This window comes from Pseudoroseomonas cervicalis, from assembly GCF_030818485.1.
GTDB classification, from domain to species: domain Bacteria; phylum Pseudomonadota; class Alphaproteobacteria; order Acetobacterales; family Acetobacteraceae; genus Pseudoroseomonas; species Pseudoroseomonas cervicalis_A.
The window spans coordinates 223,273-334,112 of the sequence record NZ_JAUTAJ010000002.1 but is presented as its reverse complement, the minus strand read 5'-3'; the positions used below and the strand labels follow the sequence as shown (position 1 = coordinate 334,112).

Below are 110,840 nucleotides of genomic sequence, written 5' to 3'. Positions count from 1 at the left end.
GCGGTGTGCGGGCAGATCAACCCCTCCGGCGCGGTGAACGACCCCTTCATCCCCTGGGTCGTCGCGGTGACGCTGCCGGAGGGCGGCGGCGAGACGCCGCGCCAGGCCAGCCTGGCGATCGGCCTGTCCAATGTCGAGGCCAGCCGCGTCTATCTCGAGATGGTGGAGCGCTGCTTCGAGGGCGGCGGGCCGCGCACGCCGCAGGGCGTGGGTTCGTCCGGCCTGCCGCCGCTGCCCTCCGACACCGCGCTGGGGGCGACGCCCGGCGGCCCGATGCCGGGGGCGGTGCCGAACCCGCCGCCGCCGCGCGGCCCGGCCGGCGCCACCGCCCCCGCCGCGCCGCAGGCCAGCGGCGCGACCCCGCCGGACATGGCGGCCCCGGCCCCCGGTGCCACGGGTGGCAGCGTGGCCGGCGGCAGCATCACCACCACCGCGGCGCATCCGGTGAATATCCGCGCCAATCCGGGCGGCGGCGGCGCCGTGCTGCGGGTGGTGCCGCGCGCCTCGCAGCTGCGGGTCTTCGGCGAGGCGCCGGGCGGCTGGCTGCAGGTCGGGGAGGACCAGCCCTTCGGCTGGGTGCATGAATCGATGGTGGAGCGCTGAGGCCGGTTCAGCCCCCGGCGCGCGGCTGCAGCAGGCGGCGCGCCGCCTCCTCCACCGCCGCGCGGAAATTCTGCCGCGGCAGCCCGGCGGCGCCGGCCAGGGCATGCACCTCGCAGGGGGCGCGGCTCCAGCTTCCGGCCAGGGCGATCATCAGGCTGAGCAGCGGCAGCGGCTCCCAGCTGGCATCGACCAGCCCGGCGCGCTGCGCCTGGCGCAGCTTGTCGAGCTTGGCCTCATAGGCGCAGCGGCGCGGATCGCCGGGCGGCAGCTGGGTGCACTCGCCGCCTTCCAGCGCGGCCCAGCTGGCGATGCGCAGCATCTCCGGCCGCTCCCCCAGATAGTCGAACAGGCGGCCGACATAGCCGGGCAGGTCGGCCGGATCCATCGGCACCGCCACGGCGATCTCGGCCATCTGCTGCGCCTTGATGGTGTCGAGCAGCTGCTGCTTGTCGCGGAAATAGGCGTAGAGGCGCTCCTTGCTGGTGCGCGCCGCGGCGGCGATGCGGTTGATCCGCGCGCCGGCGATCCCATGTTCGGCGAATTCACGGCGCGCCGCCTCCAGGATGCGTTCGCGGGTGGATTCATCCGAGGGTGACATGGCTCCGCCTTGTTTCGTGATGGCCCGTCCGAACCATCCGGTTTGACATTCTGGCGCAGGCTCGGCTAAAACCAAACTGTTTGGTTCCGCCGCTGCCGCGCCGTCCGCCTCTCTTCTAGGCCCGCCCGCCCGGCAGCGACAGACCCCGGCCGCCGCGCCCCTCCCGCGGCGGTCCCCCGTTTTCCTTCCTGCCCTGCCCCAAGGACGGATCCCATGGACCTGACCATCAATGGCGTGACCCGCAGCGTCGAGGCCGAGGCCGACACGCCGCTGCTCTGGGTGATCCGCGACGAGCTCGGCCTGACCGGCACCAAATATGGCTGCGGCGCGGCGCAATGCGGCGCCTGCACCGTGCTGGTGGATGGCCAGCCGACGCGCTCCTGCGTCACCCCGGTGGAGAGTGTCGCAGGCCTGCCCGTCACCACCATCGAGGCGATCGGCCAGGACCCGGTCGGCCGCCGCGTGGTGGAGGCCTGGGTGGCCGCCCAGGTGCCGCAATGCGGCTATTGCCAGTCCGGCCAGGTGATGGCCGCGACGGCGCTGCTGCAGCAGACCCCGCAGCCCAGCGAGGAGGACATCGCCGCGGCGATGACCAATCTCTGCCGCTGCGGCACCTACAACGCCATCGCCGCCGCTGTGCGGCAGGCCGCGGCCCAGGGCTGAGGAGGCGAGCATGGACGGTCTTTCCGCGAGCCTCTTCTCCGCCCGGCAGCTGGCCGACACCCTGCCCGAGGGCCAGCCGGTCAACCTCTCCCGCCGCGGCGTGCTCGGCGCGGCGCTGGGCGCGCTGGTGATCGGTGTCGCCCTGCCGCGCGGCGCCGCCCGCGCCCAGGCCGCCGCGCCCGCCGCGCCGCGCCCGGGCAGCCGCGTCGCCGCCTTCCTGGAGATCCGCCCCGACAACACCGTGCTGCTGAAGAGCCCCTTCATCGAGGGCGGCCAGGGCATCGACACGGCGATGGCGCAGATCGTCGGCGAGGAGCTGGATGTGGAGCCGGCGCGCTTCACCGTCGAATGCGCGCCGCCCGGTGCCGATTACGCGCTGGTCAATGGCATGCGCATCACCGGCGGCAGCTTCTCGGTGCGCAGCGCCTATCCGGCGATGCGCCAGCTCGGCGCCCGGGCGCGGCGGATGCTGATCCAGGCCGCCGCCACGCGGCTGGGTGTCGCCGCCGACAGCCTGACGACCGAACCCGGCCGGGTGATCCACGCCGCCTCCGGCCGCAGCCTGGAGTATGGCGCGCTGGCCGCCGAGGCCGCCTCGCTGCCGGTGCCGGAGAGCGCGCCGCTGCGCGCCGAGCGGGATTTCCGCTGGATCGGCAAGCCGGTCGCGCGGCTCGATGTGCGGGCCAAATCCACCGGCCAGGCGGTCTATGCCATCGATCTGAAGGTCGAGGGCATGCTGCAGGGCGCGGTGCAGCACGCGCCGCGCCTCGGGCAGGAGCCCGGCGAACTGGCCAATGAGGCCGAGGTGCGGGCGATGCCTGGCGTGCACTCCATCCATCGCCTGCCCGGCGCCGTCGCCGTGCTGGCCGATCGCTGGTGGCGCGCCCGCCGCGCGGCGGAGACGCTGCAGGTGACATGGGCCGAGCCCGCCGCCGGCGCTCGCCGCGCCATGCCGGCCGATTTTTCCTCCAATGCGATGCGCGAGGCGTTGGCCAAGGCCCAGGGCAATGCCCTGCCGGCGGAGGCGCATGGCGATGCCGAGGCGGCGCTGAAGACCGCCACGCGCGTGGTGGAGGCGCGCTACGACGCGCCCTATCTGGCGCATGGCCAGCTGGAGCCGCCCTCGGCCATCGCGCATTGGAAGGGCGATGGCACGCTGGAGCTGTGGCTGCCCAACCAGGCGCCGGAGATGTTCCAGCGCGTCGCCGCCCAGGTCGCCGGCATCGCGCCGGAGCAGGTGGTGATCCATTCGCCGCTGCTGGGCGGCTTCTTCGGCCGGCACTTCCTCTACGACAACGCCAACCCCTTCCCGCAGGCCATCCTGCTCTCCAAGGCGGTGGGGCGGCCGGTGAAGCTGATCTGGACGCGCGAGGAGGAATTCCTGCGCGACGCGCTGCGGCCGATGGGGCTGGCGCGCTTCCGCGCCGGCATCGGGCCTGACGGGCTGCCGGTGGCCTTCGCCGCCGAGGCGGTGGGCGAGGGGCCGGTCGGCCGCTATTTCGGCGGTCCGCCGGGCAAGGCCGATCCCTCCGTCGTCGAGGGCATCTCGGAAAAACCCTATGCCATCCCCAACCGCCTCGTGGTGCAGGTGCCGCACGCCCAGCCGCCGGTCATCGGCTTCTGGCGCTCGGTCGGGCATTCGATGAACGACTTCTTCTACGAGGCCTTCTTCGACGAGATGGCCGAGGCCGGCGGGCAGGACCCCTATGCGCTGCGGCTGCGCCTGCTGGCCGACAAGCCGCGCCACAAGACGCTGCTGGAGGCGGTGGGCGAATTGTCCGGCGGCTGGAAGCGCGGCCCCTATGAGGCGGCGGATGGCACGCGCCGCGCCCGCGGCGTCGCCATGGCCTCGCCCTTCGGCAGCGAGGTGGCGACCATCGCCGAGGTGTCCCTGCGCGAGGGCGAGGTCGTCGTGCATGAGGTCTGGGTCGCGGTGGATCCCGGCCGCATGGTCAACCCGGCGATCATCGAGGCGCAGGTGAATTCCGCCGTGGCGCTCGGCCTGTCCTCGGCCCTGCTGGAGGAGGTGGTCTACGAGAATGGCGTGCCGCAGGCGCGCAATTTCGACGGCTACCCGATCCTGCCGCCGGGCCGCATGCCGCGCGTGCATGTGCGCATCGTCGAGAGCGGCGCGCCGATGGGCGGCATTGGCGAGCCCGGCCTGCCCGGCGTGCCGCCGGCCGTGGTGAATGCCGTGGCGGCGCTGACCGGCCAGCGCATCCGCAGCCTGCCGCTGTCCAAAGCCCGCCTCGGAGCCGCCTGATGCGTCTTTTCCCTGTTGCCGTGCTGACCGGCGCGCTCGCCGCCGGGCTGTTCTCCACCACCCCGGCAAGGGCGGAGGAGGGCGATGCGGCGCGCGGCCGCACCCTGTTCCAGCGGCAATGCCAGGCCTGCCACCAGCTGGCGCAGCCGCGCAACGGCGTCGGCCCGCATCTGCAGGGGGTGATCGGCCGCAGCGCCGGCGGGCTCGAGGGCTACAACTACTCCCCGGCGCTGAAGGCGCTGGGGCAGGCCTGGACGCCGGAAACCCTGGACGCCTATCTGGCCAACCCGACCGGTGTCGCGCGCGGCACCCGCATGGTGCTGCGCGTCACCGCCGAGCAGGACCGGCGCGACATCATCGCCTTTCTGGGCAATCCCTGAGGGGTTCGCCCTGAAGCTCCGATCCGGCCGGCGCCCCTTGGCGCCGGCCTTTTTCATGCGCCGGGCCGCGTCGGGCCGGTGCCGGCCGGCGCCTCCAACGGGGCGGGCAGCCCCAGCCGCGCCGCCATCACCGCCCGGTGCGGCTGCAGCAGATCGGCGAGCGTCTGCCCGTCCAGCACCGCCATGAAGGCGGCCAGCGCCTCGCCCAGCAGGCTCTGCAGCCGGCAGGCATGGATCAGCACGCAGCCGCCCCCCTCCAGCGCCGGCTGGAAGCAGGCGACCAGCGCCATGTCCTCCTCGGTGAAGCGCACCACCTCGCCGATCCGGATCAGCTCCGGCGCGCGGGCCAGGCGCAGCCCGCCGCCGCGGCCGCGTGTCGTCTCGATGAAGCCGCCGCGGCCGAGATTGTGCACCACCTTGACCAGATGGTTCTCCGAGATGCGGTGCGCCTCGGCGATCTCGCGGATCGAGACGCGCCGGTCCTGCCGCAGCCCGAGATAGATCAGGGCGCGCAGCGCGTAGTCGGTGTGGAAGGTGAGGCGCATGCGAAAGATGTAGGGGGTTTACACCTTCGCGCCAAGCGCCATAAGGTGTGCGTGAGATATACCTTATGGAGGGCCGCCATGCCCCGACCGCTCAGCGCGTCGACCGTCGCGATCGTCAAGGCCACCGTTCCGGCGCTGGAGGCGCATGGCCTGGCCATCACCCGCCGCATGTATGAGCGGCTGTTCCGCGACCCCGCCATGCGCGACCTGTTCAACCAGTCGCATCATGGCGAGACCGGCGCGCAGCCCAAGGCGCTGGCCGGCGCCATCCTGGCCTATGCGCGCAACATCGAGGCGCCGGGCGTGCTGGCCGCCGCGGTGGAGCGCATCGCGCAGAAGCATGTCGGGCTGAACATCCTGCCGGAGCACTACCCGGCCGTGGCGGAGGCGCTGCTCGGCGCCATCCAGGACGTGCTGGGCGAGGCGGCGACGCCCGGGATCCTCACCGCCTGGGGCGAGGCCTACTGGTTCCTGGCCGATCTGCTGATCGGGCGGGAGAAGCAGATCTACCACGACCAGGCCGCCGCCCCCGGCGGCTGGAATGGCTGGCGCGATTTCCGCGTGGTGGAGAAGCGGGCGGAGAGCGAGGTCATCACCTCCTTCCTGCTGGCGCCGGCGGATGGCGGCGCGGTGCTGCGGCACCGGCCGGGCCAGTACCTGACCTTCTGGCTGGAGATCCCGGGCCAGGCGCCGCTGAAGCGCAATTACAGCATCTCCTCGGCCCCCGGCGACGCCACCTACCGCATCAGCGTCAAGCGGGAGCCGCAGGGCCTCGCCTCGAACTGGCTGCATGATGCCGTGCAGCCCGGCGCGATCCTGCGGACCGCCGCGCCGGCCGGGGATTTCGTGCTGCCCGAACAATGCGAGCGGCCCGTCGTGCTGCTCAGCGGCGGGGTCGGCCAGACGCCCTTCCTCAGCATGCTGCACGCGCTGGCGGCGCGGGCGGAGGGGCCGGCGGCGCAGTTCGTGCATGGCACCCTCTCCGGCGCCACCCATGCGCTGGGGCAGGAGGTGCGCGGGCTGGCCGCGGCCTCCGGCGGCCGCATCCGCGCGAGCGTCTTTTACGAAGGCCCGCGGCCGCAGGACCGCCCGGGCGAGGATTTCGACATCGCCGGCCGCATCTCTGCGGAGTGGCTGGCCGCGAACACGCCGCTCGCCGGTGCCGATTATTATCTGTGCGGCCCGCGCCCCTTCTTGCGCGATCTCACCGCGGCGCTGACGCGGCTCGGTGTGCCCGCCGGGCAGATCCATTACGAGTTCTTCGGCCCCGCCGACGAATTGCTGGCCGCCTGACCCGCCTGCCTGACCGCCTGCCTGACCGCCCCTTCGGAAGGATTTCCGCATGAGCTGGACCGATCGCCGCATCCTGGACCTGTTCGGCATCGAGCTGCCGATCATCCAGGCCCCCATGGCCGGCAGCACCACGCCCGAGATGGTGCTGGCGGTCAGCGCGGCGGGCGGGCTGGGCTCGCTGCCCTGCGCGCTGTCGACGCCGCAGCAGGCGAGGGAGGCGGTGCAGCGGATCCGCGCCGGCACCGACCGGCCCTTCAACCTGAATTTCTTCTGCCACACCCCGCCGGTGCCCGACGCCGCGCGTGCCGCCGCCTGGCACCAGGCGCTGCGCCCCTATTACCAGGAATTCGGCCTGGAGCATGGCGCGCCGCCGCCTTCCGGCAACCGCGCGCCCTTCGACGCCGAATTCTGCGCCCTGGTCGAGGAGGTCCGGCCCGCCATCTGCAGCTTCCATTTCGGCCTGCCCGAGCCCGCGCTGCTGGAGCGGGTGCGGCGCAGCGGCGCGCGCATCCTCTCCTCCGCCACCACGGTGGCCGAGGCGCGCTGGCTGGCCGAGCGCGGCTGCGACGCCATCATCGCCATGGGGCTGGAGGCGGGCGGCCATCGCGGCCATTTTCTCTCCGACGATCTGAGCCTGCAGCTCGGCACCATGGCGCTGGTGCCGCAGATCGTCGATGCGGTGTCCCTGCCGGTGATCGCGGCGGGCGGCATCGGCGATGCGCGCGGCATCCGCGCGGCGCTGGCCCTCGGCGCCTCCGCCGTGCAGCTCGGCACCGCCTATCTGTTCACGCCGGAGGCGCGCATCCCGGCGCCGCACCGCGCCGCCCTGCATGATGCGGAGGGCCGCGCGACGGCGCTGACCAACATCTTCACCGGCCGCCCGGCGCGCGGCCTGGTCAACCGCATCATGCGCGAGATGGGGCCGATCTCGCCCCTGGCGCCGGCCTTCCCGACCGCCGGCGGCGCGCTGGCGCCGCTGCGCGGCCACACCGAGCCGCAGGGCTCGGGCGATTTCATGAGCCTCTGGGCCGGGCAGGCGGCGCCGCTGGGGCGGGAGATGCCGGCGGGCGAGCTGACGCGCCGCCTGGCGGCGGAGGCGCTGGGCGGCGCGCCGCCGGGCTGAGGCGCGCTGCCCCATCACAGCGTGGCGAGCGTCATCTTGTCGCTTGCCGCGCCGCCCGGCGCCTGTCTATCTTCCCGGCCTCGTCCACGGCCAGCAAAGGGAGGCCGCATGTCACACGTCGCGCCTGCCCCCGTTCCGGCCATGATGCCGCCCGCCTGGCACACGCCTTTCGCGTCGCCACGACCGCGCCGCTAGCGCGATCCGCCTGGCGCCCTGTCCCGGGCCGCATCGCCGAGACTTCCTCCCTTTCGTTTCCCCTCTGAGCGTCGACGCGCGTCCTGACGCGCCTCCGCTCCCCGGAAGGCCGCCCGCGAACCGGGCGGAGCATGACGTGACCTCGCTTCCTGACACGCGGCGTGGGGCCTCGCCCTTCCGCGCCGTGCTCGGTTTCCTGCTGCGCCACTGGGCGCGGCATCCCGCGCTGGTCGGGCTGACCGCGCTCGGCATCGTCGCCGCCACCCTGGCCGATGTGCTGGTGCCGGTCTTCGCCGGCCAGCTGGTCGACGCCATCGTCGGCGCCACCACCGGCCCGCGCGAGGCGGCGCTGCATGAGGCCCTGGCCGCGCTGGCGGCGCTGGCCGGGCTCGGCCTCGCCGCCATGGCGCTGCGCATCCTCGGTATCGCCGGCATCATCCGCCTGACGCTGGCGCTGATGCAGGATGTGACGCAGCAGGCCTTCCACCGCGTGCAGCGCTTCTCCGCCGACTGGCACGCCAACAGCTTCGCCGGCTCCACCGTGCGGCGCATCGGCCGCGGCGCCTGGGCGATCGACCTGCTGAACGACACGCTGCTGCTGGCGCTGCTGCCCTCGCTCACCGTGCTGCTGGGCGCGACGCTGCTGCTGGGCTGGCGCTGGCCGCTGCTCGGCCTGCTGGTGGCGCTGGGCGGCGTGCTCTACATCGCGCTCACCGCCACCCTGTCGCTGCGCTGGGTGGCGCCGGCGGCGCGGCTGTCCAATGCCTGGGACACGCGGCTGGGCGGCGCCATGGCGGATGCCGTCGGCGCCAATGGGGTGGTCAAGGCCTTCGGCGCCGAGGCGCGCGAGGATGCGCGCCTGCACTGGATCCTGGCGAAATGGCGCCGCCGCACCGCGCGCAGCTGGGGCCGGGGCCTGCGCTCCGAGGCGCTGCAGATCCTGATCCTGCTGCTGCTGCGCATCGCCGTCATCGGCTGCGCCCTGTGGCTGTGGTGGGTGGAGGCGGCGAGCGCCGGCGACCTCGCCACCGTGCTGACCATGTTCTTCATGGTGCAGGGCTATCTGCGCGATGTCGGCTACCACATCAGCAATCTGCAGCGCGCGGTGAACGAGATGGAGGAGCTGGTGGCGCTGCACGACGTGCCGCTCGGCATCGAGGATGCGGCCGATGCGCGCCCGCTCGCCGTGCCGCGCGGCGAGATCGCCTTCCGCCACGTCACCTTCCGCTATGGCGGCCATCCGACGCCGCTCTATCGCGACCTGTCCCTGACCATCCGCGCCGGTGAGAGCGTCGGGCTGGTCGGCCCCTCGGGCTCGGGCAAGACGACGCTGGTGAAGCTGATCCAGCGGCTGCACGACGTGACCGAGGGCGCGGTGGAGATCGACGGGCAGGATGTGCGCCAGGCCAGCCAGGCCTCGCTGCGCGCGCGCATCGCCATCGTGCCGCAGGAGCCGGTGCTGTTCCATCGCAGCCTGGCCGAGAACATCGCCTATGCCCGCCCCGGCGCCTCGCTGGCGCAGATCCGCGAGGCCGCGCGGCTGGCCCATGCGGATGATTTCATCCAGCGCCTGCCGCGGGGTTATGCCACGCTGGTGGGGGAGCGCGGCGTCAAGCTCTCGGGCGGCGAGCGGCAGCGCGTGGCGCTGGCCCGCGCCTTCCTGGCCGATGCGCCGATCCTGATCCTGGACGAGGCGACCTCGGCACTGGATTCGGAGAGCGAGGCGCTGATCCAGCAGGCCATGGCGCGGCTGCTGCAGGGGCGCACCGCCATCGTCATCGCCCACCGCCTGTCGACGGTGCGCAGCATGGACCGCATCCTGGTCTTCGAGCGCGGCGCCATCGTCGAGGAAGGCCGGCACGAGGCGCTGGTGCAGCGCCCGGACGGGCTCTATCGCCGGCTGTTCGAGCGGCAGGCGATGGAGCTGATCGGCGGCGGCTGAGATGCGCTAGCGGGGCGGCGGGGCGCCGCCGCCCCGCAGCGCCGCGCGATAGGCCGCCGGCGTGGTGCCGCTGGCGGCGCGGAAGGCGCGCGTCAGGTGGCTCTGGCTGGAAAAGCCGCAGGAAGCGGCGATGCGGGCCACGGGCGTGTCGCCGCCCAGCAGCCGCCGCGCCCGCTCCAGCCGCCGGCGCAGCACCCAGCCCTGCGGCGAGACGCCCTGGCTGGCCTGGAAGACGCGCTGGAAATGGAAGGGGCTGAGCCCGGCCATCGCCGCCAGCGCCTCCAGCCGCAGCGGCGTGTCCAGCTCCGCCTCGATCCGCTCGAGGATGCGCCGCCGCAGATGCGGCGCCAGCCCGCCCTTCAGCGCGGAAGGGCGCAGGCCAGGGAGCAGGGCAGGGGCCAGGGCGGGGGAGAGCGCGGCGGCGATCGCCTCATGCATCGCTGCCTCCGCCGCCAGCGCATCCTGGCCGCACAGCGCCGCGGCCAGGCGGCGCAGCGGCGCGGCCAGGCCCGGCAGGTCGCCGAAGGCGAGCTCCGGCAGCGCCATCAGCCGCGCATCGCGGTCGAAGATCTCGGCGAAGCTGCGGCGCAGCTCGGCATCGGGCAGGTAGAGATGCACGAAGGCGAAGCGCGCGGTGATCTCCCATTCCGAGGATTGCGCCTGCGGCAGGATGCAGATGGCGCCCGGATGGCCCTGCGCCGCCTGCCGCCCCAGCCGCCGCGTGCCCTCGCCGCCCTGCAGGTAGAGGCTGAGCGTATGGCCCTGCGGCCGCTCATAGGCGACGCGGTCCTCGCTGTTGCTCCAGATCGCGGCGGCGCGGCCGAAGCCCAGCTCCATGCCGTGCAGCCTGCGGGCGCGGGAGGCGGAGAGCGCCGCGGCGATGGTGGTGGGCGTGGCGGTCATCGGGGGCCGGAGGGGTGGGGCGGGCGGCCAGGATGCGGCCGCGCCCCGCCCGCCGGCAAGCGACATCCGCCGCAAGATCCTGCAAGCCGGGCATGCGCCGGGCGCGCTAGGCCGGCCCGATGCAGAACGCGCTTCTTTTCCTCGTCACCGTGCTGATCTGGGGCAGCACCTGGATCGCCATCGCCTGGCAGGTGGGCAGCGTGCCGGTGCTGGTCTCGGTCTTCTACCGCTTCGGCAGCGCGGCGCTGATCCTGCTGCTGGTGCTGGCGGCGCTGCGCCGGCTGCCGGTGCCGGGCTGGCGCGACCAGCCCTACATCCTGGCCCAGGCGCTCTGCCTGTTCAGCTGCAACTTCCTCTGCTTCTACAGCGCCGCCGCCTATCTGCCCTCGGGGCTGATCTCGGTGATCTTCTCGCTGGCGACGCTGTACAACGCGGTCAATGCGCGGATCTTCTTCGGCGACCGCATCGCCGGGCGCACCCTGTTGGCGGCGGCGCTGGGTGTCTCCGGCCTGCTGCTGCTGTTCGGGCGCGACGCGCTGATCCATCTCGATGGCGGCACGCTGTCCGGGGCCGGGCTGGCGGCGCTGGGCACGCTGTTCTTCTCGCTGGGCAACATGGCCTCCCGCCGCAACAGCGCCGCCGGCATCTCGCCGCTCACCGCCAATGCCTGGGGCATGGCCTATGGCGCGCTGCTGCTGCTGGCGCTGATCGGGCTGAGCGGCACGCCGCACGCCGCCCCGCCGGATGGGCGCTACCTGGCGGCGCTGCTCTACCTGTCGCTGGTCGGCTCGGTGGTCGGCTTCACCACCTATCTGATGCTGGTCTCGCGCATCGGCTCCTCCCGCGCCGCCTACACCACCGTGCTGTTCCCGGTGGTCGCCCTGTCGCTCTCCACCCTGTTCGAGGGCTATCGCTGGGATGCGGCGGGGCTGCTCGGCCTGGCGCTGACGCTGCTCGGCAATGTGGTGATCTTCTGGCGCGCGCCGGCGCCGCGCCCGGCCGCGCAGCCGCTGCGCTAGGCGGCTTGCCCGGGACGGGCCGAGGCGGCAAAGGGAGGCGGATGCCGCGCCGCTCCTGGCCGCCGGCCGGGAGAAGGACACCGCCATGAGCCGCGAGGCCGCCATCGCCGCCGCCGAGGCGCTGCTGCAGGACGGGACGCTGTGGCGCGTGCTCGCCCGCCGCGTCGCCTGGCCGACCGAGAGCCAGGAGCCCGCCCGCGCCCCCCTGCTGCGCGACTATCTCGAGGAGGAGATGCGCCCCGACCTGGAGGCCATGGGCTTCGCGGTGGAGGTGCTGGACAATCCGCTGGGCGCCGCGCCCTTCCTGGTGGCGCGGCGGCAGGAGGGGGCGGACCTGCCCACCGCCCTGCTCTATGGCCATGGCGATGTGGTGCGCGGCATGCAGGGGCGCTGGCAGGAAGGCCGCGACCCCTGGCGGCTGGAGGAGGCCGGTCCGCGCTGGTATGGCCGCGGCAGCGCCGACAACAAGGGCCAGTACACGCTGAACCTGGAGGCGCTGCGCCAGGTGATCGCGGCGCGCGGCGGCCGGCTCGGCTTCAACGCCGTGCTGCTGCTGGAGATGGGGGAGGAGATCGGCTCCCCCGGCCTGCTGGAATTCTGCGCGGCCCATCGCGAGCGGCTCGCCGCCGATGTGCTGCTGGCCTCCGACGGGCCGCGCCTGGCGGCGGACCGGCCGACGCTGTTCCTGGGCTCGCGCGGCGCCTTCACCATCCGGCTCAGCGTCGAGGCGCGGGCGCGCGGCTATCATTCCGGCAATTGGGGCGGCGTCATCCGCAACCCGGCGACCATCATCGCCAATGCGGTGGCCGCGCTGGTCGATGGGCGCGGCCGGCTGCGCGTGCCCGGCCTGCTGCCGCCGCCCATCCCGCCCGCGGTGCGCGCGGCGCTCCAGGGCCTGCCGGTCGGCGGCGGGGCGGACGACCCGGCGGTCGACCCGGATTGGGGCGCCGAGGGGCTGAGCATGGCCGAGCGCCTCTATGGCTGGAACACGCTGGAGGTGCTGGCGATGGGCGCGGCCGACCCGGCGGCGCCGGTCAATGCCGTGCCGCCCTCGGCCAGCGCGGTGCTGCAGCTGCGCTATGTGAAGGGCACCGACACGGAAGGATTGCTGCCGGCGGTGCGCGCCAGGCTGGACGAGGCCGGCTTCGCCGATGTGGCGCTGGACGCCAACCGGGAGGAGGTGGCACCGGCGACCCGGCTGGACCCGGATTCGCCCTGGGTGCGCTGGGCGCTGGGCTCGATGCAGGAAAGCCTCGGCCGGGCGCCGACGCTGCTGCCGAATATCGGCGGCTCGCTGCCCAACCATGTCTTCGCCGACACGCTGGGCCTGCCGACGCTGTGGCTGCCGCATTCCTACGCCGCCTGCGGCCAGCACGCGCCGGATGAGCATCTGCTGGTGCCGGTCGCGCGCGAGGCGCTGGCGATGATGGCCGGCCTGTTCTGGGATCTGGGCGAGCCCGGCGCGGCGGGCCTGCCCCGGCGCGGCCACTGAAACGCGCGGCGACTGAAAGAAGAGCGGCGCGGCGATCGAGGGGATCGCCGCGCCGAAACTGAAAAACGCCCCGCGCGACAACGGAGCGCGGAACTGAAAAAATCAGGCGCGGCGGAGCAGCTCGGCCAGCGCATCGGCCAGCAGGGCGAGCGCCTGGCTCATCGCCATCGCCAGCGCATCCGTGTCGCTGCCGGCCAGCGGCACCGTCTCGCGCAGGCTGCGCAGCACCGGCCTGGCATTGCCGCCGAGCCGGCGCGCCGCCAGCTGCGCCTCGATCACCACGCGGCCTTCGGCATCCTCCTCGAACCGGGCGATCTCGGCCTCGGCCTGGGCCTCGGGCACGGCGGTCAGCGCGCTGCCCTCGGCCAGGATGCCGCTGCCCGGCAGGCGCTGGCGCAGATTCTCGGCGGTGATGCGGGTCACCATCTCGCCCAGCGGCTCGGCCCAGCGCGCGCCGGAGACCAGCGCCACCCGCGCGCCGCCGCCGCCGCGGGTGATCTCCGAGCGGTCGAGATAGCGGGCCAGGCCGATGCGGCGCAGCTCGATCAGCGGCGCCGCGCCGCCCTGTGCCGGGCCGGGCCGGGCGGTCAGCCGGTAATAGCGCGGCTCGGGCGAGGCGCAGGCGGCCAGCGGCAGCAGTGCCAGCAGGCCGAGGCGGCGGCGGGAGAAAGCGGGGTGCGGGGCGGTCATGCGGTCTCCCATGCTCATTCGCGGCGGCCGCGGATCAGCGCCTCGGGGTGGCGCTCCAGGAAATCGGCCAGCAGCCGCACCGAACGCGCGGTGTCGGAAAGCTGCTGCAGCGTGCGGTCGATCTGCCGGTTCACCTGCGAATCCCCGCCATAGCCGCGCTCGATCGAGGCGATGGCGCTGCGCGCGCTGCGCACCGTCTGGTCGAGATTGTTGGCGATCTCGGGCAGGCGGCGCAGCAGCGGCGTCAGGCCGCCATCGGCCTTGCGCACCAGCTCCTCCACCCCGGCCAGCGCGCCGGCCAGGTTCTCCAGCGATTGCCGCAGCGCCGGGCTGGAGGCGACACCGTTCACCGCCGCCAGGGCGCCATTGAGGTTGCGGCCGATCTCGTCGAGCGGGAAGCGCTCCAGCTTGCCGGCGACGGCGCTGACCGCGGCCATGATGTCGTCGCCATCGCCGCCCGAGCTCGGCAGCACGATCATCTCGCCCTCGACATGCAGCCGCACCGGCGGCGCCTCGGGCACCATCTCGGCCGAGAGCACCTTCTGCCCGGTCAGCAGATTGCCGCTGCGCAGCACGAAGCGCATGCCCTGGTCGACCAGGTGCTGCGCCATCGCCATCACCTCCAGCTGCGGCCGCCCGGCGGGGAAGGCGATGCGGCTGGGCTCGATGGCGATGCGTACCGGCACGCGGAAACGCTCGGTGTCGCGGTCATAGGCCAGCTCGACGCGGGTGACGCTGCCGATGCGGATGCCGCGCAGCTCCACCGGCGCGCCCGGCGACAGGCCGCGCACCGAGCCCTCCAGATAGACCAGGAATTCCAGCCGGTCGGGCGAGGTGGCGGTGCGCGCCGCCTCGGCGCTCTCGAACAGGAAATAGGTGGTCTCGGGCGGGGCGACGGGCTTGTCATGCTCCTCGCGCGGGGTGTCGAAGGCGATGCCGCCGGCCAGCACCGCCTGCAGGCTCTCGATCTCCAGCTTCACCCCGTCGCCGCCGAAGCTCAGATTGGCGCCGGAGGTGTTCCAGAAGCGCGAGCCGCCGCGCAGATAGCCGTCATAGGGGGCGCGGATGAAGATGCGCAGATTGGTCGGCCCATCCAGCGCCGGCGGGTCATAGGCCAGCACCTCGCCCACCGGCACGTCGCGGAAGAACACCGGCGAGCCCTGGCTGAGCGCGCCGAGCCTTGGCGCGCGCAGCGTCACCACGCGCCCCGGCTCGCCGGCGCGCACGCCGGGCGGGTCGTCCAGGCCGCGGAACTCGTCGCGCCGCTCGGCCTCGCGCGGGCCGGGGTCGAACTCGATATAGGCGCCGGAGACGATGGTCTCGATGCCGGAGAGATTGCCGGCCGAGAGCCGCGGCCGCACCACCCAGAAGCGCGCCGGCTCGGTCAGCCGGTCGGCGATGTCGCGGGTCATGCGCACCGAGACATCGACCCCGTCCAGCTCCCCGGTCAGGCGGATCGCCTCCACCGTGCCGACGGTGACGGATTTGTAGCGCACCTGGGTCTGCCCGGCGGAGAGCCCGTCGGCGCTGGCGAAGCGGATGGTCACCAGCGGCCCGCGCGTGTTGTAGGTGCTGTAGCCGAGATAGATCGCGATGGCGGCGGCGGCCAGCGGGATCAGCCAGATCCAGGAGAAATGGCGGCGCCGCGGCTGCGCCTCGACGATCTCGGGTTCGATCTCAGGCATCGGTCGCGCTGTGTCCGGTGGCAAGGCTAGGGGCGGGGGCGGCGTCGGGGAGGCGGCGCTGCGGGCTCGGGGCGGCGGCGGCGTTCTGCCCGGCGGCGTCCCACATCAGCCGGGGGTCGAAGGCCTCGGCCGCCAGCATGGTCAGGATGACGACGGCGCCGAAGCAGGCGGCGCCGATCTCGGCATTGATCGAGGCCAGCACGCCGAAGCGCACCAGCGCGATCAGCACGGCGACGACAAAGACATCGATCATCGACCAGCGGCCCAGCACCTCGATGATGCGGTAGAGCCGGGTGCGGCCGGCCAGCCGCCAGGCGGAGCGGCGCCGCACGCAGACCAGCATGACGGCGAGGCCGACCAGCTTCAGCATCGGCACCGCCACGCTGGCCAGGAAGACGATCAGGCCGAGCGGCCAGAAGCCGGTTTCGACGAATTCCACCACGCCGCCCAGGATGGTGTGCGGCCCGCCCTGGCCCAGGGTGACGATGGTCATCACCGGATAGTAGTTGGCCGGGACGTAGAGGATGGCGGCGGCGATGATCAGCGCCCAGGCGCGCTGCAGGCTGCGCGGCTTGCGCGGATGCAGGGGCGTGCCGCAGCGCTCGCAGGGATCGCCCGGCCGCGCCGGCGCCACGCGGTGGCAGCAATGGCAGGCGATCGGCGCCTCGCCCGCCGCGCCGCGCGCCGGCCGGCCGGCCGGCAGGCGCTGCGCCGCGTGGCGGCGATGCGGCGCGCGCAGCAGCCCGCGCGCTTCCATGGCGTCCCAGGCCGCCTGCGGCTCGAAGGCCGCATCCGCCGCCACCATGGCCAGCACCACCGCGCCCAGGCTGTACACCGCCGGGCCGAACTCGACCTCGGCCAGATCGGCCAGCCTTGTGTAGGAGACCAGCGCGCCGAACAGGAACACCTCCAGCATGCTCCAGGCCGCCAGCCGCTCATGCGCGCGCAGCAGCAGGGGCAGCCAGGGCGGCGGGTGGCGCAGCGACAGCCCGCCGAGCACCGCCAGCCGCAGGCTCAGCCGCAGCAGCGGCACCAGCACGATGGTGGCGACCAGCAGCGCCGCCAGCAGCCACAGCCCGTCATGCGCGAAGGCATAGGCGCCGCTCTCGACATGGCTGACCCGCATCTGGCCCAGCAGGCGCAGCGTCAGGAAGGGGGTGGTCAGGGTGACGATGCAGAAGATCAGCGCCGTCATGGCCAGCGCCAGCGGCGTCACCAGCGGGCTTTCGCGGTGCCGGCGCAGCACCGCGTCGCAGCGCGGGCAGCGCCAGTCGACGCCGGGCTCGGCATGGCTCAGCCGCACCGTCAGCCCGCAATCATCGCATTGCCGCAGCCGCAGCGCCGTGCCGGCGGGCAGCGGCGGGGCGCCGCCGCTCATGCGCGGCCGCGCCGGCGGGGGCCGGTCGGTCGGGCGGGGCGGCTGGGGCGGGGGCGAGGGGTCATGGTGGGGGAGCAACGTCGCGAAGGGGCAAAGGGCGGCACGGCCGTGGCGCAAGGTTCCCGGCGGCCGGGATGACATTCCCGTCAACGCCTTGCCGCGTTGCGGAAGGCTGGCAAAGCGCATTGCGGCGGCCGCGTCAATTCACAAACCGACTGTTCGGTTTAATGTTGCGCCGCCCGCCGCCGGGGGGTGCCCGGCGGGGCGGGGAGCCCCTATCCTGCCCCGGCACGCTGCATGGAGGCTCCGCATGACGGCCGAGCTCGTCGCCAACCGCCCCTTCGCCGAGATCGCCCCGGGCGACAGCGCCAGCCTGACGCGGCGCATCACCCAGCAGGATATCGAGCTCTATGCGGCGCTGACCGGCGATTCCAACCCGACGCATCTGGCGACGCCGGAGGGCGAGCAGAACGGCCCGCGCCCGACCGCGCACAGCATGCTGGGCGCGGCCCTGGTCTCCGCCCTGCTCGGCACGCAGCTTCCCGGCGCCGGCACGGTCTATGCGGGGCAGACGCTGCGCTTCCTCTCCCCCGTCCAGGCGGGGGATGAGCTGACGGTGCGCATCGCCGTGCGCGACAAGCAGGAGACGGGGCGGCTGGTGCGGCTGGAGTGCCAGGGCACCAACCAGCGCGGCGAGACGGTGTTCGAGGGGCTGGCCGAGGTCCGCGCCCCCGCCGAGAAGCTTTTCTTCCCGTTGCGCGAAGCGCCGGAGCTGATGCTGCACCGGCATTCGCATTACGGACGGCTGATCGCCCGCTGCGAGGGCCAGGCGCCGGTGGCCCTGCGCCGTCGCGCATCCCTGCGACGAGGCCTCGCTGGCCGGTGCGCTGGAGGCGGCGGGGCAGGGGCTGATCCGCCCGCTGCTGGTCGGGCCCGAGGCGCGCATCCGCGAGATTGCTTCACGCGCCGGGCTCGACCTCGGCGACCTGCCGGTGATCGACACGCCGCACAGCCATGCCTCCGCCGCCCGCGCCGTCGCCCTGGTGCGGGAGGGCCGGGCGGAGCTGCTGATGAAGGGCAGCCTGCACACCGACGAGCTGATGTCCGCCGTGGTGGCGCGCGAGGCCGGGCTGCGCACCGAGCGCCGCATCTCGCATGTCTTCATCATGGATGTGCCGAGCTATCCGGAGCCGCTCTTCATCACCGACGCCGCCATCAACATCCAGCCGGACCTGGCGACCAAGGCGGACATCATCCGCAACGCCATCGATCTGCATCACGGGCTCGGCCTCGGCACGCCCAGGGTCGCCATCCTCTCGGCGGTGGAGACGGTCAATCCGCGCCTGCCCGGCACGCTGGATGCGGCGGCGCTGTGCAAGATGGCCGATCGCGGCCAGATCCAGGGCGGCGTGCTGGACGGGCCGCTGGCGCTGGACAATGCCATCAGCCCGGCGGCGGCGCGCATCAAGGGCATCGCCTCCGAGGTCGCCGGCCGCGCCCAGATGCTGGTGGTGCCAGATCTCGAGGCCGGCAACATGCTGGCCAAGAATCTGAGCTTTCTGTCCGGGGCCGATGCCGCCGGCATCGTGCTGGGGGCGCGGGTGCCGATCGTGCTGACCAGCCGCGCCGACAACCAGCGCACGCGCCTCGCCTCCTGCGCCGTCGCCGCCCTCTATGCGCGGCACCTCGCGGCGCGGCTTGGGGGCGTGGCATGAGCGGCCGCGCCATCCTGGTGCTGAATGCCGGCAGCTCCAGCATCAAGTTCCAGCTCTATGACGAGGCCGGCGGCGCGCTCCACCGCCGCTTCAAGGGGCGGCTGGAGGGCATCGGCACCGCGCATCCGCGGCTGCTGGCCTGGGGCGCGGCCGATGCGGCGCTGGAGGACCTCGCCCTCGACCCGGCCCGCACCGCCGATGGCGAGGCGGCGCAGGCGGTGCTGGGGGGCTGGATCGCCGAGCATATGGGCGGGCCGCCGGATGCGGTCGGCCACCGCGTGGTGCATGGCGGCGGGCGCTTCACCGGCCCCGTGCTGGTCGATGATGCGGTGCTGGCCGAGCTGACCGCGCTGGTGCCGCTGGCACCGCTGCACCAGCCGCACAATCTGGCGCCGATCCGCTCGGTACGCGCCCGGCGACCGGAACTGCCGCAGGTGGCCTGTTTCGACACCGCCTTCCACGCCACCATGCCGGAGCTGGCGCGCCGCTTCGCCATCCCGGCGGCGCTGCATGCCGAGGGGGTGCGGCGCTACGGCTTCCACGGCCTGTCCTACGAATACATTGCTTCCCGCCTGCCGGAGCTGGCGCCGGAGATCGCCGGCGGCCGTGTCGTGGTGCTGCATCTGGGCTCGGGCGCCTCGGCCTGCGCCATGCGGGCCGGGCGCTCGGTGGAGAGCACCATGGGCTTCACCGCGCTGGACGGGCTGCCCATGGGCACCCGCCCCGGTCTGCTGGATGCCGGGGTGGTGCTCTACCTGGCGCAGCAGGGCCGCAGCGCCGCCGAGATCGAGCAAATCCTCTATCATGAGAGCGGGCTGCGCGGATTGTCCGGCCTGTCCGGCGATGTGCGCGACCTGCTGGCCAGCGAGGCGCCCTCGGCGCGGCTGGCGCTGGAGTATTTCGCCTATCGCACGGCGCAATCCATCGCCGGCCTGGCCTCCGCGCTGGGCGGGCTGGACGGGCTGGTCTTCACCGCCGGGGTGGGGGAGAACGCGGCGCCGGTGCGCGCCATGATCGCCGCGCGCTGCGCCTGGCTCGGCATCGCACTCGACCCGGCGGCCAATGACGCGCATGCGCCGCGCATCCACGCCGCGGGCAGCCTGCCGGTGCACATCATCCCCACCAATGAGGAGCGCATGGTGGCCCGCCATGTGCTGGATGTGCTGGGGCCCGGCTGAGAGACCGGGAAAAATGTTCCCGTTCTGATCCCGTAGCCCCGGGCTTCGCGCTGCGGCATGCCTCGGCCATGCCGCTCGACGCCCAGCAGACCCCGGACCCCGAAGCGCTGGAGGCGATGGCCGCGGCGCTGGAGGCCAGCGGCGAATACCGCGTGCTGCGCCGCATCGCCCCGCGCCCCGCCCTGCCGGTGCCGCCCGACACGCCGACCCGGCTCGGCCTGGTGCTGGATGTCGAGACCACCGGCCTCGACCATGGCCAGGACGAGATCATCGAGCTGGCCATGCTGCCCTTCACCTATGGGCTGGACGGCACGCTCTATGCGGTGGGCGAGGCGTTCAGCCGGCTGCGCCAGCCCTCCCGGCCGATCCCGCCCGAGGTGACGGCGCTGACCGGCCTGTCGGACGCCATGGTGGCCGGTCACAGCTTCACCGCCGCGGAGGTCGCCGCCTTCATCGAACCGGCGGCGCTGGTCATCGCCCACAATGCCGGCTTCGACCGCCGCTTCGCCGAGGCCTTCTGCCCCGGCTTCGCCGCCAAGCCCTGGGCCTGCTCGCTGCATGGCATCGACTGGGCGGCGGAGGGGTTCGAGGGGCGGCGCCTCGGCGACCTCGCCGCCCGGCACGGGCTGTTCTTCGATGGCCACCGCGCCGTGCATGACTGCCAGGCGACGCTGGAGATCCTGGCCCGGAAGCTGCCGCGCAGCGGCGTGCCGGCCCTGGCCCGGCTGCTGGAGGCGGCGCGCCGGCCGAGCTGGCGCATCTGGGCCGAGGGCGCGCCCTTCGCCGCCAAGGACCGGCTGAAGGCGCGCGGCTATCGCTGGAACGGCGAGTCGAATGGCCGCCCCCGCGCCTGGTATATCGAGGTGGCGGAAGACCAGCTGGAGGCCGAGACCGCCTTCCTGCGCGAGGAGGTCTATGCCGGCGAGGTGGAGCTGCCGATGCGCCGCCTGACCGCGCTGGAGCGGTTTTCCGAGCGCGGCTGAAGGCGGTAACAAAGCATTAGGCTTTGGGGATCACGCCTCCGTGATAACCAACAGCAGAAATGCCACCATGCGTACCATGCTTGGACGCCTTCGCCTGCGCAGCAAGCTGCTCGGCGCCTTCGGCCTTCTCATCCTTCTCACCGCCGGGCTCGGCGGCGCCGGGCTGCTGCAGCTGCGGGCCGTGAACGAGAATCTGCGGGAGGTGCACAGCAACTGGCTGCCCTCGATCCGCGCCATCGGCCAGCTGCAATACACGGTCAGCCGCGAGCGCACCCGCGCCGCCCGCTATATCGGCACCGGCGACCCCGCCACCCGCGCCCAGGTGCTGCGCGAGGTGCAGCAGATCAGCGAGGAGGTGGAGCGCCGCTTCGCCGAGAACGAGACGCTGCTGAGCACCCCGGCGGAGCGCGAGATCTTCGACCGCACCCGCATCGCCTATCGCCGCTACCGCGAGGGGCTGCAGCCGATCATGGCGGCGCCGGCGGATGACGAGGCGGCGATGCGCGCCTTCAACGGCCCCTCCGCCCTGGCGATCCGCGACGTCTTCAACCTGCTCGACGAGCTGAGCGCGGTGAACAGCCGCGGCGCCGATGAGGAGGCCACCGAGGCCGCCGCCGCCTATCGGCGGAGCCTGTGGATCACCGGGCTCAGCCTGCTGCTGGCGGTCGGCACCGGCCTCGCCGCCGCGCTGTGGCTGGACCGGCACATCGCCGCCAGCACCGCCGCGCTGGCCGCCGCCATGCGCCGCCTGGCGCAGCGCGACTACGGCTTCGCGCTGGCGGGGCGCGAGCGCGGCGACGAGATCGGCGACATCGCCCGCGCCGTGGAGGAATGCCGCGACGGGCTGCGCCGCGCCGACGCCCTGGCCGAGGAGCAGGCGCGCGAGCGCGCCGCGCGTGAGCGCCGCGCCGAGACCCTGGCGACGCTGGTGCGCGAATTCGAGGCCAGGGTGGGCGACGCCGTCGGCATCGTCTCCGCCGCCGCCACCGAGCTGGAGGCCACCGCGCGCTCCATGTCCGGCACGGCGGAGGACACGATGCGCCAGGCCAATGCGGTTTCCGACGCCGCGCAGCAGGCCAGCGGCGGGGTGCAGACGGTCGCCTCGGCGGCCGAGGAGCTGGCCGCCTCGATCGGCGAGATCAGCCGCCAGGTCAGCCAGGCCACCAGCGTCTCCGGCCAGGCGGTGGAGCGGGCGCGCGAGACCGACGCGACGGTGCGCATCCTCTCCGAAGGCGCCGGCAAGATCGGCGAGGTGGTGGAGCTGATCACCTCCATCGCCGCGCAGACCAACCTGCTGGCGCTGAACGCGACGATCGAGGCGGCCCGCGCCGGCGAGGCCGGCAAGGGCTTCGCCGTGGTGGCCTCCGAGGTGAAGAACCTGGCCAGCCAGACCAGCCGCGCCACCGACGAGATCGGCGCCCAGATCGGCCAGATCCAGGCGGCGACGCAGCAGGCGGTCCAGGCCATCAGCGGCATCGCCGCCACCATCGAGGAGGTCAGCCGCATCACCATGGCGATCGCCGCTGCGGTGGAGGAGCAGAGCGCCGCCACCAGCGAGATCGCCCGCACCGTGCAGCAGACCGCGCGCGCGACCGAGGTGGTGACGCTGAACATCGCCACCGTCAGCAGCGGCGCCAGCCATACCGGCGCCGCCTCGACCCAGGTGCTGGCCTCGGCCACCGATCTGTCGCGCCAGGCGGAGCAGCTGACGCGGACGGTGGACGGCTTCGTCACCGGCGTCCGCGCCGCCTGATTCTCTCGGTTGGGTGGCGACGCTGTCGCCGCTTGATGCTGTCGGTTGGGCGGCGACGCTGTCGCCGCCCGGGGCGGGTGGGCAGGGCAGGCCCGGCCGATGCCCGGCCTGACGGGGGCAGGGCGGCGTCGCCGCCGCCCCTGACCGGGCGCCGCGCCCGGCCGCTCGGCCTCAGTGGCGGCGCTGCTGCTCGAGGCGGCGCCGCTCCTCCTCGATGCGCCGGCGCTCGCGCTCCACCTGGCGGCGCTGCGCCTCCACCTCCTGGCGCTGCCGCTGCCGCTCGATCTCCTGCCGCGCCCGCTCGCTGTCCTGGCGGTGCCGCTCCAGCATGCGGCGCCGTTCCTCCTCCTGCCGGCGCTCGGCCGCCTCGCGGTGCCGGTGCCATTGCTCGCGCTCGCGGCGCTCGGCCTCCGCCGCGTGGCGCCGGCGCTCCTCGTCCTGGCGGCGGCCTTCCTCCCAGCGGCGGCGCTCCGCCTCCTGCCGCTGGCGCTCGGCCTCCTCCTGCTGGCGCTGGCCCTCGCGCCATTGCCGGCGCTGTTCCTCCTCCTGGCGGCGGCCTTCCTCGGCGGCGCGGCGCTGCATCTCCTCCCAGCGCCGCTGCTCCTCTTCCTGCTGGCGCTGCGCCTCGCCCGGCCAGGGCTGCGCGGCAGCCGGGGCGGCGGCGCCGCAGGCCAGGCCGAGGGCCAGCAGCGGCAGCAGGCGGCGGGGCAGGGCGGATCGGTCGGTCATGGCGGCTCCTCGGCTTCCTCCGGCGGCGGCGCCCGCATCCGCCGGGCGGCCGCACCGGCCTGAACGCGGCCGGGCGGGATGCGTTCCCGGCCCGGCCGCCCGACGATCAATGCCGCAGAAACAGCCTTTTCTGTGGCCCCGCTATGGCGCCGGCTCAGCCGGGCGACGCCGCCTCGTCATCCTCGGCGGGTGCGATCAGCGCCATCAGCTGCGCCACCCGGCCCGAGGGCAAGGGGCGGCCGGCATTGACCAGCGCCTCGTCATTCTGCGCCCAGGCCCAGGCCTCGGCCAGCTCCTCGCGGCTGGCGCCGCTGCGCAGGAGCTCGGCCATCATGGTCTCGTCGACCGGGCCCAGAATGGCGGTGATGTCCTTCGAAGTCAGGGTCATGGCGTCCTTCCTTCCGATGGCGTCTCGAGGGGCGAAGCCTCCCCGCCCCGCATCTGGGAAGCCCCAGCGCCGCGCTCCAGCGGCCGGCCGGCGCTGCCCAGGCGATTGGCATGCTGATTGCTGTGACGCAACGGTTCCCGCGCCCGTGGCCCGCCACATGCGCAGGACGCCGAAAAATCAGGCAACAGCACCGCCTTCGACCGCTGGGAGCATTAACATGAGGCAATTTCGCCCCGTTCCGCGCCGCCACCTGCTCGGCCTCGCCGCCGCCGCCCTGGCGCCCCTCGCCGCGCCCAGCCTGGCGCGCGCCCAGGCCGGCGCCCAGCCCGGCGCCTGGCCGAGCCGCGGCTCCATCCGCCTGATCGCCCAGTTCCCGCCCGGCGGGCTGGTCGACACGGTCGGCCGGCTGATGGCGCCCGCGCTCTCCCAGGCGCTGGGCCAGACGGTGGTGGTGGAGAACCGCGCCGGCGCCGGCGGCGTCATCGGCACCGACTATGTCTCCAAGCAGCCGGCCGATGGCTACACGCTGCTGGTCAGCCACGCCTCGGTGCATGTCTTCTCGGCCGCCACCATGCCGAGCCTGCCCTTCGACCCGGTCACCGACTTCACCCATATCGGCATGCTGGTCGAGGCGCCCAACGTCCTGATGGTGCGCGCCGACAGTCCGTTCCGCACGCTGGAGGACTACCTGGCCGCGGCGCGCAGCCGGCCGGTGCATTACGGCTCCTCCGGCATCGGCTCCGCCCCGCATCTGCTGGGCGCCATGATGTCGCATGAGGCGCGGCTGCCCAATCTGGAGCATGTGCCCTATCGCGGCAGCGCCCCGGCGCTGCAGGACCTGATGGCCGGGCAGATCGAGAGCATGTTCGACCCCATCACCACCAATGTGCAGATGATGAAGGACGGCACGCTGCGCTGCCTCGGCGTCTCCTCCCCCGCGCGGCTGCCCGCCTTCCCGAATGTGCCGACCTTCGCCGAGCAGGGCTTCGCGCAGCTGACCTCGGCGCAATGGCTCGGCCTCTCGGCGCCGCGCAACCTGCCGGCGCCGATCGCCGAGCGGCTGACCGGCCTGGTCCCCGCCCTGATGGCGCGGCCCGAGCTGCGCCAGCGGCTGGAGGAGCTGCAGACCCTGCCGCGCAGCACGCCGGTGCTGGGCAGCGACTTCACCGCGCTGATGCGCGAGCAGATCGCAAGCTGGACGGCGGTGGCTCGGCAGTTCAACATTGTCGTGACCTGAGGCCCCGGCGCGGCCGCGGGCGGGGAAGGGAGCATCGCGGCGGCCCTGGTCATGGATGGCAATGACGCGTCTCGCCCGCAGGCCGCCACCGGCGCTGCGCCTGCGGGGCCAGGGCCGGCCGTGACGGAGGCCGCCCCGGCCCTGCCGAACGTCGCCCCCCGCCCGCCCGGCGCCCCTCCCTGGCGGCCCGGCCTGCGCAGCGTGCTGGCCGCCGCCTTTGGCGGGCTCGGCCTGCTGGCCGCGCTGGCCTCCTCCTGGGCGGCGGGGGAGATGGCGAATCGCCGGCTGCGCGCCGATATCGGCGCCGAGCTGGCCGCCATCGCCGAGCGCACCGCCGACCTGCTGGATCGCGGCCTGCATGACCGGCTGCGCGAGATCCGCATGGCGGCGACGCTGGAGCCGCTGCGCGACCCGGAATCCCGCCCGGCGCAGCGGCGCGAGCTGCTGGCCTGGCTGCAGCACACCTATCCCGAATACGCCATCCTGCTGTTCATCAGCGCCGAGGGGCGGGTGCTGGAGACCAGCCGCGGCGTGCTGGAGGGCAGCGACGTCGCGCATCGCGACTATTTCCGCGCCGCCCGCGACGGGCCGCTGCTGGTCGATGTGCACGACGCCATCCTGATGAGCCCGCTGCTCGGCCGCTCGGCCGAGAATCCGGCGCGCTTCGTCGATGTCGCCGCCCCGGTGGTGGACGAGGCCGGCAAGCTGCGCGGCGTGCTGGCGGCGCATCTCTACTGGGAATGGGCCGAGGATATCGAACGGCATGTGATGGCCACCGTGCTGCAGCGCCATCCGGGGGCGGAGGCGCTGCTGCTCTCGGCCGAGGGGCAGGTGCTGATCGGCCCGCCCGCGCTGCGCCAGGCGCGGCTGCCGGCGCTGGCCCCGGGCGCCGCCGCCGAGCTGGCCGCCGGGCGCGGCGGCAGCCGGGTGGAGCAGAGCCTGTCGCCGCGCGGCGAGCCGGAGCGCTATCTGGTGGGCTATGCCCCCACCCGCGGCTGGCGCGGCACCTCCGGCCTGGGCTGGCAGGTGCTGGTGCGCCGCCCGGCCGGCGCCGCCTTCGCCCCGGCCGGCGCCCTGGCGCGGGAGGTGATGCTGTGGGGGCTCGGGGCCGCGGCGCTGGCGGCGCTGCTGGGCTGGCAACTGGCCGGCATCATCAGCGCGCCACTGGCGCGGCTGGGCCGCGCCGCCGCGGCGCTGGAGCGCGACCCGGCCGCGGCGCCCCTGCCGCCGGTCGGCGGCCCGCGCGAGGTGGCGGCGCTCTCCGCCGCCCTGTCCGGCCTGGTGCAGGCGGTGCGCAGCCGCGAGGCGGCGCTGCACCGCGGCGCCGCCCGGCTGCGCCTGGCGACCGAGGGCGCCGGCATCGGCGCCTGGGAATACGACCCCGAGGCCGGCATCAGCCTGCGCTCGCCCCGGCATGACGCGATCTTCGGCCTGGCCCCCGGCGCGCCCTGGAGCCCGGCCCGCCTCCTGCGCCAGGTGGCGCCGGAGGAGCGCGGCGCGGTGCTGGCGGTGCTGCGCGAGGCCGGGCGGCAGGCCGCCGAATGGCAGCTGCAATGCCGCATCCGCCGCGTCGATGACGGGGCGGAGCGCTGGGTGGCGCTGCGCGGCGCGCCGCTGCGTGACGCCTGCGGCATGCCGCGGGGCGCCCACCGCCAGGCCGGCATCGTCGAGGACGTCACCGAGCGCCGCCGCACCGAGCGGGCGCTCGAGCTGCTGGTGCGCGAGCTGGACCACCGGGTGAAGAACCAGTTCGCCGTCTTCGACAGCCTGGTGCAGTTCACCGCCCGCACCGCCGCCGACACCGCCTCGATGGCGGCGACGCTGCGCGGCCGGGTGCGGGCGCTGGGCGCCGCGCATGACCTGGTGCGCGAGGCCGCCGGCAGCGGCGTGGCGCGCGGCCTGCGCCCGACCCGGCTGGATTTGCTGGTGCAGGCGGTGCTCGGCCCCTTCGGCACCGCCCCGCCGGTGCCGGCCGGCCCGGCCGGGCCGGCGGCGGAGGCCGCGGCGGTGACGGGGCCGGAGACGGCGCCAGGGACGGGGCCAGGGATGGGGGCGGAGGCCGGCGAGGGCCGGGTGCGGCTGTCCGGGCCGGCGGTGGAGATCGGCCCGGCCGCCGCCGCCGCCCTGGCCCTGGCGCTGCACGAGCTGGCCACCAACGCGGCGCGCCACGGCGCGTTGTCGCGCCCGCAGGGACGGGTGGCGATCGCCTGGGAGGTGCCGCCCGGCCTGCTGCGGCTGCGCTGGGTGGAAAGCGGCGGGCCGCCGGTCTCCGGGCCGCCGGCGCGACAGGGCTTCGGCACCACCCTGGTGCGGCAGACGCTGTGCGGCCAGCTGGGCGGCCAGCTCAGCCTCGACTGGAGCCGGCCCGAGGGGCTGTTGGTGCGCATCGAGCTGCCGGCCGACCGCCTGCCCGGCTGAGCCGGTCTTCCGCCCCGCTCGCGCCGCCGCGATTTGCGGCACCGCATTGCTTCCCCTGGCGCCGCCGCGCCGCCTAGCCTGAGCCGTGTCCGTTCCGTGAATCGGGACCCGTCCAGCGGGCGGCGCCGGCAGAAGGCCGGCCGGCCCGTGGGGAATGACCATGGCTGGTGAGATTTCGGCGGCGAGCGGCCCGGCCGGGCCGGGCCTGGCACCCCAGGTGGCACGGCGCCGCCGGCGGGGCGCGCTGCGCGGCGCCTCCTGGCGCCGGCCGCACGCCATCGACCTGTTGCTGGCCGCCTCCCTGGTGCTGCCGCTGCTGCTGTTCGGCGCGGTGGCCGGCTATGACCGCCAGCAGACCGTGGCGGCGGCGCGGCATGACCTGCTCAGCACCTCGGAGACGCTGCGCGGCCATGCCGAGAACCTGCTGCAATTCGAGCGCCTGGCGCTCGGCGCCGCCGAGCAATGGCTGGGCACGCTGACCCCGGCGGAGATCCTGGCCGACCAGGAGCGGCACCACAGCTTCCTGTCGGCGCTGCGGCGCCAGGCGCGCGGCGCGCTCGGCATCGTCGTCTTCGACGCCGCCGGCCGGCCATTGGTGGAGAGCGACCGCCCCGTGCCGCCCCCCGGCATCGACGCCTCCGACCGCGAATACTTCGCCTGGCATGCCGGCCGGGCGCAGTCGGAACCGCATCTCGGCGCCCCGGTGCGCAGCCGCGCCGATGGCTCGCCGGTGCTGTTCTACAGCCAGCGCCGCAGCACGGCGCAGGGCGGCTTCCTCGGCATCGTCGCCGCCGGCATCCGGCAGAGCACCTTCACCAGCTTCTGGGACCGCGCGGTGCCGGGGCGCGACGTGGTGGTCTCGCTGCAGCGGGAGGATGGGGTGATCCTGGTGCGCCGCCCGGCGCTGCCCGAGAATGTGCCGCAGCAGCCGCCGCCGCCGGTGGTGGCGCAGCTCACCGCCGCTGTGCCGGAGGGGGTCGCGGTGCGCATCGCCTCGCGCATCGACGGGATCGAGCGGCTGCTGGTGGTGCGCAAGCTGCAAGGCTTCCCGGTGCGGATGGTCTATGGCGTGCCCTGGGATGCGGTGCTGGCGCCCTGGCGCGGCCGGCTTTTCGTCTATGGCGCCTTCGCCGTGGCGGCAGCGGCGGCGCTGCTCGGCCTCGGCCTGCTGGTGCGGCGGCGCAGCCAGGCGCTGCATGAGCTGAACGCCGGGCTGGAGCGGCGTGTGGCGCAGCGCACCGCCGCGCTGCAGGCCAGCGAGGCCCGCCAGCGCCTGCTGGCGCGGGAGGTGGACCATCGCTGCAAGAACGCCCTGGCGGTGGTGCAGGCGGCGCTGCGGCTGACGCCGAAGGACGATCCGGTGGCCTATGCCGCCTCGGTGGAGGGGCGGGTGGCCGCCCTGGCCCGGGTGCAGACCCTTCTGGCCGAGGATCGCTGGCGCGGCGCCAGCCTGACCGCGCTGCTGCGCGCCGAGCTGGCGCCCTTCGTGGCGCTGGATGGCGACATCCATGGCCCACGTGCCGAGCTGGAGGGGCCGCCGGTGCTGCTGCCGCCCACCGCGGCGCAGCCGCTGGCCATGGCGATGCATGAGCTGGCGACGAATGCGCTGAAGCATGGCGCGCTGTCGCAGCCGGGCGGCCGGGTGGAGGTGTGCTGGCGCTGCACGGCGCGCGACGGCGTCGCCGGCGACACGCTGGCGCTGCGCTGGCGCGAGCTGGGCGGGCCGCGCGCCAAGGGCCCGCCGCAGCGGCGCGGCTTCGGCTCGCGCGTGCTGGTCTCGGTGGTGCGCGGCCAGCTCGGCGGCAGCCTGCTGCTCTCCTGGCCGGAGAGCGGGCTGGTCTGCGACATCGAGATCCCGCTCAGCGCCGAGCGCCGGCCGCTGCCGGCCGAGGATAGCAGCCAGGCGGCCTGAGGCGGCGCCCGCTCAGGGGCCGGGCGGGCGCGCCGGCGGCGGTGCCGGGGCCTGGGATGCGGCGCCCGACGCCGCGGCCGCCGCGCCCGGGCGCGCCGTTACGGCGGCGACCCCCCAGGGGCGAGCGCCAGGGCCAGTGTCAGGGCCAGCGGCGGTCCCCCAGGGGCCGGCGGGCGGCGCCGTCTGGCGCAGCGTGGCGTCCGGATCCTCCTCCGCCAGCGCCGGCTCGGGCGCGACGGCGGCGGCGGCCGCTTCGCGCTCGGCCAGTTCCTCGCGCGCCAGGGCGGCGTGCCAATAGGTCATCAGCAGGTCCAGATAGGCCTGCGGCTTCAGCCCCTCCGCCGCGGGGGAGAGCAGGGTGATGCGCTTGGCCGGCAGGTCGATGCGCAGCACCCGGCGCTTCTCCCGCAGCTGCGGCATCGGCCGGCCGCGATGCAGGCGGAACTCGGTGATCAGGTTCATCTGCGCCTGGGTGACGGCGATGTCCGCCAGATCGCGCCAGGGCACCGGCGCGGCCAGGGCGGGATGCGAGAAACCCTCCGGCGACAGCACCAGGAAGGCATGCCGGGCGCGGCGCAGCTGCAGCCAGCCGGTCAGGCCGAGGATCGCCGCCAGGATCGGCAGCACCCCGAGCGTGGCGATCCAGGCGGCACGCTCCACCCCGGGGAATTGCAGCGCCAGATAGGCGGCGGTGCCGAGCCCGCCCAGCAGCGCCAGCGCGGCGAGGCCGAGGAAGAACAGACCCAGCCGGCGGGTGCCGGGGTAGAGCGGCCGCTCCCCCGCCTGCACCGCCTCGGCCGCGGCGCGCAGCACGCCGGCCATCGCCTCCTCCTCGCGCGCGATGTCCTGGCGCAGATCGGCGCTGAGCGCGCGCGCCAGCCCCGCCGGATCGGCGAACCAGGCGGCCAGCGGCGAGGCCGCCGGCTGCACCGGCCGCGTGGCGCGCGCCAGCAGGGCGGGTGTCACCGCCTCGCCCAGCGCGGCGAGGCGCTGGCTGGTCGGCGGGTGGGTGTCCGTCGGGTGCGGCTGGCGCTCCTCCAGATGCTCCAGCGGATCGCCGGGCCCGGCAGCCTCGGCATGCTGCAGCGTGGCCGCCAGCAGGTCGGGCGCGGCGGCGGGGCCGGCCTCCACCGCCCGGGCCAGGCCCTGGTTGAGCGGCGCCGCCAGGGCGCCGCTGCGCAGCAGGGCGCTGGCCGCGGCCTGCGGGGTCGACAGCCAGGCGCCGACGCCGTCGGCGGCGAATTCGCGCTGCCGGCTCCAGTGATGCACCGCGTGGTCGAATTGCCGCATGACGAATTCGCCGAGCATCAGCGCCGGCCGCGTCAGCAGGCCGAAACTGCCCGATTGGTGCTGCGCCACCGCCTCCAGGCTGCGCGCCACGCCGGCATAGATCGGCACGAAGCGGCGGCTGTATTCGGTGTCCTCGCCGCAGAAATGGCCGAGCTCATGGCCGATGATGGCCAGCGCCTCCTCGCGGTCCAGGCTGGCCAGCAGCGGCAGCGGCACATGCAGGGTGCGGCCCCGCAACCGGCGCTGCTCCGGCAGCAGCAGGATCTCGCCCGAGGTGACGAAGAAGCCGTCGGTCAGGCCCAGCACCAGCTGGTCCGGCACCGCCGCGCCGGCGCGGCCGGCCAGGCCGCGCAAATCGCGCCACAGGCCGGGCGCCGCCCCCTCATCGACGCAGCGGCCGAGCAGCGGCAGCGGCTCCGGCGTGAACAGGGTCAGCGCGGTGCGCAGCTGGCGCAGCGCCTGCACCAGCATCACCAGCGCGCCGAGGCCGAGCAGCCCGGCCCAGACCGCCAGCTTGACCTCGCCCTGGCCGAGCCGGCCCTGGTGCCAGATTCCGGCCACCTCGAAGCCCATCGCCGCCAGCACTGCGCCGGTCAGCAGCAGCAGCTGCAGCGCCATGTGGAAGGGCAGAGCGCGGCGGACGATGCCGAAGGCGGTGAGCAGCCAGGCGCGCGAGGCGCGGCCGAGCCGGCCCAGCAGCAGCGCCGCCAGCAGGCCGAGGGCGCTGAGCGCCGCCGCCGCCAGCGCCATGGCCTGGGTCGCCGGCGGCAGCAGGCTGCGGTATTCGGCCACGGTGACGACGCCGGCGAGCGAATCCTGCCGCCCCTGCAGCATGCCGATGGCCAGCGGCGCGGCATAGGACCGCCCATCCATGCGGACGGTGCCGCGCGGGTTGCGCGCCGCGTAATCCTGCAGCCGCGCCAGCTCCTGCTGCATCGCCGCCTGCTCGGAGCGCAGCGCGTCGCGCGCCTCGATGGCGCGCTGGCCCTGCCAATGGCCGATGCCGGCCAGCAGCAGCGGCAGCAGCACCGTGATGGCGAGCAGCTTCGCGCCGCGCAGAATTCCCGATCCTGGCTTGTCCGTTCGCATGATCGCGCCCCTTGCGCCGAGAGCGCGAACAGGCGCCGTCCGGGCGGCCGCTGTCCAGGCCACGCCGCTTCAACGCCGCGTGACAGCGCCGGCGAGATTGCAGTGCGCTGCTGAAACGAATGTGATGACAGCCGGCTTGAAACTGATGCGTGACAGCCACATCCCATGCCAAAGCGCGGTGTGCGCCGCAAAACTTCGTCACATGATCGAGAGAGCGACGGCGAAGTTGCGCTCCATGCCCGTGCGTGGCTTGGCAATGAACAAGCGCGGCCGTTAGGGTCCGCCCGCCTACTGCAAAGGAAAGCCAGCCATGCCAGTCCAAGCGCGGCGTGCCGTCGCCCTCGTCACCTCCCTCAGCCTGCTCGCCGGCTGCGCCACGCCGCTGACGCGCGAGGGGCGGATCGGCGCGGATGACGGCACCGATTCCTGCCGCGCGCAGCTGGTCGCTCTCGACAGCACCGGCAATTTCTTCGCCGAGGACATCCTAAAGGGCGCGGCGCTCGGCGCCGTGGGCGGCGCGCTGCTGGGCGGCGCCATCGGCCAGAACTGGCGCGGTGCCGCGATCGGTGCGGCCACCGGCGCCGTGGCCGGCGCGGCGGGCGGCTATCTCTACGCGCTGCAGCAGCGCAACCAGGACCAGGCCGGGCTGCGCGCCTCGCTCGCCTCCGATCTGGAGCGCGAGAATGCCGAGCTCGACCGCACCCAGCTCGCCTTCGACCAGCTGATGGATTGCCGCTTCCGCCAGGCGCAGGAGATCCGTGCCGCGGTCGCCAATGGCAGCCTGGACCGCCCGACGGCCGAGGCGCGCATGACGCAGCTGCGCGAGCGCACCCAGCGCGAGATCGCGCTGGCGCAGACCATCAGCCAGAACATCAGCAAGCGCGGCGCCGAGTTCGACACGGCGGTGGAGAGCGTCGCCCCCGGCACCACCAAGACCACCCTGGCGGCGCGCCAGGCGCCGATGCGCCAGGTGCAGGTGAGCCGCGAGGCGGTGCTGCGGCTGCGCCCGGATCCGGCCTCGCCCGAGATCGGCAAGGTGGCGGCGCGCAGCGCGGTGCAGGCGCGCCCGGCCAGCGGCAGCTATGCGCTGGTGGAGACGGCGAGCGGCCAGCGCGGCTATGTCACCACCGATTCCTTCGCCAATCGCCGCAATCTCGGCACGCCGCGCGTGACGCCGACCGGCGTGTCGGGCGATGCGCGTTCGCTGGCCGCCAGCAACATCGCCCGCCGCGACAATTTCGCGGAGAGCGTGACGCAGGCGCAGAGCGCGGCCGCCACCGGCTTCGAGCTGGCGGCGAGCTGATCCGCGCATGATGCGCAGGATGCTGCGGGGCCTGGCCACGGGCTTGTCCACGGGCCTGCCCATTGGCCTGGCCCTGCTGCTGGCCTCCCCCGTGCTGGGGCAGGCGCTGCAGGACCCGCCGCAGCAGCCCATCCTGCGCATCGAGACGGGGGCGCACACCGCCCCCGTCGCGCGTCTGGCGACCGATGCCGCCGGACGGCTGCTGGCCAGCGCCAGCGACGACAAGACGCTGCGCCTGTGGTCGCTGCCGGATGGCACGCCGCGCGGCGTGCTGCGCCCGCCGATCGGCGAGGCGGAGGAAGGCGAGCTCTACGCCGTCGCCCTCTCCCCCGATGGCAGCCGCGCCTTCGCCGCCGGCAACACCTGCCGCGCCTGGGATGGCAGTTTCTGCATCTATGTCTTCGACACCGGCACCGGGCGGCTGGCGGCGCGGCTGCCGGGCCTGCCGGCGCCGGTGCAGCATCTGGCGGTCTCGCCCGATGGCACGCGGCTGGCGGCGGCCCTTGGCGGCCGCGCCGGCATCCGGGTCTGGGATGCGCGCACCGGCCGCGCCGTGTTCGACGACACGGCCTATGCCGGCCCGGCCCGCATGGTCGCCTTCGACCGCGAGGGCAGGCTGGCCAGCAGCAGCGCCGATGGGAAGCTGCGCCTCTACGACCCGCGCGGCCGCAAGCTGGCCGAGCGCGCGCCGCTGGCCAATGCGCGGCCCTTCGGCATCGCCCTCTCGCCCGATGGCACGCTGCTGGCGGTGGGCTATGAGGACCGGCTGCGGGTCGAGATCCTGGCGCTGCCCGATCTGCGCAGCGTCGCGCTGCCCGATGCCTCCGGCCTGCAGGGGGAGGGGCTGCCGGCGGTCGCCTGGGCCAGCGATGGCCGCGGCGGCGTGCAGCTCTACGCCGCAGGTTATGCGCGGGGCGAGCCCAGCGCGCCCGGCCGCGCCGCCGGCGGTGCCAGCGTGGCGCCGCAGCCGGGCGGTGGCACCCCCGCCAATGCTGCCACACAAGGCGGCCGTGGCATCCGCCCGCCCTCGCCGGAGCCCTCTGTCCCCGCCGCCGCCGCGCCGCCGCAGGCGCGCCCGGCCGACAGCGCCGTGCCGCGCCGCTTCGTCATCCGCCGCTGGGCGGATTTCGGCCTGGGCCCGGCCACCGATATCGGCGCCGCGCGGGATTCCATCGCCCAGCTGCTGCCGCTGCCGCAGGGCGGCCTGGCCTTCGCCGCCGCCGATCCCGGCTGGGGCAGGCTGGCGCCCGATGGCAGGCTGGCCCTCGCCCCGCGCTCCGGCACCGCCGAGTTCCGCGCCACGGGCGACAGCCTGGCGCTGAGCGCCGACGGCATGCGGCTGCGCGTGGTGCCGCGCCCCGGCCTGCCGGCGCTGGGTTTCGACGTGGCGCGCGGCGAGCTGCGCCCGACCAAGCCGATGGAGAATGACGGGCTGCGCCCGGCCAGCGACAGCGAGGGCGGCATCAGCCTGACGCAATGGCGCAACTCCACCCAGCCGCGGCTGAATGGCCGGCCGCTGGCGCTGGGCCAGGGCGAATTCGCCCGCAGCGCCGCGGTGCTGCCGGGCGGGCTTGGCTTCGTGCTCGGCACCGACACGCATCTGCGGCTCTACGACGCGCGCGGCAACCAGCTGGATGCGGTGACCGGCCCCGGTGCCAGCTGGGGTCTGGCGCTGACCCAGGATGGCTCGCTGCTGGTCGCCGCCCATGCCGATGGCACGCTGCGCTGGTACGGTCTGGCGGAGAACCGCATCACCGAGCGCGCCGCCCTGTTCATCCAGCCCGACACGCAGCGCTGGGCGCTGTGGACACCGGAAGGGCTGTTCGACCACGCGCCCTCCGGCGGGCAGGAGCTGGTCGGCGTGCACCTGAATGAGGGCCGCGCGGCGACGCCGGAATGGGCCAGCTTCCAGCAGGCCTATCGCGCGCTCTACGCGCCGCAGGCGGTGCGCGCGCGCATCGGCGGCGTGCTGCCGCAGGCGGGCCGGCTGGCCGATCTGCGCGCCCGCATCGGCCACACGCCGCTGGCGCGGCCCGGCGAGATCTGCGCCGTGATGCCCGACGGCACCTGCCCGGTGCTGAGCTGGACCGAGGCCTCGCTGCCGGCCGAGGCGACGGCGCTGCGCTTCACCGTGCTGCCGCAGGATCGCGGCCTCGGCCTCGGCCCGCTCGACGTGCTGCTGAATGGCCGCATCGCCGCGCGCATCGATGCGCCGCGCGGCAGCGGCGAGGCACGCGGCGACGCGCCCTTCCAGGCGGAGATCCCGCTCGACCCCGGGCCCAACACCATCGCGACGCGGCTCTACGCCGCCGATCGGGGGCTGTTCTCGGAAGGGCCGGGGCTGGAGCTGCGGCGCGAGGGCCAGGCGGCGCCGCCGCCCGGGGCGGGGCGGCTGGTGATCCTGGCCGTCGGCGTCAACAATTACGGCGTGCCGGACATGGATCTGCGCTTCGCCGTGCCGGATGCGCGCACCGTGGTCGACACGCTGCGCGCCGGCAGCGTCGGGCTGTTCGAGGGCGTCGACACCACCCTGCTGCTGGATGCCGATGCGACGCGCGAGGGCATCCTGCGCGCGCTGGACGATGCGGCACGCCGGGTGCGGCCGGAGGACACTTTCGTTTTCTACATCGCCGGCCATGGCGTGCGGGTGGAGGAGAATGGGCGCTTCCTGTTCCTGCCCGCCGATATCGGCCGCCCGCGCTCGATGACCGAGGCGGCGCGGCGGGCGCTGGATGATGACGCGCTGATCTCGGCGCTGGCCCGCATCCGCGCCCGTGACGGTTTTCTGCTGATCGACACCTGCTATGCGGGGCAGGTGGCGCTGGACAGCCTTTCGGCGCTGGGCAATGAGACGGGGCGCTATCTGCTCGCCGCCTCCTCCTCGGTGCAGGAGGCGCTGGACAGCTATGACGACCGCAATGGCGTCTTCGCCTATGCGCTGCGCGAGGGGCTGGCGGGGCGCGCGGCCAAGGACAGCGATGGGCGGATCAGCGCGCTGGCGCTCGGCGAATATGTCTCGCGCCGCGTGCCGGAACTGGCCAGCGAGAAGCAGCACCGGCAGAACGCGGTGTTCCGCACCGCGACGCGCGACCTGCGCAGCTTCCCGCTGGGCATCGCGCCGCGCTGAGAAGCGCGGCGCGGAGCGCCCTGGGACATCCGGCGCGGCGCGCCCTCAGACGCGGATCAGGTCGCGGTGGCCGCGCGCGAAATCGCGGATGTCCTGCACCCGCACCTGGCCCAGCGCCTGGCGCCAATGCTGGCGCATCGCCGGGATGAAAAGCTGGATCACATTGCGGTCGCCGCCATAGCCCTGGCCGTCATCGACGCTGTTGCGCCCGCCATAGCGCCCGGTCAGCTCAACCGGCCGGCCGCGCCCCTCATAGGCGTCCATCGGCTGCTCGAACACCGCCGAGATGACGCGGTCGATATGGCTCCACTCCCAGGGCACGGCCAGGAAATGCCGCGCCATCTGGCCGAGATTGAGGCCGCGCGCCGCGCAGCCGCGCATCACCTTCTCCAGCTGCTCATATTCCAGCCACCAGCCGCCGCCCTGCTGGCCATCCTCGCCATAGCGGGAATCGGCGAAGCGGTAATACAGCGTGCGCCGCGCATGCAGCCGCGTGCGGTTCGGGTTCTCGATCCCGCCATTGCGCTCCACCGCCGTGCCGTGCTGCGGCCTGCCATACCAATCCTGCAGGTTGAAGCCCTTGGCGAGCAGCAGCCAATGCGACTGCGAGAACGCCTCCTCGTTCAATGCCTGGGTCATGGGCGGTTCCGCTCCCTTGTCGATCCGCCCTGGCTGGCTGCCGGTCGCGGCGATCCGGCGCAAGCAGCGCGCCGATCAAGAAAGCGTTTGGCCCGGGGCGGGGCTGCGCCCCTACCGCGCGGGGCGTGATCGTGAGAAAATGCAGCGTTGAACTGGCGCCCTGCAGGATCGAGCTGCGTCCGGCGCGCCGATGGCGAAGGGAAACGCATGTCGTCCGGCTTGGTGCAGGCGGATCGCCTGTTGCAGATGACGACGCCGCTCGGCCCCGATGTGCTGGTGCTGCGCGCGCTGCATGTCAGCGAGCAGATCGGCGCCCTCTACAGCATCGAGGCGGAGGCGGTGTCGCTGCGCCCGGACATCACGCCGGATGAGATGATCGGCCGCGGCATCACCTGCACCGTGGCGCCGCCCGGCCGGCCGCCGCGGCATTTCCACGGCATGGTGCAGGCCTTCAGCCGCACCGGCGATTACGAGCGCGGCTTCAGCCGCTATCGCATGGTGGCGCTGCCGCGGCTCTGGCAGCTCACCCGCACTTCGGATTGCCGCATCTTCCAGAGCCAGAGCGCCAAGCAGATCGTGCAGACGGTGCTGGAGGAAGGGCAGGTCAGCCCGGTGCGCTTCGGCAGCCTGCCCGGCGCACCGCGCAATTACTGCGTGCAGTGGAACGAGACGGATCTCGATTTCGTGCAGCGGCTGATCGACGAGGTCGGCGGCGGCTATTTCTTCCGCCACGAGATGGGCGAGCACACGCTGCACATCACCGGCGCCAATGCCGATTTCCCTTCCATTCCCTGCCCGCCGCTGACCAGCCGCCCGGGCGCCGAGAATGGCGGGCCGGACACGCTGTGGGACTGGGCCGCCTCCACCCAGCAGCGGCCCGGCAAGGCGGCGGCGCTGGATTACGATCTGCTGCGCCCCGGCGCGCTGCTGAACGCCAATTCCAGCACCATGCTGGCCAGTTCCAGGGCCGAGGCCGAGCTGTTCTCCTGGCCCGGCCAGCAGGCGCCGCGCCCGGATGCCGATCCGGCGCGGCTGGCCATGGAGCGCGAGGAGGCGGCGGCGGAGACGGTGCGCGCCCAGGGTGCCGAACCGGCCCTGTTCGCCGGCGGCCGCGTCATGGTGGCGCCCGCCCTGGGTGCCGCGCCGGTGCCCTGGCTGGTCACCGGCATCACCCACAACGCCGTCGATGACAGCCACATGGTGGGCGGCGGCGGCACGCATTACGGCAACAGCCTGACGCTGATCCCGGCCGCGCGCAGCTGGCGCCGCCCCACCGCCTGGCCGCGCCCGACCATCCCCGGCCTGCAATCGGCCATCGTCACCGGCCCCGAGGGCGGCGAGATCCATTGCGACGAGCATGGCCGGGTGAAGGTGCATTTCCACTGGGACCGCGCCGGGCCGCGGCATGACGGCTCCTCCTGCTGGGTGCGCGTGGCGCAGCCCTGGGCCGGCAGCTGGGGCGGCACCTGGTTCCTGCCGCGCGTCGGCGACGAGGTGCTGGTGGGCTTCATGGATGGCGACCCGGACAAGCCCGTGGTCATCGGCAGCCTGTACAACGACCCGGCGCGCCACGCCCAGGCGCTGCCCGGCAACATGACGCAGAGCTGGATCTCCACCCGCTCCTCCAAGGGCGGCGGGCCGGAGAACGCCAACATCCTGCGCATGGAGGACAAGGCCGGGTCGGAGGAGGTCTATCTCCAGGCCGAGAAGGACATGAACCTCCTGGTGCGCGACAATCGCAGCGCCCGGCTGCAGAAGGGCCATGACAGCCTGGTGGTCGAGAAGGGCAACATTTCTGTCAGCGCCGAGCAGGGCAAGATCGAGATCGAGGCGATGCAGTCGATCACCCTGACGGTGGGTGGCTCGAAGATCACCATCGACCCCTCCGGCGTCACCATCGAGGGCACGCTGATCCACGCCAAGGCCGGCGGGTCGGTGAAGGTCGAGGCGCCGCTGATCCAGGAGGAGGCCGCCGGCACCATGATCCTGCAGGGCGGCATCGTCCGCATCAATTGAGCATGTCCGACCCCCGCATCGCCGCGCCCGCCGCCTCCGCGCCTGTCCCTGGCGGCCCGCCGCCGGCGCTGGCCGTCCCGCCCGCCGGCAAGCTGGCGGTCGCCCTGCCGCCGCTGCTGCCGCTGCTGGAGCTGGACCCGCCGGGCCTGGCCTGCCTGCAGGGCGCGCCCGACGCGGGTGAGGGCGTGCGGCGGCTGGAGCGCGAGGGGCGACCGCTGCAGGCCGTGCGGCTGGCCGCCCATGCGCTGCCGAAGCGCGAGGCGGTGTGGTGGGCCTGCATGGCCGCCCGCGCCACGCCACCGCGCCACGCCACGCCGCTGGAGCGCCAGGCGCTGGAGGCGGCCGAGGAATGGGTGCGCCGGCCGGAGGAGGCGCTGCGCCATCGCTGCATGGCGCTGGCGCTGGAGGCCGGCTGCCGCGGGCCGGAGGCCTGGGCGGCGGTGGCTGCCTTCTGGTCCGGCCCGTCGCTCGCGCCGCCCGGCGCCGCGCCGGTGCCGCCCGCCGCGCAGCTGACCGGCGTGGCGGTGACCGGGGCGATCAGCCTGGCCGCGCTGCGCGATGATCCCGCCCGCGCGCCGCAGCGTTATGCCCGCTATCTGGCCGCGCTGCGCGACATCGCGCGCGGCGGCGCCGGCCGCATGGCCGTGGAGGAGCTCGCATGGAACTGACCCTGGCGGTGCTGCGCTGCCCCGACAGTGCCGTGCCGGAGACGCGGCAGGCGCGGGGGGATTTCTCGATCGGCCGCGGCCCGGGCAATGACTGGGTGCTGCCGGACCCGGACCGGGTGCTGTCCAAGCGTCATTGCGTGCTGGAGTTCCGCGCCGGCGGCTGGCAGCTGCGCGACCTCTCGACCAATGGCACCTATCTGAACCAGGCCGGGGCGCCGGTCGGGCGCGACCGAGCCGTGCCGGTCTCGGATGGCGACCGGCTGCGCTTCGGCGCCTGGGAGATCGAGCTGCGCCTGGCCCAGGCGGCGCGCCCGGCGGCGGAGAGCAGCCTGCTGCAGGGCAGCCTGCCGATGGCGCCCGAAAGCGCGCCGCCGGCCGGCGCCAGCGCCGAGCCCTGGCGCGGCGCCGATCCCTTCGCCGCCCCGCCCGGCGCGGCGCTGGACCCGCTCTTCGACCCGATGGCGCCGCCGCCGCCGCCGCACCGCCCCTTCGGCGAGACCGGCCCCGCGCCGCTCGACCCCTTCGGCGAGGGCGAGGCGCCGATGCCCGACCATCGCCCCTCGACGAACGACGCCTTCCGCCCGCCCTCCGCCCATGCGGCCGCCACCATCCCGGAGGATTGGGATCTGGACCTGCCGGGCGCCGCGCCGCCGCCGCCCGCGCCCCCACTTCCGGCGCAGGCGCCCTTCGCGCCGCCGCCCGCCCCGCCGGTCGCGCCGCCGCCGCCAGCGGCCGATGCGGGCCTGCCCTTCGACCCGCCACCGGCTTCCGTGCCGCCCGCGCCCGCGCCCGTGCCGCCGCCCGCCGCTGCCGCGCTGCCCTTCGCGCCCGCCCCGGCCCCGGCCCCGGCCCCGGCCCCGGCTCCATCTCCGGCCCCCATGCCGCCGCCCGTGGCGCCCTTCGCCGCCGCCCCGGCGCCCATGGCCTATCCGGCCGCGCCGCCCCAGCCCGGCGCGCCGGACGCGCTGCTCGCCGCCTTCCTGCAAGGCGCGGCCCTGCCGCCGCATGCTTTGGCGGGCGTCGCGCCGGAGGCCGCGCTGCACGCCGCCGGCCAGCTCAGCCGCCTCGCCCTGGCCGGGCTGCGCGCCCTGCTGATCGCCCGCGCCGACGCCAAGCGGGAATTCCGCATCGAGCAGACCATGCTGCGCGCCAGCGGCAACAACCCGGTGAAATTCGCCGCCTCCGACGCCGCCGCGCTGCAGGGGCTGCTGAGCGCGCCCGACGCCGCCGCCGCGGTGCAGGAGATCGTGACCGACCTCGCCGCGCATCAGGCGGCGGGCCTGGCGGCGACGCAGGCGGCGGCGCGCGCGCTGCTCGACCGCCTCGCACCCGCGCGGCTGGAGGCGGAGGACCAGGGCGGCGGGCTGATGCCCGGCGCGCGCGAGAAGCGGCTGTGGGATCGCTACAAGGCGCTGCACCGCGCCACCTCCGATCAGTTCGACGATGATTTCGACAGCGCCTTCGGCAAGGCCTTCGCCCGGGCCTATGAAGACGCGCTGCGCGGCGGGCGGGGTTGATCATGGTCTGGACCGACAAGGTCGTCTGGCAGGAAGGCATGTTCCTGCGCGCGCAGCATTTCCAGCAGCAGGACCGCTATCACGAGCACCAGTTGCAGGCGCGCACCGCGCCGCTGCGCCCGCATCCCTGGGGGCTGACCGAGCTGTCGCTGGACCGCGACCTGCTGGCGGCGGGGAAGTTCGCGCTGGCCAGCGCCGCCGGCGTGCTGGAGGATGGCACGCCCTTCGCCATCCCCGGCAGCGCCGACCAGCCGCTGCCGCTCGACCTGCCGGAGGGCACGCGCAACCAGATCGTCTATCTGGCGGCGCCGCTGCGCCAGCCCGGCAGCCCGGAGGTCGCCTTCGGCGAGATGCCGGAGCTCTCCGGCGCGCGTTACGGGCTGCGGCCCTTCGAGGCCTTCGACACCCATTCCGACAGCACCCAGCCGGCCGAATTGCAGGTCGGCCGCCCGCGGCTGCGCTTCCTGCTGGAGAGCGAGGAGCGCGCCGGCTTCACCTGCCTCGGCCTCGCCCGCATCGTCGAGGTGCAGGCCGACCGCCGCGTGGTGGTGGATGAGCGTTTCATCCCGCCCTGCCTGCGCGTCTCCGCCTGGCCGGCCATCGGCAATCTGGCGCCGGAGCTCACCGGCATGCTCGGCCAGCGGGCCGAGGCGCTGGCGGCGCGGCTCTCCGCCCCCGGCGCGCGCGGCGTCGCCGAGGTCTCCGACTTCCTGCTGCTGCAGACGCTGAACCGCTGGCTGCCGCTGCTGTCGCACTGGTCGGATGCCGGCAATATCCACCCCGAGGCGCTGTTCTCGGTGCTGGTGCAGATGGCCGGCGAGCTTGCCACCTTCACCGATCCCGGCCGCCGCGCGCGGCCCTATCCCGCCTACCGGCATGATGATCTGCAGCGCGCCTTCGCCCCCGTCGTCGCCGATCTGCGCCGCGCGCTGTCGATGGTGCTGGAGACCAATGCGGTGGCCATCCCGCTGCAGGAGCGTCGCCACGGCGTGCGCGTCGGCCCGCTGATGGACCGCTCCCTGCTGCGCGCCGCGCAATTCGTGCTGACGGTGCAGGCGGAGATGCCGGGCGAGCAGCTGCGCCGCCTCTTCCCCAACCAGGTGAAGATCGGCGCGGTCGAGCATATCCGCGAGCTGGTCAATGTCGCGCTGCCCGGCATCGCGGTGCGGCCGCTGCCCGTGGCGCCGCGGCAGATTCCCTTCCATGCCGGCGCGGTCTATTTCGAGCTGGATCGCGGCAGCCCGCATTGGCAGCAGATGCAATCCTCGGGCGGCTTCGCCCTGCATGTCTCGGGTGACTTCCCGGCGCTGCAGATGGAGCTCTGGGCGATCCGCGGATGAGCGACAATCCTTTCTCCGAGCCGGAGGATTCGGACCGCACCATCATCCAGGGGCCGCAGCCGCGCGCCGGCGCGCAGCCGCCGCGCGCGCCGCAGGGGGCGATGCCGCCCGCCGCCGCGCCCACCTTCTATGCCGTGCCGGCCGGCGCCGCGGCGGCGGAGATCGAGGCGCTGCCGCGCATCGGCCTCTCGCCGCTCGCCGCCGCCGCCGCGCCGCTGCTGGAGCTGCTGGCGCAGCTTTCGGGCGGCGCGCGCATCGACCGCCCGGACGAGCTGCGCGAGCGCGCCATCCGCGCGCTGCGCCAGTTCGAGGCCGAGGCGCGCGCGGCCGATGTCTCCCCCGACCAGCTGCGCGCCGCGCATTACGCGCTCTGCGCCGCGCTGGATGATGTGGCGCTGGCCACCCCCTGGGGCCCGCCCAGCGCCTGGGGCGCGCAATCCCTGGTCTCCAGCTTCCATCAGGAGGTCCGCTCGGGCGAGCGCTTCTTCGACCTGCTGGCCGGCATGCAGCGCGACCCGGGGCGCTATCGCGAGGCGCTGGAGATCGCCTATCTGGCGCTGGCGCTGGGCATGCAGGGCCGCTACCGGCTGGCGCGCGGCGGCGGCAGCGAGCTGGACCGCATCCGCGAGGGGCTCTACCAGCTGCTGGCCCAGCTGCGCGGCCCGTGGGAGCGCGGCTTGTCGCCGCATTGGCAGGGGGTGGATGCGCCGCACCGCCCGGCGCGGCGCCGCATCCCCGGCTGGATCGCCCTGCCGTTGGCGGCCGCCCTGCTCGGCCTGTTCTATGCCTGGCTGTCCTGGGACCTCAATCGCGGCTCGGACGATCTCTATGCGCGGCTGGCGGCGCTGCCGCCGGCGACGCAGCCGGCCATCGCCCGCAGCGCCGCGCCCGTGCCGCCGGCCCCGCCGCCACCGCCCCCCGCCGCCGCCGTGCCGCCGCGCCCGACGCTGGCCGCCAGGCTGCGCGAATTCCTGGCGCCCGAGATCGCGCAGGGCCTGGTCACCGTCACCGGCGATGTCCAGCGCACCATGGTGCGCATCCAGGGCAGCGGCATGTACGCCTCCGGCTCGGCCACGCTGAATGAGCGCTTCGTGCCGCTGCTGACCCGCATCGGCGAGGCGGTGCGCGAGGAGGATGCGGCGCGCACCGACATTCTCGGCCATTCCGACAACCAGCCGATCCGCACCCTGCGCTTCCCGTCGAATTTCCACCTGTCCCAGGCGCGGGCCGAGGCGGCGCTGGAGGTGATCCGCCGCGCCTCCGGCCTGGACGCCACGCGCTTCCATGCCGAGGGCCGCGGCGATGCCGAGCCCGTGGCCGACAACCGCACGGCCGAGGGGCGCGAGACCAATCGCCGCATCGAGGTGGTGGTGCTGAACCGGAGACCCGAGTGATGGGGAGCCTGATCTCCGCCTTCGCCACCATCCCGGCGCTGGCCGGCCTGGCCGTCATCCTGCTGCTGCTGCCGGTGATCTGGCTGTTCCTGCCGCTGCTCGGCTTCGGCAGCACGCGGCCCTTCGAGGATCCCTGGTCGCGCGCCATCATCGCCGCCCTCGTGCTGGCTATCTATCTCGGCCTGATGTTCTGGCGCGCCCGCGCCCGCCGCGCCCGCGACCGCGCGCTGACGGAGGCGGTGACCAGCACCGAGGCGCAGGACGGCCGCGCCGCCGAGGAACAGGCGGCGCTGAAAGAGAATCTGGGCCGGGCGCTGGAGGTGCTGCGCCGCTCCGCCGCGCGCCAGGGCAATTACCTGTACGAGCTGCCCTGGTATGTGCTGATCGGCCCGCCCGGCAGCGGCAAGACCACGGCCATCGCCCGCTCCGGCCTGGAATTCCCGGTGGCCGAGGGCAAGCTGCCCGGCATCGGCGGCACGCGGCATTGCGATTGGTGGCTCTCCGACCGCGCCGTGCTGCTCGACACCGCCGGCCGCTACACCACCCAGGATTCCGACGCCGCCGCCGACCGCGCGGGCTGGGAGAGTTTTCTCGGCCTGCTGCGCCGCACCCGGCCCCGCCAGCCGCTGAATGGCGTGCTGGTGGCTTTCGGCACCGACCTCCTGGCCAGCCTGGACGCCGCCGGGCGTGAGGCGCATGCCCGCACCGTCCGCCGCCGCATCCGCGAACTCGAAGAGAAGCTTGGCCAGCGCCTGCCGGTCTATCTGCTGGTCACCAAGGCCGACCTGCTGCCCGGCTTCACCGAGAGCTTCGACGATCTGGACCGTGACAGCCGCGCCCAGGTCTGGGGCTTCACCTTTCCCGCCCAGACCGGGCCGGAGGGCCCGCTGGCCCGCTTCGGCGCCGAATTCCAGGCGCTGCTGGGGCGGCTCGAGGACCGGCTGCTGGAACGCCTGCAGGCCGAGCGCGGCCCGGCCCAGCGCGCCGCCATCGCCGGCTTCCCGGCGCAATTCGCCTCGCTGGAACAGCCGGTGCGCGACTTCGCCGAGGCCGCCTTCGGCGGCACACGGATGGATCCGGCGCTGTTTCTGCGCGGCGTCTATTTCACCTCCGGCACCCAGGAAGGTTCGCCGATCGACCGGCTGGCCGGCGCGCTGTCGCGCAGCTTCGGCCTGGACGGGCAGCGCGTGGCGCGCGCCGGCGGCCAGCAGGGGCGCAGCTTCTTCCTCGGCCGGCTGCTGCGGGATGTGGTGTTCCGCGAGGCACGGCTGGCCGCGCGCGACCGCCGCGCCGAGCGGCGCAGCCGCATCCTGGCCGCCACCGCCTGGGGGCTGGCGCTGCTGCTGCTGCTGGGGGGTGGCATCTGGGGCTGGTCCAGCCGCGCCGCGGAGCAGCGCCGCGCCGAGGCGGTGCAGCAGGCCGTCGCCAAGGCCGAGGAGGCCGCGCAGGGCATCCCCTTCGACCCGGTGACCGAGGCCGATTTCCTGCGCGTGCTGCCCTCTCTCGACGCCGCGCGCGACCTGCCGGATGCGGCGGGGCGGGAGGAGGGGCTGCTCGGCCTCGACCAGGCGGAGAAGCTGGCGGCCGGCGGCCGCATCGCCTATCGCCACGCGCTGGACCGCACCCTGCTGCCGCGCCTGCTGGCCCGCATGGAGAGCCGCATGCGCGCCGAGCTGACCCAGCAGGAGGCGCTGTACGAGACCACCCGCGCCTATCTGATGCTGGGCCGCGAAGGGCCGCTGGATGCCGCGCTGCTGCGCCGCTGGGTGCTGGCCGACTGGGCGGTGCTCTACCCCGGCGCCATCCACCTTCCGGCGCGCGAGGCACTGGCGCGCCATCTGGACGCGCTGCTGGCGCAGGATTTCGCCCGCTACCCGATCGATGGCGCGCTGGTGGACACGGCGCGGCGCGTCTTCTCCCGCCTGCCCATGGCCGGCCGCGTCTATTCGCGGCTGCGCCCGGCGGGCGAGGCGCTGGCGCCCTGGCGCCCGGCTGATGCGCTGGGCGCCGCCGGGCAGCGCTACTTCGTGCGGGCCTCCAGCCGGCCGCTGACCGAGGGCGTGCCCGGCCTCTACACGCTGGACGGGCTGCGCCAGGCGCTGCTGCCCAATTTGGCCGGGGCGGTGCGCGCCGCCGCCGCCGAGGGCTGGGTGCTGGGCCCCGAGGCCGCCCAGACCGGCGCCGAGGACCCGGCGCGGCTGGAGGCCGAGGTGCTGGCCCTCTACGCCCGCGACTATGGCGATGCCTGGCAGGCGCTGCTGGACGATCTGGTGCTGCCGCCCTTCGCCGGCCTGCCGGCGGCGGCGGAGGGGCTGAACATCCTGGGCGCGCCCAACTCGCCGCTGCGCGGGCTGCTGCAGGGCATCACCGCGCAGCTCACCCCCTCGGCCGTGGCCGAGAAGGTGGCGCCGGCCGGCGGCGGCGCGCCGCAGCCGGTCGGGCCGGCGGCGATGGTGGGCGGCATCGTCGAGCCGCGTTTCGCCGCCCTGCGCGAAGCCGCCGGCGCGCCGCTGGAAGACATCCTGCGCAGCGTCAGCGAGCTGTATGTGCAGGTGGCGCGGCTGGCCTCGCTGCCGCCGGGCACGGCGCTGCCGCCGCCGGCGGGCGGCACGCTGGACCCCGGCCAGCGCCTGCTGGCCGAGGCGGCGCGCCAGCCCGAGCCCCTGGCGAAATGGCTGCGCGCTCTGGCGCAATCGACGCAGCAGGCGCGGGCCGGCGGCGCCAAGGCGGCGATCGCCGCCGCGGCGCAGCAGCAGATCGCGCCGCTCTGCCGCGCGGTGGAGGGCCGTTTCCCGCTGCGCCGCGACGGTGCCGATGTGCCGGTGGATGATTTCGCCCGGCTCTTCGCCCCCGGCGGCGTGCTGGAGCAGTTCTTCGCCCAGAATATCCGCCCCTATGCCGACACCACGCAGAATCCCTGGCGGCCGATGGCGACCGACGGGCTGGCGCCGCCGGTGACGGCGGCCGATCTGGCGCAGTTCCAGCGCGCCCAGGCGATCCGCGACGCGTTTTTTCCGGGTGTCGCCGGCACCGGGCTGCGCTTCGAGCTGATCCCGCAGGGGCTCGACCTCAACTCCAACAGCGCGGTGCTGGAGGCGGATGGGGTGCGCAACGAGCTGCCGCCGACCGGCACCGGCCGTCCCGTGCTGCTCTCCTGGCCGGCGCGGGGCAATGTCAGCCTGGTCTTCACCCCGCCCGGCTATGCCGGCAGCCTGACGCTGGATGGCGGCTGGTCCTCGCTGCGGCTGGTGATGGGCCCGCATGCCACACTGCAGCGCCTGGCCGGGGAGCGCTACCGCCTGACCATCGCCCATGGCGACCGCGGCGCGATCTTCGAGCTGCGGCCGGGCAGCAGCACCAACCCCTTCAACCTGGCGGAGCTGTCGCGCTTCCGCTGCCCCGTGCTGGCGCCGTGAGCGCGACCGGCCTCTACGGCAAGCTGCCGGCGCATGGCGATTTCATCCGCCGCAACCTGCCGGGCGATGCCGTCGCCGCCTGGGATGGCTGGGCGGCGTCGCTGCTGCAGGCGGGGCCGGCGCGGCTGGGCGCGCAGCCCTTCGCCGCGGCCTGGGATGCGATGCCCTGCTGGTGCCTGTCGCTACCCGGGGGCGCCTGCGGCGCGGCGCCGCTCTGCGGCGTGATGGCGGCCTCGCGCGATGCGGTGGGGCGGCGCTTCCCGCTGCTGCTGGCCGCCCCCGTGGCCGATGCGGCGGAGGGCTGGTTCGCCGCCCTGGCCGAGGCGGCCCATATGGCCATCGCCGCCGCCAGCCCCGCCGATGCGCTGCTGGCCAGCCTGCCGCCGCCCGAGGGCAGCGGCGCGCCGCGCGGCTGGTGGAATGCGGCGCTGGAATGGGCGGTGCCGGCCCTGCCGCCGCTGCCGCATGCGCTGCGCCTGCTGGGCCAGGCGCCGGCATGATCCCCGGTCTGCGCTCCGATGCGCGCACCCATGTCGGCACGGTGCGGTCCAGGAACGAGGATGCGGTGGTGCACCGCCCCGATCTCGGCCTCTGGGCGGTGGCCGATGGGGCAGGGGGGCATGGCGGCGGCGATGTGGCGGCCGCCGCCGTCGCCAGCGCGCTGGAGGGCATCCCGCCCGGCCTCTCGGCGGCCGAGATGCTGGCGCAGCTGCGGCTGCGGCTGAGCGCCACGCATGAGGCGCTGCGCCGCCGCGCGGCGGAGCAGGGGCAGGGCCGGGTGATGGCCAGCACCGTCGTCGCCCTGCTGCTGCGCAGCCGGCATTTCGCCTGCCTCTGGGCCGGCGACAGCCGCGCCTACCGGCTGCGCGAGGGCGTGCTGCAGATGCTGACCCGCGACCATTCCCTGGTGCAGGAGATGGTCGACCGGGGCGAGCTGGCGGCCGAGGCGGCGGAGCGCCACCCGCAGGCAAACATCATCCTGCGCGCGGTGGGCGGCGGCGACGCGCCGCTGCTGCTCGACAAGGTGTCGGATGCGGTGCAACCGGGCGATGTCTTCCTGCTGTGCAGCGACGGGCTGTTCAAGGCGCTGCCGGAGGAGGCGATCGCGCGGCTGCTGCGCCAGGGCGCCGATGCGGCGGCGCTGGTGCAGGGCGCCGTCGCCGCCGGGGCGCGCGACAATGTCAGCGCCGTGGTGCTGCGCCAGGACGGCGCCGAGGACACGTTGCCCGGCCTGCCGCGCCCGCCCGCCCGCTGACATGCGAAACGGCGCGGCGGGTCTCCCCGCCGCGCCGCCTTGCGTGGGCCGCTTGGCGCGATCAGGCGCGCTTGGCGGTCGCCAGATCGTAGCTGGTCGAGGAGTTGCTGCCCGACTGGTCGTCGCCGATGACCCCATAGGTCATCTCGATCTTGTCGAAGTTCAGGCTGATGCTCTCCACCGGGCGCTCGCCGCCCGAGCTCAGCGAGAAGCCGCTGACGCCGGCGCCGGTCAGGGTGTAGCGCAGATAGGGCTGCACGCCGCCGCCGGTCTGGGTGCGGACGAAGGTGATCACCACCTCATGGTCCAGCTTGCCGTAGAGCGACTCCTCGAACAGCTTCAGCGAGGAGCCGTCGGTCAGCTTGGTCAGCGTGACTTCGCTGACGCTGGCCTCGGAGGATTCACGGGTCGAGGTCCCGCGCGCGGTCGAGATGCCGCGGCCGACGCCGACCTGGAAGGATTGCAGCTCGATCTGCTTCTCGAAGCCCGTGGTGGTGCTCTCGCCGTCCACGCCCTGGTACTTCATGTAGATCGCCATGATGGGTCTCCTTGCCCTCTGCCGAAGCGGCGGCCTCAGGCCGCGACGCTGGTGATGTGGTAATCGAAGTTTCCGTCCGCGCCCACGCCCAGCCTGACGCCGGAGAGGCGTCCGCCCTGCATCATCACTGCAAGAATGCGTGACGACAGCTCGGGCAGCACGGTGCGGGTGAGGATGGTCTCGACATTGCGCGCGCCGCTGTCGGTTTCGGTGCAACGGGCGGCAATGCTGTCCAGGACGCCCTCGCCGATCTCCAGCGCGACGCCATAGGTCTCGCGCAGCCGCCGCTCGATGCGGCGCAAATTCAGCGCGACGATGCGGCGCAGGATCTCCGGCGCCAGCGGGTAATAGGTGACGAGGGTGCAGCGGCCGAGGAAGGCCGGCTTGAACCACTTCAGAAGATCGGGCCGCAGCGCCTCGTTCAGCGCGGCCGGCTCCGGCGCCATCTCCGGATCGGCGCAGAGCCGGGCGATGGTGTCGCTGCCGGCATTGGAGGTCATGATGATCAGCGTGTTGCGGAAATCGATGTCCCGCCCTTCGCCATCCTTCATCTGCCCCTTGTCGAACACCTGGTAGAAGACATCCTGCACGCCGGGATGCGCCTTCTCCATCTCATCCAGCAGGATGACGGAGTAGGGGCGGCGGCGCACCGCCTCGGTCAGCACGCCGCCCTCGCCATAGCCGACATAGCCGGGCGGCGAGCCCATCAGGAGGGAGACCTTATGCTCCTCCTTGAACTCGCTCATGTTGATGACGGTCAGGTTCTGCTCGCCGCCATAGAGCAGATCGGCCAGCGCCAGCGCCGTCTCCGTCTTGCCGACGCCCGAGGTGCCCGCCATCAGGAAGACGCCCACCGGCTTGCGCGGGTCGGTCAGCCCGGCGCGCTGGGTGCGGATCGCCTCGGCGATCGCCTCCAGCGCATGCGGCTGGCCGATCACCCGCTCCTCCAGCTTCGGCTTCAGCTCGAGCACCGTGCGGATCTCGTCGCCCAGCATGCGGCCGACCGGGATGCCGGTCCAGCTCGCCACCACCTCGGCCACCGCCTGGCCATCCACCACCGGATGCACCAGCGGCTGCTCGCCCTGCAGCGCGCGCAGCCTTTTCGACGCCGCCGAGAGCGATGTCGCCGCCTCGGCCTCGCCCGCTTCGGCGCGATCGCGCAAAGCGGAGAGCTCGGCGATCAGCGCCTTCTCCTCCTCCCAGCGCGCCTCGAGCGCCGCCAGCTCCTGCTGCAGCGTGTCACGCTCCGCCTCCAGGGCGGCGTGCCGCGCCGTATGATCGGTGCCGGAGGCGGCCTCGCGCTGCAGCACGCCACTCTCGGTCCCGATCAGCTCCAGCCGGCGGCGGCGATCTTCGATGGCGGCGGGAAGGGCGCCCTGGCTCATGGCGACGCGGGCGCAGGCGGTGTCCAGCAGCGACACGCCCTTGTCCGGCAATTGCCGCGCCGGGATGTAGCGGGCGGAGAGCCGCACCGCCTCGGTCACCGCCTCGTCCAGGATGCGCACGCCATGATGCTTCTCCAGCACCGCGACCAGGCCGCGCAGCATGGCGGAAGCCAGCGCCTCCGACGGCTCGCCCACCTGCACCAGCTGGAAGCGCCGGGTCAGCGCCGCATCCTTCTCGAAATACTTCTTGTATTCGGCCCAGGTGGTGGCGGCGAGGCAGCGCAGCTCGCCGCGGGCCAGGGCCGGCTTCAGCAGATTGGCGGCGTCGTTCTGCCCCTGCTGGCCGCCGGCGCCGATCAGCGTGTGCGCCTCGTCGATGAACAGCACGATCGGGCGGGGGCTCGCCTTCACCGCATCGATGACGCCGCGCAGCCGGTTCTCGAACTCGCCCTTCATGCCGGCGCCCGCCTGCAGCAGGCCGAGATCAAGGGCCAGCAGCCGCACTTCGCGCAGCGCCTCGGGCACCTCGCCGGCGGCGATGCGCAGCGCGAGGCCCTCGGCCACCGCCGTCTTGCCGACGCCCGGCTCGCCGGTGAGGATCGGGTTGTTCTGGCGCCGCCGCGTCAGGATGTCGATCACCTGGCGGATCTCGCCATCGCGGCCGAGGATCGGGTCGATCTTACCGGCCTGCGCGGCGGCGGTGAGGTCGCTGCAGAATTGTTCCAATGGGCCGCTGCCGGCGGGCGCACCGGGGGCGTCGGCGGCCGGCGCCGCAGCCAGGGCGGCGCTGCTGCCCTCCTCCTCGCTACCGGCGGCGAGGGCGGGCCAGTCGCGCCGCAGCGCCTCGGCCGAGAGCGCCATCAGCGATGGCGCGCTGTCCTGCACGCTGCGCCGCAGCGAATCCTCCGACAGCAGCGCCACCAGCAGATGGCCGGAGCGCAGCCTTGCCTCGTTGCGTTCGATCGAAGCGATCAGCCAGGCTTCGCGCAGCCAGCTCACGATGTCGGGAGACAGCGCCGGCGCCCGGGTATTGCCGCCGCGCAGGCGGTCCAGCGCGCGGGTCAGCTCGGCCGCCACGCGCCCGGCATCGACATCGCTGCCGCGCAGGATCGCGGAAATGTCAGAGCCCGGCGCCTCGGCCAGTTTCAGCAGGACATGCTCGATCTCGACATTGTAGTGGCCGCGCGACAGGGTCAGCCCTGCTGCCGCTTCCAGCTGGCGACGGCAAAGATCGTTGAGCCGCCCGACAAGCGACTTCAAATCCAGTGCGACCATGCCCGTGCCTGCGCTCCCCGCTACCGCGTCTTCCATATTCAGAAGGCTGCAGCGCGGCAACCGGCCCGGCCGGTCGCGAACCATCACGTGAGTGCGGATCACGCGCTCTTGCATGATGCGCGAAAGCGGTGAAAACCACGGGCATGAGCGCTGCCGTCGAGCTGGAGAAGCTGCTGACCCCCCTGGCCGAGGGCGAGGGGGGCGCGGGTGTCGATCTGCGCGAGGATTACTCGCCCGCCTCGCCCTATCAGAAGCTGCGCGACGCGCGGGCCGAGGCGCGCGCCGAGGAGCGCGCGCAGGATGCGGCGGGCGGCGAGGAGGCCGTGCCGCTGCCCTGGCGCGAGGTGAAGCGGTTGGGCCAGCTCTGCCTCGCCGAGCGCAGCCGCGACATCGAGATCGCCGCCTGGCTGGCCGAGGCGCTGGTGCGGCTCGACGGGCTGGCGGGGCTGCGCGACGCGGCGCAGTTGCTGGCGGGGCTGATGGAGCAGTACTGGGACGCGCTGCACCCGCGCCCCGACGAGGATGGGCTGGAAGGGCGGGCCGCCCCGCTGGCGGGGCTCGCCGGCAGCAGCGCCGATGGCACGCTGATGCAGCCGCTGCGCCGCCTGGCGCTGTTCCGCCGCGCCGATGGCAGCGGCGTCTCGCTCTACCAGTGGACCCTGGCCGAGGAGACGGCGGCGCTGGCGGATGCGAAGCGGCGCGAGGCGCGGCTGGCATCCGGCATCGCCGATCTGTCGGTGCTGGAGCGCGAGGCCGCCGCCGCCGCGCCGCAATGGCAGGCGCTTGGCGAGGCGGCCGGTGCGGCGCTCTCCGCCTGGGACGCCTTCGACGCGCAATGCACCGCCCGCTTCGGCGATGCCGCGCCGCCGACACGGCGTGTGGCCGAGCTGCTGACCCGCATGCAGGAGCTGGCGACGCGCTTCGGCGGGGCCACCACCCCGGCCCCGGCCGCGACGCCGGCGGACGTCCCGCCGCCCGCCGCGCCCCTGGCCGCGGCGGCCGTGCCGGTCGCGGCGCCCGCCCCAACCATGGCTGCGGCCACGGCCGCGCTGCCACCGGCCTCGGGCGGCGCCCCCGCCTCGCGCGAGGACGCCATCCGCCGGCTGGAGGACATCGCCGCCTATTTCCGCGCCACCGAGCCGCATTCGCCGATCGCCTATTCGATCGAGACGCTGGCGCGCCGCGCCCGCATGCCGCTGCCGGCGCTGCTGGAGGAGGTGCTGCCTGACAAGGCCGCGCGTCACGCGATGTTGAGCATGCTTGGCATCCAGTCTCTGGCATCACCGCCGCCGGCGGCGCAGCCTTCGCCGCAGGCGCCGGTGCCGGCCGCGGAGCCGGCGGCAGCGCCGGCGGGCGAGGCGAAGGGCATCGTCTGGTAGTTGCGGGGGCGGGATGGCCGCCCCATCCTGTCCGTCAGAAGCGTTGTCGAGCCGAAGAGGAAGATCGCCTGCATGAGCGGTAGCGTTCACGACAAGCTGGCGCGTGTGCGCAAGCCGCGCGTCCACATCACCTATCAGGTGGAGACCGAGGGCGCCGAGATCGAGCGCGAGCTGCCCTTCGTGCTCGGCATCATGGGCGATTTCGCCGGCGACCCGGCGGAGCCGCTGAAGCCGCTGGCCGAGCGCAAATTCGTCCAGATCGACCGCGACAATTTCGACGAGGTGATGGCCCGCGTGCAACCGGGCCTGAAGCTGCGCGTCGCCAACACGCTGGCCGGCGATGGCAGCGAGATGGCGGTCGACCTGAAATTCCGCTCGATGGAGGATTTCGAGCCGGCGAAGGTGGCCGAGCAGGTGCCGGCGCTGAAGGCGCTGCTCGAGACGCGCGCCAAGCTGCGCGACCTGATGAGCAAGGTCGACCGCTCCGAGGAGCTGGAGACGCTGCTCGAGGAGGTGCTGCAAGACAAGGCCAAGCTCGACAGGCTCTCGGGTGAGCTCGGGCTTGGCGGCAAGGGGAGCGCGGCATGAGCGGCACCCAGAACGCGCCGGCGAGCGCCGGTGCGACGACGACCGAGGCGGAAGCCGGCGGCGGGCTGCTCGACCAGGTGCTGGGCGCGACGCGCCAGACCGAGCGCGACCGCGCCCAGGAGCTGATCAAGGCGCTGACCGAGGAGGCGCTGAAGGGCACCGTCACCTTCAACCGCAACCTGCAGCAGACCTTCGACCGCGCCATCGCCGAGATCGACCGCAAGGTCAGCGAGCAGCTGAACGCGGTGATGCATCATGAGCGTTTCCTGAAGCTGGAAGGCTCCTGGCGCGGGCTGCACTATCTGGTGAAGAACAGCGAGACCGGCACCTCGCTGCGGCTGCGCCTGCTGCAGGCCTCGAAGCGCGAGCTGTCGCGCGACCTGCAGCGCGCCACCGAATTCGACCAGTCGCAGCTGTTCAAGAAGCTCTATGAGAACGAGTTCGGCATGCCGGGCGGCGAGCCCTATGGCGCGCTGATCGGCGATTACGAATGGACCAACCATCCGGATGATGTCGAGACGCTGCGGCTGGTCTCGAATGTCGCGGCGGCGTCCTTCGCGCCCTTCATCTCGGCGGCCGGCGCCGGCATGTTCGGCTTCGACGATTGGCGCGAGCTGTCCAAGCCGCGCGACCTCGCCAAGATCTTCGACACCGCCGAATACGCCAAATGGCGCGCCTTCCGCGAGACGGAGGATAGCCGCTTCGTCAACCTGGTGATGCCGCGTGTCATTGCCCGCCTGCCCTATGGCGCCGGCACCGTGCCCGTCGACGAGTTCGGCTATGAGGAGGCGCCGACCGACGCCGCCGGCCGGCCGCAGCAGATGGCGCATGGCGATTATTGCTGGATGAACGCCGCCTATGTGATGGGCGCGCGGCTGACCGATGCCTTCGCCCAGCACGGTTTCTGCGTCGCCATTCGCGGCGCCGAGGGCGGCGGCAAGGTCTCCAACTTGCCGAACCACACCTTCGTCTCCGACGATGGCGATATCGACGCGCAATGCCCGACCGAGATCGGCATCACCGACCGGCGCGAGGCGGAGCTCTCGGCACTCGGATTCCTGCCGCTCTGCCACTACAAGAACAGCGACCATGCGGTGTTCTTCGGCGCGCAATCGGTGCAGAAGCCGAAGAAGTATGACCGCCCCGAAGCCACGGCCAATGCGGCGATCTCGGCGCGGCTGCCCTATCTGATGGCCACCGGCCGCTTCGCGCATTTCCTCAAGGTGATGGCGCGCGACAAGATCGGCTCCTTCATGGAGGCGAGCGATTGCGAGGTCTGGCTGAACCGCTGGATCAAGAACTACGTCAACGCCAATGAGAATGCCGGGCCGGAGAGCAAGGCGAAATACCCGCTGCGCGAGGCGAAGGTCGAGGTGAAGGAGGTGCCGGGCAAGCCCGGCGTCTACAACGCCGTGGCCTATATGCGCCCCTGGCTGCAGATGGAGGAGCTGACCACCTCCATGCGCATGGTGGCGCGCATCCCGCACAAGGTGTGATGCAAGACGGCTTGCGGGGTGCGGTGCTGGGGGGCGCCTTCTTCGGCGCCCGCCATGGCGGGGAGGCTTCGGCGCTGGCCGGCTTCCTCGCCGCGCCGCAACTGCGCGACTGGTTCGGGGCTGCCCGCTTCCGCGATGCCGAGGCGCTGCGCGAGGCCCTCGACCGCGACATCGCCGCCATCGATGCGCTGATCGATGCGCAGCTGGCGGCGCTGCTCGAACATCCGCGGCTGCAGCGCCTGGAAGGCTCCTGGCGCGGGCTGCACTGGCTGGCGGGGCGCGTGCCCTATGCCGCGCGCATCAAGCTGCGGCTGTTCACCGCGCGCTGGGCCGAGCTGTCCCGCGACGTGCAGCGCGCGGTGGAGTTCGACCAGTCGGCGCTGTTCCACGCCATCTATGAGGAGGAGTTCGGCCGGCCCGGCGGCGAGCCCTTCGGCCTGCTGCTGGCCGATTACCAGCTGCGCCACGCCCCGGCGCCCGGCCACCCGACCGATGATGTCGAGGTGCTGGAGGCGCTGGCCGGCATCGCCGCCGCGGCCTTCGCGCCGCTGGCCATCGCCGCCGATCCGGCTTTGTTCGGCCTCGATGAGTTTGCCGAGGCCGGCGCCTCGCTCGACCTGACCGAGGCGCTGCGCGCCGAGGATCATCGCCGCTGGCGCCGCCTGCAATCGCGCGAGGATGCGCGCTTCGTCTCCGTCCTGCTGCCGCGCCTGCTGGCCCGCCCGCCCTGGGCGGATGAGGCGGTGCGCGCCGATGGCTTCCGGCCGCGCGGCGCGCTGGGCCCGCGCCTCTGGTGCAGCCCGGTCTATGCCATGGGCGCCGTGGTGCTGCGCGCCTTTGCCCTCTATGGCTGGCCGGCCGATCTGCGCGGCGCCACCGTGGCGGAGGAGGCGCGTGGCGGTGTCGTCGATGCGCTGCCCTGTGAGCGGCTCTCGGGCGACCCGCCCGGTGTGCCGCCGCGCCCGCCGGTCGAGCTGGCGCTGACCGATCTGCAGGAGCGCCAGCTGGTGGAGGCCGGTATTCTTCCCTTGCTGGGCCTCGAATCCCTGCCCGAGGCGAGCTTCGCCGCCGCGCCCAGCCTGCACCGCCCGCCGCGCATGACGGGTGAGGGGGCGGAGGCCAATCAGCGGCTCTCGGCGCAGTTCAACGCCATCCTCTGCGTCAGCCGCTTCGCGCATTGCATCAAGGTGATGGGGCGCGATTTGGTCGGTGCCTTCCGCACGCCGGAGGAGGTGGAGCGGCAATTGCAGCGCTGGCTGACCGGCTTCACCAACGCCTCGGGCAGCGCGCTGGGCGAGACGGCGGCCCGCTACCCGCTGCGCAGCGCGCGGGTCGAGGTGCGCGAGCAGCCGGGGCGTCCCGGCACCTATGGCTGCGTGCTGCATCTGCAGCCGCATTACCAGCTGGACGAGGTGGGCGCTGCCTTCCGGCTGGTCACCGATCTTCAGGCGCCGGGAGCGGCCGCGGCATGAGCACCACCCAGGATCCGGTCGGCGAGGCCTTCCGCGCCGGCGACCTCCAGGCCGCGCGCGCCGCCGCCATGGCCGCCGCCCGCGCCGCGCCGCGCGATGCCGGGCTGCGCTGGCGGCTGGCCGAGATTCTCGTGCTGTGCGGCGAGATCGCGCGGGCCGACACCGCGCTGGACGCCGTGCTGGAGGAAAAGCCGGGCCCGGCGGTGCTGGAATTCCGCCGCCTGCTGCGCGCCGAGCAGCAGCGCCGCGATGTCTATGCCGCCGGCCGTCTGCCCGCCTTCCAGGGCGATGATCCGACGCCCGCCCAGCGTGCCGCGCTGCGGGCGCTGACCCTGCGGCGCGCCGGCGACCTGGCCGGCGCGGCGGAGGCAGCCGCCGAGGCCGAGGCGCTGCGCCCGCGCATCGCGGGCCAGGCCGATGGAGCGCCCTTCAGCGACTTCCGAGATGCCGACGATCTGCTGGCGCCGCAGCTTGAAGTGCTGACCAGCGGCGGCGATGCGCTGTGGGTGCCGCTGGAGCGGCTCTCCAGCCTGGCGCTGGAGCCGATCCGCCGGCCGCGCGACCTGGCCTTTCGCCGCGCCACGCTGGTGCTGAAGGATGGCACGGAGGGGCTGGTCTTCCTGCCCCTGCTCTATGCGCGCGACGCGGAGAAAGACGCGCAGCGCCTGGGCCGCGAGACCGCCTGGTCGGAAGGGGAGGGGCCGGTCACCGGCACCGGGCTGCGCCTGTTCCTGGCCGATGGCCTGCCGCAGGACACGCTGTCGCTGGCCGAGGTCGCGCAGCTCGATTTCGTATGAGCGAGGCCAGGCGCATCCATCTGCCGCTGCTGGACCGGCTGCTGGATGGCGACCCGGACGGGCCGCCCGACCCGCCGCTGACCCAGCCCATGGCCATCGCCGTGATGCGCGACGCGGTGCGGCGCGATGTGGAGGCGCTGCTGAACGCCCGCCGCCGCCGCCGCCCGCTGCCGCCCGGCCTGACGGAACTCGCCGTCTCGCCGCTCGGCTATGGCGTGCCCGACCCGACCGCCGGCAGCTTCACCACCGAGGAGGCGCGCGAGGCGCTGGCGCGCGAGGTGGAGGCGGTGCTGCGCCGCTTCGAGCCGCGCCTCGCGGCGCTGAATGTCAGCCTGGCCGAACCGCAGCGCGAGGCGCTGGACCGCAGCCTGAAGCTGCGCGTCGAGGCCATCCTGCGCACCGACCCGGCGCCGGAGCAGGTGGCCTTCGAGACGGTGCTGCGCCCGGCGACGCTGGATGTGACGGTGCGCGAGACATGAGCGATTCGCTGCTGCCCTACTACAATCGCGAGCTTGCCGCTTTGCGCCGCGACGCCGGCGCCTTCGCCGAGGCCTATCCGAAGGTGGCGGGCCGGCTGCGCCTCTCCGGCGACGCGGCGGACGATCCCTATGTCGAGCGGCTGCTGGAGGGCGTCGCCTTCCTCGCCGCGCGGGCGCAGCAGCGGCTGGATGACGAACTGCCGGAACTGTCCGACGCGTTGCTGGAGATGCTCTCGCCGCAGATGCTGGCGCCGGTGCCGTCGATGACGACGCTGCGGCTGCGCGCCTCGCCCGAGCTGCGCGCGAAGCTGCACATCCCGCGCGGCTTGTCGGTGGAGAGCGAGCCGGTGCGCGGCGAGGTGGTGCGCTATCGCAGCTGCCACGACGTCACGCTGTGGCCGCTGCTGGTGGAGCGCGCCACGCTCTCCGGCCTGCCCTTTGCCGCGCCGCCCAACCGCGCCGCCAGCGGCGCCGCCTCCTGCCTGCGGCTGGTGCTGCGCAGTGTGGCGCCGGACCTGCCCTTCGCCGAGATCGGCCTCGACCGGCTGCGGCTGCATCTGCGCGGCCAGGGCAGCCAGGCGGCGCTGCTGCATGAGCTGCTGTCGCAATCCGTGCTCGCCATCGCGCTGGCGGATGGGCCGAATGATGCGCGGCCGACGCTGCTCGGCCCGTCCTGCCTGCAGCCCGCCGGCTTCGCGCCGGAGGAGGCGGCGCTGCCCTGGCCGCAGCGTGCCTTCGACGGCCACCGGCTGCTCTCCGAGTATTTCGCCTTCCCCGAGAAATTCCTCTATCTCGACCTGGACGGGCTGGAGGCGCGCAGCCTGCTGCAGCAGGGCGAGCGGATGGAGATCTTCATCTGGCTCAGCCGCGCCGTGCCGGAGCTGGAGCGCAGCGTCTCCGCCGACAGCTTTGCCCTTGGCTGCACGCCGGCCATCAATCTCTTTCCGGTGCGCTGCGAGCCCGTGGCGCTGGACGGCACGCGCAGCGAATGGCCGGTGGTGCCGGATGCGCGCCGACCGGCGGCGCTGGAGGTGCATTCGGTCAGCCGCGTGCGCGAAAGCCGGCCCCGATGGCAGCCGGCGCGAGGTGCTGCCCTTCCACCGCCTCGGCCGCGAGGGGGCGGAGGAGACGGCGGAGACCGCGGCCATCCACTATCTGCCGCTGCGCCGCCCGGCGCCGCCGCCGCTCGGCGGCACGCAGACGGCGCTGGCGCTGCGCGATGCGGGTTTCGACCCGGCGCGCCCGGCCGATGCCGTGCTGTCCATCGATGCGCTGTGCTGCAACCGCGACCTGCCCTCGCTGCTGCCCTTCGGCGGCGGCCAGCCGCGGCTGCGCGTCGCCGATGGCGGCGTGTCGCTGGCCGGCGCCGAATGCCTCTCGGCACCGACGCCGACGCTGCGCCCGGCCTTGGGCGAGCGCAGCGCGTGGAAGCTGATCTCGCATCTGGCGCTGAACCATCTCGGCATCACCGGGGGTGAGCAGGGGGCGCTGGCGCTGCGCGAGATGCTGCGCCTGCATGACCGGCGCGACACGGCGGAGAACCGCGCCGCCATCGCCGCCCTGCTGGCGGTGGAGGCGAAGCCGGGCGTGGCGCGGCTGCCGGGCGGGCGGCCCGGCGCCTTCCTGCGCGGGCTCGACGTGACGCTGGCCTTCGATCCCGCCGCCTGGCAGGCGGGCGGGCTGCATCTGCTGGCGGCGGTGCTGGAGCGCTTCCTGGCGCTGCAGGTCTCGGTCAACGCCTTCACCCGCACCGCCGTGGTGCTGCGCGGCCGCGCCGGGGTGGCGGCACGCTGGGCGCCGCGCAGCGGCACCAGGCTGCTGCTGTGACCACGCCGCCCCGCCAGCGCCTGGCCGAGGCGCCGGAGCGCTTCGAGCTCGACCAGGCCATCGATCTGGTGGCGCCGGGCGGCGATCCGCGCGCCGTCACCTACCGCTCCACCGCGCGGCTGTCGCATGCCGAGGCGGCGGTGGTGGCGGCCGAGCCGGAGGCCGGCGCGCTGACGCTGGGCGCCTTCGGCCTGGTCGGGCCGGGCGGTGTGCTGCCGCGCCACCACACGGCGCAGGTGGCCGCCGAGAAGCGCAAGCGTTCCGAGGCGCTGCATGCCTTCCTGGACCTGCTGGGCGGGCGTTTCGCGGGTCTCTGGGCGGCGGCGGGGCGCAAATACCGGCCGCTGCGCGATGCCGAGCCGGCCGAACGGGTGCTCGGCGCCGCCATCGGCCTTGGCACGCCGCATCTGGTGGAGCGCGCCGGGCTGGAACCCGCGGCGCTGCTCTACCATGCCGGGCATCTTTCTTCCCGCAGCCGTTCGGCCGAGCGGCTGCGGGCGCTGCTGGAGGAGGAGGCGGGGCATCCCGTCGCGCTGGAGGAATTCGCCGGCGGCTGGCTGCGCCTGCCGGAGGGCGAGCGCTCGCGCATGGGCGCGGCCGGCGTGCACAATGCGCTGGGCGTCAGCACGGCGCTGGGGGCGCAGGTCTGGGATGCGCAGTCGCGCTTCATCATCCGTGTCGGCCCGCTGCCGCGCGAGGCCTTCGAGGCGCTGCTGCCCGGGCGCCCGCTGCATGCGCGGCTGGTGGCGCTGACGCGGCTGCATGTCGGGCTGGATATCGGCTTCGCCATCAACCCGGTGCTGGCGGCGGAGGCGGTGCCGCAGGCGGCGCTGGGCGGCGGTGCGCGGCTGGGCTGGTCCTCCTGGATGGGCGGCGGCCCGGCGCGGCGCGAGGATGCGGCGGAGGCGGTGTTCGAGGCGCGGGAAGGGTAACGGTTCGGCCTGCCACATACGCCACATAAGAAGCATTATGTAAAATATTTGGCTTGGGCCGCGCACTTATTCCGCGACGACGCTTCGCTGCATCTCCGAGCCGACGAACTGCCCGGTGCGCTCGTAATGCTCGGCCAGCAGCGCGCAGGCGCGGTCGGCCTCGCGCGCCAGGGCGGCGCGGGCCAGCGCGGCATGCTCGCGCGCCACGTCGCGGTCCGGATAGGCGCGGGTGTTGGCCAGCGCGCGGTAGCGCCCGGCCTCCTCGCGCAGCCGGTCACAGAAGCCCAGCAGCGCCGGCGCGCCGCAGGCCGCCAGCAGCGCCTGGTGGAAGCGGCGGTGGCAGGCTTCCCATTCCGGATTGGCCAGGAAGCGGCCGGTGTCCAGCGATCGCGCCACGCGGCCCAGCCGGTGCTCGGCCAGCACCAGGGCTTCCTCCCAGGCGGCATCGCCGCGGGCGATGGATTCGCGCAGCGCCGCCGTCTCGGCCAGCACGCGGCTGCGGATCAGGCCCGCCAACTGCTCCGGCTGCGCGCCGGCGACGCGGAAGCCGCGATGCTCCAGCCGCTCGGCCAGCCCCTCGGCGGCCAGCTTGGACAGCGCCTCCCGCACCGGCGAGGCGCCGGCGCCATACTGCGCCGCCAGGTCGCGCAGCTTCAGCTTCAGCCCCGGCGCCAGCCGGCCGGCCAGGATGTCGTCGCGCAGCCGGCGATGCACGCTGGTGGCGAGCGTCGGCTCCCCCCCCTCCGCAGCGGCGCCCGGCGTCACGGGCGGGGTGTTGGGCGGCATCGGCAGATCCATGCCCGGTGTTTTATCGACGAATCCATTTGACCTCCAGAAAATTTCGACAAAACTATCGCTCCAACCACGGGGGAAACGCGCATGCGGCTGCTGGCATTCGAGCAGGAGGGTCGCGCCCGGCTGGGCGCCCGGATCGGCGACCAGGTCGTCGCGCTGGAGGATGTGCTGCCCGGCCTGCCGCAGGATCTGAATGCGGCGATCGGCGCGCTGGACCTGCCCAATTCGGCCCCTGCCCTGGCGGCGAAGCTGGAGGGCGCGCCGAAGCGGCCGCTGGCCGGGCTGACCCTGCTGCCGGTGGTGCCGCGCCCGGGCAAGATCCTCTGCATCGGCCTGAACTATGTCGAGCACGCCAAGGAAGGGAACAACCCGATCCCCGACTATCCGGCGGTGTTCCTGCGCGGCGCGAGTTCGCTGGCGGCGCCGGGGGCGGCGCTGCTGCGGCCGCGCGTCAGCCAGAAATTCGACTATGAGGCGGAGCTGGCCATCGTCATCGGCCGCCGCGCCCGGCACCTGACCGAGGCCGACGCCCTGTCCTGCGTCGCCGGCTATACCTGCATGAACGAAGGTTCGGTGCGCGACTACCAGCGCAAATCGACCCAGTGGAGCATGGGCAAGAATTTCGACCGCACCGGCGGCCTCGGCCCCGAGATCGTCACGCCGGACGAGCTGCCGCAGGGGCCGAACGCGCTACGCATCACCTCGCGCATCAATGGCCGCACGCTGCAGGACAGCAACACCTCCGACATGATCTTCTCCGTGCCGCGCATCCTGGCGATCCTGACCGAGGTGATGACGCTGGAGCCGGGCGATGTGATCGCGACCGGCACGCCGAGCGGCGTCGGCTATCCGCGCCAGCCGCCGGTCTTCATGACGCCGGGCGACAATGTCGAGATCGAGATCGAAGGCATCGGCATCCTGGCCAATTCGGTCGAGGACGAGGGCTGACCACCCTGCCCTGACGCGCGGCCCCGAGCGGGCCGCGAGACTGCCGGTGCCTGCGAGGGCACCGGCCCGGCAAGCCAGAACAAAGCGGCCAGCAAACAAGCGCCGCAGGGGGAGGTCGCACGGGCATGCGCAGCGTCACGCTAACCTTCGACAACGGGCCCGGGCCCGAGGTGACGCCGCTTGTGCTGGACGTGCTGCGCGCGCATGGGCTCAAGGCGACCTTCTTCGTGCTGGGCCACAAGCTCGCCGCGCATCGCGCGCCGGTCGAGCGGGCGCGGGACGAGGGCCATTGGATCGGCAACCACACCTGGTCGCACACCCGCCCGCTGGGGCAGGTGGCGCCGGAGCAGGCGGAGGCCGAGGCCGAGGCCGAGATCGGCCGCACCCAGGAATTGCTCGGCCCGCTGGCGCATGCCGACAGGCTGTTCCGCCCGCAGGGCGGCGGCGGCGCGCTGGGGCCGCATCTGCTGAGCGGCGCGGCGCTGCGGCATCTGCGGCAGGGCGGCTACAGCGTGGTGCTGTGGAACGCCGTGCCCGGCGATTTCCGCGATGCCGATGGCTGGGTGGACCGCGCGCTCGCGCTCTGCGACGCGCAGGACGAGACGCTTCTGGTGCTGCACGATCTGCCGAATGGCGCGATGCGGCATCTGGACCGTTTCCTCGGCCTGCTGCGCGACCGCGGCACGGCATTCCGCCAGGACTTCCCCGAAGCCTGCCTGCTGCTGCGGCGCGGCGTCCCGCTGCGCCCGCTGGAGGGCTACGTCACCCCCGGATTGGAGAGCACCCTGTCATGAGCCTCCGCCGCCGACCCCTGCTCGCCGGCTTGGCCGGCGCCGCGCTGGGCGGCCTCGCCGCGCCCGCCCTGGCGCAGGCGCCCGCCGCCGGCCGCGGCGCCTGGCCCAACCGGCCGATCCGCCTGGTGGTGCCCTTCGCCGCCGGCACCACCACCGACATCCTTGGCCGCATCCTGGGCGACGCGCTGGCGCGCGAGGCCGGCCAGCCCGTGGTGGTCGAGAACAAGCCGGGCGCCGGCGGCAATCTCGGCGCGCAAGCGGTCGCCCAGGCGGCGGGCGATGGCTACACGCTGCTGCTGGCCACCAATGGCACGCATGGCATCAATGCCAGCCTCTATGCCGATCAGGGTTTCGACCCGGTGCGCGACTTCACGCCGATCGCGCCCTTCGTCACCACGCCCTCGGTGCTGGGCGTGCCGCCCTCGCTCGGCGTGAGCAGCGTGGCGGAGCTGCTGGCCCTCGCGAAGACGCGGCCGGTCACCTTCGCCTCCGCCGGCAATGGCACCACCGGGCATCTGTCCCAGGCGCTGCTGAATCTGCGCACCGGGCTGCGCACCGAACATGTGCCCTACCGCAATGCCGGCCAGGGTGTCACCGACCTGATCGCCGGGCGGGTGGACGCCATGTTCTACCACCCGCTGGGGCTGAAGCCGCATCTGGAGGCCGGCACGCTGCGGGCGCTGGCGGTGACCTCGGCGCAGCGTGTCGACATCCTGCCCGCGGCGCCGACCATGCAGGAATCCGGCGTGCCGGATTTCGTGGTGGAAGGGCTGTGGAGCCTGTACGGTCCGGCCAACCTGCCGGCGCCGATCGTGGCGCGGCTGAACGCGGCCACCAACGCGCTGCTGCGCGACCCGGCGGCGCTGGCCAATCTGCGCGTGCAGGGTGTGCAGCCCACCGGCGGCACGCCGGAGCAGCTGGCCGAGACCACCCGGGCGCAGATCGCCAAATGGCGCGCGGTGGTGGAAGCCGCCGGCATCCGCCCCGATTGAGACACTGACCCGATACGGCGCGTGCCAAAGGCGGGCCAGCAGGATCCGCCCCGGATGGAGGAGGACAAGAATGGCGGATTTGGACCAGAACAGCGTCACCGAGGCGGTGATCGCCCAGATGGCCTCCACCCCCGATCCGCGGCTGCGGACGGTGATGGAAAGCCTGGTGCGCCACCTGCATGATTTCGCGCGGGAGACGCGGCTGACGCCGGAGGAATGGCTCGCCGCCATCGGTTTCCTCACCCGGGTCGGCCAGGCCTGCACCCCCTACCGGCAGGAATTCATCCTGCTCTCCGACACGCTCGGCCTGTCGCGCCTGGTCAATCTGATGGACGACCAGGCGAACCGCATCGGCGAGGCGACGGAGACCAGCCTGCTCGGCCCCTTCTACCGCGAGGCGGCGCCGAAATTCGGCTATGGCGAGAGCATCGCCACCCATGCCAAGGGGCCGGAGATGATGCTGTTCGGCCGCGTGCTGAACGAGCAGGGCGAGGGCGTGCCGGACGCCATCGTCGAGATCTGGTCGACCGACGCCGATGGCGCCTATGACCTGCAGGCCAACGACCCCTCGGTGATGGATATGCGCGGCCAGTTCCGCACCGATGCCGAAGGGCGCTACGCCATCCGCACCCTGGTGCCGCTGGGCTATTCCATTCCCATGGACGGGCCGGTGGGCGACATGGTGCGGGCGCAGCAGCGGCATGGTTTCCGCCCGGCGCATATCCATATGCTGATCGGCGCCGAGGGCTATCGCGAGCTGATCACCGCCCTCTATCTCGGCGATGATCCGCATATCGACAGCGACACGGTGTTCGGCGTCTCGGAATCCCTCGTGGTGCAGCCGCGGCGCGGCCTGCCGGACGCGCCGGCGCCGGAGCTGCCCTGCGTGCGCTATGATTTCCGCATCGCCCGCCGCGCGCCGCATGACAGCAGCGGCCGCGTCGGCGCCGACCCCTCGAAGATCGCAGCAGGCTGAGGCCGCAAGGGCGGCAGGTGTACGGCCCAAGGGGGCAGAGAACCCCGGCCGCAACAGGAGGATGGGTTCATGCAGGGTTTGAGCAGGCGCGGCCTCGGCCGCGCGGCGCTGGCGGCGGCCATCACCGTGCCCGCCATGGCCAGGGCGCAGACGGCGCCCTCCGGGCCGCCGATCCGCATCGGCTATTCGATGTCGCTCTCCGGCGGGCTGGCCGGCAATGGCCGCCCGGCGCTGCTGGCGCACCGCATCTGGGCCGAGGAGGTGAACCGCAAGGGCGGGCTGCTCGGCCGGCCCGTCGAGCTGGTGCATTATGACGACCAGTCGACCGGCGCGCAGGTGCCGGGCATCTACACCAAGCTGCTCGATGTCGACAAGGTCGACCTGGTGATTTCCGGCTATGCTACGGCGATCATCGCGCCGGCCATGCCGGTGGTGATGCAGCGGCAAATGGCCTTCGTCTCGCTGTTCGGCACCGGCGTGAATGCCGATTTCAAGTATGACCGCTATTTCTCCATCAACCCCGCCGGTTCGCGGGTGAAGGAGACATTTGCAAAAGGCTTCTTCGACATCGCCATGGCGATGGATCCGAAGCCACGCAGCGTCGCCATCGTCAATCTCGACAGCGATTTCCACCAGCGCACCGCGGAAAGCGCCCGGCACCTGGCGCGGGAACACCGGCTGCGCGTGGTCTATGACCGCGCCTATCCGCCCAGCACGGTGGATTTCACGCCGATCCTGCGCGCCGTGCAGGCGGCGCGGCCGGATGTGGTGTTCGTGGGTTCCTACCCGCCGGACAGCGCCGGGCTGCTGCGCGCCGCCAATGAGCTGCGGGTGAATTTTTCCCTGTTCGGCGGGCCGATGATCGGGCCGCATATCACCGCGCAGAAGCTGCAGCTGGGGCCGATCCTGAACAATCTGGTGGTCTGGGATGTCTACGCGCCCGAGCCCACCGTGCAGTTCCCCGGCATGCAGGCGCTGCTGGAGCGCTACCAGCCGCTGGCGGCGCGCGAGAATGCCGATGCGCTGGGCCATTACGTGCCGCCCCTGGCCTATGCGCAGATGCAGGTGCTGGAACAGGCGGTGAGCCGCGTCGGCCGCATCGACCAGGCGGCGCTCGCCGCCGACATGCACGCCAACAGCTTCGACACCGTGATCGGCCCGCTGCGCTTCGACGCCGAGGGCGAATGGGTGGAGGAGCGCAACCTCTACACCCAGTATCAGGGCGTGCAGGGCAATGGCATCGACCAGTTCCGCCGCGCCGGCACCCAGGTGATCCTGGCCCCCGCCCGCTACAAGTCGGGCGAGCTGCGCAAGCCCTACACGGCGGGGCTGTGATGGACCCCGATCTCGCTCTGCTGCTGAACGGCATCGTCTCCGGCCTGCTGCTGGGCGGGCTCTACGCCGCCGCCGCCGCCGGGCTGTCGCTCTCTTTCGGGCTGCTCGATGTCGTCAACATCGCGCATCCCGCCTTCATGGTGCTGGCGGCGCTGCTGGTGGCGCTGCTCTGGGCCTCGACGGGGCTCGACCCGCTGCTGCTGTCCCTGCTGCTGGCGCCGGCCTTCTGGTTCCTGGGGGCGGGGCTGTACAGCGCCTATCACCGCTTCTTTGAACGCCGCGGCGACGAGGCGATCCAGGGCCTGGCCTTCTTCTTCGGGGTGATGTTCATCATCGAGGTCGGGCTGGTGCTGGCGGTCGGGCCGGAGCAGCACTTCGCCGACGCGGCTTACGCGTCCACCACCTGGCGACTGGGCGAGATCGACCTGCCGCTGCGCATGCTGGTGCCGGCGGCGGTGTCGCTGGCGGCGATCGGGCTGCTGGCGCTGTTCCTGCGCCGCAGCTTCATCGGCCGCGCCATCGCCGCCGTGGCGCAGGACCGCGAGGCGCTGCGCCTGCTGGCGATCGACCCGGTGCGCATCAAGCGCATCGCCTTCGGCCTCTCCATCGCCTTCGCCGCCCTGGCGGGCGGCGCGCTGGCCGTGGTGCAGCCGGTCGATGCCTGGTCGGGCCATGTCTTCATCGGCCGCGTCTTCGCCATCGTCATCATGGGCGGGCTGGGCTCGCTCGGCGGCTGCGTCATGGCGGCGCTGGCCTTCGGCGTGGTGGAGAATGTCACCGCCAGCTTCTTCGGCCCCTCCTGGTCGCCGGCCGTCGCCTTTGGCTGCCTGCTGCTGGTGCTGGCCTTCCGGCCGCAGGGCCTGTTCGGGCGCATGGCATGAGCGACACCACCCTCCCCGCCCCGGCCCTGCCCGCGCCGCGCCCGCCGCGCCGCCTCGGCCATGCCGGCTTCTGGCTGGCATCCCTCGCCTTCGGCGCGCTGCTGATCCTGGCGCTCGGCGCGCTGGGCAGCGAATACGCCTATTTCGCCGCCACCTTCGTGCTGCAATATGTCGTGCTGGCCACCGCCTGGAACATCCTGGGCGGCTATGCGGGCTATGTGAATTTCGGTGCCGCCGCCTTCTTCGCCGCCGGCGCCTACACCACGGTCGCCGCCGGCAAGGCGATGGGGCTCGGCCTGCTGCCCTGCATCGGCCTGGCCGCGCTGGTGGGCGGCGCGCTCGGGCTCGGCACCGGGCTTTTGACGCTGCGGCTGCGCGGCGCCTATTTCGCCATCGCCACCCTCTGCCTCTCGGTGGTGCTGCAGACGGCGGTGACCAACTGGAACTATGTCGGCGGCTCGCGCGGCGCCTATGTGCTGCGCCCGCGCGAGGTTCCTTTCGGCTTCGAAAGCTACGGCGCCTTTCTCTGCGCCGTCGCCGTCGTGCTGGCCGTCGCCGCCGTGGCGCTGGCCCGCAGCATCGAGACCTCGCGCCTCGGCCTGGGTTTGGCGGCGCTGCGCGACGATGAGGCGGCGGCGGAGGCGGCCGGCGTGCCGACGCTGCGCCTCAAGCTGATCGCCACCAGCATCAGCGGCGCGATGATGGCGGTGGCCGGCGCGCCCCTGCCCTATCTCGGCTCCTATGTCGAGCCGAACTCGGCCTTCGGCCTGGCCTATGCGGTGAACGCCATCGCCATGCCGCTGATCGGCGGCACGGCGAGCTGGGCGGGGCCGCTGATCGGCGCGGTGCTGCTGGCCTCGCTGCAGCAGGCGGCAACCGTGACCATCTCCTCCGCCGTCAACCTGATGATCGTCGGCGTGGTGCTGGTGCTCTTCGTCTGCTTGGCGCCGCACGGCATCATCGGCCTGTTCCGGAGGCGCGCATGAGCGAGATCATCCTGCGCGCCGAAGGTGTCGGCAAACGCTTCGGCGGCTTCACCGCGCTCTCCGGCATCGACCTGACGGTGCGCAAGGGCGAGCGGCTCGGACTGATCGGGCCGAATGGCTCGGGCAAGAGCACCTTCACCAACTGCCTGGCCGGTGTCTTCGCCAGCCATGACGGCGCCTTCACCTTCCAGGGTCAGCCACTCAAAGGAATGTCGTCGCATCAGCGGGCGCGGCGCGGCCTGGCGCGCAGCTTCCAGCTGCCGCGCCCCTTTCGCGGCCTGACGGTGCTGGAGAATATCCGCGTGCCGCTCGCCTATGGTGGCCGCGGCCAGGCGGATGATGCGGCGGCCATGGCCTGCCTGGAACAGGTGGAGCTGGCCGGCAAGGCGCATCGCCGCCCCGCGGAGCTGACCCAGGTGGAGCTGCGCCGGCTGGAGCTGGCCCGCGCGACCGCGCTGCGGCCGGAGCTGCTGATCGCCGATGAGGCGATGGCCGGGCTGTCGCACACCGAGGTGGACCAGATCCTGGCGCTGCTGTTCCGGCTGAACGAGGGCGGCACCACCATTATCATGATCGAGCATGTGATGCGCGCGGTCACCGAATTCTCCCAGCGCCTGGCGGTGCTGGTGGCCGGCAGGCTGGTGGCCGAGGGCGAACCGGCCGAGGTGCTGGCCCTGCCCGAAGTGGAGGAGGCCTATCTTGGGCGCTGAACTCAGGATCGAAGGGCTCGATGCCGGCTATGGCGCAGTGCGGGTGCTGGAGGATGTGGGGCTGGAGGTGCGCGCCGGCGAGACCGTCGCGCTGCTCGGCACCAATGGCAATGGCAAGACCACGCTGATGCGCTGCATCCTCGGCCTGCTGAAGCCGAGCCGCGGGCGCATCCTCGCCAGCATCGACGGGCAGACCACCGATCTGGTCGGCCTCTCGCCGGAGGCGATCGTCGATCTCGGCATCGCCATGGTGCCGGAGGGGCGGCGGCTCTTCCCGCGCCTCTCGGTCGAGGAGAATCTGCTGCTCGGCGCCTATCGCCGCGCCGCGCGCGCCGCCATCCCGCGGCATCTGGAATTCTGCTACGAGGCCTTCCCGCGCCTGCGCGAGCGAAGGCACCAGCCGGTCGGCAGCATGAGCGGCGGCGAGCAGCAGATGGTGGCGCTCGGCCGCGCGGTGATGTGCGCGCCGCGCATCCTGCTGGTGGACGAGCCCTCGGTCGGGCTGGCGCCGATCCTGGTGGCCCGCACCATCGAGAAGATCGCCGAGCTGAAGGAGAAGCTCGGCCTGACCGTGCTGATGGCCGAGCAGAATTTCCACCAGGCCATCCGCATCGCCGAGCGCGGCTATGTGCTGGTGCATGGCCGGGTGGAATTCCAGGGCGACAGCCCGGCGGCGCTGGGCGACAGCGCGCTGGTGCGCAAATTCTATCTGGGGCTGTAGCCATGACCACGCTTTCAGGCTGGCGGCTGGGCTGGATCGGCATCGGCCGCATGGGCACGCCGCTGTCGCGCCGGCTGCTGCGGGCGGGCGCCACGCTCTGGGTCACCGATGCCGACCCGGCGCGCTGCGCGCCGCTGGCGCTGGAGGGCGCGCAGGTGGCGCCCGACGCGGCCGCCCTGGCCAGCGAAGTCCAAGTGCTGCTGAGCATGGTGCCGGATGATGCCGCGCTGCGCGCCGTGGTGCGCGCGGCGGCGCCGGCGCTGCGGCCGGGGCAGGTGCTGGTCGATCTCAGCACCGTCTCCCCCGCCGCCTCGGCCGAGGTGGCGGCGATCCTCGCGCCGCTCGGCGTCGCCTATCTGCGCTGCCCGGTCTCCGGCAGCACGGCGACGGCCGAGGCGGGCGCGCTGACCCTGTTCCTCTCCGGCCCCGAGGCCGAGGCGGCGCGGCTGCAGCCGGTGCTCGCCGTGCTGGGGCGGGAGGTGCTGCGCTGCGGCGCGGCGGAGGAGGCGCGCGCCACCAAGCTGATGGTCAATCTGCTGGTGGCGCTGACCCCTGCCATCATCGGCGAGGCGCTGGCCTTTGGCGGCCGGCTCGGCCTGACGCGGGAGGCGATGCTGGCGGCGCTGGCGCAGAGCGTCGCCGGCTCGCCTTTGCTGGCCTACAAGGTCGAGATGCTGAAGGCGCGGGATTGGACGCCCTCCGCCGATATCGACCTGCTGGCCAAGGATGTCGATCTGGCGCTGGAGGTCGGCCGCCGCGCCGGCGCGCCGATGCCGCTCTCGGCGCTGGCCCGGCAATTCGCCGCCGCCTATCAGGCCAGCGGCGAGGGCGGGCTGGATTTCTTCCGCGTCGCCACCTGGCCCGAGCGGCTGATGGCCGCCAACGCTCCATGAAGGATCACCCGATGCAGGACGATATCCGCGCGCTGGAGGCGGCGCGCTACGCCGCCATGCTGGCGGGCGATCTGGACGCGCTGGCGGCGCTGCTCTCACCCCGCCTGGTCTATGCGCATTCGGATGCGACGCAGGACACGCGGGAGAGCTATCTGGAGAGCCTGCGCAGCGGCGCCCTCGCCTATCGCAGCATCCGCTTCGAGACGCACCACCTGCTGCCGGCCGGGGATGGCGCCGTCGTGGCGCTGGGCAGCATGCGCGCCGACATCACCCGCCATGGCGCGGAGCGCAGCATCGCCAGCCTCAGCTGCGCCGTCTGGGCGCGGGAGGGCGGCGCCTGGCAGCTGCTGGCCTACCAGCCCACCGCCCTGCCGAAGAAGGGCTGAGGGCGGCGCCTCAGGCCGCCGCGTCGCCGCGCGGCGACAGCGCCTCGACGATGCGGCATTCGGCGATGGTGCCGCCCTCCCGCCCGCAGAGCAGATTGGCCAGCTCGCCGCGCAGGGCGGTGAGGTCGGCCAGCTTGCGCTCCACCTCGGCCAGGTGCTCGCGCGCGATGTCGTGCACGGCGGCGCAGGAATGGTCGCCATGCCCGGCGAGGTCGAGCAGCGCCCGCACCTGCTCCAGCGAGAAGCCGAGGTCGCGCGCCCGGCGGATGAAGCTCAGCCGCGCCAGCTGCGCCTCGCCATAGGCGCGGTAATTGCCTTCGGTGCGGGAAGGCGGCGGCAGCAGCCCGACCCGCTCATACCAGCGGATGGTCTCCACCTTGGTGTTGGTGGCGCGGGCGAGCGCGCCGATCGACAGATGCGCCATGGGGCTTGACCCTGTAGTGACTACAGACCCTATCTGGGACGGCGAGCCTCCCCCGGCAAGCCTGGCCGGGCGGGGGGCGAGCCGAAGGAGGCCGCCATGGCCGAGACCGAGACCCGCACCGCAGACGGCGCCACGGCGCCCGCCGGCACCGCGCTGCGCTACCGCGTGGCGGGCATGGATTGCCCCTCCTGCGCCGGCAAGGTGGAGACCGCGCTCTCCCGCCTGCCGGGCACCGCCGAGGTGCGCATCAACTTCCAGACCCAGATCCTGGCCTTCCGCCTGGACGAGGCGGCGACGCCCCGCGCCGAGGTGGAATCCCGCATCCGCGCCCTGGGCTATGGCATGGAGGAGGATGCGGCGCCGCGCGTGGCCGGCGCCCTGCCGGCCGAGGCCGAGGCGGAAACCCCGCTCTGGCGGCGCGCCCTGGCCGAGCCCAAGGCGCGGCTGGCGCTGCTGCTGGGCGGGCTGGTCGGGCTCGGCTTCCTGGCCGGTGCCCTGTGGCCGCGGCTGGAGGGCGCGGCCTGGTGGCCGGCGGCGCTGGTCGGCCTGGCCTATTTCGGCCGCAAGGCCATCGCGCTGGCCCGCGCCGGCAGCCCCTTCAGCATCGAGATGCTGATGTCGATCGCGACGCTGGGCGCGCTGGCGATCGGCGCCGCCTCCGAGGCGGCGATGGTCGTCTTTCTGTTCACCATCGGCGAGCTGCTGGAAGGGGTTGCCGCCGGCCGGGCGCGGGCCGGCATCCAGGCCCTGGCCGGCCTGGTGCCACGCCATGCGCTGAAGCTGGAGGGCGGCGTCGCCAGCCCCGTGCCCGCCGCCAGCCTGGCGCCGGGCGACCTGGTGCTGGTGCGCCCGGGCGACCGCATCCCGGCCGATGGCGAAGTGGTGGAGGGCCATTCCGAGGTCGATGAAAGCCCGGTCACCGGGGAATCCATCCCCATCGCCAAGGCGGCGGGCGATGCGGTCTTCGCCGGCAGCGTCAACGCCTCCGGCGCGCTGCAGCTGCGGGTGACCCGCGCGGCGGCCGACAACACCATCGCCCGCATCATCCGCCTGGTGGAGGAGGCGCAGGAGGCCAAGGCGCCCACCGCCCGCTTCATCGAGCGCTTCGCCGCCTGGTACACCCCGGCCGCCGTGGTCGTGGCGGCGCTGGTGGTGGTGCTCCCGCCGCTGCTGGCCGGCGGCGACTGGGGCACCTGGCTGTATCGCGGCCTGGCGCTGCTGCTGGTGGCCTGCCCCTGCGCCCTGGTGCTCTCCACCCCCGCCGCCATCGCCTCCGGCCTCGCCGCCGGCACGCGGCGCGGGCTGCTGGTGAAGGGCGGCGGCGCGCTGGAGATGATCGGCCGGGTGCGCAGCATCGCCTTCGACAAGACCGGCACGCTGACCGAGGGCCGCCCCCGCGTCACCGACACCCTGCCGATCACGGGGCCGGAGCGGGTGCTGCTGGCGCTGGCCGCCTCGGCGGAGAGCGCCTCCTCCCACCCGCTGGCGCGCGCCATCCAGGAGCGCGCGGCGGAGGAAGGCATGCCGCTGCGCCCGACCCGCGACGCCCGCGCCTTGCCCGGCCGCGGCGTGGAGGCGGTGGTGGGCGGCAAGGCGGTCGCCGTCAGCGCCCCGCACCATGCCGAGAGCCTGGCGCCGCTGCCCGAGGCGGCGCGCCAGGCGGTGGCCGAGTGGGAGGCGGAGGGAAAGACCGTCGTCGTCGTCACCGTCGAGGGCGCGCATGCCGGGCTGATCGCGCTGCGCGACGAGCCGCGCGAGGATGCGGCGGAGGGCATCGCGGCGCTGCGCCGCCTGGGCCTGACGCCGGTGATGCTGACCGGCGACAATCCGCGCACCGGCGCCGCCATCGCCGAACGCCTCGGGCTGGAGGTCAAGGCCGGGCTGCTGCCCGCCGACAAGCAGCGCGAGATCGCCTCCCTCGCCGCCGCCGGCCCCGTCGCCATGGTGGGGGATGGCATCAATGACGCGCCGGCGCTGGCCGCGGCCTCGGTCGGCATCGCCATGGGCGGCGGCACCGATGTGGCGCTGGAGACCGCCGATGCGGCGCTGCTGAACAGCCGGGTGCGCGACCTCGCGGCGCTGGTCGGGCTGTCGCGCGCCACGCTCGCCAATATCCGGCAGAATGTTGCCATCGCCCTCGGGCTGAAGGCGGTGTTCCTGGTCACCACGGTGACGGGCGTGACCGGGCTGTGGCCGGCGGTGCTGGCCGATACGGGGGCCACCGTGCTGGTGACGCTGAACGCGCTGCGCCTGCTGCGCCATCGCGGCGAGGCGTGAGGCCGGGCGGGGAGGAGCCCCTCCCCGCCCCCGGCGGGCCGTCACGGCGTCCGGCGGATGAAGCGCTGCTCCAGGACCTCGCTGCCCCATTGCGCGCCGGGCCGCTCCTCGGCCAGCACGAAGCCGAAATCCTCATAGAGATGCCGCGCCGCGACGAGGCCGCCAAAGGTCCAGAGCTCGGTCTCCCCGAAGCCCTGCGCATCGACGAAGCCCAGCGCCGCCTGCAGCAGCCGGCGCCCGACCCCGCCGCCGCGCAGCCCGTCCTCGACGATGAACCAGCGCAGATGCGCCCGGCCCTGCCCCAGATCCTCGCCATCGATGGCCACCGAGCCGAGGATCTTTTCCTGTTGCACCGCCATCCAGATGCCGTTGCGCGGCGAGCCCAGCCGGTTGCAGAACTCCGCCAGCCCGCCGGCGACGACGCTTTCGAAGCGCTGCCGGAACCCCGCGACCCGCGCATAGTACCGGGCGTGCATGCGCGTGACCTGGGCGATCAGGCCCGTCCGGTATCCCTGCACGATCTCGACCGGCTGTGGCGGCGCGGCCTGCCCCAGCGCCGCGGTGTAGAGGCGCAGCCCGTCCAGCACCGTGCCGGCCTGGTCCGGCCGCAGCCGGCCCAGCGCGCCCGACACCTGCGCCTGGGCAAAGGCATGGATCTCCGCCACACGCGCCTGGCCGTCCGGCGTCAGCGACAGGCGCTTGACCCGCCCATCGCCCTCATCCCGCCCCTCCTGCACCAGGCGCAGCGTGACCAGCTTGCGCAGCATGCGGCTGACGCTGGATTTCTCCAGCCGGAGCCGCTCGCCCAGCGCGCGCGCGGTGACGCCGCCCGTCTCGATCTCGATCAGCGCATGCACGGCGGAGGGCGGCAGGGCGGTGCCGGCGAAGCTCGCGCCGGTGAAGCCCAGGGCCCGCACCAGCTCGCGCGAGGCGGTGCGGATGGGCTCGACCATCGGGGAGGGGGCATGCGGCATCGGTGCGGCGCCATAAGGTTGTATGATGCAACCATACCCCTGCCCGCCGCCCACCTGTCAACGGCCCCGCCGGTGGCCGTGCCGGGGCGCTCAACGCGCCGCGCCGGCTGCGCTATCCTGGCCAGCACTGAAGCCGGCCGGGAAGGACGCACCCTCCCCGCCCTTTTCTGTCCGGGTCACACATCATGGATGATCGCGAAATCGAAGGCGTGCTCGACTTCCTGCGCGGCGCGGAGCAGCTGAAGGAAACGCTGCGCAGCGCGCATGGCGCGCGTGGCCGCCCGGAAAGCACCGCCGAGCACAGCTGGCGCCTGGCGCTGATGGCCATGGTGCTGGCGCGCGGGCTGGCCCCGGTCGACCTGCTGCGCGTGCTGAAGCTCTGCCTGGTGCATGATCTGGGCGAGGCGCTGCATGGCGACATCCCGGCGCCGCAGCAATCCCCCGGCGGCAAGGCGGAGGCGGAGCGGCGCGACCTGGCCATCCTCGCCGCGCCCCTGCCGCCGGCCGAGCGCGCCGAGATCCTGGCGCTGTGGGAGGAATACGAGGCCGGCACAACGCGCGAGGCGATGCTGGTCAAGGGCCTCGACAAGCTGGAGACGCTGCTGCAGCACAGCCAGGGCCTGAACCCGCCGGATTTCGACTATGGCTTCAACCTGGATTACGGCCGTGCCCGCACGGATGCCGATCCGCTGCTGGCGCGGCTGCGCGCGTTGCTCGATGCCGCGACGCGCGCCCGCATGACGGACCCCCCGCCCCTGGCCAGCCCCCCGGCATAGGCCTATGACAAAAACATCGCCCCGGCGGACTCGCGCGCATGCGCGGCAGGCCGGTGGCGACTGGATTGTCACTCAGCCGGGATGCCCCGATGCAGAACGCCCCCGAGATCTGGCGCCATGTCGATGCCAAGGCGCCGGAGATGATCGCCCTCTCCGACCGCGTCTGGGACATGCCGGAGCCGCTCTACACCGAGTTCCGCTCCGCCGCCGAGCATGTGGCGGAGCTGGAGCGCCAGGGCTTCCGCGTGCAGCAGGGTGTCGCCGGCATCCCCACCGCGCTGCTGGCCGAGGCCGGCGAGGGTGGGCCGGTGATCGCCATCCTCGGCGAATATGACGCGCTGCCCGGGCTGAGCCAGGAGGCCGGCATCGCCGAGCCGAAGCCGGTCGAGAAGCACAATGGTTTCGGCCATGGCTGCGGCCACAATCTGCTCGGCGCCGGCGCCATGCTGGCGGCGACCGCGGTGAAGAACTGGCTGGCCGAGAAGGGCATCGCCGGCCGTGTGCGCTATTATGGCTGCCCGGCCGAGGAAGGCGGCGCCGCCAAGGCCTTCATGGCCCGCGCCGGCCTCTTCGCCGATGCCGATCTCGCCATCACCTGGCATCCCGGCCATTTCGCCGAGGTGATGCCGGCCGCCTCGCTGGCCAACACGCGCATCGACTTCACCTTCACCGGCCGCTCCAGCCACGCCGCCGCGGCGCCGCATCTGGGGCGTTCGGCGCTGGACGCCGTCGAGCTGATGAATGTCGGCGTCAACTACATGCGCGAGCATATGGAGAGCGGCGCGCGCGTGCATTACGCCTATCTCGATGCCGGCGGCATCGCGCCGAATGTCGTGCAGGGCCGCGCCAAGGTGCGCTACGCGGTGCGCCATCCGGATCTGCGCGGCATGGCGGCGCTGGTCGAGCGCGTCAAGAAGATCGCCCAGGGCGCGGCGCTGATGACCGAGACCGAGGTCGAGATCAAGGTGCTCAGCGCGGTCGCCAATCTGCTGCCGAACGAGCCGCTGGAAGCCGCCATGCAGGCGGAGCTGGAGCGCCTCGGCCCGCCGGAATTCGACGCGGCCGACCGCGCCTATGCGCAGCAGATCCGCGACACGCTGCGGCCCGAGGATCTGCAGGCCGCCTTCTCCGCCGCCGGCCTGCCCTATGCGGCGGACACGCCGCTCTGCGACCAGGTGGTGCCGCGCGGCACGCCGCGCGTGCTGGCGCTGGGTTCGACCGATGTCGGCGACGTCTCCTGGGTGCTGCCGACGGTGCAGGCCTCCGGCGCCACGGCGGCGATCGGCACGCCCTTCCATTCCTGGCAGCTGACGGCGCAGGGCAAGAGCCCGCACGCGCATAAGGGCATGGTGCATGTCGCCAAGGTGATGGCGGCGACGGCCGCCGCCGCGCTGCAGCAGCCGGAGCTGATCGCGGCGGCCAAGGCGGATCTGGCCCGGCGCCTGGGCGGCCAGCCTTATGAATGCCCGATCCCGGCCGAGGCCGGGCCGCCGCTCGACATGGCCAAGGGCTGAGGCCGCGGGCGGCGGGCGGCGCGCCGATCGCCGCCGGCCGCGCAGCGCCGAGGCAACGCCTGGCGCCTCTCCGTGTTGTCCCGGCAGGCCCGCAAGGGCCGCCCGCAACACATGAGGAAAAGCCGATGCGCAACCCCCTGATCCTGGCCGGCACCGCCCTGATGCTGATGTCCGCCCCGGTGCTGGCCCAGGCGCCGACGCAGATCGAGGCCAATCAGCGCAGCGTGAAGGCCATCACCGACCGCGATGTCTACAGCTCGGACAATGTCGAGATCGGCGAGATCGAGGATGTGGTGCTGGATGCGCAGGGCCGCGCCGTGCTGGCGATCATCGAGGTCGAGGGCCGGCTCGGCCTGCGCGAGAAGTATGTCGCCGTGCCCTATGACCAGGTCCGCGTGCCCGCCGCCCGCAATGAGCGCGTGACGGTGCCGATGACCGAGGCGCAGATCAAGGCGCTGCCGGGCTTCCGCTACAACGACTGAGCCGCCGCGAGGCCGGCACTGGCCCGGGGAGCGCGCGCTCCCCGGGCTTTTTTGCGCGCCCCGTAGCGAAAGCCCTCAGGCCGCCCAGGCGGCGCTGCCCATCAGCGCCAGGGCCTGCGCCGCGGCGCGGCGGGCGGGCGGCACCTCCGCCTCCCGCCACAGGAAGTTCAGCGTGCCGAGGCAGCGCCCGCCGAGCCGGATCGGCAAATTCAGCACCGAGCGCAGGCCGAGGCTGAGGATCAGCGGATGGTCGTCGAAGGCCTGGCGGATCGCCGCCTCCCCCTCGCCCAGGAAGGGCCGCCCCTCCAGCAGCACCTGCCGCCCCCACTCGGTGTCGCGCTTCGGCTTGCTGCCGCCCGGCGGGTAGGCGGCCGGGTCGGAGCTGTAGAGCCGCTGCACCGTCATCGCCGCGGCGTCGAAGCGCATGGCGGTGCAGAGCGCGTGGTCAAGCCGCGGCCGCGCGAGCGCTTCCAGCGCGCGCAGCGCCGCCTCGGGCTGGCCGGGGGCGGCGAGCGCCGCCTCCAGGCGTTCCAGTTCGAGGGCGGTGAAATCCGCCCGGGCGGAGCTGGCGGGCACGCTCAGTCCGCGGTGATGCCGAGCTGGCGGATCAGCCCGCCCCAGCGCGCGGCGTCCTGGCGCAGCGTGGTGGCGAATTCCGCCGGGCTGGCATTGACCACCTCGACGCCGATCTCGGCCATGCGGGTCTTCACCGCCGGCAGCATCAGCACGCGGTTGATCTCGGTGTTCAGCCGCGCCACCAGCGCCGGGTCCATGCCGGCCGGGCCGAAGGCGCCGTACCACACCGCCATGACGGCGCCGGGCAGCGTCTCGGCCAGCGTCGGCACCTCGGGCAGCAGGGCGCTGCGCTGCGCCTCGGTCACCGCCAGCAGGCGCAGCTTGCCCTCGCGCACCGGGCCGAAGGTCTGGGTGCCGGCGCTGAACAGCAGCTGGGTCTGGCCGGCGATGGTGTCGAGCACCGCCGGCGCGCCGCCGCGATAGGGCACATGCACCATCTCGATGCCGGCGAGCTGGGCGAACATCGCGGCGCAGAGATGGTTGGTCGAGCCGACGCCGGCCGAGGCATAGGTGATCTTGCCCGGATTGGCCTTCGCATAGGCGATGAACTCGGCCACGTTGCGCGCCGGCACCGAGGGGTGGATCACCATGGTGTTGGTGACATAGGCCAGCAGCGCGATCGGCGAGAAGGCGTCGACGCCGTGGAACGGCATGCTGGTGAACAGCGCGTCGTTCATCGCATGCGTGCTCATCGAGCCGAAAAGCAGCGTGTAGCCATCCGGGTTGGCGCGCGCGACCGCGGCCGAGCCGATATTGCCCGAGGCGCCGGAGCGGTTCTCCACCACCACGGTCTGGCCGATGGCGCCGCGCAGATGCTCGGCCACGATGCGGGCCAGGATGTCGGTGGAGCCGCCGGGCGCCCAGGGCACGATGATGGTCACCGGGCGGTCGGGCCAGCCCGTCCCCGGCCCCGTCCCCGGCGCGGTCTGCGCGGCGGCGGGCAGGATGGGCAGCGCGGCGAGGCCCGGCAGCAGCCCCAGCGCGGCGCGGCGGGAAATCTCGGTCATGGTCGGCCTTCTTCGGATCGATGGAGAGGCGTGGCGGCGTTGTTCTTGGCCGGCCTCCGGCGGCCGGCGGGTCTCGGAAGCGGGGTGGCCGGGCCGGCGCCGCGCCGCCCCCTGCCCCTCAGGGGCCGGGCGGGGCGCGCGGCGGGATGCGGCGGTTCAGGCGGCCGGGCGTTCCGGATCCTCGGCCGGCAGGGCGGTGGCGCCGGACCAGCCATGGCCGGCGCGCAGCGCCTCCCGCACCATGGCGGAGATGGATTGCAGATGGTCCCACATCGCCGCATGCGCCTCGGCCGGGTCGCGGCCGGCGATGGCTTCCTGGATGCGGCGATGCTCGGCCACCGAGCGGCGGCGGATCGCCTCGGTCGCCGCATTGGCGCGCAGCCGGCCCCATTCGGCGCGGGCGCGGCAGGCCTGCAGCTGGTCGAACAGGCCGAGCAGCAGCGGGTTCTGCGCCGCCTGCGCCACGGCGCGGTGGAAGGCGGCGTCCCAGCGGCCCCAGCTCTGCAGGTCGACCGTCTCGGCGCCGCGGCGCACCGCCTGCTCGATGGCGGCCAGGTGCTCGGAGCGCGCCTTGGTGGCGGCGAGGCCGGCCAGCTGCGGCTCCAGCGCCAGCCGCGCCTCCATGATGTCGGTGGGCGGCGAGGCCGGCAGGGCGCGCGCCGGCTCCTCCGGCGGGCGGGGGCCGAGGAAGGTGCCCTGGCCGATGCCGCGCCAGATCCGCCCTTCCAGCTCCAGCCGGGACAGCGCCTCGCGCAGCGCCCGGCGGCTGATGCCGAGGCGGGAGGAGAGCTCGCGTTCCGGCGCCAGCCGGGCGCCGTCCGGCAGCTCCAGTCCCGCAAGATGGGTGCGCAGGGCGCGCAGCGCGTCATCGCCTTTGCTCATGGGACCATGATACGAAGGTTTGGCGACAGCGGAAGCACCCTTCTGCCGCTTTGCAGCAAAAAATGCCCGGCCTAGGATAGGCGGCCAAGGACCAATCCCTTTTGGTTCCAAGACCGGGAAAGCCGCATGTTCACCACCCGCCCCGAGATCCGCGGCCGCTTCGGCGCCGTCGCCAGCACCCATTGGATCGCCAGCGCCGTCGGCATGGGGGTGCTGGAACGCGGCGGCAACGCCTTCGACGCCGCGGTGGCCACCGGCTTCGCGCTGCAGATCGTCGAGCCGCATCTGAACGGACCGGGCGGCGAGGTGCCGATCATCCTGCAGCGGCCCGGCCAGGCGCCGCAGGTGATCTGCGGCCAGGGCGGCTATCCGATGGCGGCCACGCCGGAGCGCTTCGCGGCGCTGGGCCTGCGCCAGGTGCCGGGCACCGGGCTGCTGCCCTCCGTCGTGCCCGGCGCCTTCGACGCCTGGATGCTGCTGCTGCGCGACCACGGCACCTGGCACCCGGCGCAGGTGCTGGAGGCCGCCATCGACTATGCCGAGAACGGCTTCCCGGTGCTGCCGCGCGTCGCCTCCTCGATCCTGGCGGCGGAGAGTTTCTTCAAGGCGGAATGGCCGAGCTCGGCCGAGGCCTGGCTGCCCGGCGGGCAGGTGCCGCGGCCGCGCAGCCTGTTGCGCAGCCCCGCCATCGCCGCCACCTATCGCCGCATCCTGGCCGAGGCGGAGGCCGCCGGGTCGGACCGCATCCGCCAGATCGAGGCGGCGCGCGACGCCTTCTACCGCGGCTTCGTGGCCGAGGCGGTGGACCGCTTCTACCGCTCGGCGGAGCTGATGGATTCGACCGGCCGCCGCAATGGCGGGCTGCTGACCGGCGACGATCTGGCGCGCTACCAGGCGCGCTACGAGCCGACCGTCAGCCGCGACTATCACGGCGTCACCGTGCACAAGACCGGCCCCTGGGGCCAGGGCCCGGTGCTGCTGCAGGCGCTCTCCATCCTGGAGGGCATCGACCTCGCGTCGATGGACCCCTCCGGCGAGCGCTTCATCCACACCGTGGTCGAGGCGATGAAGCTCGCCTATGCCGATCGCGAGGTGTTCTACGGCGACCCCGACGTGGTCGATGTGCCGCTGGCGACGCTGCTCTCGGCCGAGCATGGCGCGGCGCGGCGCAAGCTGATCGGCGAGGCCGCCTCGGCCGCGCTGCGGCCCAGCGAGCTGCCGGGGGCTGCCGAGCGCATGGCGCGGGTGCTGGCCATGGCCGGCGCCGAAACCCCGGTGGGCCTCGGCCATGGCGAGCCGACCTTCGCGCCGCTGCCGGTCGAATGGGGCGACACGGTGCATCTCGACGTGGTGGATCGCTGGGGCAACATGGTCTCGGCGACGCCCTCGGGCGGCTGGTTGCAGAGCTCGCCCGCCGTGCCGGGGCTCGGCTTCTCGATCAGCACGCGCGGCCAGATGGGCTGGCTGGAGCCGGGCCACCCCTCCACCGTGGTGGCCGGGGCGCGGCCGCGCACCACGCTGACGCCCACCCTGGTGACGCGCGATGGCGAGGGCTGGCTGGCCATGGGCACGCCGGGCGGCGACCAGCAGGACCAGTGGACGCTCGCCGTGCTGCTGCGCCATCTGCATCACGGGCTGGATCTGCAGGCGGCGATCGACCTGCCGCTCTTCACCAGCCAGCATTTCCCGCAATCCTTCTATCCGCGCAGCCTCGCGCCCAACCGGCTGCTGGTGGAGGAGCGGATCGGCACCGCCGCCATCGCCGGGCTGCTGAAGCGCGGGCACGAGCTGCGCATCGAGCCGCCCTGGTCGCTGGGCCGGGTCTGCGCCGCCGGCCGGCGCGACGGCATGATCGTCGCCGCCGCCACGCCGCGGCTGATGCAGGCCTACGCCGTCGGGCGGTGAAGCGGCCCGCCCCCGCGCGCCGCCCCACCCGCCCTGTGCAGAAACTTTGTGCTGCGGCGCGCGGGGCGCTATGCCGGGGGCCACGACCCCGCCCCACCCCCTCGGCAGGAGGACAGGATGTCCGGCTACGCCCCTTCCCACCAGGACGACCTGGACGAGGCCGAAGGCCCCTCGCCGCTCTGGCGCGCCGTGCGCCTGGCCGTCTGGGCGGTGGTCAGCTTCGCGCTGACCTTCGTCGAGCTGGTCGCCGAATGGGTGGCGCCGCTGCTGCTGCTGGGCGGCCTCGCCTGGTATGCGGTGGTGAAGGTGGTGGGCACGCTGCATCTGGAGCCCGAGATCCAGCAATTCCTGCATTACGTGCCGAGCCAGCTGCTGGTCGCCGGCACTGTCTGGACGCCGGTCGGGCTGATCACCCAGGGCATCACCCTGCTGGCCATCGTCGCCGGCTGCCGCACCCTGAACCGGCTGATCTCGCGCGAGGTCTGAGCGCGGCGCTTCCCCGCCGCGCCGCGAGGGCGTAGAACCGCGCCGTCGACGGTCCCGCGCGAGCGGGTGAAAAGGGAACGCCGTGCGCCCCGGCCGGACCGCGCGTCCGGGGGCCAGTCGGCGGCTGCCCCCGCAACTGTCAGCGGCGAGGCCATCGCCCACCGGCCGGCTCCCCCGGGATCCGGCCCGCCACTGGCGCCATCGGCGCCGGGAAGGCAGGGCGGCTGGTTCGGCCCGGGCATGCCGCCCGCGCCGGCGTCGTGAGCCAGGAGACCTGCCGTCGTCGTCCCATCATGCCGCCGGGCGGGGTGTTCCGGAGGCAGGAGACGATCCGTGCCGTTCTTGTTTGCCCGCCGGGCGCTTCCCGTCCTGCTGCTCGCCGCCGCGGCCCTGGCGCCGCTGGCCGCCCAGGCCCAGTCTCAGTCTCAGGCCCAGCCCCCGGCCGCGCCGGGCTTTCCGCTGACGCTCGAGAATTGCGGCCAGACGCTGCACTTCGCCGCGCCGCCGCGCCGCACCGTCTCGATCGGCCAGGGCACCACCGAGATCCTCTACGCCCTCGGCCTCGCCGACCGGGTGGCGGCGACGGCGCTGTGGATCGGCCCGGTGCTGCCGCAATATGCCGAGGCCAATGCGCGCATCCCGCGCCTGGCCGACAATGACCCGAGCTTCGAATCGGTGATCGGCCAGGATCCGGACCTGGTGGTGGTGCAGTTCGAATGGCATGTCGGGCCGCGCGGCCGCGTCGGCCGGCGCGAGCAGTTCACCGATCTCGGCGTGCCGACCTACATCGCCCCGGCCGATTGCCTGGGCAAGGACAATAGCGGCAGCGGCGATGGCGTGCGGCGCCAGCCCTTCGACATGGCCATGCTGCACCAGGAGATCCTCGACCTCGCCCGCATCTTCGGCGTGCCGGAGCGCGGCGAGGCGCTGGTGGCCGGGCTGCGCGCGCGGGAGGCGCGGGCCGCGGCCTCGGTCGCCGCCGTGCGGGCGCAGGGCATGCCGGTGCTGTTCTGGTTCTCCAGCCGCGAGGTGAAGGGCGACGCCTTCGTCGCCGGCACCATGGGCGCGCCGGCCTGGATGATGCGCGCCCTCGGCCTGCGCAATGTGGTGGCGAGCGAGGAGGAATGGCCGACCCTGGGCTGGGAGCGGCTGGTGGCCGCCGAGCCGGCGCTGATCGTGCTCGGCCGCATGGACCGGCGCCGCTTCCCCGCCGATGACGCCGCGCTGAAGCGGCGCTTCCTGGCGAGCGACCCGGTGACCAGCCAGATGCGCGCCGTGCGCGAGGGCAGGCTGGTCGAGATGGACGCGCAGGCGATGAACCCGACGCTGCGCACGGTGGACGCGCTGGAGGCGCTGGCCGGGGAGATCCGCCGGCTGGGCCCGCTGCCCGACGCCGCGCGCCCCGCGGCGCCATGAGCGGGACCGCCTTCCGCCTGGCGCTGGCCATGGGCGGGCTGCTGCTGCTGGGCTTCTGCATCGCGCTGGCCGTCTCCATCGGCGAGATGGCGGTGCCGCTGCCGGCGGTGCTGCGGACGCTGGCCAACCGGCTGTTCGATGCCGGCTATGAGGTGCCGCGCATCCAGCAGGGCGTGGTCTGGGACTACCGGCTGAGCCGCGCGCTGATGGCGGCCTGCCTCGGCGGCGGGCTGGCGGTGGCCGGGGCGGTGCTGCAGGCGCTGCTGCGCAACCCGCTGGCCGAGCCCTATGTGCTGGGCATCTCGGCCGGCGCCTCCACCGGCGCGGTCGCCGTGGTCATTCTCGGCCTGGGTGGCGGCGCGCTGGCGCTGTCGGGCGGCGCCTTCCTGGGCGCGCTGGCGGCGCTCGGCCTGGTGGCCGCGCTCTCCGCCGCGGCGGGCGGCGGGGCGGAGCGGGTGATCCTCTCCGGCGTCGTCGCGGCGCAGCTGTTCAGCGCCATCACCGCCTGCATCGTGGCGCTGGCCGCCAATGCCGAGGCGGCGCGCGGGGTGATGTTCTGGCTGCTCGGCAATCTCAGCGGCATACGCTGGCCGGATCTGGCGGTGGCGGTGCCGGCCGTCGGGCTCGCCATCCTCGTCTGCCTGTCGCAGGCGCGGGCGCTGGACGCCTTTACCTTCGGCGAGGATGCCGCCGCCTCGCTCGGCATCCGCACCGGGCCGGTGCGGGCGCTGCTCTTCGCGGCGACGGCGGCGATGACGGCGGTGCTGGTCAGCCTGGCCGGCACGGTGGGCTTCATCGGCCTGGTGGTGCCGCATGCGGCGCGCTTCCTGGTCGGGCCCGGCCATGCGCGGCTGCTGCCGGCCTCCCTGCTGCTGGGCGCCATCCTGACGGTGCTGGCCGACATCCTCTCCCGCACCCTGGTGCCGCAGCAGACGCTGCCGATCGGCGTGGTCACCGCGCTGTTCGGCGCCCCGGCCTTCGCCCTGCTGCTGACCCGCTTCCGGCGCGCGGCGTGAGGGGCGCGCGATGAGCCTGGAGACGGAGCGCGTCCGCTGGGAGGCGGGCGGCACGCTGATCCTGGACGGTGTCACCCTTTCGGCGCTGCCGGGGCGGGTGCTCGGGCTGCTCGGGCCGAATGGCTCGGGCAAGTCGAGCCTGCTGCGGCTGCTGGCCGGGCTGCGCCGGCCGCAATCGGGCGAGGTGCGGCTGGATGGCCGACCCATGGCCGGGCTGCGCCGCGCTGCCATCGCCCGCCGCGTCGCGCTGGTGGAGCAGCATGCCGAGACCGAGGCGCCGGTGACGGTGGAGGAGGTGGTGCGGCTGGGCCGCACGCCGCATCGCAGCGCCTTCGCCCCCTGGGGCGCGGCGGACCAGGCGGCGGTGGAGGCGGCGCTGCGGCAGACCGGGCTGCTCGGGCTGCGCAGCCAGCGCTGGCAGACGCTGTCGGGCGGCGAGCGGCAGCGCGCGCAGATCGCCCGTGCCCTGGCGCAGCAGCCGGAGGAGCTGCTGCTGGACGAGCCCACCAACCATCTCGACATCCGCCACCAGCTGGAGATCCTGGGGCTGGTGCGGCGGCTGGGGCTGACCAGCATCATGGCGCTGCACGATCTGAACCTGGCGGCGCTGTATTGCGACGCGCTGGCCCTGCTGCAGGCCGGGCGCGTGGTGGCGGCCGGCCCGCCCGAGGCGGTGCTGACGCCGCAGCGCATCGAGGCGGTCTATGGCGTGCGCGCCAGCGTCACTGTCTCCGCCCTGCATGGCCGGCCGCAGGTGCTGTTCGCGCCGCTTCCGGATGCCGGCGGAGAAGCGGACTGAGGGGGCTTTGCCCCCTCGGACGCCCCCAGCAGGGGACAGGGTCCCCTGCACCTGCCTTCTGTCGCTCAGCCCGGCTCGGGCGGCAGGGGCGTGCGGCCGATGCGGCTCCAGATATCGGTGCGGTCGCCCTCCCGCTCGGCGCGCAGATGCAGCGCGACCGGCGGCAGCGCCCGGCTCCAGGATTGCAGCAGCAGCTCGCCGCGCACATCCACGGTGAAATAGGCGTAGCCTTCCTCATGCGGCGCCAGGAAGGCGCCGGCCTCGCGCGGCGCCACCTCGGCGCGGCAGCTCTCCGCCGGGTCGATGCCGAAGGCGGCCAGAACCCCCTCATCGCCGCCGGCCGGGTCCAGCGTGTAGAGCAGCGCCAGCAGGCTCGGCTGGTCGGCCAGAACCGAGACGATCTGCATGGCGGCGTCCAGCGCGCAATGCAGCACCAGCCGTTCCCGCCCGGCGGGCATGGTCAGCTCGGTGGCGTAGAGGAACCGGGCAAAATCCTCGGGCCCGTAGAGCGCCTCCAGCTCATGCGCGCGGCCGCAGCCCTGGTCGCGCGGCGCGATGCAGGCGCGGTCGGCGGCGCCGGCGGCGGCGTTGAAGGCCTCGTGCCGGCGGAAGCGCTGGCGCTCCAGCCCGGTGACGTAGTCGGCAAGGATCAGCATCTCAGGGTCCGTCGCTCATATAGCCGTCGCGCTTGGCGTCCTTCACCGAATAGGGCACCGGCTTGCCATCGGCGGTCGTCGCATTGGTCGGATGCACCAGCTTGTACTGGGTGCCGCCGCCGGGCTGGTCGAACCAGGGGGCGATCTCGGCCTGCTCCACATGGGTGGGCTTGTCGATCTTGTAGACATTGGGCGGGCCGGAGGGCTCGCCCGGCAGGGCGCGGGCCGAGAAGGAATCGCCCGGCTTGCCGAGATAGCTGCCATGCTCGCCGCCGAAGCGGTCCACCGTGGTGGGCGGGCCGGAGGTGGTCGGGTCGATGGTGGTGCGCACCGGCTTGCCCACCGCGCCATCATTCGGCGGCCACCAGGTGTCGCCATTCGGCTTCTTCCAGTTGGCGGCACGGGCGGCGGCGTATTCGCTGCGGAAATCCGGCGGCATGCGGTTGACCGCCGCCACGGCGGCCGGATTGCCGCCGCTGGTGCCCTGGCGCAGCATGACGCCGGTGCGCGTCGTCGGATTGGTCCAGATGCGGTTGCCCGCCGCCTGGCCGCCGCGGAAGCCGAAGCCGCCGCCCAGCGCGCCGCCGAAGACACCGCCCACCACCTCGCCCACCGCCTGGCCGGTGGCGCCGAAGCCCATCGCCGCCGCCGCCATGCCGCCGGCCTTGCCGCCGAGATAGCCGCCCCCCACCCCGCCCACCAGGCTGCCCACCGCGGCGCCGAGCCCGTAGCCGGCCGCGATGCCGCCGGTCGCGATCAGCGTGCCGCCGATCGCCATGGCCATCATGGTGTTGCTGAGCCAGGTCGGCACTTCCGGCTCGGGCTTGATGATCTCGACGCTGGGGCCGCCGATCAGCACATCGGGCGAGCCCTTGCGGATGGTGGCCGAGCAATCCATCAGCTCGGAGACACGCGCCATGGGCTGGCCATGCACCAGCACCGTGGCGGCGCCGGTGGCGACCAGCCGCGGCGGCCCGGAATCCTGCGCGCAGATCCCGTTCGCCAGCACCGTCATGGTGGCCGGGCGGGAATTCACCAGCACGCTGGGTGAGCCGATCATCAGCGCGCCGGTCACCGGCCCTTCGATGGTCTGGCCGATCGCCTGGCCGGCGAGGCCGGCACCGCCGGTGGTGGCGATGGCCGCGCCGATGGCGATGGCGCCGAGCCCGCCCGTCGCCACGATGGCGACCCCCACCAGCGCGCCGACGGCCAGCCCCACCAGCACGCCGGTCATGGCGGCGCTGTGCCCGAACGGGTCGCCCACCCTGGCGGCGGGAAGCCCGTCCGCCATCAGCCGAGCCGGAAGCTGCGCAGCATCTCCCGGAACACCGGCTCGGCCGCGGCGAAATCCGCGCGCCCGGCGGTGCCGGTGGCGACCAGCAGCCGCCCCTCGCCGGCATCGACGAAGGTCACCCATTGCGTCAGCAGCGCCTGGGGCGAGCTCCAATCGACGCGCAGCTCGGCGGTCGGGCGGCGGGAGCCGGCCAGGATGCGGCGGGAGATTTCGGCGAAATTGGCCAGCTGGCCGCGCATCTGCGCCACCTGGCGGTCGAGCAGCGCCGCCATGCGCTCCTCCGGCGCTTCGGGCAGGTCGGGCGGCAGCCGGTCCTGGGTGACCACCATGTTGGGGGTGACGCCGGAGCCGCCGGGCTGCGCCGCGCTCAGGATCAGCATGGACCGGTCCTGCCAGCCGGGCGGGCAGTCCATCTGCATGCCCTGGATCATGCGGCGCGCCCCGGGCGGTGCGTCGGGCGGGCGGGGCGGTGATGGGCCGGGCCGGGCATGATGGTCAGGGCTTTCCCTCTGGCGTCAGGCGGCGGAGGCTAGCAGCCAGGCGAGACGGGGCAAGCAGCGGGGCGCTGACAATCGCGCGCGGGGCGGCGCCGGTGCGGGCCCGGACCCTCTCCTCAGCCGAGTTCCGAGGCCAGCACGGCCCCGCCCGGCGGCGGGATGCGGATGTGCTGGTCGAGCAGGATCAGGCAGGGCAGGCCGGTGGCGTCGCAGAAGGCCTCGAAGCCGCCCGGCACCAGGACCGGCCGCAGCACCGCCCAGTCCAGTCCGAAGAATCGGGCGAGGAAAGCCTCGCCCTGCGGCGGGATCGGCGCCGGCGGCACTGGCAGAAAACCGTCCGGCACATGGCCATCCTGGCCGAAGGGCCGGTCGAAGAAGGTGACGCTGCGATAGCCTTCCTCCGACAGCAGGCTGAGCTGCCAGCCATGCTGGTCCTCATCCACCCGGATATGGATTGCGGGCCCGAGCCGCGCCAGCACCGCATCATCGCCGAACAGCGCGACGGGGCACCAGGCGGGGCGGGCCGGCGTCTCGATCTCCGTGTCGAAGATCACCGCCTCGGCCCCCGCGGCCACCAGGGCGTCGCGCAGCCATGCCGGATCGTCAGTGCGCAGCGCGTAGTAATCCGTGTATTCCGACATGGCGTGTCCTCGCGCGCGCGCTCAGCGCTCGGTCTCACCCCGCGCATAGGCGGCGGCGGCGGCGACCTGCGCCTCGGTCGGGCGCTGGCCGGTATAGAGCACGAACTGTTCCAGCGCCTGCAGCACCGCCACCTCGACCCCGGTGATGACCACCTTGCCCAGCGCCCGGGCGCGGCGCAGCAGCGGCGTCTCCGGCGGCAGGTGGACGACGTCGAACACCGCCTCGGCCGCCTCGATCATCGCCTCGGGGAAGGCCAGCGCCTCGGCCTCCGGCCCGCCCGCCATGCCGATGGGCGTGACGTTGACCAGCAGCGGCGCGGCCACCGGCTCGGCGCTCCAGCGATAGCCGCAAGCCTCGGCCAGGGCGCGGCCGGCGGCCGCGTTGCGCGCCACCACCGTGCCATCGCGGAAGCCCGCGTCGCGCAGCGCGGAGATCACCGCCTTGCCCATGCCGCCGCTGCCGCGCGCGGCGAAGCGCGTGCCGGGCGGCACGCCATGCCTGGCCAGCAGCGGCGCGATGGCGGCGTAGTCGGTGTTGTGCCCGGTCAGCACGCCATCATCATTGACGATGGTGTTGACCGAGCCGATCGCCGCCGCGGACGGGGCCAGCCCATCCAGCAGCGGGATGCAGGCTTCCTTGAACGGCATCGACACGGCGCAGCCGCGGATGCCGAAGGCGCGCAGCCCGGCGATCGCCGCCGGCAGATCGGCGGTGGTGAAGGCCTTGTAGGCCCAATCCATCCCCAGCTGCTCATAGAGATGGTTGTGGAAGCGCGAGCCGAAGCTGCCCGGCCGCCCGGCCAGCGACATGCACAGCACCGTGTCGCGGCCGATGAAGCGGCCGCGCTGCCCGGCGGCGGGATACCCCATGCCCTCAGGCCGCCTGGGGCGGCCGGAAGGCCTGAATCGGCGGCAGATTGCCGTCGAAGCGCTCGACCTCGATGGTGGTGAGCTGCCCGGTGCAGCCCTGCGCCAGGTTCGAGGTGCCGACATCGCGCGTCAGCACATTCGGGTTGCCGTGGACGCAGAGGGATTTTTCCTCCTCCGGATCCGCCGGGTCGTACCAGGCGCCGGTGGCCAGCTGCACCACGCCCTGGCGCACGCCCTCATCCAGCCGCACCCCGGCGAGGCAGGCGCCGCGCTCGTTGAACAGGCGGATGACGTCGCCATCCTGGATGCCGCGCGCGGCGGCGTCGGCAGGGTGCATGCGCGCCACCTCCCGCCCGCGATGCTTGGACTCCTGCGAATGGCCGCCGAAATCCAGCTGGCTGTGCAGCCGCGTCGCCGGCTGGTTGGCCACCAGCACCAGCGGCGCCTCGGCGCGCGGCACGTCCTCGGGCGGCAGCCAGGCCGGGTGGCCGGGGCAATCGGCCTCGCCGAAGCGGGCCACCGTCTCGGAATAGATCTCCAGCCGGCCGGAGGGGGTGGAAAGGCGGTTGGCCTCCGGATCCTCGCGGAAGGCGCGCAGCTTGCCGCCATCATCGGGGGCCTGCGGCAGCTTCAGCGTGCCCTGCCGCCAGAACTCCTCGAAGCCCGGAGCGGGGGCGCCGATCGCCTCCAGCGCCGCGCGGGTGCGCTCATAGAGATGCTCCAGCCATTGCCGGCTGCTGCGCCCCTCGGTGAAGGCCTCGCCCACCCCCATCCGCTCGGCCAGACCCGAGAAGATGTCGTAATCGTCGCGCGCCTGGCCATAGGGCTCGGCCAGCCGGTGCATGGCGACCAGCAGCGGATCGTTGGAGCTGGCGCCAAGATCCTCGCGCTCCAGCGTCATGGTGCAGGGCAGCACGATATCGGCGTGGCGGGCGGTCGCGGTCCAGGCCAGCTCATGCACCACCAGCGTGTCGATACGGGCGAAGGCCTGGCGCAGGCGGTTCAGGTCCTGGTGGTGGTGGAACGGGTTGCCGCCGGCCCAGTAGACCAGCTTGATGTCCGGGTAGTGCCGCGTCTGGCCATTGTAGCGATAGGCGCCGCCCGGGTTCAGCAGCATGTCGGAAATGCGCGCCACGGGGATGAAATCGGCGATCTTGTTGCGGCCCTGGGAGAGGGTCGGCACCGGCACGGCGTTGTAGCGCCGGCCGTAATAGCCGATGGCGCCCAGCGCATAGCCATAGCCGCCGCCGGGCAGGCCGATCTGCCCGAGCGCCGCCGCCAGCGTCATGCCCATCCACACCGGCTGCTCGCCATGCTCGGCGCGCTGCAGCGCATGGGCGACCACCACCAGCACCCGCTTGCCGGCCAGGCTGCGCGCCAGCGCCAGGATGTCCGCCGCCGCCATGCCGGTGATGCCGGCGGCCCATTCGGCGTCCTTGGGCTGGCCGTCGGTGCGGCCCATCAGGTAATCCTCGAACACCGCCCAGCCGGTGGTGTAGCGGTCGAGGAAGGCGCGGTCATGCAGCCCCTCCGCCGCCAGCGTGTGGGTCAGCGCCAGCATCAGCGCCGTGTCGGTGTTGGGGCGCAGGCTGAGCCATTCGGCCCCCGCCTCCTCCGGCAGGTCGCTGCGCAGCGGCCCGACCAGCACGAAGCGGCAGCCGCGCGCGCGGGCGCGGTCCATCGCGCCGCGCTCGACATGCTGGCTGATGCCGCCCCCCGCCACCATCGAGTTCTTCAGCGCCATGCCGCCAAAGGCCAGCACCACGTCGCTGTGCTCGGCGATCTGCTCCCAGGTGACGTTGTGCTTGGTCAGGTCCTCATAGTCGCCGAGGATATGCGGCACGATCACCGTCGCCGCGCCCGAGCTGTAGCTGTTAACCGAGCGCACATAGCCGCCGAGCGCGGTGTTCAGGAAACGGTGCACCTGGCTCTGTGCATGGTGGAAGCGCCCGGCGCTGGCCCAGCCATAGGAGCCGCCGAACACCGCGCCGGCGCCATGCTGGTCGCGCACCCGCGACAGCTCCCCGGCCAGCAGGTCCAGCGCCTTTTCCCAGGAGACGGGGACGAATTCGTCCCGGCCGCGCCGCGCATCCGGGCCCGGGCCGCGCTCCAGCCAGCCGCGGCGAACCATGGGCTGGGCGATGCGCGCCTCGTGCCGCAGGGCGGCGGGGAAATTGTCGAGAATCCCGTTCGGGTCCGGGTCGCCCGGATGCGGCCGCACCTCCAGCCCCTCGGGCCGCATGCGCGCGGTGAACACCCCCCAATGCGAGCTGTGCTGGCGGAAGCCGTCGCGCAGCGCGGGCTCTTCCGGGCGGTCGGTGGTCTGCGACATGGCGGGGCTCCTGGGGCTCAGAACGGGGACAGCTTGACGATCGGGCGCGCCCTGTCAAACGCCGGCCATCGCGGCGCCCCTGATTACCGGCTCTTCATCCTTGCGATGGCATGCTGGCCGGAACCGAGGAGGTTCCATGTCCGCCACGCACGAGCCGGCACAGCTCAAGCGCTTCGACGCCTTCGCCATCACCGAGGACGAGTGGCAGATGCTGCGCGACCGGGCCGCCGAGTATGCGCAGCGTCGCATACCCCAGCTGCTGGTCGAGCTGCATCCGCGCTTCGGCCATTGGCCGGAGATTCAGGCGGCGCTGATGGACCCCGAGGTGCACCAGGTGCGCACGGCGCATTGGCAGCGGGTCGCCGCCGGCAATATCGGCCACGGCTTCATGGAATCCGCCCGCGCCCTGGCCCAGACGCTCTATGACCATGGCGTGCCGGCCTATGCCGTCACCATCTGCCATTCCATCGTGCTGAACGGCGTGCTGCGCGACCTCGGCCTGGACAAGCCCTGCGGCCGCTTCATGTCGCGCAGGGCCTCCAACAACCGGCACGGCTTCCGCATCGCCCTGCAGAAGGCCGCCTGGTACGATCTCGAGGTGCTGCTGGAGACCTATGCGGCGGCCGAGCAGGCCACCCGCAGCAAGGGTCTCGACAAGCTGGCCGCGACCTTCCAGGGCAGGCTGAAGGGCGTCGTCGCCGGGATCGAGAGCTCGACCGGGGAATTCCTGCAGACCGCCGGGCAGATCGCCGCCTCCTCCGAGCATTCGGCGCAGAAGGCCGACCAGGCCGCGCAGGCGGTGGCCGAGGCCAATGCCGGGGTGCAGACCATGGCCGCGGCGGCGGAGGAGCTCTCCGCCTCGATCAGCGAGATCAACCGCCGCCTCAGCCAATCCACCAGCATGACGGAACGCGCGGTGCAGGATGCCCGCCGCACCGATGGGGTGGTGCAGGCCCTGGCCGAAGGCGCCGGCCGCATCGGCGATGTGGTGCAGCTGATCAGCAGCATCGCCGGCCAGACCAACCTTCTGGCGCTGAACGCGACGATCGAGGCGGCCCGCGCCGGCGAGGCCGGCAAGGGTTTCGCCGTGGTCGCCTCGGAGGTGAAGAACCTGGCCAGCCAGACCGCCCGCGCCACGGAGGAGATCAGCAGCCAGATCGCCCAGACCCAGCAGGCCACCCAGCAGGCGGTGGAATCGATCCGCGGCATCGCCCAGGTCATCAACGATATCAGCGGATTGACATCCGCCATTGCCGCCGCGGTTCAGGAGCAGGGCGGCGCCACCAGCGAGATCGCGCGCAGCGCCGCCCAGGCCGCCGCCAACAACCGGAGGGTGGAGCAGCTGATGCAGGCCCTGCGCAGCGATGCCGGGGAGGGCGCGGATGGTGCCTCCCGGCTGAACAGCGCCGCGGTCAATCTGTCGGGCAGCTCCGCCGCGCTCAGTCAGACGCTGAGCGAGCTGCTGCGCGATATGCGCGTGGCCTGACGCAGGGAAAATACTTCAGAATCAGGAAGATAGAAGAGGATTCTCAGTTGGCCAGGCCGGAGGGGCCGCCCAGGCGCAGCGCCTCCCGATCCAGCAGGTCCAGCAGCTCGGCCGGGGTCTCCTCCTCCGGCGGCGCACCGTAGCGGCGCTGCAGCCCATCGCGCAGCCAGCCATCCAGCGCCCGTTCGGCCGGCGAAGGGCGCACCCAGCCCCTGCCCCGCTGTCCGGCACTGAGTTCGGCTTGGCCCATGGTCACGCACTCCGCTGTCACGCGATGGAAACCCGCCAACCGGGGCAATGTTGCGCGCAGGGCGCCGCGCGTCGGAACTGTGACAGAAAAGCCACGAATCCCCTGCGCGGCGGGCGCTCAGGACAGGAAGCGGATCGGCACCGGCCCGCCGGCGATGCCGTCCAGCTGTTCGGGGCTCAGCTCGGCCGGCGCGGCCGCGGCGGGCGTCGCGGCCTGGCCGTCCGGCTTCGGCCGGGCGGGGGCTGGGGGCGGGTTGGGCGGCTGCGCGGCCATGGCGGTGCTCCTTGCAGGATGCGATCAGCCTAGCCCGGAAGGCGGGGGACGTCCTGCCGTCCCGTCTCAAACCCTGGCGTCAGCGTCTCCGCCGCGCAGCAGCCGGCGCAGCTTACGCACGGCGCTGTCGGGGGTGGTCAGCACCTTCCGGCCGGTCGCCGCGGCGATGCCGGGCGCGGCCGAGGCCAGGCTGAACTGCGCCAGGGCGATCAGGTCGCAGCCCGCCAGATCCTGCGCCGCGCGCTGCGCCAGCCGGTCATGCCCGGCGACATCGCCGGCATCCAGCGCGGCCAGGGCGCCCTCGGCCAGCTTCGGCACCAGGCGCAGCCCGGCGGGGAATTCCGGCGGCATGGAGGAAAGCGTCGGCGCGAAGCTGGCCAGCAGACCGACCTTGCCGCTGGGGCCGGCGGTGGCCAGCGCCTCCTCGATCATCGCCTCATTCGGCTTCAGCACCGGCAGCGGCGCCAGCTCGCGCTGCACCGCCTCGATGCAGGGGCCGAAGGCGGAGCAGGTGAACAGGATGCCCTGCGCCCCGGTGCCCACCGCATAGCGCGCCAGGGCCAGGAAGCGGCGGGTCATCGCCTCGGTCAGCCGCCCCTCCCGCGCCAGATCGGCCGAGAGGCTGTCATCCAGCAGGTTCATCAGCCGCGCCTCGGGCCAGAGCCGGGCGAAGGCGGCCTCCACCGGCGGCGGCGAATGGCGCAGGGCGTGGATCAGGGCGATGCGCATCGGGCCTCCCGGGCATGGCGGTGCGAGGGCGGCATTCTGGCGGCGCCGCGCCGCGTGGCAACGGGGGGGTGGCAAACAGGCGGCTTGCGGGCCGCGCAGAAAGTTGGATATCCTACGATTCGCCGGGAGGGTCCACCCGGCCGCAAGGCGCGACCGGCCAGCCCAAGGCCGGCGCGCAGGGAGGAGACGATCGTGAGCAAGCCCGCCGCCGCGCGGCCGCCCCGGCGCGCCGCTGCCCCCGCCAGCCTGGCCCCGCAGGGCGGCCTGCCCGGCCGCCCGGTGCTGGCCGCCGCCACCCCGCCGGCCGAGCGGCTGCAGCTGGGCGGGCTGGACGGGCTGCTGGGCTTCCAGCTGCGCCTGGCGCAGGAGGCCTCCTTCCAGGCTTTCGCCCGGCGCAGCGGCGACACGGCGCTGCGCCCCGGCCGCTTCGCCATCCTGGCCATCATCGGCGCCAATCCCGGCCTGTCGCAGACGGCGCTCGGCGCCGCGGCGGGGCGTGACAAATCCACCCTGACCCCGGCCCTGGCCGATCTGGAGAAGCGCGGGCTGATCCAGCGGCAGCGCCAGGAACAGGACCGGCGCAGCTACGCGCTGACCCTGACGCCGGCGGGCGAGGCGGCGCTCTCCACCCTCGCGGCCCATGCGGCCGCTCATGATGCGCAGCTGGACGCGCTGGTGGGCCCCGAGAACCGCGATGCCTTCCTGGCCATTTTGCGCCGGCTGGTGATCGGGCTCGGCGCATGAGCGGCCCGGTCACGGTGCGGCAGGCGGTGCTCGACCTGCTGCGGCAGCGGGGCATCGACACGGTGTTCGGCAATCCCGGCTCCACCGAGCTGGGTTTCCTGGAGCGCTGGCCGGACGACATCCGCTACGTGCTGGGGCTGCAGGAGGCCTCGGTGGTCGGCATGGCGGATGGCCATGCGCGGGCGACCGGGCGGGCCGCCTTCGTCAACCTGCATTCGGCGGCGGGGCTCGGCCATGCGCTGGGCAATCTGTTCACCGCCTGGAAGAATCAGGCGCCGATGGTGATCACCGCCGGGCAGCAGGCGCGCGCCCTGCTGCCGAATTTCCCGTTCCTGGGCGCCAGTGATGCGGCGTCCTTCCCGCGCCCCTATGTGAAGTTCAGCGTGGAGCCGGCGCGGGCCGAGGATGTGCCGGCCGCCATCGCCCAGGCCTTCCACATGGCCGAGCAGCGGCCCTGCGGCCCCTGCTTCGTCTCCATCCCCTCCGATGACTGGAACGCGCCCTGCGCGCCGCTGCCGCCGCGCCGCGTGGCGCGCGACACCGCCCCCGATCCGGCGCTGCTGCAGGAGGTGGCGCAGGCGCTCTCCGCCGCGCGCGACCCGGTGCTGGTGGTGGGGCCGGAGGTGGATGAGGAAGGCGCCGGCCCGGCTTTGGTGGCGCTGGCCGAGCGGCTGCGCGCCCCGGTGCTGGCCAGCCCCTTCGCCGCCCGCATCGCCTTCCCCGAGGAACATCCCCTGTTCGCCGGCTTCCTGGCCGCCGCGCCGCAGGCGGTGTCGGCGGCGCTGGCGCGGCATGATGTGGTGCTGGTGCTCGGCGCGCCGGTCTTCACCTTCCATGTGCCGGGCGAGGCCTCGGTGTTCCGCGACGGCACCACCATCCTGCATGTCACGGCGGATGGGGAGACGGCCGCCTCCGCCCCGGCCGGGCTGTCGGTGCGCGGCAGCCTGCGGCTGGCCCTGCCGGCGCTGGCGGCGCTGCTGCCTCAGGCGGATCGCGCCCCGCCCGCCCCGCGGCCGCGCCCGGCGGCGCCCGCACCGGCCAGCCCGATCCCGGCCGAGTATCTGCTGCACCGGCTGCACCAGGCGATGCCGGAAGGCGCCATCCTGGTGGAGGAAGCGCCCTCCCATCGCCCGGCGATGCAGGCGCAGCTGCCGCGCAACCGCTGGGGCAGCTTCTTCACCATGGCCAGCGGCGGGCTGGGCTATGGGCTGCCCGGGGCGGTCGGCGTGGCGCTGGGGCGGCCGGGCGAGCGGGTGGTCTGCCTGATCGGCGACGGCTCGATGATGTATTCGCCGCAGGCGCTCTGGACCGCCGTGCAGCACCGGCTGCCGCTCACCATCATCGTCATCAACAATGCCGGCTACGGCGCCATGCGCTCCTTCAGCCAGGTGCTGCAGATCCGCGGCGTGCCGGGCATCGAGCTGCCGGGCATCGATTTCGTCGCATTGGCCCGCAGCATGGGCTGCGAGGCGCAGCGCGTGGCGGAGCCCGCGCAGCTCGACGCCGCGCTGGCGGCGGCGCTGGCCTCGGAGGGGCCGGCGCTGGTCGAGGTGCTGGTCGATGCCGCCGTGCCGGTGCTCTACCACAAGGCCTGAGGGAGAAAGCCATGCTGGATGTTCCGCTGCTGATCGGCGGCGAAGGGCAGGAGGCCCGGTCGGGCGCGGTGTTCGAGCGGCGCAACCCGGTGCGCGGCAGCGTCGCCAGCCGCGCCGCCGCCGCCGGGCCCGAGGATGCGCGCGAAGCCGCCGATGCGGCCGCGGCGGCGCAGCCGGGCTGGGCGGCGCTCGGCCCCAATGCGCGGCGGGCGCTGCTGCTGAAGGCGGCCGATGCGCTGGCCGCCCGCGCCCCCGATTTCATCCGGCTGATGGCCGAGGAGATCGGCGCCACGGCGGGCTGGGCCGGGTTCAATGTGCAGCTGGCCGCCGGCATGCTGCGCGAGGCGGCGGCGATGACCACGCAGCTGACCGGGGAGGTCATCCCCTCCGACAAGCCCGGCTGCCTGGCGATGTCGGTGCGCCAGCCGGTCGGGGTGGTGCTGGGCATGGCGCCGTGGAACGCGCCGGTGATCCTTGGCGTGCGCGCCATCGCCCTGCCGCTGGCCTGCGGCAATGCGGTGGTGCTGAAAGCCAGCGAGACCTGCCCCGCCACGCACCGGCTGATCGGCGCGGTGCTGACCGAGGCCGGGCTGCCGCCGGGCGTGGTCAACATCGTCACCCACAGCGCCGAGGATGCGCCTTCGGTGGTGGAGGCGCTGATCGCCCACAAGGCGGTGCGCAGGGTCAACTTCACCGGCTCCACCAAGGTCGGGCGCATCATCGCCGGGCTGGCGGCGCAGCATCTGAAGCCGGTGCTGCTGGAGCTGGGCGGCAAGGCGCCGATGCTGGTGCTGGAGGATGCCGATCTCGGGGAGGCGGTGAAGGCGGCGGCCTTCGGCGCCTTCATGAACCAGGGCCAGATCTGCATGTCCACCGAGCGGCTGGTGGTGGTGGACAGCGTCGCCGACGAGTTCATCCGCCGCCTTTCGGCCTTCGTGGCGAAGCTGCCGGTGGGCGATCCGTCCGGGCCGGTCTTCCTCGGCTCGGTGGTGGATGAGGCGGCGGCGGCCAAGGTGGATGCGCTGGTGGAGGACGCGGTCGGCCAGGGCGCGGTGCTGCATGGCGGCGGCGCGCGGCGCGGCACCATCATGCCGCCCGCCATCCTGGACCGGGTGACGCCGGCGATGCGGATCTATGCCGAGGAGAGTTTCGGCCCCGTCGTCGCCATGATCCGCGTGCGCGATGCGGAGGAGGCGGTGCGCGTCGCCAATGACAGCGAATACGGCCTGTCCTCGGCGATCTTCACGCGCGATGTGGCGCGCGGCCTGGCGCTGGCGGCGCGGATCGACAGCGGCATCTGCCACATCAACGGCCCGACCGTGCATGACGAGGCGCAGATGCCCTTCGGCGGCACCAAGGCCAGCGGCTATGGCCGGTTCGGCGGCCGTGCCGGCATCGCCGAGTTCACCGAGCTGCGCTGGATCACCGTCGAGACCGCCCCCGGCCACTACCCCTTCCCGCCCGGCCTCGAGCCCTGACCGAAGGCGGGGTCCGGGGGGACCCCGTCCCCCCGGCGGGAGGGTGTGGGAGGGCGGCGCCCTCCCACGGCAAACGATAAGCGGCCGAAGCCGCACCAGGGAGAGTGAGCGAATGACAAGAACCTCCGTCCCGCGCCGTGCCCTGCTGGCCGCGCCGTTTCTTTCTCTGCTGGGTCCCGGTCCTGCCCGCGCGCAGGACTGGCCGACGCGCCCGGTGCGCATCGTGGTTCCCTTCCCGCCCGGCGGGCTGGTGGATGTGCTGGCGCGCAGCGTGTCGCAGCGGCTGTCGGCGCAGCTGGGCCAGCCGGTGGTGGTGGAGAACCGCGCCGGGGCCGGCGGCAATATCGGCGCCGATGTGGTGGCCAAGGCGGCGCCGGACGGGCACACGCTGCTGGCCAGCTCGCTGGGGCCGCTGGCGGTGAACCAGTTCATCTATCGCGCCATGCCCTATGACACGCAGACCGCCTTCGCGCCGATCGTGCTGCTGGCGCAGACGCCCAAGGTGATGTGCGTGGCCAATGCCCGGCCCTGGAAAAGCGTCGCCGAGGTGATCGCCGCGGCGAAGGCGGCGCCGGGGCAGCTGACGGCCGGCTCGGCCGGGGCGGGCAGCAGCCTGCATCTGGCGCTGGAGCTGTTCAAGCAGACCGTGGGCGTCGACATCCAGCACGTGCCCTATCGCGGCGCGGCGCCGGCGGTGGTCGACCTGGTCTCGGGCCAGATCGACCTGGTGATCGACAATGTGCCGAACATCCTGGGCCAGATCCGCGGCGGCGGGGTGCGGGCGGTGGGTGCGGCCTCGGCGCAGCGCCTGGCGCAGCTGCCCGACCTGCCGACGCTGCGCGAGCAGGGCACCGATTTCGTCTTCGGCACCGCCTTCGGCATGGCGGCGCCGGCCGGCACGCCCGCCGCCATCCTCGACCGGGTGGCAGGCCTGGTGACCGCCGCGCTGCGCGAGCCGGAGACCGGCGGGCGGCTGGCGGAGCAGGGCGCCATCCTCGGCGGCGGCAGCCCGGCCCAGTTCGCGGCGATGATCGCGCAGGAGCGGCAGCTGCTGGAGCCGGTGATCCGCCGCGCCAACATTGTCGCCGATTGAAGGGGCGGATTGAGGGGACCGAGCGGGCCGAGGCTTGTCTGCGGCCGCCGCGCCGTCATCTGACAGGACATGATGGCTGTCCTGAAATACCTCGCCGCCGGCTTCGCGCTGCTCTACCTGCTGCCCCTCGGCATTGCCGCCGGGCTCTATGCCGCCAGCGGCCAGGGCGCCGGCTGGCAGACCGCCGACCGTTCCAGCGCCGGGCTGCTGCCCGACCCGGCGACGCATCGCCCGGCCGTGCTGCGGGTGCTGGCCGCGCAGACGGTGCGCTGGCGCGGCATCTTCGCCGTGCATTGCTGGGTGGTCTTCAAGGAGGAGGGCGGCGCCCGCTACACCCGCTACGACTACACCGCCTGGGGCGAGCCCATCCGCATGAACGGGTTCGAGCCGGATGGCCGCTGGTTCGGCGCCCTGCCGGAGGTGGTCTATGCCGCCGATGGCGCGGCGGCCGAGGCGATGATCCCGCGGGTGCGGCAGGCGATCGAGGCCTATGCCTTCCGCAATCGCGGCGATTACCGCGCCTGGCCGGGGCCCAATTCCAACACCTTCGTCGCCGCCGTGCTGGACGGGCTGCCGGAGGTGCAGCTGGCCCTGCCGCCCACCGCCATCGGCAAGGATTTCCCCTATGATGGGCGCTGGCTGCGCGCCACGCCCTCCGGCACCGGGCTGCGGCTGAATTTCGGCGGTTATGGCGGGCTGACCCTGGCCTGGGTCGAGGGGGTGGAGCTGAGCATCCTCGGCGCCGTCGCCGGCTTCGACCTGCGGCGCCCGGCGGTGAAGCTGCCGGGGCTGGGGCGGATCGGCCTGCCGACCTGAGGCACCCCGCCGGACTGCTATTGCAGTTCTTGCCAGGGTGGTTCGCCACTGATATTGCAGTTGCCATGGCCATGCTGCTCAGCCCCGATTTGCCGCCGCTGCCCGAGGATGCCCGCCCGCTGGCGGAACGGGTGCATGCGGTGCTGCGCGACGCCATCGTCGCCGGCGTGCTGGCGCCGGGCGGGCGGCTGTCGGAGCGCGGCCTGGCCGCCGCCCTCGGCGTCTCCGCCCAGCCGGTGCGCGAGGCGATGCAGCGGCTGGAGGCCGAAGGGCTGGTGGAGACGCGGCCGCGCAGCGGCTCCGTCGTGCTGTGCCAGCCGCGCGCCCGGCTGGTGGAGATGGGCCGCATCCGCGCCGCGCTGGAAGGCGTGGCCGCCGGCTTCGCCGCCGAGCATGCGACGCCCGAGGATATCGACCGGCTGCGCCAGCGCCTGGCGGCGATGCGCACGGCGACCGAGGCGCGCGACGGCGCCGCGCTGCGCCTGGCCAATGAGGCCTTCCACACCGCGCTGCTGGCGGTCAGCGACAATGCCTTCCTGCTGCGCGGCCTGCAGGCGCTGCGCGCCTACGACCATATCGGCCGCGCCCGCGTCCTGGCCGCCGATGACGACCAGCCGCGCCTGGCGCTGGCCGAGCACGCCGCGATCCTGGAGGCCGTCGCCGCCGGCGATGCGCCGCAGGCCGAGGCGCTGATGCGCCGGCATGCGCTGCGCTCGCTGGCCGTGGCCTTCCCCGGCGCGCTGCCGGAGCCGGAGACGGAGACAGGGGCGGTGGCCGCCGCCGGCTGACGCCGCCCGGATCGCCGCCACGGCCGCGGCCATGAATCGAGACCGGCGGCCGCAGGGCCGGCGGGACGCCCGGGTGCAAGGCCCGGAACCAAGCACAAGGCAGGCCGCCGAGCCCGCCGAGGAGGATTGATGACCAAGATGTTCCGCCGCGCCCTGCTGGCCGCGGGGGCGCTGCTGCCGCTCGCCGCCCTGCATGCCACGCCCGCCCAGGCGCAGAACCGCGCCTATCCGACGCAGCCGATCCGCGTGATCGTGCCCTTCTCGGCCGGCACCTCGGACACGGTGGCGCGGCTGGTCGGCCAGCAGATGAGCCAGAGCCTGGGCCAGCCGCTGGTGATCGAGAGCCGCCCCGGCGCCGGCGGCAATATCGGCAGCGAGGCCTGCGCCCGCGCCACGCCGGATGGCTACACCATCTGCCTCGGCACCATCAGCAGCCACGCGATCAACCCGTCGATCTTCGCGCGCATGCCCTATGACAATCTGCGGGATTTCGCGCCGATCACGCAGCTGGCCGCGCAGCCCAACGCGCTGGCGGTGTCCAACGACCTGCCGGCGCGCAATGTGGCCGAGCTGGTCGCGCTGCTGAAGCAGCGGCCGGGCCACTACAATTACGGCTCCTCCGGCGTCGGCACCTCGGTCCACCTGGCCGGCGCGCTGTTCACCCAGCTGACGGGCACGCAGATGGAGCATGTGCCCTATCGCGGCAGCGGCCAGATCATGACGGCGCTGCTGGGCGGCGAGCTGCCGCTGGCCTTTGACAACCTCTCCTCCGCCCTGCCCTTCCAGCGCGACGGCAAGATCCGCATCCTGGGCGTGGGTTCGCTGACGCGCAGCCCGGCGGCGCCCGACATCCCGAGCGTCGCCGAGACGGTGCCGGGCTTCGAGAGCCTGTCCTGGCACGGCTTCTTCGCCCCCGCCGGCACGCCGGCGGAGATCGTGGCGCGGCTGAACCGCGAGGCCGTGGCGGCGCTGCGCAGCCCGGCGGTGGCGCAGCGTTTCCAGGAGCTGGGCATCACCCCGGTGGGCAACACGCCGGAGGAGTTCCGCGCCTTCATCGCCAGCGAGACGCAGCGCTGGGGCGAGGTGGCGCGCAAGGCGGAGATCCGCGTCGAGTGAGGCGCATCGGCGCCCTGGGGCCTGCCCGGGGCGCCGCCCTGCCTGGCTTCCCGCCGCATGGCGGCGAGCTTAAATTTTCAATATGTTATAATATCTCACTCCAGGCGTGGTAACCGCGCCGGCAGCTTTGCCGGAATGCCCACACCATGCCCTTCTCCATGCCCCGCCCTTCTGCCCGGCGCCGTTCGCGCCGGCCGGCGCTGCTGCTTGCGCCGCTGCTGCTCGCCGCCGGCGCGGCGCGGGCCGAGGAACCGCCGGTGCGGCTGGAGGCCAATGGCTTCGGGCTGGAGGGCAGCCTGGACACCGAGCTGGATGTCGACCGCAACGGCGCGCGCGGCGGCCGCCGCGCCTATACCGACCTCTACAACAAGACCGAGCTGGAGCTGACCCTCACCCTGCCGCAAGGCTTCGCCATCGAGGGCAGCTTCAAGAGCGAGCCGGCGCCGCGCGAGCCGGATGGCAGCGACCGCGCCTTCCGCGGCCAGGCCGCCTGGGTGGAGACGCTGCTGCTGAGCTGGTCGGAAGGCCCGCTGCGGCTCTTCGCCGGCAAGCTGCATCCGCGCTTCGGCTTCGCCTGGGACCGTGCCCCCGGCCTCTACGGCACCGATTTCGCGGAAGGCTATGAGCTGTCGGAGAAGATCGGCTTCGGCGTCAACCTCTCCCTCTCCGAGCTGGCCGGGCTGGATGAAAGCTGGGGCCGGCACAGCATCCAGCTGGAGATGTTCCAGGCCGACCGCACCGCCCTGTCCTCCTCGCTCTTCTCCTACCGGCATGCGGTGGTGGATGGCGCGGGGCGCACCCGCTACAGCGCGCGCAACCGGCGCGCCTATGGTGGCGCCGACAACACGCGCGGCTACCAGAATGCGGTGCTGTCGCTGGAGGGCAGCGACATCGAACTGCCGCTGGGCAGCCTGGACTACACGCTGGGCCTCTCCTCCCGCCGCGCCGGGCTGGACAGCGAGGCGGCGGGCACCGCGGCGACCGAGCGCGGCAGCGTCGCGGGCCTGGCCTGGACCATCCCGCTGCCGCTGGAGATGAGCGTCACGCCGCTGGTCGAATGGCTGCGCCAGCGCGACGCGGATGGCATCGGCGGGCTGCGGCGCGACGTGCTGACCGCCGGCCTGTCGCTGCAGCGCGGTCCGGTGACGCTGGCCTATGCCTATGAATGGCTGAAGGAGCGCGGCGTGGCGCCGCAGCAGGCGGTGCAGAACACCGCCTCCGTCACCTATGATCTCGGCGATCTGGTGTCCTGGCTGCGCGGCTTCGACGCCACCATCGGCTGGCGCCGGCTGCGCGAGGAAGGGCAGTCGGCCAATGATTACGGCGCCCAGCTGCATTACAGCGTGAGCTTCTGAGCAACGGGGCGCGTAGGGCGGCGCGGCCCCCGGCGGTGTCGCCAGGGCCGCGCCGCCCGGCGCTCAGAACACCGCCTCGCGGCCCTCCGCCGCGCCGAAGCGCAGATAATGCTCGAGCGGGTCGATGCCGGCCGCGGCCACATCGGCATTGGCCGCCAGATAGCCCTCGGTGTCGAAGATCTCCGACGGGTTGCGGCCCTCGCGCCAGCCGAACTGATGGTAGTGCTCGAGCGGGTTGATGCCGGCCGCCGCCACGTCCTGGTTCCATTCCAGATAGAAATCGGTGTCGAACCAGCCATTCGGGTCGCGCCCCTCGCGCCAGCCGAAGAGGTCGTAATGCTGCTGCGCGTCGAGGCCGGCGCGCGTCACATCCGGATTGCTGATGCGGTAATACTCGGCATCGACACCGCCGCGGATCTCCTCGCCCAGCACCAGATGGTTGAAGCGGTTCTCGGCCTGGCCGAAGGCCAGGTAGTGCAGCAGCGGGTTGATGCCGGCGGCCGCCACATCGGCATTGGCCTTCAGATAGGCCTCGGTGTCGAACCAGGCCGAGGCGTCGCGACCCTCCCGCCAGCCGAAATTCAGGTAGTGATCCAGCGGATTGATGCCGGCATCGGCGACGTCGCGATTCACCGCCAGGTAGCCGGAGACCGAGAAGAAGGCGTTGGGGTCGCGCCCCTCGCGCCAGCCATACTGGGCGAAATGCTCCTCCGCCGCCATGCCCGCCAGCCAGACATCGCGGTTGTCGCTGTAGTAGGACAGGGTGTCGACCAGCGGGCTGCCGCGATCCAGCTCGATCACGCCATCGGCGAAGACCAGGCGCTGGATGTTGGTGAGGATGTCATAGCCCTCGGGCCCGTCGATCGTGGCGGTGTTGCCATAGCGGCCGGCGCTGGCGACATCGGCGAAGTCGCTGTCGAAGCCGGCGGTGTTGCGGCCGCCGCCGCCATCGATCATGTCGTTGCCGGCGCCGCCGAAGAAGTAGTTGTCGGCGTCATTGCCCATGGCGCGGTCATTGCCGCCGCCGAGGATGGCGCGCTCGATCACCACGCCATGCGCGATGGTGTAGCCGCCATGCACGCCCGCGGCATAGGACATGTAGCCGCCGCCGCCCGGCGCCCATTCCAGCGTCGCCGCGCGCAGGTCGATCACCGTGTCGCGCAGGCCGGAATAGCGGATCGTGTCGCTGCCGCCGGTGTCCCAGATCGCCGCATAGCCGGTGCCGGTGGCGTCGGCATCCCACAGCTCGTAGACGTCGTCGCCATTGGCATAGGTGGTGTTGACGCCGTATTTCGCCTGCAGCACGGCGATGTCGAAGGCCATGGGGGTGAAGTTGCGGCCGTAATCCTTGCTCCCGGCCAGGCCATCCGGGCCGGTGGCCCAGCCCTCGACATAGGACATCATGGTCCAGACGGTCTGGTTCAGCCCGAACTCGCCGACATCCTCCTCGTCCGTCACGCCGGGGAAGATGGTGGAGCCGCCATCCGCGCCATGCGGATGGGCCAGGCCCAGGCCGTGCCCCATCTCATGGATCAGCGTCTGGAAACTGTCGCCGCCGATATCGAGCGGCCCGCCCGGGCTGCGGTTCCAGACCGGCGCCGTGACATTGAACAGGCCATAGCCATCCAGCTCGCCGCCCAGCGGCGGCACCATGAGGCCCGCCACGGTGTCCCGCTGGAAATCGCCGAGCACCATGCGGAAATCGGCATCCTCGCCCGGCGCGGCCTCGGTGAAGGTCAGGTTGGTGATGCGCTCGAACAGCTCGAAGGCCTTGAGGACCTGGCCGCGCTCATACTCGTTCCACTCCTGGCTGACGACGGTCAGCGGCTGCTCGGGATTGCCGTTCTCGTCGACATCATCCTCGTCGGGCGGGATGGTGACGCTGCTTCCCGCCTCCATGAACCGGTAGGTGACGTTGAGATCCGAGAGGCTGACATTCCAGGTGATGCCGGTCAGCGGATTGTAGGCGGTCATGGGGCGCACCTCGCAGGCAGGGCGGGCAGCGGGCGCTGGCAGCACCGCGGGGAAGTCCATGCCCTTGCCGGCACCGCCCGACCGGGCCCAGCGCCGCCTCCCCCTGTGCAAATCCTAACAGAGCCGTGACGGACGCGCCCACGGCCACGTCTCGTTTACTTGGCCCGGTTTCTCGCCACCCCAGCCCCGCCCTGCGCCCTCCGGCTCGCCCTGCCGCGCGGCACCGCGCTAGGCTCGGGTCAGGAGGAACCAGGCCATGACCGAGACCGAGCGCGATCCCGTGGTGATCGCCGCCGCCGCGCGCACCCCGCTGGGGCGTTTCCAGGGCGGGCTGGCCGGGGTGCCGGCGCCGCGCCTGGGCGCCGCCGCGCTGTCCGCCGTGCTGCGGCGCGCCGGCCTGGCGCCCGAGGCGGTGGAGGAGGTGCTGATGGGCTGCGTGCTGCCGGCCGGGCTCGGCCAGGCGCCGGCCCGCCAGGCGGCGCGCGCCGCCGGCCTGCCCGATGCCACAGGGGCGGCCACCATCAACAAGGTCTGCGGCTCCGGCATGAAGGCGGCCATGCTGGGGCATGACGCGCTGCTGGCTGGCTCCGCCCGGCTGGTGCTGGCCGGCGGCATGGAGAGCATGTCGGGCGCGCCCTATCTGCTGGACCGCGCGCGCGGCGGCTACCGCATCGGCCATGGGCGGGTGCTGGACCATCTGCTGCTGGACGGGCTGGAGGATGCCTATGAGCCCGGCCGCAGCATGGGCAGCTTCGGCGAGGCGGCCGCCGAGCGCTACGGCTTCACCCGCGCCGACCAGGATGCCTATGCGATGGAGACGCTGCGCCGCGCCCAGGCGGCGCTGGCCTCCGGCGCCTTCGCCGCCGAGACGGTGCCCATCGCCACGCCGGCCGGCGAGGTGGCGGCGGACGAGATCCCGCAGCGCCTCTCGGCCGAGCGCATCCCGACGCTGAAGCCCGCCTTCCGGCCGGATGGCAGCATCACCGCCGCCTCCAGCAGCGCCAATGCCGATGGCGCGGCGGCGCTGCTGCTGGCCCGGCGTTCCACGGCGGAGGCGATGGGGCTGCCGGTGCTGGCCACGATCCGCGGCCATGCGACGCAGGCCCAGGCGCCGGAATGGTTCACCACCGCGCCGGCGCCGGCCATCCGCAAGCTGGTGGAGCGCATCGGCTGGCGCCTGCCGGAGGTCGATCTGTTCGAGATCAACGAGGCCTTCGCGGTCGTCACCATGGCGGCGATGCGCGAGCTGGACCTGCCGGCGGAGGCGGTCAACATCCATGGCGGCGCCTGCGCGCTGGGCCACCCGATCGGCGCGACCGGGGCGCGGCTGATCGTCACCCTGCTGCACGCGCTGCAGCGGCACGGGCTGCGCCGCGGCATCGCCGCCCTGTGCATCGGCGGCGGCGAGGCCACCGCCATCGCCATCGAGCGGGCGGAGTGAAATCCGCCCCCGGCCGGGGGGCTCAGGCCGGGTCGGGCGGCGGCGGCGGGCGCAGGCCGGGGCCGTCCAGCCCCGGTCCGGTGTCGGGGCCGGGCTGGTCGGCCGAGGCGGCATCGGCGCCCACCGCCGGCGGGCGGGCGCTCAGCGGCACGTCCAGCCTGCCCTCCACCCGGTCGCGCTGCATGGCGGCGCGGGCCACCAGCATCAGCGTCACCGGCGTGGTCACCAGCATCAGCACGCCGATCAGCAGCTCATGGATCACCAGCCGCGCCTGCAGCGCGCTGAACACCAGCATCGAGGCCAGCAGCACGCAGCCCATGCCCATCGAGGTGGCGATGGTCGGCGCGTGCAGCCGCTCATAGAAGCTGCGGAAGCGCAGCAGGCCGAAGGAGCCGGCCAGGGCCAGGCCGGCGCCCAGCAGCAGCAGCAGCGCCGCCGGGATCGCCGCCCAGCCCGGCAGCCCCGCCAGCGGTTCCAGCCCCGGCCTCATTCGATCACCTCGCCGCGCATCAGGAACTTGGCCAGCGCCGCGGTGCTGACGAAGCCGAGCAGCGCGATCACCAGCGCCGCCTCGAAATACAGCTCGGTGCCGCTGCGGATGCCGAAGCTCAGCAGCAGCAGCGCGCCATTGACGTAGAGCGTGTCGAGGCCCACCACGCGGTCCTGCGCGCGCGGCCCGCGCAGCACGCGGAAGGCGGCGCAGCAGAAGGCGGCGCCCAGCATCAGCTGCGCCAGCAGCAGCGACCATTGCAGCACGGCCAGGCTCATCGGAAGATCTCCCTCAGCGGCGCCTCGTAGCGGTCCTTGACGATGCGCACCCAGTGCTCCTCGTCGACCAGGTCGAGGACATGCAGCAGCAGCCAGCCTTCCTCGGCATCGAACTCGACCCAGGCGGTGCCCGGCGTCGCGGTCAGGATGCAGGCCAGCACCGCCAGCGCCTCCGGCTGGCGCAGTTCGAGGCGGATGCGCATGAAGCCGGCGCGCCGCGCCGGCAGGCGCAGCAGGATGATGCGGGCGACGTCGATATTGGAGCGGATGACGTCATAGGTGACGGTGCCGAACAGGCGCAGCGCCAGCAGCGGGCGGCGCAGCCGCACGCGGCCCGGCTTCAGCATCGCCAGCGCCCAGCCGCCCAGCACGGCCAGCACCAGCCCGACCAGCGCCGGCCCCGGCGCGGCGCTTTCCTGCGCCAGCATCCAGAACAGGAACAGGCCGAGCGAGACGACGGGATGCGGCAGCAGGCGGCTCATCGCGCGGGCTCCGTCACGCCACGGATATAGGTTTGCGGCTGGTGCAGCGTCGCGGCCGTGTCCTGCATGTAGCGCAGCACCGGGCCGGCGCCCGCCGTCATGCCGATGCACAGCCCGATCAGCAGCAGCACCGGCGCGATCTCCACCACGCCGACACGCGGCGCGGCACGGTCGCTGACCGCCCAGAGGCTGCGGATGCCGGCGCGCGCCATGGCCAGCACCGTCGCCAGGCCGGAGAGGATCAGCGCCACCAGCAGCGCCCAGCCGGAGAGCGGCACCGCCTCACCGCTGCGGCCGAGCCCCTCGGGGTTCAGGATGCCGTTCAGCATGGCGAATTTGGCGATGAAGCCGGACAGCGGCGGCAGCCCGGCCAGCAGCAGGGCGCAGCAGAGGAAGCAGGCGCCGAGCACCGCCATGGTGGCGGGGATGGCGACGCCGACCTCCTCCTCCTCCTCCTCCTCATCGTCATTGCCGTCGCCGAAGGCCTCCAGCGTCACCGCCAGCACGTCGGCGCCCATCTCGCGGCCGCGCTCCAGCAGCTCGACCAGCAGGAAGAAGGCGCCGATGGCGAGCGCCGAGCTCGCCAGGTAGAACAGCGCGCCCGAGGTGACGCTGAGCTGGCCGGCGCCGACCGCGGCCAGCAGCGTGCCGGAGGAGATCAGCACGCTGGCCCCCGCCAGGCGCGAGAGATCCTGCGTCGCCAGCACGCTGACCGCGCCGAAGCCGATGGTGGCGAGGCCGCCCACGAACAGGAAGGTGCTGCCGAAGCCGGCGGAATCGCCCGAGTCCGGGCCGAACAGCAGCAGCGACAGGCGCAGCACGGCGTAGAAGCCGACCTTGCTCATCATCGAGAAGATCGCCGCCGCCGGGGGGCTCGCCGCCGAATAGGTCGGCGCCAGCCAGAAGCCCATCGGCCACATTGCCGCCTTGGCCAGGAAGGCCATGCCGAGGATGGCGGCGCCGGCCTCCAGCAGCGGCCGGTCCTCGGCCGGCAGGGCCGGGATGCGGGCGGCGAGGTCGGCCATGTTCAGCGTGCCGGCCACGCCATAGATCATGCTGACGCCGATCAGGAACAGCAGCGAGGCGGCGAGGTTGATGGCGATGTAGTGCAGCCCGGCCTTGACCCGCGCCACGCCCGAGCCGTGCAGCGCCAGGCCGTAGGAGGCGGCCAGCAGCACCTCGAAGAAGACGAAGAGGTTGAACAGGTCGCCGGTGAGGAAGGCGCCGTTCAGCCCCATCAGCTGGAACTGGAACAGGGCGTGGAACTGCGCGCCCATGCGCTGCCAGCGCACCAGCGAGAACAGCAGCGCGGCAAGGCCGAGCAGCGAGGTCAGCAGCAGCAGCAGCGCCGCCAGCCGGTCCACCACCAGGGTGATGCCGAAGGGCACCGGCCAGTCGCCGACGCGGTAGACCAGCACCGGCGGCGCCTCGGCCTGGCTGGCCTGCACCATCAGCGCGATGGCGAAGCCGATCAGCGCGACGGCCGAGAGCAGGCCGAGGCCGGCGCGCAGCCGGGCGCGATGATCATCCATCGGGATCATCACCGCGCCGATGATCAGCGGCAGCAGGACCGGGGCGATGGCGAGGTGGGAAAGCCAGCCGCTCATTGGCCGCGCCTCCGCCCATCGACATGGTCACCGCCGGTCAGGCCACGGGCGGCCAGCATCACCACCAGGAACAGCGCCGTGGTGGCGAAGCCGATGACGATGGCGGTCAGCACCAGCGCCTGCGGCAGCGGGTCGGCATAGAGGGCCGGGTCGCCGGCGGTGCCCGGCTCCAGCACCGGGGCGCGGCCCACCGGGAAACGCCCCATGCTGAAGATGAACAGGTTCACCGCGTAGGAGAGCAGCGACAGGCCGATGATCAGCTGGAAGGTGCGCGGCCGCATCAGCAGCCAGACGCCGGAACCGCCAAGGATCCCGATGGCGAGTGCCAGGACCAGTTCCATCAATCCTCTCCCTGGAAGGCGGGGCCGGGCGGCGGCGGCGGCGCGGCGCGCTGGCTGCGCACCGATTGGTGGGCGATGGCGATCAGCATCAGCACGGTGGCGCCGAACACCAGGGCGAAGACGCCGATGTCGAACAGCATGGCGCTGGCCATGGGCAGCTTGCCCAGCCAGCCGAGATCGGCATAGGCGAAGTAGGAGGTCAGGAAGGGCCGGCCGAACAGCATGGCGGCGAAGCCGGTGCCGGCCGCCAGCAGCAGGCCCACCGACATCCAGCGCAGCGGGTGGACGCGCAGATGGTCCTCCACCCAGCGGGCGCCGCCGGCCATGTATTGCAGCAGGATGGCCACCGCCAGCATCAGCCCGCCGGCGAAGCCGCCGCCCGGCAAATCATGGCCGCGGATCAGCAGGTAGAGCGCCACCAGCCCGATCACCGGGAACATCAGCCGCATGATGACGCCCGGCACCAGCAGCCAGCCATGCGCGCTCTCCTGGCCGCTCTGCTGCTCCGGCACGCCGATGCTCTCCTTGGCGGGGCGGAAGCGGCGCAGCAGGGCGAAGACCGTCAGCGCCACGATGCCGAGCACGGTGATCTCGCCGAAGGTGTCGAAGCCGCGGAAATCCACCAGGATGACGTTCACCACATTGGTGCCGCCGCCCTCGGTATAGGCGCGCTCCAGGAAGAAGCGGGAGATGCCCTCCGGCGAGACGCGCGTCATGGTGGCGTAGGAGATCAGCGTCAGGCCGAGCCCGGCGCCGACCGCGATGACGAAGTCGCGCCAGCGGCGCAGCCGCGCCAGCACCTGGTTGGAGCCGGCATTCTCCAGCCGCTTCGGCATCCAGCGCAGGCCGAGCAGCAGCAGCACCGTCGTCACCACCTCGACCAGCAGCTGGGTGACGGCGAGGTCGGGGGCCGAGAACCAGATGAAGGTGACGCAGACGGCGAGCCCGGCGCCGCC

The 110,840-nt window shown here is 73.4% G+C and carries 97 protein-coding genes, 2 pseudogenes and 1 riboswitch (2 of these 100 only partly in view); of the genes and pseudogenes, 65 read left to right on the top strand and 34 right to left on the bottom strand.

From position 1 onward, the window contains the following. Window positions 1–603 carry the 3' portion of an SH3 domain-containing protein gene (locus QE401_RS02130; protein WP_307136609.1) on the top strand. 264 nt of this gene lie to the left of the window's left edge, so 603 of the gene's 867 nt are visible here — the last part of the coding sequence; the start codon falls outside the window, past its left edge; the stop codon is at window positions 601–603. Window positions 604–610: 7 nt separating this feature from the next. On the opposite strand, the gene QE401_RS02125 is transcribed toward QE401_RS02130, so the two are convergent. Beyond that, complete coding sequence (locus QE401_RS02125) at window positions 611–1,201, bottom strand: TetR/AcrR family transcriptional regulator (protein ID WP_307136608.1); 591 nt, start codon at window positions 1,199–1,201, stop codon at window positions 611–613. A 213-nt stretch (window positions 1,202–1,414) separates the two neighbouring features. On the opposite strand from QE401_RS02125, the gene QE401_RS02120 reads away from it, so the two are divergent. The 3 genes from QE401_RS02120 to QE401_RS02110 are packed head-to-tail and all read left to right on the top strand — an operon-like array spanning window position 1,415 to window position 4,507. Then, complete coding sequence (locus QE401_RS02120) at window positions 1,415–1,864, top strand: (2Fe-2S)-binding protein (protein ID WP_307136607.1); 450 nt, start codon at window positions 1,415–1,417, stop codon at window positions 1,862–1,864. A 10-nt stretch (window positions 1,865–1,874) separates the two neighbouring features. After that, window positions 1,875–4,127, top strand: a complete 2,253-nt coding sequence (locus tag QE401_RS02115; RefSeq protein ID WP_307136606.1) for a xanthine dehydrogenase family protein molybdopterin-binding subunit — start codon at window positions 1,875–1,877, stop codon at window positions 4,125–4,127. Then, a complete protein-coding gene (locus QE401_RS02110) occupies window positions 4,127–4,507 on the top strand; it encodes a c-type cytochrome (protein ID WP_307136605.1) in 381 nt (126 codons plus the stop codon). Before QE401_RS02115 ends, QE401_RS02110 begins: the two co-directional genes overlap by 1 nt. Window positions 4,508–4,560: 53 nt before the next feature. On the opposite strand, the gene QE401_RS02105 is transcribed toward QE401_RS02110, so the two are convergent. Further along, complete coding sequence (locus QE401_RS02105; RefSeq protein ID WP_307136604.1) at window positions 4,561–5,052, bottom strand: RrF2 family transcriptional regulator; 492 nt, start codon at window positions 5,050–5,052, stop codon at window positions 4,561–4,563. Between the two features lie 78 nt (window positions 5,053–5,130). Here QE401_RS02105 and hmpA point away from each other — a divergent pair, with 78 nt between their 5' ends. The 3 genes from hmpA (at window position 5,131) to QE401_RS02090 (ending at window position 9,605) form a co-directional block, all read left to right on the top strand. Continuing rightward, the gene (gene hmpA / locus QE401_RS02100) at window positions 5,131–6,345 is read left to right on the top strand and encodes an NO-inducible flavohemoprotein (RefSeq protein ID WP_307136603.1); all 1,215 of its coding nucleotides are present in this window, start codon (window positions 5,131–5,133) and stop codon (window positions 6,343–6,345) included. A 49-nt stretch (window positions 6,346–6,394) separates the two neighbouring features. After that, window positions 6,395–7,468: an NAD(P)H-dependent flavin oxidoreductase gene (locus tag QE401_RS02095; protein ID WP_307136602.1), complete on the top strand. Its 1,074-nt coding sequence runs from the start codon at window positions 6,395–6,397 to the stop codon at window positions 7,466–7,468. A gap of 331 nt (window positions 7,469–7,799) precedes the next feature. Beyond that, window positions 7,800–9,605 (top strand): ABC transporter ATP-binding protein, encoded by a 1,806-nt coding sequence (locus tag QE401_RS02090; RefSeq protein WP_307136601.1) that lies wholly within the window; start codon window positions 7,800–7,802, stop codon window positions 9,603–9,605. 6 nt (window positions 9,606–9,611) lie between these two features. Here QE401_RS02090 and QE401_RS02085 read toward each other — a convergent pair whose 3' ends face one another. Then, window positions 9,612–10,508: a helix-turn-helix domain-containing protein gene (locus tag QE401_RS02085; RefSeq protein WP_307136600.1), complete on the bottom strand. Its 897-nt coding sequence runs from the start codon at window positions 10,506–10,508 to the stop codon at window positions 9,612–9,614. Between the two features lie 119 nt (window positions 10,509–10,627). On the opposite strand from QE401_RS02085, the gene QE401_RS02080 reads away from it, so the two are divergent. Further along, window positions 10,628–11,527 (top strand): DMT family transporter, encoded by a 900-nt coding sequence (locus tag QE401_RS02080; RefSeq protein ID WP_307136599.1) that lies wholly within the window; start codon window positions 10,628–10,630, stop codon window positions 11,525–11,527. A gap of 85 nt (window positions 11,528–11,612) precedes the next feature. Beyond that, window positions 11,613–13,019 carry a M20 family metallopeptidase gene (locus QE401_RS02075; RefSeq protein ID WP_307136598.1) on the top strand — a complete coding sequence of 469 codons (1,407 nt, stop codon included), beginning with the start codon at window positions 11,613–11,615 and terminating at the stop codon, window positions 13,017–13,019. Window positions 13,020–13,121: 102 nt separating this feature from the next. On the opposite strand, the gene QE401_RS02070 is transcribed toward QE401_RS02075, so the two are convergent. The 3 genes from QE401_RS02070 to QE401_RS02060 are packed head-to-tail and all read right to left on the bottom strand — an operon-like array spanning window position 13,122 to window position 16,772. Then, the gene (locus tag QE401_RS02070) at window positions 13,122–13,709 is read right to left on the bottom strand and encodes a PqiC family protein (protein WP_307136597.1); all 588 of its coding nucleotides are present in this window, start codon (window positions 13,707–13,709) and stop codon (window positions 13,122–13,124) included. 14 nt (window positions 13,710–13,723) lie between these two features. Further along, window positions 13,724–15,394, bottom strand: a complete 1,671-nt coding sequence (locus QE401_RS02065) for a PqiB family protein (protein ID WP_307136596.1) — start codon at window positions 15,392–15,394, stop codon at window positions 13,724–13,726. Continuing rightward, window positions 15,387–16,772, bottom strand: a complete 1,386-nt coding sequence (locus QE401_RS02060; protein WP_307136595.1) for a paraquat-inducible protein A — start codon at window positions 16,770–16,772, stop codon at window positions 15,387–15,389. The genes QE401_RS02065 and QE401_RS02060 overlap by 8 nt, the downstream gene beginning before the upstream one ends. Between QE401_RS02060 and QE401_RS23055 the strand changes: the two are divergent. The 5 genes and pseudogenes from QE401_RS23055 to QE401_RS02040 form a co-directional block, all read left to right on the top strand. Then, window positions 16,771–17,421, top strand: a pseudogene (locus QE401_RS23055) (MaoC family dehydratase); the annotation flags it as partial. The gene QE401_RS02060 and the pseudogene QE401_RS23055 sit on opposite strands and share 2 nt — an antisense overlap. Window positions 17,422–17,647: 226 nt before the next feature. Further along, window positions 17,648–18,487, top strand: coding sequence for a phosphate acetyltransferase (locus QE401_RS23050; RefSeq protein ID WP_475638065.1), 840 nt, complete (start codon window positions 17,648–17,650; stop codon window positions 18,485–18,487). Beyond that, a complete protein-coding gene (locus tag QE401_RS02050) occupies window positions 18,484–19,665 on the top strand; it encodes an acetate/propionate family kinase (protein ID WP_307136594.1) in 1,182 nt (393 codons plus the stop codon). The genes QE401_RS23050 and QE401_RS02050 overlap by 4 nt, the downstream gene beginning before the upstream one ends. Window positions 19,666–19,733: 68 nt before the next feature. Further along, window positions 19,734–20,648 (top strand): 3'-5' exonuclease, encoded by a 915-nt coding sequence (locus QE401_RS02045; RefSeq protein WP_307136593.1) that lies wholly within the window; start codon window positions 19,734–19,736, stop codon window positions 20,646–20,648. Window positions 20,649–20,715: 67 nt separating this feature from the next. Then, window positions 20,716–22,401 (top strand): HAMP domain-containing methyl-accepting chemotaxis protein, encoded by a 1,686-nt coding sequence (locus QE401_RS02040; RefSeq protein ID WP_307136592.1) that lies wholly within the window; start codon window positions 20,716–20,718, stop codon window positions 22,399–22,401. Window positions 22,402–22,572: 171 nt separating this feature from the next. Here QE401_RS02040 and QE401_RS02035 read toward each other — a convergent pair whose 3' ends face one another. Together QE401_RS02035 and QE401_RS02030 are read right to left on the bottom strand one after the other, a co-directional pair. Then, on the bottom strand, window positions 22,573–23,130 hold the full coding sequence (locus QE401_RS02035) for a hypothetical protein (RefSeq protein ID WP_307136591.1): 558 nt from the start codon (window positions 23,128–23,130) through the stop codon (window positions 22,573–22,575). Between the two features lie 154 nt (window positions 23,131–23,284). Further along, window positions 23,285–23,518 carry a hypothetical protein gene (locus tag QE401_RS02030; protein WP_307136590.1) on the bottom strand — a complete coding sequence of 78 codons (234 nt, stop codon included), beginning with the start codon at window positions 23,516–23,518 and terminating at the stop codon, window positions 23,285–23,287. A gap of 217 nt (window positions 23,519–23,735) precedes the next feature. Between QE401_RS02030 and QE401_RS02025 the strand changes: the two genes are divergently transcribed. The 3 genes from QE401_RS02025 to QE401_RS02015 all read left to right on the top strand — a co-directional run bounded on the left by QE401_RS02025 (window position 23,736) and on the right by QE401_RS02015 (window position 29,085). Next, the gene (locus tag QE401_RS02025) at window positions 23,736–24,755 is read left to right on the top strand and encodes a Bug family tripartite tricarboxylate transporter substrate binding protein (RefSeq protein WP_307136589.1); all 1,020 of its coding nucleotides are present in this window, start codon (window positions 23,736–23,738) and stop codon (window positions 24,753–24,755) included. Window positions 24,756–24,875: 120 nt separating this feature from the next. Further along, complete coding sequence (locus QE401_RS02020; protein ID WP_307136588.1) at window positions 24,876–27,173, top strand: HWE histidine kinase domain-containing protein; 2,298 nt, start codon at window positions 24,876–24,878, stop codon at window positions 27,171–27,173. A 160-nt stretch (window positions 27,174–27,333) separates the two neighbouring features. Continuing rightward, the gene (locus QE401_RS02015; RefSeq protein ID WP_307136587.1) at window positions 27,334–29,085 is read left to right on the top strand and encodes an HWE histidine kinase domain-containing protein; all 1,752 of its coding nucleotides are present in this window, start codon (window positions 27,334–27,336) and stop codon (window positions 29,083–29,085) included. 12 nt (window positions 29,086–29,097) lie between these two features. Here QE401_RS02015 and QE401_RS02010 read toward each other — a convergent pair whose 3' ends face one another. Then, the gene (locus tag QE401_RS02010) at window positions 29,098–31,464 is read right to left on the bottom strand and encodes a M48 family metallopeptidase (RefSeq protein ID WP_307136586.1); all 2,367 of its coding nucleotides are present in this window, start codon (window positions 31,462–31,464) and stop codon (window positions 29,098–29,100) included. Between the two features lie 310 nt (window positions 31,465–31,774). Here QE401_RS02010 and QE401_RS02005 point away from each other — a divergent pair, with 310 nt between their 5' ends. Together QE401_RS02005 and QE401_RS02000 are read left to right on the top strand one after the other, a co-directional pair. After that, on the top strand, window positions 31,775–32,767 hold the full coding sequence (locus tag QE401_RS02005; RefSeq protein WP_307136585.1) for a YMGG-like glycine zipper-containing protein: 993 nt from the start codon (window positions 31,775–31,777) through the stop codon (window positions 32,765–32,767). A 7-nt stretch (window positions 32,768–32,774) separates the two neighbouring features. Then, complete coding sequence (locus QE401_RS02000) at window positions 32,775–35,894, top strand: caspase family protein (RefSeq protein ID WP_307136584.1); 3,120 nt, start codon at window positions 32,775–32,777, stop codon at window positions 35,892–35,894. Window positions 35,895–35,939: 45 nt separating this feature from the next. On the opposite strand, the gene QE401_RS01995 is transcribed toward QE401_RS02000, so the two are convergent. After that, entirely contained in the window at window positions 35,940–36,533 is a 594-nt protein-coding gene (locus QE401_RS01995) for a hypothetical protein (protein WP_307136583.1), read from the bottom strand. A gap of 207 nt (window positions 36,534–36,740) precedes the next feature. Here QE401_RS01995 and QE401_RS01990 point away from each other — a divergent pair, with 207 nt between their 5' ends. From QE401_RS01990 to QE401_RS01955, 8 genes are read left to right on the top strand one after another with little or no spacing between them, the layout of a single operon-like run. Further along, window positions 36,741–38,549 carry a type VI secretion system Vgr family protein gene (locus tag QE401_RS01990; RefSeq protein WP_307136582.1) on the top strand — a complete coding sequence of 603 codons (1,809 nt, stop codon included), beginning with the start codon at window positions 36,741–36,743 and terminating at the stop codon, window positions 38,547–38,549. Window positions 38,550–38,551: 2 nt separating this feature from the next. Continuing rightward, on the top strand, window positions 38,552–39,217 hold the full coding sequence (locus QE401_RS01985) for a DUF6931 family protein (RefSeq protein WP_307136581.1): 666 nt from the start codon (window positions 38,552–38,554) through the stop codon (window positions 39,215–39,217). After that, complete coding sequence (gene tagH / locus QE401_RS01980; RefSeq protein WP_307136580.1) at window positions 39,208–40,734, top strand: type VI secretion system-associated FHA domain protein TagH; 1,527 nt, start codon at window positions 39,208–39,210, stop codon at window positions 40,732–40,734. Before QE401_RS01985 ends, tagH begins: the two co-directional genes overlap by 10 nt. Window positions 40,735–40,736: 2 nt before the next feature. Beyond that, window positions 40,737–42,074, top strand: a complete 1,338-nt coding sequence (gene tssK, locus QE401_RS01975) for a type VI secretion system baseplate subunit TssK (protein WP_307136579.1) — start codon at window positions 40,737–40,739, stop codon at window positions 42,072–42,074. Next, window positions 42,071–43,468, top strand: coding sequence for a type VI secretion system protein TssL, long form (gene tssL / locus QE401_RS01970; protein ID WP_307136578.1), 1,398 nt, complete (start codon window positions 42,071–42,073; stop codon window positions 43,466–43,468). The genes tssK and tssL overlap by 4 nt, the downstream gene beginning before the upstream one ends. Then, window positions 43,468–46,884: a type VI secretion system membrane subunit TssM gene (tssM, locus tag QE401_RS01965; protein WP_307136577.1), complete on the top strand. Its 3,417-nt coding sequence runs from the start codon at window positions 43,468–43,470 to the stop codon at window positions 46,882–46,884. Before tssL ends, tssM begins: the two co-directional genes overlap by 1 nt. Beyond that, window positions 46,881–47,384 carry a type VI secretion system-associated protein TagF gene (gene tagF, locus QE401_RS01960; protein ID WP_307136576.1) on the top strand — a complete coding sequence of 168 codons (504 nt, stop codon included), beginning with the start codon at window positions 46,881–46,883 and terminating at the stop codon, window positions 47,382–47,384. Before tssM ends, tagF begins: the two co-directional genes overlap by 4 nt. Then, the gene (locus tag QE401_RS01955; RefSeq protein ID WP_307136575.1) at window positions 47,381–48,139 is read left to right on the top strand and encodes a PP2C family protein-serine/threonine phosphatase; all 759 of its coding nucleotides are present in this window, start codon (window positions 47,381–47,383) and stop codon (window positions 48,137–48,139) included. Before tagF ends, QE401_RS01955 begins: the two co-directional genes overlap by 4 nt. A 61-nt stretch (window positions 48,140–48,200) precedes the next feature. On the opposite strand, the gene QE401_RS01950 is transcribed toward QE401_RS01955, so the two are convergent. Both QE401_RS01950 and tssH read right to left on the bottom strand, forming a co-directional pair. Further along, on the bottom strand, window positions 48,201–48,677 hold the full coding sequence (locus tag QE401_RS01950; RefSeq protein ID WP_307136574.1) for an Hcp family type VI secretion system effector: 477 nt from the start codon (window positions 48,675–48,677) through the stop codon (window positions 48,201–48,203). 35 nt (window positions 48,678–48,712) lie between these two features. Next, on the bottom strand, window positions 48,713–51,337 hold the full coding sequence (gene tssH, locus QE401_RS01945; RefSeq protein ID WP_307136573.1) for a type VI secretion system ATPase TssH: 2,625 nt from the start codon (window positions 51,335–51,337) through the stop codon (window positions 48,713–48,715). Between the two features lie 143 nt (window positions 51,338–51,480). On the opposite strand from tssH, the gene tssA reads away from it, so the two are divergent. The 8 genes and pseudogenes from tssA (at window position 51,481) to tssG (ending at window position 60,307) form a co-directional block, all read left to right on the top strand. Further along, window positions 51,481–52,716 carry a type VI secretion system protein TssA gene (gene tssA, locus QE401_RS01940; RefSeq protein ID WP_307136572.1) on the top strand — a complete coding sequence of 412 codons (1,236 nt, stop codon included), beginning with the start codon at window positions 51,481–51,483 and terminating at the stop codon, window positions 52,714–52,716. Window positions 52,717–52,788: 72 nt separating this feature from the next. Continuing rightward, window positions 52,789–53,304 carry a type VI secretion system contractile sheath small subunit gene (tssB, locus tag QE401_RS01935; RefSeq protein ID WP_307136571.1) on the top strand — a complete coding sequence of 172 codons (516 nt, stop codon included), beginning with the start codon at window positions 52,789–52,791 and terminating at the stop codon, window positions 53,302–53,304. After that, the gene (gene tssC, locus QE401_RS01930; protein ID WP_307136570.1) at window positions 53,301–54,800 is read left to right on the top strand and encodes a type VI secretion system contractile sheath large subunit; all 1,500 of its coding nucleotides are present in this window, start codon (window positions 53,301–53,303) and stop codon (window positions 54,798–54,800) included. Before tssB ends, tssC (QE401_RS01930) begins: the two co-directional genes overlap by 4 nt. After that, window positions 54,800–56,272 (top strand): type VI secretion system contractile sheath large subunit, encoded by a 1,473-nt coding sequence (tssC, locus tag QE401_RS01925; RefSeq protein ID WP_307136569.1) that lies wholly within the window; start codon window positions 54,800–54,802, stop codon window positions 56,270–56,272. Before tssC (QE401_RS01930) ends, tssC (QE401_RS01925) begins: the two co-directional genes overlap by 1 nt. Further along, entirely contained in the window at window positions 56,269–57,069 is an 801-nt protein-coding gene (locus tag QE401_RS01920) for a type VI secretion system accessory protein TagJ (protein WP_307136568.1), read from the top strand. Before tssC (QE401_RS01925) ends, QE401_RS01920 begins: the two co-directional genes overlap by 4 nt. Continuing rightward, window positions 57,066–57,548, top strand: a complete 483-nt coding sequence (tssE, locus tag QE401_RS01915; protein ID WP_307136567.1) for a type VI secretion system baseplate subunit TssE — start codon at window positions 57,066–57,068, stop codon at window positions 57,546–57,548. Before QE401_RS01920 ends, tssE begins: the two co-directional genes overlap by 4 nt. Further along, window positions 57,545–59,375: pseudogene (tssF, locus tag QE401_RS01910) on the top strand (type VI secretion system baseplate subunit TssF). The gene tssE and the pseudogene tssF overlap by 4 nt, the downstream one beginning before the upstream one ends. Further along, window positions 59,372–60,307, top strand: a complete 936-nt coding sequence (tssG, locus tag QE401_RS01905) for a type VI secretion system baseplate subunit TssG (RefSeq protein WP_307136566.1) — start codon at window positions 59,372–59,374, stop codon at window positions 60,305–60,307. Before tssF ends, tssG begins: the two are co-directional and overlap by 4 nt. 66 nt (window positions 60,308–60,373) lie before the next feature. Here the strand turns inward: tssG and QE401_RS01900 are convergent, their stop codons facing one another. After that, window positions 60,374–61,105: a GntR family transcriptional regulator gene (locus QE401_RS01900; RefSeq protein WP_307136565.1), complete on the bottom strand. Its 732-nt coding sequence runs from the start codon at window positions 61,103–61,105 to the stop codon at window positions 60,374–60,376. An 81-nt stretch (window positions 61,106–61,186) separates the two neighbouring features. Here QE401_RS01900 and QE401_RS01895 point away from each other — a divergent pair, with 81 nt between their 5' ends. The 11 genes from QE401_RS01895 (at window position 61,187) to QE401_RS01845 (ending at window position 70,724) form a co-directional block, all read left to right on the top strand. Further along, window positions 61,187–62,050, top strand: a complete 864-nt coding sequence (locus QE401_RS01895; protein ID WP_307136564.1) for a fumarylacetoacetate hydrolase family protein — start codon at window positions 61,187–61,189, stop codon at window positions 62,048–62,050. A 125-nt stretch (window positions 62,051–62,175) separates the two neighbouring features. Next, window positions 62,176–62,844, top strand: a complete 669-nt coding sequence (locus QE401_RS01890) for a polysaccharide deacetylase family protein (protein ID WP_307136563.1) — start codon at window positions 62,176–62,178, stop codon at window positions 62,842–62,844. Beyond that, the gene (locus QE401_RS01885; protein ID WP_307136562.1) at window positions 62,841–63,836 is read left to right on the top strand and encodes a Bug family tripartite tricarboxylate transporter substrate binding protein; all 996 of its coding nucleotides are present in this window, start codon (window positions 62,841–62,843) and stop codon (window positions 63,834–63,836) included. The genes QE401_RS01890 and QE401_RS01885 overlap by 4 nt, the downstream gene beginning before the upstream one ends. 70 nt (window positions 63,837–63,906) lie before the next feature. After that, window positions 63,907–64,812, top strand: coding sequence for a dioxygenase family protein (locus tag QE401_RS01880; RefSeq protein WP_307136561.1), 906 nt, complete (start codon window positions 63,907–63,909; stop codon window positions 64,810–64,812). Window positions 64,813–64,881: 69 nt separating this feature from the next. Then, window positions 64,882–66,147: an amino acid ABC transporter substrate-binding protein gene (locus QE401_RS01875; RefSeq protein ID WP_307136560.1), complete on the top strand. Its 1,266-nt coding sequence runs from the start codon at window positions 64,882–64,884 to the stop codon at window positions 66,145–66,147. Beyond that, a complete protein-coding gene (locus tag QE401_RS01870) occupies window positions 66,147–67,028 on the top strand; it encodes a branched-chain amino acid ABC transporter permease (protein WP_307136559.1) in 882 nt (293 codons plus the stop codon). The genes QE401_RS01875 and QE401_RS01870 overlap by 1 nt, the downstream gene beginning before the upstream one ends. Next, window positions 67,025–68,014 (top strand): branched-chain amino acid ABC transporter permease, encoded by a 990-nt coding sequence (locus tag QE401_RS01865; RefSeq protein WP_307136558.1) that lies wholly within the window; start codon window positions 67,025–67,027, stop codon window positions 68,012–68,014. The genes QE401_RS01870 and QE401_RS01865 overlap by 4 nt, the downstream gene beginning before the upstream one ends. Then, window positions 68,011–68,724 carry an ABC transporter ATP-binding protein gene (locus tag QE401_RS01860; RefSeq protein WP_307136557.1) on the top strand — a complete coding sequence of 238 codons (714 nt, stop codon included), beginning with the start codon at window positions 68,011–68,013 and terminating at the stop codon, window positions 68,722–68,724. The genes QE401_RS01865 and QE401_RS01860 overlap by 4 nt, the downstream gene beginning before the upstream one ends. Further along, window positions 68,714–69,445 (top strand): ABC transporter ATP-binding protein, encoded by a 732-nt coding sequence (locus QE401_RS01855; RefSeq protein ID WP_307136556.1) that lies wholly within the window; start codon window positions 68,714–68,716, stop codon window positions 69,443–69,445. Before QE401_RS01860 ends, QE401_RS01855 begins: the two co-directional genes overlap by 11 nt. Window positions 69,446–69,447: 2 nt before the next feature. Continuing rightward, window positions 69,448–70,338: an NAD(P)-dependent oxidoreductase gene (locus QE401_RS01850; RefSeq protein WP_307136555.1), complete on the top strand. Its 891-nt coding sequence runs from the start codon at window positions 69,448–69,450 to the stop codon at window positions 70,336–70,338. Between the two features lie 11 nt (window positions 70,339–70,349). Beyond that, window positions 70,350–70,724, top strand: coding sequence for a nuclear transport factor 2 family protein (locus tag QE401_RS01845; protein ID WP_307136554.1), 375 nt, complete (start codon window positions 70,350–70,352; stop codon window positions 70,722–70,724). A 10-nt stretch (window positions 70,725–70,734) separates the two neighbouring features. Here QE401_RS01845 and QE401_RS01840 read toward each other — a convergent pair whose 3' ends face one another. Next, complete coding sequence (locus QE401_RS01840) at window positions 70,735–71,148, bottom strand: MerR family transcriptional regulator (RefSeq protein WP_307136553.1); 414 nt, start codon at window positions 71,146–71,148, stop codon at window positions 70,735–70,737. A 96-nt stretch (window positions 71,149–71,244) separates the two neighbouring features. Here QE401_RS01840 and QE401_RS01835 point away from each other — a divergent pair, with 96 nt between their 5' ends. After that, window positions 71,245–73,425: a heavy metal translocating P-type ATPase gene (locus QE401_RS01835; protein WP_307136552.1), complete on the top strand. Its 2,181-nt coding sequence runs from the start codon at window positions 71,245–71,247 to the stop codon at window positions 73,423–73,425. Between the two features lie 41 nt (window positions 73,426–73,466). Here QE401_RS01835 and QE401_RS01830 read toward each other — a convergent pair whose 3' ends face one another. After that, window positions 73,467–74,399 carry a MarR family winged helix-turn-helix transcriptional regulator gene (locus QE401_RS01830; RefSeq protein WP_307136551.1) on the bottom strand — a complete coding sequence of 311 codons (933 nt, stop codon included), beginning with the start codon at window positions 74,397–74,399 and terminating at the stop codon, window positions 73,467–73,469. A gap of 185 nt (window positions 74,400–74,584) precedes the next feature. Between QE401_RS01830 and QE401_RS01825 the strand changes: the two genes are divergently transcribed. The 3 genes from QE401_RS01825 to QE401_RS01815 all read left to right on the top strand — a co-directional run bounded on the left by QE401_RS01825 (window position 74,585) and on the right by QE401_RS01815 (window position 77,171). Beyond that, window positions 74,585–75,175 carry an HD domain-containing protein gene (locus QE401_RS01825; RefSeq protein WP_307136550.1) on the top strand — a complete coding sequence of 197 codons (591 nt, stop codon included), beginning with the start codon at window positions 74,585–74,587 and terminating at the stop codon, window positions 75,173–75,175. Window positions 75,176–75,264: 89 nt separating this feature from the next. Continuing rightward, a complete protein-coding gene (locus tag QE401_RS01820; RefSeq protein WP_307136549.1) occupies window positions 75,265–76,689 on the top strand; it encodes a M20 family metallopeptidase in 1,425 nt (474 codons plus the stop codon). 125 nt (window positions 76,690–76,814) lie between these two features. Next, the gene (locus QE401_RS01815) at window positions 76,815–77,171 is read left to right on the top strand and encodes a PRC-barrel domain-containing protein (RefSeq protein ID WP_307136548.1); all 357 of its coding nucleotides are present in this window, start codon (window positions 76,815–76,817) and stop codon (window positions 77,169–77,171) included. 75 nt (window positions 77,172–77,246) lie between these two features. Here QE401_RS01815 and QE401_RS01810 read toward each other — a convergent pair whose 3' ends face one another. The 3 genes from QE401_RS01810 to QE401_RS01800 form a co-directional block, all read right to left on the bottom strand. After that, window positions 77,247–77,747 carry a GAF domain-containing protein gene (locus QE401_RS01810; protein ID WP_307136547.1) on the bottom strand — a complete coding sequence of 167 codons (501 nt, stop codon included), beginning with the start codon at window positions 77,745–77,747 and terminating at the stop codon, window positions 77,247–77,249. Between the two features lie 2 nt (window positions 77,748–77,749). After that, window positions 77,750–78,754 (bottom strand): Bug family tripartite tricarboxylate transporter substrate binding protein, encoded by a 1,005-nt coding sequence (locus QE401_RS01805; RefSeq protein ID WP_307136546.1) that lies wholly within the window; start codon window positions 78,752–78,754, stop codon window positions 77,750–77,752. Between the two features lie 156 nt (window positions 78,755–78,910). After that, the gene (locus tag QE401_RS01800; RefSeq protein WP_307136545.1) at window positions 78,911–79,636 is read right to left on the bottom strand and encodes a FadR/GntR family transcriptional regulator; all 726 of its coding nucleotides are present in this window, start codon (window positions 79,634–79,636) and stop codon (window positions 78,911–78,913) included. 126 nt (window positions 79,637–79,762) lie between these two features. On the opposite strand from QE401_RS01800, the gene QE401_RS01795 reads away from it, so the two are divergent. The 5 genes from QE401_RS01795 (at window position 79,763) to QE401_RS01775 (ending at window position 85,258) form a co-directional block, all read left to right on the top strand. Beyond that, complete coding sequence (locus QE401_RS01795; protein WP_307136544.1) at window positions 79,763–81,541, top strand: gamma-glutamyltransferase family protein; 1,779 nt, start codon at window positions 79,763–79,765, stop codon at window positions 81,539–81,541. A 117-nt stretch (window positions 81,542–81,658) separates the two neighbouring features. Then, complete coding sequence (locus QE401_RS01790) at window positions 81,659–82,027, top strand: hypothetical protein (protein WP_307136543.1); 369 nt, start codon at window positions 81,659–81,661, stop codon at window positions 82,025–82,027. A gap of 32 nt (window positions 82,028–82,059) precedes the next feature. Then, window positions 82,060–82,323, top strand: a riboswitch (cobalamin riboswitch). Between the two features lie 37 nt (window positions 82,324–82,360). Continuing rightward, complete coding sequence (locus tag QE401_RS01785; protein WP_307136542.1) at window positions 82,361–83,443, top strand: ABC transporter substrate-binding protein; 1,083 nt, start codon at window positions 82,361–82,363, stop codon at window positions 83,441–83,443. Then, window positions 83,440–84,459, top strand: coding sequence for a FecCD family ABC transporter permease (locus tag QE401_RS01780; protein WP_307136541.1), 1,020 nt, complete (start codon window positions 83,440–83,442; stop codon window positions 84,457–84,459). The genes QE401_RS01785 and QE401_RS01780 overlap by 4 nt, the downstream gene beginning before the upstream one ends. A gap of 10 nt (window positions 84,460–84,469) precedes the next feature. After that, window positions 84,470–85,258: an ABC transporter ATP-binding protein gene (locus QE401_RS01775; RefSeq protein WP_307136540.1), complete on the top strand. Its 789-nt coding sequence runs from the start codon at window positions 84,470–84,472 to the stop codon at window positions 85,256–85,258. Between the two features lie 65 nt (window positions 85,259–85,323). On the opposite strand, the gene QE401_RS01770 is transcribed toward QE401_RS01775, so the two are convergent. The 6 genes from QE401_RS01770 to QE401_RS01745 all read right to left on the bottom strand — a co-directional run bounded on the left by QE401_RS01770 (window position 85,324) and on the right by QE401_RS01745 (window position 91,548). Beyond that, the gene (locus QE401_RS01770) at window positions 85,324–85,914 is read right to left on the bottom strand and encodes a hypothetical protein (protein WP_307136539.1); all 591 of its coding nucleotides are present in this window, start codon (window positions 85,912–85,914) and stop codon (window positions 85,324–85,326) included. Window position 85,915: 1 nt separating this feature from the next. Then, window positions 85,916–87,205: a glycohydrolase toxin TNT-related protein gene (locus QE401_RS01765; protein ID WP_307136538.1), complete on the bottom strand. Its 1,290-nt coding sequence runs from the start codon at window positions 87,203–87,205 to the stop codon at window positions 85,916–85,918. Next, window positions 87,205–87,621 (bottom strand): DcrB-related protein, encoded by a 417-nt coding sequence (locus QE401_RS01760; protein ID WP_307136741.1) that lies wholly within the window; start codon window positions 87,619–87,621, stop codon window positions 87,205–87,207. Before QE401_RS01760 ends, QE401_RS01765 begins: the two co-directional genes overlap by 1 nt. A 200-nt stretch (window positions 87,622–87,821) precedes the next feature. Further along, a complete protein-coding gene (locus QE401_RS01755) occupies window positions 87,822–88,346 on the bottom strand; it encodes a hypothetical protein (protein WP_307136537.1) in 525 nt (174 codons plus the stop codon). 21 nt (window positions 88,347–88,367) lie between these two features. Then, window positions 88,368–89,216 (bottom strand): shikimate 5-dehydrogenase, encoded by an 849-nt coding sequence (locus QE401_RS01750; protein WP_307136536.1) that lies wholly within the window; start codon window positions 89,214–89,216, stop codon window positions 88,368–88,370. 4 nt (window positions 89,217–89,220) lie between these two features. After that, a complete protein-coding gene (locus tag QE401_RS01745; RefSeq protein ID WP_307136535.1) occupies window positions 89,221–91,548 on the bottom strand; it encodes a molybdopterin guanine dinucleotide-containing S/N-oxide reductase in 2,328 nt (775 codons plus the stop codon). A 136-nt stretch (window positions 91,549–91,684) separates the two neighbouring features. Between QE401_RS01745 and QE401_RS01740 the strand changes: the two genes are divergently transcribed. After that, complete coding sequence (locus QE401_RS01740) at window positions 91,685–93,034, top strand: globin-coupled sensor protein (protein WP_307136534.1); 1,350 nt, start codon at window positions 91,685–91,687, stop codon at window positions 93,032–93,034. Between the two features lie 43 nt (window positions 93,035–93,077). Here QE401_RS01740 and QE401_RS01735 read toward each other — a convergent pair whose 3' ends face one another. From QE401_RS01735 to QE401_RS01725, 3 genes are all read right to left on the bottom strand, one after another. Continuing rightward, window positions 93,078–93,239 (bottom strand): hypothetical protein, encoded by a 162-nt coding sequence (locus QE401_RS01735; protein ID WP_307136533.1) that lies wholly within the window; start codon window positions 93,237–93,239, stop codon window positions 93,078–93,080. Between the two features lie 162 nt (window positions 93,240–93,401). Next, window positions 93,402–93,557 (bottom strand): hypothetical protein, encoded by a 156-nt coding sequence (locus tag QE401_RS01730; RefSeq protein WP_307136532.1) that lies wholly within the window; start codon window positions 93,555–93,557, stop codon window positions 93,402–93,404. A gap of 66 nt (window positions 93,558–93,623) precedes the next feature. Further along, window positions 93,624–94,286 carry an arylsulfatase gene (locus QE401_RS01725; protein ID WP_307136531.1) on the bottom strand — a complete coding sequence of 221 codons (663 nt, stop codon included), beginning with the start codon at window positions 94,284–94,286 and terminating at the stop codon, window positions 93,624–93,626. 192 nt (window positions 94,287–94,478) lie between these two features. On the opposite strand from QE401_RS01725, the gene QE401_RS01720 reads away from it, so the two are divergent. From QE401_RS01720 to QE401_RS01685, 8 genes are all read left to right on the top strand, one after another. Further along, entirely contained in the window at window positions 94,479–95,030 is a 552-nt protein-coding gene (locus QE401_RS01720; RefSeq protein ID WP_307136530.1) for a MarR family winged helix-turn-helix transcriptional regulator, read from the top strand. Beyond that, window positions 95,027–96,625: a benzoylformate decarboxylase gene (mdlC, locus tag QE401_RS01715; RefSeq protein ID WP_307136529.1), complete on the top strand. Its 1,599-nt coding sequence runs from the start codon at window positions 95,027–95,029 to the stop codon at window positions 96,623–96,625. Before QE401_RS01720 ends, mdlC begins: the two co-directional genes overlap by 4 nt. Window positions 96,626–96,636: 11 nt before the next feature. Continuing rightward, a complete protein-coding gene (locus tag QE401_RS01710; RefSeq protein WP_307136528.1) occupies window positions 96,637–98,103 on the top strand; it encodes an aldehyde dehydrogenase in 1,467 nt (488 codons plus the stop codon). 112 nt (window positions 98,104–98,215) lie between these two features. Then, complete coding sequence (locus QE401_RS01705) at window positions 98,216–99,196, top strand: Bug family tripartite tricarboxylate transporter substrate binding protein (protein ID WP_307136527.1); 981 nt, start codon at window positions 98,216–98,218, stop codon at window positions 99,194–99,196. Between the two features lie 72 nt (window positions 99,197–99,268). Next, window positions 99,269–100,012: a DUF3750 domain-containing protein gene (locus QE401_RS01700; RefSeq protein ID WP_307136526.1), complete on the top strand. Its 744-nt coding sequence runs from the start codon at window positions 99,269–99,271 to the stop codon at window positions 100,010–100,012. Window positions 100,013–100,077: 65 nt separating this feature from the next. Then, window positions 100,078–100,800 carry a GntR family transcriptional regulator gene (locus QE401_RS01695; protein WP_307136525.1) on the top strand — a complete coding sequence of 241 codons (723 nt, stop codon included), beginning with the start codon at window positions 100,078–100,080 and terminating at the stop codon, window positions 100,798–100,800. A gap of 129 nt (window positions 100,801–100,929) precedes the next feature. Continuing rightward, on the top strand, window positions 100,930–101,916 hold the full coding sequence (locus tag QE401_RS01690; RefSeq protein WP_307136524.1) for a Bug family tripartite tricarboxylate transporter substrate binding protein: 987 nt from the start codon (window positions 100,930–100,932) through the stop codon (window positions 101,914–101,916). Window positions 101,917–102,074: 158 nt separating this feature from the next. Then, entirely contained in the window at window positions 102,075–103,271 is a 1,197-nt protein-coding gene (locus QE401_RS01685) for a hypothetical protein (RefSeq protein WP_307136523.1), read from the top strand. Window positions 103,272–103,334: 63 nt separating this feature from the next. On the opposite strand, the gene QE401_RS01680 is transcribed toward QE401_RS01685, so the two are convergent. Next, window positions 103,335–105,245: a M10 family metallopeptidase gene (locus QE401_RS01680; protein ID WP_307136522.1), complete on the bottom strand. Its 1,911-nt coding sequence runs from the start codon at window positions 105,243–105,245 to the stop codon at window positions 103,335–103,337. A 256-nt stretch (window positions 105,246–105,501) separates the two neighbouring features. On the opposite strand from QE401_RS01680, the gene QE401_RS01675 reads away from it, so the two are divergent. Next, window positions 105,502–106,686 (top strand): acetyl-CoA C-acyltransferase, encoded by a 1,185-nt coding sequence (locus QE401_RS01675; RefSeq protein WP_307136521.1) that lies wholly within the window; start codon window positions 105,502–105,504, stop codon window positions 106,684–106,686. Between the two features lie 22 nt (window positions 106,687–106,708). Here the strand turns inward: QE401_RS01675 and mnhG are convergent, their stop codons facing one another. The 6 genes in view from mnhG to QE401_RS01645 are tightly spaced (each overlapping or abutting the next) and all read right to left on the bottom strand, a layout consistent with a single transcriptional unit that may run on beyond the window. Then, window positions 106,709–107,176, bottom strand: coding sequence for a monovalent cation/H(+) antiporter subunit G (gene mnhG, locus QE401_RS01670; protein WP_307136520.1), 468 nt, complete (start codon window positions 107,174–107,176; stop codon window positions 106,709–106,711). Then, window positions 107,173–107,454: a K+/H+ antiporter subunit F gene (locus QE401_RS01665; protein ID WP_307136519.1), complete on the bottom strand. Its 282-nt coding sequence runs from the start codon at window positions 107,452–107,454 to the stop codon at window positions 107,173–107,175. The genes mnhG and QE401_RS01665 overlap by 4 nt, the downstream gene beginning before the upstream one ends. Beyond that, window positions 107,451–107,936 carry a Na+/H+ antiporter subunit E gene (locus QE401_RS01660; RefSeq protein WP_307136518.1) on the bottom strand — a complete coding sequence of 162 codons (486 nt, stop codon included), beginning with the start codon at window positions 107,934–107,936 and terminating at the stop codon, window positions 107,451–107,453. The genes QE401_RS01665 and QE401_RS01660 overlap by 4 nt, the downstream gene beginning before the upstream one ends. Further along, window positions 107,933–109,543, bottom strand: a complete 1,611-nt coding sequence (locus tag QE401_RS01655; protein WP_307136517.1) for a monovalent cation/H+ antiporter subunit D — start codon at window positions 109,541–109,543, stop codon at window positions 107,933–107,935. The genes QE401_RS01660 and QE401_RS01655 overlap by 4 nt, the downstream gene beginning before the upstream one ends. Continuing rightward, complete coding sequence (locus QE401_RS01650; RefSeq protein WP_307136516.1) at window positions 109,540–109,884, bottom strand: Na+/H+ antiporter subunit C; 345 nt, start codon at window positions 109,882–109,884, stop codon at window positions 109,540–109,542. The genes QE401_RS01655 and QE401_RS01650 overlap by 4 nt, the downstream gene beginning before the upstream one ends. Beyond that, window positions 109,884–110,840, bottom strand: partial view of a monovalent cation/H+ antiporter subunit A gene (locus QE401_RS01645; RefSeq protein WP_307136515.1) — the 3' portion only. It continues 1,929 nt past the right edge of the window; 957 of the gene's 2,886 nt are visible here — the last part of the coding sequence; its start codon lies off the right edge, out of view; the stop codon is at window positions 109,884–109,886. The genes QE401_RS01650 and QE401_RS01645 overlap by 1 nt, the downstream gene beginning before the upstream one ends.

Excerpts from the sequence above, each read along its gene's own strand:
- QE401_RS01705 (WP_307136527.1), top strand. The coding sequence starts at position 98,216 with ATGACAAGAACCTCCGTCCCGCGCCGTGCCCTGCTGGCCGCGCCGTTT.
- QE401_RS02085 (WP_307136600.1), bottom strand. The coding sequence starts at position 10,508 with ATGACCGCCACGCCCACCACCATCGCCGCGGCGCTCTCCGCCTCCCGC.
- QE401_RS01880 (WP_307136561.1), top strand. The coding sequence starts at position 63,907 with ATGGCGGATTTGGACCAGAACAGCGTCACCGAGGCGGTGATCGCCCAG.
- QE401_RS01990 (WP_307136582.1), top strand. The coding sequence starts at position 36,741 with ATGTCGTCCGGCTTGGTGCAGGCGGATCGCCTGTTGCAGATGACGACG.
- QE401_RS02045 (WP_307136593.1), top strand. The coding sequence starts at position 19,734 with ATGCCGCTCGACGCCCAGCAGACCCCGGACCCCGAAGCGCTGGAGGCG.
- tssM (WP_307136577.1), top strand. The coding sequence starts at position 43,468 with ATGGGGAGCCTGATCTCCGCCTTCGCCACCATCCCGGCGCTGGCCGGC.
- QE401_RS01760 (WP_307136741.1), bottom strand. The coding sequence starts at position 87,621 with ATGGACTGCCCGCCCGGCTGGCAGGACCGGTCCATGCTGATCCTGAGC.
- QE401_RS01800 (WP_307136545.1), bottom strand. The coding sequence starts at position 79,636 with ATGAGCAAAGGCGATGACGCGCTGCGCGCCCTGCGCACCCATCTTGCG.
- QE401_RS01775 (WP_307136540.1), top strand. The coding sequence starts at position 84,470 with ATGAGCCTGGAGACGGAGCGCGTCCGCTGGGAGGCGGGCGGCACGCTG.
- QE401_RS02125 (WP_307136608.1), bottom strand. The coding sequence starts at position 1,201 with ATGTCACCCTCGGATGAATCCACCCGCGAACGCATCCTGGAGGCGGCG.
- tssK (WP_307136579.1), top strand. The coding sequence starts at position 40,737 with ATGGTCTGGACCGACAAGGTCGTCTGGCAGGAAGGCATGTTCCTGCGC.
- QE401_RS01845 (WP_307136554.1), top strand. The coding sequence starts at position 70,350 with ATGCAGGACGATATCCGCGCGCTGGAGGCGGCGCGCTACGCCGCCATG.
- tssC (WP_307136569.1), top strand. The coding sequence starts at position 54,800 with ATGCAAGACGGCTTGCGGGGTGCGGTGCTGGGGGGCGCCTTCTTCGGC.
- QE401_RS01860 (WP_307136557.1), top strand. The coding sequence starts at position 68,011 with ATGAGCGAGATCATCCTGCGCGCCGAAGGTGTCGGCAAACGCTTCGGC.
- tssE (WP_307136567.1), top strand. The coding sequence starts at position 57,066 with ATGAGCGAGGCCAGGCGCATCCATCTGCCGCTGCTGGACCGGCTGCTG.
- QE401_RS01995 (WP_307136583.1), bottom strand. The coding sequence starts at position 36,533 with ATGACCCAGGCATTGAACGAGGAGGCGTTCTCGCAGTCGCATTGGCTG.
- QE401_RS02030 (WP_307136590.1), bottom strand. The coding sequence starts at position 23,518 with ATGACCCTGACTTCGAAGGACATCACCGCCATTCTGGGCCCGGTCGAC.
- QE401_RS01685 (WP_307136523.1), top strand. The coding sequence starts at position 102,075 with ATGCCCCGCCCTTCTGCCCGGCGCCGTTCGCGCCGGCCGGCGCTGCTG.
- QE401_RS02120 (WP_307136607.1), top strand. The coding sequence starts at position 1,415 with ATGGACCTGACCATCAATGGCGTGACCCGCAGCGTCGAGGCCGAGGCC.
- QE401_RS01885 (WP_307136562.1), top strand. The coding sequence starts at position 62,841 with ATGAGCCTCCGCCGCCGACCCCTGCTCGCCGGCTTGGCCGGCGCCGCG.
- QE401_RS02110 (WP_307136605.1), top strand. The coding sequence starts at position 4,127 with ATGCGTCTTTTCCCTGTTGCCGTGCTGACCGGCGCGCTCGCCGCCGGG.
- QE401_RS02115 (WP_307136606.1), top strand. The coding sequence starts at position 1,875 with ATGGACGGTCTTTCCGCGAGCCTCTTCTCCGCCCGGCAGCTGGCCGAC.
- QE401_RS01675 (WP_307136521.1), top strand. The coding sequence starts at position 105,502 with ATGACCGAGACCGAGCGCGATCCCGTGGTGATCGCCGCCGCCGCGCGC.
- mnhG (WP_307136520.1), bottom strand. The coding sequence starts at position 107,176 with ATGAGGCCGGGGCTGGAACCGCTGGCGGGGCTGCCGGGCTGGGCGGCG.
- QE401_RS01745 (WP_307136535.1), bottom strand. The coding sequence starts at position 91,548 with ATGTCGCAGACCACCGACCGCCCGGAAGAGCCCGCGCTGCGCGACGGC.
- QE401_RS02005 (WP_307136585.1), top strand. The coding sequence starts at position 31,775 with ATGCCAGTCCAAGCGCGGCGTGCCGTCGCCCTCGTCACCTCCCTCAGC.
- QE401_RS02095 (WP_307136602.1), top strand. The coding sequence starts at position 6,395 with ATGAGCTGGACCGATCGCCGCATCCTGGACCTGTTCGGCATCGAGCTG.
- QE401_RS02010 (WP_307136586.1), bottom strand. The coding sequence starts at position 31,464 with ATGCGAACGGACAAGCCAGGATCGGGAATTCTGCGCGGCGCGAAGCTG.
- QE401_RS01950 (WP_307136574.1), bottom strand. The coding sequence starts at position 48,677 with ATGGCGATCTACATGAAGTACCAGGGCGTGGACGGCGAGAGCACCACC.
- tagH (WP_307136580.1), top strand. The coding sequence starts at position 39,208 with ATGGAACTGACCCTGGCGGTGCTGCGCTGCCCCGACAGTGCCGTGCCG.
- QE401_RS01955 (WP_307136575.1), top strand. The coding sequence starts at position 47,381 with ATGATCCCCGGTCTGCGCTCCGATGCGCGCACCCATGTCGGCACGGTG.
- QE401_RS01825 (WP_307136550.1), top strand. The coding sequence starts at position 74,585 with ATGGATGATCGCGAAATCGAAGGCGTGCTCGACTTCCTGCGCGGCGCG.
- QE401_RS02075 (WP_307136598.1), top strand. The coding sequence starts at position 11,613 with ATGAGCCGCGAGGCCGCCATCGCCGCCGCCGAGGCGCTGCTGCAGGAC.
- QE401_RS01740 (WP_307136534.1), top strand. The coding sequence starts at position 91,685 with ATGTCCGCCACGCACGAGCCGGCACAGCTCAAGCGCTTCGACGCCTTC.
- QE401_RS02035 (WP_307136591.1), bottom strand. The coding sequence starts at position 23,130 with ATGACCGACCGATCCGCCCTGCCCCGCCGCCTGCTGCCGCTGCTGGCC.
- QE401_RS01795 (WP_307136544.1), top strand. The coding sequence starts at position 79,763 with ATGTTCACCACCCGCCCCGAGATCCGCGGCCGCTTCGGCGCCGTCGCC.
- QE401_RS01650 (WP_307136516.1), bottom strand. The coding sequence starts at position 109,884 with ATGGAACTGGTCCTGGCACTCGCCATCGGGATCCTTGGCGGTTCCGGC.
- QE401_RS01830 (WP_307136551.1), bottom strand. The coding sequence starts at position 74,399 with ATGCCGCATGCCCCCTCCCCGATGGTCGAGCCCATCCGCACCGCCTCG.
- QE401_RS02080 (WP_307136599.1), top strand. The coding sequence starts at position 10,628 with ATGCAGAACGCGCTTCTTTTCCTCGTCACCGTGCTGATCTGGGGCAGC.
- QE401_RS01850 (WP_307136555.1), top strand. The coding sequence starts at position 69,448 with ATGACCACGCTTTCAGGCTGGCGGCTGGGCTGGATCGGCATCGGCCGC.
- QE401_RS01660 (WP_307136518.1), bottom strand. The coding sequence starts at position 107,936 with ATGAGCCGCCTGCTGCCGCATCCCGTCGTCTCGCTCGGCCTGTTCCTG.
- QE401_RS01790 (WP_307136543.1), top strand. The coding sequence starts at position 81,659 with ATGTCCGGCTACGCCCCTTCCCACCAGGACGACCTGGACGAGGCCGAA.
- QE401_RS01725 (WP_307136531.1), bottom strand. The coding sequence starts at position 94,286 with ATGCGCATCGCCCTGATCCACGCCCTGCGCCATTCGCCGCCGCCGGTG.
- QE401_RS01655 (WP_307136517.1), bottom strand. The coding sequence starts at position 109,543 with ATGAGCGGCTGGCTTTCCCACCTCGCCATCGCCCCGGTCCTGCTGCCG.
- mdlC (WP_307136529.1), top strand. The coding sequence starts at position 95,027 with ATGAGCGGCCCGGTCACGGTGCGGCAGGCGGTGCTCGACCTGCTGCGG.
- QE401_RS01875 (WP_307136560.1), top strand. The coding sequence starts at position 64,882 with ATGCAGGGTTTGAGCAGGCGCGGCCTCGGCCGCGCGGCGCTGGCGGCG.
- QE401_RS01710 (WP_307136528.1), top strand. The coding sequence starts at position 96,637 with ATGCTGGATGTTCCGCTGCTGATCGGCGGCGAAGGGCAGGAGGCCCGG.
- tssC (WP_307136570.1), top strand. The coding sequence starts at position 53,301 with ATGAGCGGCACCCAGAACGCGCCGGCGAGCGCCGGTGCGACGACGACC.
- QE401_RS01700 (WP_307136526.1), top strand. The coding sequence starts at position 99,269 with ATGGCTGTCCTGAAATACCTCGCCGCCGGCTTCGCGCTGCTCTACCTG.
- QE401_RS01765 (WP_307136538.1), bottom strand. The coding sequence starts at position 87,205 with ATGGCGGACGGGCTTCCCGCCGCCAGGGTGGGCGACCCGTTCGGGCAC.
- tssB (WP_307136571.1), top strand. The coding sequence starts at position 52,789 with ATGAGCGGTAGCGTTCACGACAAGCTGGCGCGTGTGCGCAAGCCGCGC.
- QE401_RS01890 (WP_307136563.1), top strand. The coding sequence starts at position 62,176 with ATGCGCAGCGTCACGCTAACCTTCGACAACGGGCCCGGGCCCGAGGTG.
- QE401_RS02000 (WP_307136584.1), top strand. The coding sequence starts at position 32,775 with ATGATGCGCAGGATGCTGCGGGGCCTGGCCACGGGCTTGTCCACGGGC.
- QE401_RS01690 (WP_307136524.1), top strand. The coding sequence starts at position 100,930 with ATGACCAAGATGTTCCGCCGCGCCCTGCTGGCCGCGGGGGCGCTGCTG.
- QE401_RS01835 (WP_307136552.1), top strand. The coding sequence starts at position 71,245 with ATGGCCGAGACCGAGACCCGCACCGCAGACGGCGCCACGGCGCCCGCC.
- QE401_RS01755 (WP_307136537.1), bottom strand. The coding sequence starts at position 88,346 with ATGTCGGAATACACGGATTACTACGCGCTGCGCACTGACGATCCGGCA.
- QE401_RS02060 (WP_307136595.1), bottom strand. The coding sequence starts at position 16,772 with ATGAGCGGCGGCGCCCCGCCGCTGCCCGCCGGCACGGCGCTGCGGCTG.
- QE401_RS01820 (WP_307136549.1), top strand. The coding sequence starts at position 75,265 with ATGCAGAACGCCCCCGAGATCTGGCGCCATGTCGATGCCAAGGCGCCG.
- QE401_RS02025 (WP_307136589.1), top strand. The coding sequence starts at position 23,736 with ATGAGGCAATTTCGCCCCGTTCCGCGCCGCCACCTGCTCGGCCTCGCC.
- QE401_RS01730 (WP_307136532.1), bottom strand. The coding sequence starts at position 93,557 with ATGGCCGCGCAGCCGCCCAACCCGCCCCCAGCCCCCGCCCGGCCGAAG.
- QE401_RS01920 (WP_307136568.1), top strand. The coding sequence starts at position 56,269 with ATGAGCACCACCCAGGATCCGGTCGGCGAGGCCTTCCGCGCCGGCGAC.
- QE401_RS01840 (WP_307136553.1), bottom strand. The coding sequence starts at position 71,148 with ATGGCGCATCTGTCGATCGGCGCGCTCGCCCGCGCCACCAACACCAAG.
- QE401_RS01865 (WP_307136558.1), top strand. The coding sequence starts at position 67,025 with ATGAGCGACACCACCCTCCCCGCCCCGGCCCTGCCCGCGCCGCGCCCG.
- QE401_RS01900 (WP_307136565.1), bottom strand. The coding sequence starts at position 61,105 with ATGGATCTGCCGATGCCGCCCAACACCCCGCCCGTGACGCCGGGCGCC.
- QE401_RS02040 (WP_307136592.1), top strand. The coding sequence starts at position 20,716 with ATGCGTACCATGCTTGGACGCCTTCGCCTGCGCAGCAAGCTGCTCGGC.
- QE401_RS02015 (WP_307136587.1), top strand. The coding sequence starts at position 27,334 with ATGGCTGGTGAGATTTCGGCGGCGAGCGGCCCGGCCGGGCCGGGCCTG.
- QE401_RS01815 (WP_307136548.1), top strand. The coding sequence starts at position 76,815 with ATGCGCAACCCCCTGATCCTGGCCGGCACCGCCCTGATGCTGATGTCC.
- QE401_RS01695 (WP_307136525.1), top strand. The coding sequence starts at position 100,078 with ATGGCCATGCTGCTCAGCCCCGATTTGCCGCCGCTGCCCGAGGATGCC.
- QE401_RS01665 (WP_307136519.1), bottom strand. The coding sequence starts at position 107,454 with ATGAGCCTGGCCGTGCTGCAATGGTCGCTGCTGCTGGCGCAGCTGATG.
- QE401_RS02065 (WP_307136596.1), bottom strand. The coding sequence starts at position 15,394 with ATGCCTGAGATCGAACCCGAGATCGTCGAGGCGCAGCCGCGGCGCCGC.
- QE401_RS02105 (WP_307136604.1), bottom strand. The coding sequence starts at position 5,052 with ATGCGCCTCACCTTCCACACCGACTACGCGCTGCGCGCCCTGATCTAT.
- hmpA (WP_307136603.1), top strand. The coding sequence starts at position 5,131 with ATGCCCCGACCGCTCAGCGCGTCGACCGTCGCGATCGTCAAGGCCACC.
- QE401_RS01805 (WP_307136546.1), bottom strand. The coding sequence starts at position 78,754 with ATGACCGAGATTTCCCGCCGCGCCGCGCTGGGGCTGCTGCCGGGCCTC.
- QE401_RS01895 (WP_307136564.1), top strand. The coding sequence starts at position 61,187 with ATGCGGCTGCTGGCATTCGAGCAGGAGGGTCGCGCCCGGCTGGGCGCC.
- QE401_RS02050 (WP_307136594.1), top strand. The coding sequence starts at position 18,484 with ATGAGCGGCCGCGCCATCCTGGTGCTGAATGCCGGCAGCTCCAGCATC.
- QE401_RS01985 (WP_307136581.1), top strand. The coding sequence starts at position 38,552 with ATGTCCGACCCCCGCATCGCCGCGCCCGCCGCCTCCGCGCCTGTCCCT.
- QE401_RS01750 (WP_307136536.1), bottom strand. The coding sequence starts at position 89,216 with ATGGGGTATCCCGCCGCCGGGCAGCGCGGCCGCTTCATCGGCCGCGAC.
- QE401_RS01770 (WP_307136539.1), bottom strand. The coding sequence starts at position 85,914 with ATGCTGATCCTTGCCGACTACGTCACCGGGCTGGAGCGCCAGCGCTTC.
- QE401_RS01780 (WP_307136541.1), top strand. The coding sequence starts at position 83,440 with ATGAGCGGGACCGCCTTCCGCCTGGCGCTGGCCATGGGCGGGCTGCTG.
- QE401_RS01870 (WP_307136559.1), top strand. The coding sequence starts at position 66,147 with ATGGACCCCGATCTCGCTCTGCTGCTGAACGGCATCGTCTCCGGCCTG.
- tssA (WP_307136572.1), top strand. The coding sequence starts at position 51,481 with ATGAGCGCTGCCGTCGAGCTGGAGAAGCTGCTGACCCCCCTGGCCGAG.
- QE401_RS02070 (WP_307136597.1), bottom strand. The coding sequence starts at position 13,709 with ATGACCGCCCCGCACCCCGCTTTCTCCCGCCGCCGCCTCGGCCTGCTG.
- tssH (WP_307136573.1), bottom strand. The coding sequence starts at position 51,337 with ATGGTCGCACTGGATTTGAAGTCGCTTGTCGGGCGGCTCAACGATCTT.
- QE401_RS01680 (WP_307136522.1), bottom strand. The coding sequence starts at position 105,245 with ATGACCGCCTACAATCCGCTGACCGGCATCACCTGGAATGTCAGCCTC.
- tssL (WP_307136578.1), top strand. The coding sequence starts at position 42,071 with ATGAGCGACAATCCTTTCTCCGAGCCGGAGGATTCGGACCGCACCATC.